Raw genomic sequence first — 114,414 nt, 5'->3', positions numbered from 1 at the left:
CAGCGCCGTGGAATTGGTCAACCGTCTTTGCGAAGCCGGGCTCGTCGCGAGGGACCACGACGAGGAGGACCACCGCCGCGTGCTGCTGCGGCTGACCGAGCGCGCCGACGACAGTCTCGCCGATCTGTCAGCCGCTCATCTCGACGAACTCGGGCGGATCGAGCCGATGCTGAAGCGCTTGCTTGCTGGACGCGACGCGTAAGGGATGCGCCGTCACCCGCCATTCAGCGATTTTAGCAGATCGTCGATCGACGAGGGATCGAACTTGAGCTTTGGCGGGGGCTGCACTGGCGATGGCACGTTATTTGCGGCCGGTGGCGCCCGTTCCGCTTTCTGCGCTTGCTCCGCCGCGGCCTTGCGTTCGGCGTCGAGCTTTGCCTTTTCTTCCGAGGCGATCCGCAACGCCTCTTCCGCCCTCTGGCGTTGCTGTTCTTCGGCCTGCGCTGCTTCCTCGGCAGCCTGTTGCGCCGCCTTGGCTTTGGCTTCGGCATCCGCTTTGGCCTTTGCAGCCGCCTCGGCTTTCGCCTTGGCCTCGGCTTCGGCCTTCGCCGCTGCATCCGCCTTCGCCTTGGCTTCAGTCTGCGCCCTGGCCTCCGCTTCGGCTTGGGCCTGCGCCTCAGCTTCGGCCTTTGCCTTGGCGTCCGCTTCAGCCTTCGCCTTGGCTTCAGCCTGCGCCCTCGCCTCCGCTTCGGCTTGGGCCTGAGCCTCGGCTTCAGCCTTTGCCCTGGCGTCGGCCTCAGCCTTCAGCCGCGCCGCTTCCTCCTGCTTGCGCCGTTCCTCCGCCGCTCTTTCACGCTCGGTTTGCAGGGCAGCGTAGTAGCGCACCTCACGCCGCAGCCTTTGTTTCTCGAGCAGTGCGGCTTGCATGGCTTCGACCCGCTGCTGCTCCTTTTCCAGCGCACGCTGGGTCAGGAACTGTGCCAGCGGCTCGCTGTCGAACTGCCGTTGGGTGGCGCCGAACGGACCGTCGACGCTGAAATTCAAAATCGGTTCGGAGCCGACCAGCGCCTCATCGCCGGGTCGATAGGCGATCTCGCCCTTGGCATCGACGGTGCTGGTGTTCAGATCGGCGGTGATGTCGGCGGACAGCGTCGCGCCCGGGCTTTCGAATTTGACGGGCGGCGCCCTCAGCGTGCCGCCGGCGATGGTGAAGGCAATATCGGTGTCCTGCGCCGGAAAACTTCCCGCAGCGGCGATCTGCGGTACAAAGCCGGCAGTCTTCGACGCGTCGATATCGCGCCCTATCGCGTCGGCCTTGGCGATGAATGCGCCAAAGGCATCGGGATTAAAGCCGGCAATAGTCATGCCCTTCAGCGTCGCCGTGCCGGAACCGGACAGCGCCGCGACCATCGCGTCGACCGATTTGCCGCTGGTCGAAAGCGCCGTCGAGAAATCGCCGCTTCCGCTGATGCCGGCCTCCGGCAGCACGACTGCCAGATCGGCGGCGGCGAGTTTCATCTGACCGGAGAAAAGCCCGGTGCCGTCATTGTTCTTGAGCTCGAACAGGCCACTCAACTCGCCGCCGAGGAATTTTGCCTTGAGGTCGGAAACGCGGATGCCCTCCTGGTCGAGCTGCAGCGACAGCGCAGCGTCATAGGCGGTGGCAAGCGGGCCGGCGGAAAGCGACGCCGCCGTCAGATCGAGATCGGCGGTAAATGGCAGACTGGATTTCTGGCTGAACGGTGCTGTCGGCCAGGCCCCGTCATTGACAAGGAAGGCCTGGTCGCCGAACAGCATCACCGCCATGGGATCGAGGTCCAGCTCGTCCAGCGACAGCGCGCCGGCAAGATGCGGCAGCCCCTCTTTGACGTCGATATTTACGTCACCGGAAACCGCCGCTTCGTTGACGGCGCCGCTGAGGCCGCTCAGCACCAGGAGACCATTGCCGTAGTCGGCATCGGCAGCAAGCGACGTCGACATGCCGGTCCCCATGCCGGGCAGGCCGACGCCGGTCGTCATCAGCCATGGCTCGATATCGGCCGTTTCAAGGCTGACCTTGCCCTTGGCGGCCGCGCCCTGAGGCGTGTCGGCAATTGTCCCGTCGAAACCAGCTTTGAAGTCATTGCCGGCCAGGCTGAAGCGTGTCGCCAGGCCGCCGCCAAGCGTGCCTTTGGCCGAGACGTCGGTGGTCGCCTCGCCGAGCATGCCGAGCGGCAGCGCCGGCAGACCGTAAAGCGCCAGAAGCGCGGTGGCGTCGGCGTTCCTTGCATTGAAGGTCAGCGTCACCGGCGCTTCGAGAGGCCGGTCGAGCGCCCCTTTGCCGGACAATGACGCCGAAAAGGCCGAACCACCGGCCTTGCCCTGTGCGCTCATTGCCAGTCCGGTCGTACCATCGCCATTGTCTGCGGCACTCGTGACCGCGTCGATACGCGCATCCTGGAACAGCTCGGGATAGGCCGCAGCACGCTCCGCCAGCCCCCTCAGCACCGCGTTGTCCGGATAATGCTGGACGGCGACGTCGATCAGCGGCTTGAGGTCGACGGCGACCACCGAGGCGTCGAGCTTGCCGGTCGGGCTCGCCGGGAAATCCTTGATCCGGCCGGTGGCGCTGATCGAGGCGCCGGCAAGTCCGCCGACCGACAGTCGGTCGATCTCAAGCAACCCGTCCCGTAATCTAAGTGCAGTATCGACGCTATCGGCGGTTAAGCCGCCGGCGCTGACCGGCCCGGCCTCGATCTGGAAATCGAGGTCGCGATCGGAAAAGCGGTTGGCGCCCTTGTCGCTGACAAAGATCGAGGCGAAGGCGGCGAGCCCATCGACGTCGAGTTCGCCGCCTTCCAGTTGCATCAGCACCGATGGCCTGGTGTCGTCGGGCTGGCTGGAATCGATGCGGCCGGAGAACTTTGCCTTGCCGAGGATGAGTTCGAGATCGCTGAAGGCCTGGTGCTTCTCGCTCAAATCCACCTTGGCCTTGAAGCCGGCGGCCGGCAAGCGGCGGATCGCCTCGTCGACGTCCTTCGACAGCCAGGCGGCAAAGCCCGAGGGCTGCGCCACCGCCAGAAGCAGCGATCCGGTGAAACCGAAATGGTCCTCGACGCTGACCATGCCGTTGGCTTCCAGCTTGGCGCGGCCGGGCAGCGTGGCGGCCAGCGATTTTACCGCCCAGCCGCCCTCGGCCGGCTCGGCGGACAGATGCACGTCGCGAACCGTGGTGTCGCCTGCCACCACCGCCGGCAGTTTCACCTCGACCGTGCCCGGTATGGTCGGCTTCGGCAGATCGAGCAGCGCCTGCTCCAGCGCCGCCACCCGCTCGGACAGCGTCAATCCGGCACCGGCCGCCGCCCCCACGGCCTCGTCGAACTGCACCTGCGCGCCATCGGCCTCGATCAAGAAATGCGGCTTCAGCCCAAGGTCGACCGCAGCCTTGCCGTCGGCGGTGTAGGGATTGTCGAGCGGTCCCGTCTCGAAGCGGAATTCGTCGACGCCGAGCTTCTGGTGATCGAGCGAAAACTTGCCGTTCAGCCTGAAGCCCGGGTCCGGTTTGCCGGCGCTGACTTTCAGCGCCTCGCCGCCGGTGCCGGGCAGCTGCTCCGCAGCCCGGTCTGCGCCCGATATCTTGAACTGGCCCGAATAGACCGCGGCGCCCTCGACGAGGCCCACATTGCCGTCGGTCTCGACGACCAGCGGATAGTCATCCGGATCGGCCTTGAGCCTGAGCCGCATTTGCCCGTCCGGTTCGGCCTTGCTGGTGGAAGCGGCGATCGTGGTCCGCAACCCGTCCAGCAACAGCGAGCCGTCCAGCCGCCAGGGGCCGGCCAGCGACTTGGCCGAGATCGTCGAGTTGATCTCGGAAATAAGATGGCTGCGCCCGCCGGCGGCGTGGCTGAGCGCGATCTGTCCTTCCGTCACCGTCAGCTTCTCGATGGAGATCTGACCGGGATCGAAGGGCGAGGACGGCCGTATCGTCCAGTCGACCGTGCCGTCGGCGGCGATGTCGATCGTCGCCTTCGGCCGCACCAGGCGCATGTCGAAGATCAGCACCTCGCCGCGCAGGAATGGCGCGAGTTCTGCATCCATCGAAAAGGTTTCGACGGTCATCGCCGGCTGGCCGTTGGGGCCACCGGCAACGGCGACGTTGGAAAAGGTCACCGAGGGGAACGGCAGCAACCTTGCCGTCGCATCGCCTCGCACGGTCACCTTGCGGCCCAGAACGGCACTGGCCTCGCGCTCGAAATCGGCACGGTAACCTGTCCAGTCGACAAAGTACGGCACCACCAGCGCCGCACACAGCACCAGCACGAGAAGCCCACCGAAGATCACGAACAGGCGTGCGAGCATGAACTCCGAAGCGGTTGATTGAAAATCAGCCGCACTCTACCCGCATCAGCGTGTCGATAAAGAGGCAATTCCCGCCAGACAGGCTTCCAGAGCAAAAGAAGGCGGCCAAGAAAACTCAGCGGGCGTCGCGCTTTGCCTGCGCCACCTTTGCCGCCTGCCGCTGCCGGCCGAGTTCCATCGGCCGGATCAGATTCTCGGGCCGCCGGCTCACGATCGCGCGCATGCCTTTGTGCGCGGTGCGCGTGTTGAACTCGGGACCGTCTGCCGCAGCGCCTTGCTTCATGGACAGCGCCTTGCGTGCATTCTCGACCAGCGAAACACGCGCTGCCAACTGGCGGCGGCGTTCGGCCTCGCCATTGAGCCGCCGCATGGTCATCGCCAGAACCGCCAGCTTCAACTGCGAACCTTCATCGGCCTTCGAGGCGCCGGCGCCCTTTGGCGCACCCTTGCCGCGCATTTCGCGGCGGCGGCGATGCGCCTCGGTCTGGGCCTTGTCGCGCCGTCCCCTTAGGAGCTTGACCAGGCTGGCGAGTTCGGCGTCGGCAAGATGCTGTACCGCTGGATGGTGCGACTTCTCGACGAGAGCGCGTTCGTCGGCGCTCAGCGCCCGAGCCTCTTCCTTGCGTGAAATCGCCATGTTGCTTGCTCCTCCGTTTGCCACGTCTGCCCGGTTTCAGGCACTGGCAACGTCCGGAGTCTCCGACCAAACGTCGCTGCGGTCAAGGCTGATGGACCAGCGGATCAGTCGCGTCGCCAAAGCCGGTCGAGAAGCCGTATTCGTTTGTCTGGCAGCGCCGTGACGCTGGGACTGATGGCCGCCATCAACGAGGTCAGAACCGACCCGTCGCGACAGCTCATCGAAAAGCTCTCCGCGACAAATTCAAGCGTCGAGTCGTGGAAAGTGAAGATGAAGTGCCGATAGCCAGAAAACAGCCCAGGCTGATGAGAACTGTGAACTCGATTTGCCTGTTCCAGCGAACCGATCCATGACGAGTTGAGTACCTCAAATGCAGCATAGGGCTGCAAGCCCAGTTTGTAGAGCCGATGGCCGCTCAAGGCCTCATCGTTCGGCAGGCCGAATTGAAGTGCTAGGCAAGGCTTTGCCGTCAGGATCGCAACCGATTGGCCGTTGGTTACAGGCGAAACCGAGCGCGGATTCGTCCCATCGAATGACGGATCCGTCTTGTTGACGATATAGGCGACCAGCAACTTGTCTTCGTCGGCAAAGACGTGAGGTAGTGGTGCACCGGCGGAAAGAGGCGGTACTTCGATGGGCAGAAGAGCCTCGCCTGCGGCCATCGCCGTTATTTCCCGATTGCCGGCAATATCTTGCCGGGGTTCATTATATTCAGGGGGTCGAGTGCCTGCTTGATCGTGCGCATGATGTCGACGCCATGGCCGAGCTCATGCCGCAGGAAGCCGATCTTGCCTTGCCCTATGCCATGCTCGCCGGTGCAGGTGCCGTCCATGGCGATGGCGCGCATATTGAGCCGCGCCACGAATTTTTCCGCCAGCGCGATCTCCTTCGGGTCGTCCACGTCCATCAGCACCAGCACATGGAAATTGCCGTCGCCGGCATGGCCGACGATCGGCGCGATCAGGCCCATCTCGGCGATGTCCGTCTCGGTCTCGGTGACACATTCGGCAAAGCGCGAGATCGGCACGCAGACATCGGTCGACAGGCCCTTGGCGCCCGGCCGCAGCGTCAGCGACGACCAGTAGGCATCGTGCCTGGCTTTCCACAATTTTGTCCGCTCTTCGGCCACGCTGGTCCACAGGAAGGGGCCGCCGCCATTTTCCTCGGCGATCATGCCGAAAGTCTCGGCCTGTTCGGCGACGCCGGCATCGCTGCCGTGGAACTCGACGAACAGGCAGGGGCTCTCCGGATAGTCGAGCTTCGAATAGGTCTTCATCGCCCGCATCTGCAGCGCGTTGACCAATTCGATGCGTGCCACCGGAATGCCCATCTGGATGGTCGCGATCACCGCATCGCACGCCGCCTCGAGGCTGGGGAACGGGCAGACACCGCCTGAAATCGCCTGCGGAATGCCCTGCAGCTTCAAGGTCAGCTGGGTGATGATGCCAAGCGTGCCTTCCGAGCCGATCAGCAGCCGGGTCAGATCGTAGCCGGCCGAGCTTTTCTTGGCGCGCTTGCCGGTCGTCACTGCTTCGCCGTCGGCCATCACCGCGGTCAGCGATAGGACGTTCTCGCGCATCGTGCCGTAGCGCACCGCGTTGGTGCCCGACGCACGCGTCGCCGCCATGCCGCCGAGCGAGGCGTTGGCGCCCGGATCGATCGGAAAGAACAGGCCGGTGTCGCGCAGGTGCCGGTTCAGATCCTCACGCGTCACACCGGGCTCGACGGTGCAATCGAGGTCCTGCGGATTGACCGCAATGATGCGGTTCATGCGTGACGTATCGAGTGAGATGCCGCCGCCCGGCGCATTGGTGTGGCCTTCCAGCGAAGAGCCGACGCCGAAGGCGATCACCGGCACGCGATGCGCCGCGCATGCGCGCACGATCTCCTGCACCTCCTCCGTCGTCTCGGCAAAGGCGACGCCGTCCGGCGCCTGCGTCGGAATATAGGTCGTGGTGTGCGCGTGCTGGGCGCGGATCGCCTGGCCGGTCTGGAATCGCTCGCCGAGCCGCTGCTTGAGGATGCCGAGTACGGCGGCAATCCCTTCTTCGTTGCGCTCGACCGGATTGAGGTCGCTTAGAGCCATCGATTCCTCCGCGAATGGACCAGCGTCCACCCTTGTTCTGCATCTAGGGATGCGTAGTCTCACCGACCACGCTCTGTCCAGTCCACGCTCATCCCGGCATGACGAGAAGGAAGTTTCCGATGCCCATCCCCGCCCCTTTCGTCTCTCGCGCCATGGAGATCGAGGAGGCCTGGATCGACTACAACGGCCATCTCAACATGGCCTATTACAACGTGCTGTTCGACCGGTGCTCCGACGAAGCATTCGAGATGATGGGGATGGGGCCGGACTATGTAAGGGAACGGCGGCTGACCATCTACACCGCGGAAGTCCATGTCTGCTACGTCCAGGAGCTGCATCTCGACCACAAGGTCACGGTCTCGTTCCAGTTGCTGGACCACGACGAGAAGCGGCTGAGGGCCTATCAGGAAATCCGCCATCTCGACGGCTGGCTCGCCGCCACCTCCGAAACGCTGTCGCTGCATGTCGACATGGCTGGCCCGAAGGTCGCGCCCTTCCCCGCTGACGTCCTGGCCAAGGTGGAAGCGATGCGCGCCGCCCATGCCGCCCTGCCGATGCCGGAGCGCGCCGGCCGCTCGATCGGTATTCGTTGTAAGTCGGCTTGAACCGCAACCCAACCGCCGTTAACCTTACCGAGGTTTTAACGTGAACAAGCCGAATTGAGACGTTGAACGACTCAGCGCGGCGTTGGAAAACCATCCGCATCGAATTGCGATACGGGCGGCGGAGCAGCAGCGGTTCGGGGAACGTGCATGAAAACCGACATCAAGGTCGAGGCGGACAGGCTGGCGGCTGATCCACGCATCACCGACTATGATTTCTGGCGCTCGCTGAAGAACCTCAACAACGAGATCTTCCACATCGCCAACAACAACGAGCCGATCCCTTTCGCCATGATCCGCTGGCGCGCCATCCTGAAGCAGGCGAGGATGAAACGCGGCCACGCCTGAACGGCGCGGGAAGAAACAGACCGGCCGTCCGGTTTGCATTTCTGATGATATGCTGACGAACGACCCCAAGCATCAAGGCAGCCGCTTCACCGCCCCCAGCGGCGATCGCGGCACCACCGGCGACGACTGGATGATCGCCGTATTGGTCATCGCGAACGGAATGATCCGGTCGATCACCCGCTCGAGTTCGGCGACCGAGGCGACATGCGCCAGCGCGATGAAACAGTCTTCGCCGGTGACCCGGTCGCATTGGGCGATTTCCGGCAGGTCGCGGATGATTTCGGCCACCACGGCGAGTTGCCCCGGCACCGGCCTGATGCGCAGCCATACCGACAACTTCATGCCGAGCGCGGCCGGATTGATGCGCACCGTATAGGCCTCGATCACGCCGCTTTCCTGCAGCCGCTTGATGCGCTCGGCAACGCTCGGCGCCGACAGGCCGACCGAGCGCGCCAGTTCGGCGGTGCTGGTGCGCGCATCCTTTTCCAGCAGGCGCAGGATTTTCAGGTCCGCCGGATCCAGATCGGTATTTTCATTTCGAAGGCGTTTCAGCGGAATACTCCTTGCTTTCGGAAAGGAAATGGCCGCAATGACTGGCCATCATCCATATCAATGGCAAAAATCGCCTGCGATACTGATCCCATGGAAGATCGGACGCAAGCCCCAGCAGCAAGCCCGGCACTCGCCGGCCCCGCCTTTACCTTGGCAAACGCGGTCCCGCCTCAGCGCCGTGTTCCACTATCTCGGACCGGCCTTCGCGGTGCTGCTGTTCCCGCATGTCGGCGTGCTCGGCATGGCTTGGCTGCGCATCGCCACCGCTGCACTCGTCTTTGCCCCATTGACCCGGCCATGGGCGGTCTTTGCCCGCGCCGATCGCTCGACGCGATTGTTGCTTCTGGCTTTCGGCGTCTGCCTTGGGGTGATGAATTGCTCGTTTTACCTGGCGCTCGACCGGCTGCCGATCTCGCTGGTGGCGGCGATCGAATTCGTCGGCACCATCGGCGTCGCGCTTGTCGGCCTCAGAAGCCGGCGCAATCTGGCCGCCCTTGCAATCGCCGTCGCCGGCACCTTGCTGCTGATCGACGTCAAATGGTCGAGCGATCCCGTCGGCCTGTTCTGGGCTTTCCTCAACGGCGCGCTGTTCGTTGGCTACATCGTGCTCGGCCACCGCGTCGCGCGCGCCGGCGCCGGCGACGGCATCGCCGGGCTGGGTGCCGCCATGGCGGTCGCCCTTCTCGTTGTACTGCCGATCGGTTTTGCCGATGCGCTGCCGGCTTTCTCGGCGCCGCCGCTGCTGCTTGCGGCGGTCGGCGTCGGCATCTGCTCGTCGGTCATTCCCTATATTTGCGACCAGCTTGCCATGTCGCGGCTTCCGCGCTCCAGCTTCGCGCTGATGTTGTCTTTGCTGCCGGTCACCGCGACCTTGATCGGCGTCATTGTGCTGCGGCAAATCCCAAGCGCCACGGACTGCCTTGGCATCGCACTGGTGGTGGCCGGCGTCGGCCTTCACAAACCGGCGCCGGCGCCCACCTGATCAGGCCAGCTTCTCCTTGAGGAAGGCGATCGTCCGGCCCCAGGCGAGATCGGCCGCCTTCTTGTCGTAGCGGGCCGCCGACGTGTCGTTGTTGAAGGCATGGTTGGCGCCTTCATAGACATAGACCGAGTATTCGACATGAGCCGCGTCGAGTGCCTTCTTGAAGGCATCGATGCCGGCATTGGTGCGGGTGTCGAGGCCGGCATAATGCAGCATAAGCGCGGCCTTGATCTTCGGCACGTCCTCGGCCTTTGGCTGCATGCCGTAATAGGCGACGGCGGCGGCGAGGTCCGGCGCGTTGACGGCCAGCATGTTCACCGTGCCGCCGCCCCAGCAGAAGCCGACGGCGCCGACCTTGCCGTTGCCGTCCTTGTAACTTTTGAGGTAGGCGACCGTTGCGACGGCATTGGTGGCGACCTGTGCTGGATCGAGCTGGGAAAACAGGTCACGTGCCCTGTTTTCATCGGCCGGCGTGCCGCCGAGCGGCGTCATGAAGTCCGGCGCGAGCGCTACGAACCCTTCCAGCGCAACGCGCCGCGCCACATCGCGAATATGCGGGTTGAGACCCCTGTTCTCATGCACCACGATGACGGTGCCAAGCTTGCCGGTCTGGTCCGCCGGCCTGACCAGATAGCCCTTCATCTCGCCGGCGCTGCCGGGATAGCTGATGTCCTCGCCTTTCACACGCGGATCATCTTCCGCCACGATTGCCGCCTGGGCCGAGTTCGCCGCCAGCAGCGGCGCGATCGCGGCCGCTGCCGCACCCGAGCCTGCAAGCCTGGTCAACTGCTCCATGAAGCGGCGCCGGTCGAGCGTCAGATGCGTGTATTCGTCATAGGCATCGATCATCGCCTGGGTAATGACAGGCTCGGCGGCAGTGGGTCCGGCAGGTGTTGTCATGGCGCGCTCCTCGTCGGCCCCCCGCGGCAACATAGAGCCGAAGCTTGCCTGGTCCAGTCACGGCTGAGTGAGGCTGCCAAAAGTCCCTGCACGAGGGCCGTGATGCCGCGCGCCTCACTGTCGTTAAATTTTGGTCCTTTGTGGCAATGCTAAATGCACGCACCACAATGTAAAGAAGTTACCGAGCTATGCCTCACTCGGGCCATTTGGCGAACGAGAGTGGCCATTTGGCGGGAAAAGAATGCCTGACGACGAAGGAATAAGCCCATGACCTTTCCCTTCCCGCTTCTGGCAAGTGGGTTCGCACTCGCCGCTATGACTTTGCTGGCGCTGCGGTTCACCGCCTTCAAACGATCGTTGATCAAGGTCCGCTCCAACCGGTACCCGCCCACAAACACCAAAGCCTGAGGAAAGGTCATGGACGTTCAGGACATCATCAACACCGTCTCGCAGAAAGCCGGTCTCAACCAGGCTTTGACGGAAAAGATCGCCGGCACGATTTTCTCGGTGCTCGAACACGAGGCGGAAGGCACGACTCTGTCCAGCTTCTTCGCCAAAATCCCGGGAGCCGACGCCCTGGCCAAGCAATATGATGTCATGGCTCCCGGCGCAGCTTCCGGCGGTGGGCTCCTGTCCTCGCTGGAGGGCGCGCTCGGCGGCGCTCTCGGCGAAAAGACCGGCGCGCTGATCAACGGCGTCGCCATACTCAAGGCATCAGGCCTCACGCTCGCACAGATCAGCCAGGCCGGCACGATGCTGGTCCAGCAGACCGAGACAGCCGCCGGCCCGCAGTTGACCAATGAGGTACTTGCATCGGTACCCGACCTGAAAGGGCATCTCGGGCTCTGAAGGAACTTCTCTATTTCGGCAGCGTATAGGCCATCACATAGTCGCCCGGCTTGGTACCGACCGAGCCGTGGCCGCCGGCAACGATGACGACGAACTGGCGCCCGTCGGCTACCGTGTAGGTCATCGGTGTCGACTGCCCGCCCGCCGGCAGCCGCGCCTGCCAAAGCTGCTTGCCGGTCGTCAGGTCATAGGCGCGCACATAGTCGTCGACTGCCGCACCGAGGAAGGCGACGCCGCCGGCAGTGATCATCGGCCCGCCAATGCCGGGCACGCCGAGCTTGAATGGCAGCGGCAGCGGCGTCATGTCGTAGACGGTGCCGTTGCGATGCTTGTAGACGATCTTGCCGGTCCGGAGATCGGCACCAGCCACATAGCCCCAGGGCGGCGCCTGGCAGGGAATGCCGAGCGGCGACAGGAACGGCTTCAATATCACTGCGTAAGGCGCACCGTCATTGCGGTTCAGGCCCTGTTCGCTGCCCTTGGTGTCGCCGGGCGGCGGCACGTCGGCGCGCGGCACCAGTTTGGAGATGAACGCCAGGTACGTCGGCATGCCGAACATCACCTGCCGGACCGGATCGACTGCCACGCCGCCCCAGTTGAAGGTGCCGAAATTGCCGGGGTAGATCAGCGAGCCCTGCAGTGACGGCGGCGTGTAGCGGCCCTCATAGCGCAGCTTCCGAAGCTCGATCCGGCAGGCCAGCTGGTCGAACATGGTGATGCCCCACATGTCGGCGCCGGTCAGTGGCTTCGGACTGAAGCTCAGGTCCGAAAGCGGCTGCGTCGGCGAGGTATGGTCGCCTTCGATCGCGCCGGCCGGCGCCGGTAGTTCCTTGACCGGAACGATCGGCTCGCCACTGCGCCGGTCGAGCACATAGAGGTCGCCCTGCTTGGTCGGCCCGACCAGCGCAGGCACCACGCCACTTTCCGTGGTGATGTCGACCAGCGTCGGCTGCGCCGGCACGTCCATGTCCCAGAGGTCATGGTGCACGGTCTGCCGCACCCAGCGCAATTGTCCGCTGTTGAGGTCGAGCGCGGTGATCGACGAGGAGAATTTCTCGTCATTGGCGCTGCGCCCGGCGCCGAGCTGGTCCGGCGTCTTGTTGCCGAGCGGCACATAGAGCAGGCCGAGCTTCTCGTCGGTGCTCGCCGTCGACCACATGTTGGGCGAGTTGTTGGTATAGGTCTGGCCCGGCGGCAGCGGCGTCGTCTGGTCAGGATTGCCGGAATCCCAATTCCACAACAGCGCTCCGGTGTCGGCATTGTAGGCACGGATAACCCCGGACGGCTCCTGCGTAGAATAATTGTCGTTGACCGCACCGCCGACGATGATCTTGTTGGCGACGATCAGCGGCGCCGAGGTCGAATAGTAATAGCCCGGCTTCGGATATGGCATGTTGGCGAGAAGGTTCAGCGTGCCGCCTTCGGCAAATGTGGGGCAGACCTGGCCGTTCGCGGCATCGAGCGCGATCAGCCGGGCGTCGGATGTCGGCAGGTAGATGCGTGTGGCGCAGGGCTGGCCGGCGGCGATCTTGGCGTCGGCATAATAGGACACGCCGCGGCAGGTCTGGTGCTGGCGGTCCTTGTCGAGCTTGACCTTCGGATCGAAGCGCCATTTCTCCTTGCCGGTGGCGGCGTCTATGGCGATGGCGAAATTATGCGGCGTGCAGATATAGAGCGTGTCGGCAATCTTCAGCGGCGTCACCTGATAGGTCGTCTCGGCGATGTCGTCGGGCCCTTTCACGTCGCCGGTGCGATAGGTCCAGGCCGGCTGCAGATTGGCGACGTTTTCGGGGGTAATCTGGTCGAGCGGCGAATAGCGCTGGCCATATTGCGTGCGACCGTAATAGTGCCATTCGCCGGCCGGCACGTTGCCGCCGAGATCGGCCGTCGGCGTCACCTTGTCGGTGTTGAGTTCACCCGCAATATCCTTTGGATCGACCGTCATCGAATAACCGGCGACGGCAAGCGAGGCCAGCACGGCGAGGATAAGCGGCGCGCGTCCGTCGGGACCGGTAAGCCCGCGCCGCGCCCATGGCGTCAATAGCCACAGCGCTATAAGCACGATGATGCCGCCGCGCGGACCGAGCTCCCACCAGTCGAAGCCGATCTCCCAGACCGCCCAGGCGAGCGTGCCGAGCACGATCGCCGCATAGAGCCACAGGGCCGTGGATCTGCGCCTGTAGAGCAGCCAGGCCGCGACAAGGAAAGCTAGACCAACGATGACGTAATACCAGCTGCCGCCCAGCGTCACGAGCCAGATGCCGCCGCCGCCAAGCGCTAGGCCGATGAGGAAAAGGATCAGGGAGGTGATGACCACAGCCAAGACGGTGCTCCTTCGACTGGTGCGCGCCGCGACGCGTCCATGGGCAACCCCGCATTGCGTTCCTGCCCCCACGCAACTTTCTCCGGCCCGCCTTGTGTGTCAAGCGAGCTCGAAGCAATCCATGATCGGACCAACAACGACGCTGCTGATTTCAACGCTGTGGGCAAACTCGAGCCACACGCTAAAGTAGCGATCTACCTTGCCGGTAACCAAGTTTTCCAGCAATCTGGCTTGAGCCACCAAAACCTTGGAGTAAATAGAGTGACGTCATTCCTAGTGCCTACGACGCGCGCAGTGCTTATCGCATACGCCCTCCTCCTCGGACTGGTCGCCGGGACAATGGCGGCACCGGCACAGACGATCGGCGAGATCAACAGGGCAAACGGCCTTCACGAGATGCTGATGAGCATCGGCCCCAGTATCGCCAATGGCATAAACTCCATACCGGGACCTCTTTCGAAAAATTTCCAGGAGGCCTGGTCGGAGGCGATGGAAGGCTCCTTCGACGCGGCCAAAATGGAGACGGCCGTCGAATCGCACATGGGGGACAAGCTGACCGCTGCCGATCTGTCCGATCTTGCCGCGTTCTACACCTCGGCTTTGGGCAAACGCGTTACCGCTCTGGAAATTCAATCGTCTGGTTCTGAGGGCAAGGAAAGAAAGAGGACAGACGGCCACCGCATCCTCGCCGAGCTGCCATCCAAGGATCCGGTCCGTCTCGAGTTGTACAGGAAGATCATGGATGACATCAGCGCCGTCGACACGGGCGAAGCAATGGCGTTGAATATAGGCTACGCGATGTTTTCGGGCGTGGTGGGAGCGGCAGGAAAACCCCTTCCGGACGACCAGATCATGGCTCTGGTGCACCGGCAATACGCAAGCATTCGCCAGAAAATCGAACAAAACGTCATGGAAGGTGCCGCCTACACGTACAGAGATCTGCCGCTTGAAGATCTCAAGCTTTATTCGACATTCCTGGCGTCGCCCGCCGGCAGCCGCTACTACGATCAAATGCTGGCCGCTCTGAGTGTGGTGATAGCAGGGGAAGCGCGCTCGTTCGGACACCGGTTGTTCGTAGCGCTGGGTTACCGCAAGGCCTGAGCAGGCGGGTATCGCACCGCTCGGGTGCTTTGCCAGAACAAAACGGAGACACTTCTGGCCTTTCGCTGCCGAATCACTACATTCGGGGGGAGATGTCCGGGTTTTCGGAAGACATGCCCTTTTTTGACGAACCGAACGCGCGGCCCGTGGCCCCGTCGGGCATTGCCGCGCGCGCCATGGCTGCCCGCAGCAACCAGAACAACGCGCCCGATTATCTCAACGGCCTCAACCCCGAGCAGCGGCTGGCAGTAGAAACCACCGAAGGCCCGGTGCTGGTGCTGGCCGGCGCCGGCACCGGCAAGACGCGCGTCCTGACCACCCGCATTGCCCACATCCTTGCCACCGGCAAGGCTTTCCCCTCGCAGATCCTCGCCGTCACCTTCACCAACAAGGCGGCGCGCGAGATGAAGCAGCGCATCGGCCTGTTGATCGGCGACGGCAATGTCGAGGGCATGCCGTGGCTCGGCACCTTCCATTCGATCGGCGTCAAGCTGCTGCGCAGACATGCCGAGCTGGCCGGGCTCAAATCCGACTTCACCATTCTCGACACCGATGATGTCGTACGGCTGATCAAGCAGCTCATCCAGGCCGAAGGGCTGGACGACAAGCGCTGGCCGGCCAAGCAGTTCGCCCAGATGATCGACGGCTGGAAGAACAAGGGCCTCGGTCCCGCCGACATCCCCGAGGGCGATGCCCGTGCCTTCGCCAACGGCAAGGGCCGCGAGCTCTACAAGGCCTATCAGGAGCGGCTGAAAACGCTGAACGCTTGCGACTTCGGCGATCTCCTGTGCCACCCGATCCGCATATTTCGCGCCAATCCGGACGTGCTGAAGGAATACCACAAGCGCTTCCGCTACATCCTCGTCGACGAATACCAGGACACCAACACCGCCCAGTACATGTGGCTGCGCCTGCTGGCACAGCGGCCGCGATCCTCCCCCCTTGAGGGGGAGGTGCCCGCGAAGCGGGCGGAGGGGGTTGCCGCAGAAGGCACCGCCAATGCGTCGAGCACTGCCGCACGGACCCCACCCGACCGGGCTTTGCCCGGCCACTCTCCCCTCAAGGGGGAGGGAAATCCGCGCCCAGCCACCGTAAATATCTGTTGCGTTGGCGACGACGACCAGTCGATCTACGGCTGGCGCGGCGCCGAGGTCGACAACATCCTGCGCTTCGACAAGGACTTTCCCGGCGCCACCATCATCCGGCTGGAGCGCAACTACCGCTCGACCGCGCATATCCTCGGCACCGCCTCGCATCTCATCGCCCACAATGAGGGCCGCTTCGGCAAGACGCTGTTTACCGAAAAGATCGCCGAGGACGACGAGAAGGTGCATGTCCATGCCGCCTGGGATTCCGAGGAGGAGGCCCGCGCCGTCGGCGAGACCATCGAGGCCTACCAGCGCCAGAAGCACAATCTCAACGACATGGCGATTCTCGTCCGCGCGTCCTTCCAGATGCGCGAGTTCGAGGACCGCTTCGTCACGCTCGGCCTCAACTACCGCGTCATCGGCGGCCCGCGCTTCTACGAGCGCCTCGAAATCCGCGATGCGCTGGCCTTCTTCCGCGTCGTCGCGCAAGGCGCCGACGACCTCGCTTTCGAGCGCATCGTCAACGTCCCGAAGCGCGGCCTTGGCGAGGCCACCATCCGCCAGATCCACGACACCGCACGCGCCCTGCGCATCCCGATGCTGGAGGCGGCGGCAACTCTCGCCGAGAGCGACGAGCTGAAGCCGAAGCCGCGCGCGGCACTGCGCGAGGTCTCGGCCAATTTCGAGCGCTGGCAGAAGGCGCTGGAAACCACGCCGCACACCGAGCTCGCCGAGACCATCCTGGAGGAGAGCGGCTACACCGACATGTGGAAGAACGACCGTTCGGTCGAAGCGCCGGGGCGGCTGGAAAACCTCAAGGAGTTGATCCGCTCCATGGAGGAGTACGAATCGCTGCGCTCCTTCCTCGAACATGTCGCGCTGGTGATGGACGCCGAGCAGAACGCCGAGCTCGACGCCGTCAATATCATGACGCTGCATTCGGCCAAGGGCCTCGAATTCGAAACCGTGTTCCTGCCCGGCTGGGAGGAAGGGCTGTTCCCGCACCAGCGTTCCCTGGACGAGGGTGGCCGCTCCGGGCTGGAAGAGGAACGCCGCCTCGCCTATGTCGGGCTGACCCGCGCCAAGAAGAACCTGCACATCTGGTTCGTCTCCAACCGCCGCATCCACGGCCTCTGGCAATCGACCATCCCGTCGCGCTTTCTCGACGAACTGCCCGAAGCCCATGTCGAGGTCGCCGAGAGCGGCAATTCCTATGGCGGCTACGGCAATGCCTATGGTGGCGGCTCGTTCGCCGCCGGTCGCGGTGGCCAAGGGGCAGGCAGGCAGAACCCCTATGGCGCGTCGCGCTTCGACAATCTTGGCGGCAACAACGGCGCCGAGAAATCCGGCGCTTTCTCCAGCACCTATGCGACACCGGGCTGGCAACGTGCTCAGGCCAACCGCACCGAGGCGACCGACCGCAATTGGGGCACGCGCTCCGGCCACCAGGTCGAGCGCATCGGCTATGGCGAAACCGATTCCGGCTACGGCGCCGGCCGGACCTCGATCAAAGGCCGCACCATCGACGGCGAGCTGGTCGCCAAATCCGTCGCCGACACGCCGTCCCCCTTCAATGTCGGCGACCGCGTCTTCCACCAGAAATTCGGCAACGGCAACATCTCGGCCATCGAAGGCAACAAGCTGACCATCGACTTCGACAAGGCCGGCCAGAAACGCGTGCTGGACGGGTTTGTCACGGGGGTGTGAGGTCGCCGGTCGTTAGCGATACCGCGCCTGGTTCCACTTATGGCCAAGCAGCGACAAGATGATGATCAGCCCGTTGAAGAACTGGACGTAGAAGCCACTCAGGCCCGCCGCCACCACGCCGGTCTGGATGAAGGAGACGGTGACCGCGCCGATTGCGCCTCCGACGACGGTGCCGATGCCGCCCCAGGTCGGCGTGCCGCCGACGAACACCGATGCCAGCACCGGCAAGAGATAACCGTCGCCCGCCGTCGGCCACCAGGTGAAGTTGATCATCACCGAGAAGGTGCCGGCGATTGCCGCGCCGATGCCGACGAAGACGAACACTTTCACCCTGACGCGCTTGACGTCGATGCCCATCTGCTGGGCGCTGTCGGGATTGTCGCCGACCACCTTGACCTGCGCGCCGAAGCGATGGCGGTTGTAGAGCAGCGCCGACAGCACGACGAAGCCGATCGCCCAGAATATCTGCACCGGAATGCCGTAAAGCTGGCTGGAGAAGATCTTGTAGGCCCAGCTGTCGGCAAGGCCGGTCAGTGCCGTCGACCTGCCCTCGTTGATGATCTGGATCAGGCCGCGCAGCAGGAAATTCATGCCGAGCGTGGCGATCAGCGACGACAGCCCGCCATAGACGACCAGCGAGCCGACCAGGAAGCCGAGCAGCATGCCGGTGACGATTGCGGCGGCGATGCCGACGAACGGGTCGTAGCCGGCCTGCACGACCAGCGCAAACACCCATGAGGCGAAGCCCATCGTCGCCGGAAACGACAGGTCGATCTCGCCGCAGGTGACGACAAAGACCAGCGGCACCACCACGAACAGCGCCACGGGCAGCGTGGTCAGCACGGAACTGTAGAGATACCAGCTGGTGAAGACCGTCGGATTGGCGATCATGAACACCGCCATCATCACGATGAACACCGCAAGCGTGCCGAGTGCGGCGCGGTTGTCGAGGACAAAGCCGCGCATCCAGTGATCGGACGGGTGCTTCCATGCCTTCCGGGCGGCTTCGCTGCTGCCGAGCGGGGTTTGCAGATCGGGCTCCATTGTCTTGCTCATCGCGTTGCCTGCTCCCCGGCATCGTGCAATCCCGCCAGTCCGCCGGGGTGTGCCACGTCTTCCATGAAATTGATGAGGTCTTCGGCCGACTTGACCTCGCTCCGGTCGGCGCTGAGCGCGACCTTGCCGCGGTCGAGCACGACGAAGCGGTCGGCGATATCGAAGACGTGGTGGATGTTGTGGCCGATGAACAGGATCGACCGGCCGCTCGCCCGCACCTGGCGGACGAAATGAAAAACCTTCGCCGTTTCGGTCAGTGACAGCGCCGTCGTCGGCTCGTCGAGAATGATCAGGTCGGCTTGCTTGTAGATGGCGCGGGCGATCGCCACGCCCTGACGTTCGCCGCCCGACAGCTGGCCGACGATCGACTGCGGCGTGAACACTTTCGAGGTGAAGCCGATCTCGCGCATCAGCCGGCTCGCCTCCGCGATCTCCTTGTTGACCTTCAGCCAGCCAAGCCAACCGGTGAGCTCGCGGCCCATGAAGATGTTGCGCACGATCGTCTGCTGAACGGCGAGCGCCCGGTCCTGGAACACCGTCTCGATGCCGGCGTCGCGCGAGCGCGCGGCGCTCCACCCGGTCACCGGTTTGCCGCGGATGAGGATTTCGCCGCTGGTCGGCTTGACCACGCCGGAAAGAATCTTGATCAGCGTCGATTTGCCGGCGCCGTTGTCGCCGATCAGGCCGACCACCTCGCCGCGGTCGACGCTGAGGTTGACGCCGCCAAGCGCATAGACCTGGCCGTAGGACTTGCTGATGTCACGCAATTCGATGAGGCGTTCGGCCATGGCGGTCCTCGCTTGTTTGTCGGTCGTTGCCGGCCGGGGTTCAACCCGGCCGGCAGATCGGGCGATCAGCGCAGCGCCTGCTTGGCGAGTTCGGCGACGATCTCGTAATTCTGCGGCGTGACGAAGCCGGCACCGGTGTCGACATTCATCGGCGCCAGACCCAGCACCACCTGCTGGCAGAGGCTGAGGATCGGCAGATATCCCTGCAGGAACGGCTGCTGGTCGGCCGTCAGCTGCACCCAGCCGCCCTTGAAGCCCTCGACGATCTGCGGGCTGGTGTCGAAGCCGAAGTTGAAGATGTCGCCCGGCTTCCTGCCCGCCGCCTGCATGTAAGTCGGCACATTGCCCAGCAGCTGCCCGCCGGGATAGCCGACCGCCTTGACGTCGGGATTGTTGAGCAATGCTGCCGTGATCACCGGAATGGCCAGATTGGGGTCGGCGGCCCACTCGGTTTGAGAATTGATTTGAACGACATCGACGCCGGCCTCTTTCAGTGCGGCGACTGTGCCACGCTCGCGTGCGCCGCGGCTCTCGTTCTCGAACGGGCCGATCATGATCGCCTTGTCGCCGGCCTTCAGCCCGGCCAGCTTGAACGCCTCGGCGCCAAGTGCGCGGCCCTGCTGCTCCTGCTGGGCGCCGACATAGCCGCCGCCGAACGCCGCCGTAACCGTCGGCACAGGCACGTTCTGGTACATCATCTTGATGCCGTCCTTGTGCGCCTGTTCGGCCAGCGGCATGATAGCGGCGTCGCCCGGGTGGCCCATCATGGCGATGCCTTGGGGCTTGACTGCGACTGCCTCGCGCAGCTGCTGGACCATCTTTTCGACATCCCAGCCCGAAAAGATATAGTCGACCTTAGGCCCGAGATCGGCGGCCGCCTGCTTGGCGCCATTATAGACGATGGTGCCGAAGGCGTCGCCCTCGGCGCCGCCCGCGAAGAAACGGATATGGACATCCTTGCACCACTGGGCATCGAGCGCCTGCGCCGGCAAGGTCGAGAGTGCGGCGGTGAGCGCCATCGCGGCCGCCGCGACGGTCGAGCGCAAAACTGTCCTTCTCATCGTAATGCTCATGCACTTATCCTCCCTTTGTTCCCTCGCTAGCCGAGGGGTTTTGACGATCGCTTCGGCATTGCGCCGCAATCTTTCGCTGGCCGGCACCTCCCGCCGGCCGACTTCTCACACCGGGTTCGGCAGATAGCTCGCGCCTCCCCGGCATTGTTGGAGATAATCCAGCGCACGCGCCTGGCCGGTGATCTCGAGATCGCCGCGGTAGACCGGGTCGTGCCAGCCCTCGATGTCGATGGCGCCCTTGTAGCCGGCCAGCCGCAGCTCGCTGATCACCCGCGTCCAGTCGCTGTCGCCGAAGCCCGGCGTGCGCATCTGCACGAACGGCAGGCGGCCGAACACGCCATGTTCGCGGATCACGTCCCAGCGCACCGTCGCGTCTTTGCCGTGGACGTGGAAGATGCGCGGCGCCCATTTGCGGATCTGCGGGATCGGGTCGATCAGGTAGACCAGCTGGTGGCAGGGCTCCCACTCCAGGCCGAGATTGTCGTCCGGCACTTCGTTGAACATGAGCTCCCAGGCGTCTGGATTGTGGGCGATATTCCAGTCGCCGCTGGCCCAGTTGCCGTCCATGGCGCAGTTCTCGAAGGCGATGCGCACGCCCTTGTCGGCGGCACGCCTGGCCAACGGTCCCCAGACCTCGCGGAAACGCGGCAGGCTGTCGGGCAGCGGCTTGCCGCGGATGCGGCCGGTGAAGCCGCTGACCATATTGGTGCCGAACAGATGCGCGTTGTCGATGATCGTTTCCCATGCCTGGAGCACGCCGCGATCAACTTCACCGCTCTCCAGCGGGTTGCCGAACACCCCGATCGACGAGACGACGACATCGGCATCGCCGATCGCCTCGCGGATCTCGCCTGCCAGCCGCGGAATGTCCTTGCCGCCCAGCGTCTGCCAGAAGAACGGCTGGATGCTCTCGAAGCCTAGCGGCAGAATCTGCCTGACATAGGCGGCCGGGTCGTCGAGATTGGCCCTCACCATTGTGCCGATCCTGATGTCGAGCAGCGGGTTTGGCATCATGATCCTTCCTGTGCAGTGATAGCGACCCGGCGCCCGGTCTCGGCGCTCTCGATCGCAGCGAAAACCATGGCCAGGCTCTTGATGTTGTCGGCGCCACGCGTCTCCGGCTCGGTGCCGGTTTCGACGGCGCGGACGAAATCCTGGATAATGCCGAGATGGCCGCCGACGCGATCGGCCGGGTCGAGCGGCGGTACGGCTATCGGTTCGGTGCGATCGAACAGGCCTTCACGGACCGGCTGCACGACTTCCGCCTTCAGCCCGTCCTCGCCGTCCCAGACAATGCTGCCGCGCTCGGCGACGATGCGCCATGTACTGTCCCAGCTGGTACGGAAGCCGGCCGCACACCAGCTGCCGGCATAGGTGAACAGTTTGCCGCCGCCGAGGTCGAAGCTTGCGGTTGCCGACGACCCTTGCCGATACCAGGAATTGGCCGGCTCCCACTCCTGGCAATAGACGCCGGCCGGTTCGCCGGCCACCATGTAGCGGGCCGCATCGAATGTGTGGATCGCCATATCGAGCAGCAGCACATGGTGCATCTCTTCGCGAAAACCGCCGAAATGCGGCGCAACGAAGAACTCGGCGTGGATGCTGGTCGCAGCACCAATGACGCCGGAATCGAGAAAGCGCCGGATGCGCCTGACGTTGGCGACATAGCGGCGGTTCTGCACGACGGCATGGATGCGCCCGGCGCCGCGGGCGGCCTCGACAATGGCACGCGCATTGTCCGGGCTGTCGGCCAGCGGCTTTTCGGTCAAGAGATGGCAATGGTGGGCAAAGGCGGAAAGCGCGACCTCGCGGCGGGCGGCGGGAACCACCACGTCGAATACCGCGTCGGGCCTGGTCTGGTCGAGCACGGCGCCGAGGTCGGTTCCGATGACGGCGCCGGAAAGCTCGTATTCGCGCGCCCTTGCCCGCGCCCTTTCGGCGTCGAGATCAACCAGGCCGACAATGGTGAGCCCGTCGATCTGCCTGGCCGCATCGAGCCAGGCCTTGCTCATCGCTCCGCAGCCGACCAGGACGACATTGATCATCCAGCACTCCTCCCTCTCGGCCCCTCCAGACCGATCGTCACGGCATTCACGGCAGGGCCGTAAACCTTTTTCCGTAAACGTTTACGAGAACACACCCGATGGCGTAGAATGTCAATTAGCCGGTGCGAAAAATCGTCCTGCCGCCTTGGCCCGAAGAGCCGCCGGTGCTAGCCAAGCAAGGGGGAGAACTGTCCTTTGGCGTCCAGTATTCACGACCTTGCGCGTCACCTGAACATTTCGATCGGCACGGTGTCGCGCGCGCTCAACGGTCGTGCCGACGTCAATGCCGACACACGCCAGCGCGTGCTCGATGCGGCCAAGAAGCTGAATTATTCGCCGAACCAGTCGGGCCGCAGCCTGCGGCGCGGCGCCACCCATTCGATCGCCTTCATGCTGCAGCCTCATCCGGGCGACCAGGAATATGGCGAGCCGTTCTTCATTCCGTTCCTGACCGGGCTGCAGGCCAAGCTCGCCGAAAGCGGGCTCGACCTGATCGTGGTGATGGGCGCGCCGGGCGACTATCAGCAGGAGCGCCTGCGCCGTGTCGTCGAGACCCGGCGGGCCGATGCGGTTGTGCTGGCCTGGACGCGGCGCGAGGACGAGCGCATCGACTATTTGACCCAGGCCGGCTTCCCGTTCGCGACGCTCGGCCGCAGCCGCTCCGGCGGCGATGCCTACCCCTCGCTCGACCTCGACTTCGAAAAAGCGGGGGCTGACGCGGTCGATCGTCTCGTCGCGCGCGGCCACCGTCGCATCGCCGCCATCCGCCCGTCGCTCGACCTCAATTTCGGCTATTTGTTCCTAGCCGGCTATCGCAAGGCGTTGCGGCGGCACGGCATCGAATTCGACCCCGAGCTGATCGCCGACGGCTTCATCAACGAGGCCGGCGGCTACGCGGTGACGCCGAAGGTCATGCGCTCCAAGGACCCGCCGACCGCCATCATCTTCAACAATGATGCGATGGCGCTTGGCGGCTGCAAGGCTCTGGCCGAGACGGGCATCCGGCCCGGCCACGACATCGCGGTGATCGTCATCGTCGACACCCCGCTCTGCCGCTATTTTTCGCCGGCGCTGACCGGCTTTCGCCCGGCGCTGGAGCCGATGGGCGAGCGGCTGGCCGAAATGCTGCTGGCATCGATCCCGGCCTTCGCCGGCACCGAAGGCGCCCGCATCATCCGTGAAGTCTGGCCGCTGGAACTGATCGCGCGGGACAGCGATTGAATCGCGGCGGTCACTGAGCAGGCTGAGGTCGATCAAGCCGGCCGCGCTCGCGCTCCGGCGTTGCGACCAGCAAGGAAGCGGCGGCATTGGCGGCGGCAAGCGCTGCCTCGACAGGCTGCCCAAGCGCAAGCGCCGCCGCGAAGGCGCCGACGAATTCATCACCGGCGCCGTGCGTGCTGACCACCTTCACCGGCATCGACGGCAAGGCGAATGCGTGGCCGTCGCGGTCGCAATAGGCAACGCCCTCGCCGCCGGCGGTGACAATCGCAGCCGGATAGAAACCGACGAGCATGCCGGCCGCCTTCGCAGCACCCTCGAGTGTGTCGACGACCGAAACGCCGGCCAGGAACTCCGCCTCGACGGCGTTGACGATGACGATGTCGGTCAGCGCGATCAGTTCGGCTGTCAGCTTTCGCGCCGGCGCCGCGTTGAGGACGACGCGGCCGCCATGCGCCTTCACCGTCCGCGCCGCGGCAATGTTGCCGGCTTCCGGTATCTCGTTTTGCAGCAGCAGAACCGCCGTTTGCGCGATCAGCTCGGCCGCCTCCGTAATGTCCTTTTCGCCGAGAGTGAGATTGCTGCCCGAGACGATCACCGCGCCATAGTCGCCGCTGTCGTCGAAAATCGCCACGCTCATGCCCGAGCCGGCAGCGGAAGCGACCCGCACGAAGCGCCGGTCAACGTCGTTGCGGTCGAGATTGTCGAGAAGCGCGCGGCCGAAATCGTCGTCGCCGACAGCTCCGATCATTGCCGCACGCACGCCGGCCCGCGCTGCCGACACCGCCTGGTTGCCGCCCTTGCCGCCGCATTTTGGATGCCAGGCATGTCCGGTCACCGTTTCGCCCTTGCGTGGGCGATCGAGGGCTTCGACCATGATGTCGTAATGCAGGCTGCCGAACACGGTCACCAGCGGCGGGGAAGCCGTCATGTGCCCCTGACTTTCACGAGCCGCTTGCCTTTCATGAGTTCTTGTCTTTCCGTTTCGACGTCACCGCAGACATGGTGCGGCCGAGATTGCGCTCCGCCGCCTGGTAGTCGCGTTGCGCGACCGCGACGAACAGCGCGTCGAGAATGTTGAGCTGGGCAATGCGCGCCGCCGCGTTCTCACCCATCAACGGCGAGCCTTGCGCGGTCGAGCAGAGCACGATGTCGGCGACGGCTGCCAATGGCGAGTTGTCGTAGTTGGTGATGGCCAGCGTGCGCGCGCCGCTTTTGCGCGCAAGTTGGATGGCATCGATGACGGCGCTCGTGTTGCCGGAATGCGAGAAGCCGACAGCAATGTCGTCGGCGCCGAGCAGCGAGGCCGACATTAGCATCATGTGCGAATCGTCATAGACAGAAGTGCGGATGCCGATGCGCAGGAATTTGTGCGAAACGTCGCGTGCGATCTGCGCCGAGCCGCCGACGCCGTAGAAATCGCGATTCCTGGCGCGGTAAAGCAGATCGGCGGCACGGTCGAAATCGTCCATGTCGAGAATGGCCAGCGTCTCCTCCAGCGCCTGGATGGACGTGCGGAACACCTTCTGCACGATCTCGGCTGAACTGTCGTCCACCGACAGCTCCTGATGCATCTCGGCAGTTGGCAGGCGGCTGTATTCATAGACCGCCGTGCGAAAGTCGCGATAGCCGGAAAAACCCAGCTTCTTGGCGATCTTGACCACCATCGCCTCCGACACACCGGCCTCCTCGGCGATCTGCTTGAGCGGTATGGTCTCGTCGAAGCCGCGCCGTCCGAAGACGGTTTCAACCACCTTCGCCTCGAGCGGCGTCAGATGCGGCATCATCATGCGGATGCGCGGTCCTACTGCTTTCAGGTCCAGCCCGGTCAAGGTCATCCACGTCCCCTCGTCACGCGATCGATAAGCATCGCGGCGAGGATTATAAGGCCAGTTGCCAAGAGCTGATAGAAGGACTGCACGTTCATCAGCGTCAGGCCGTTGCGCATGCTGCCAAGGATGACGGCACCCAGGATGGTGCCGACGACGCTGCCCTTGCCGCCCATTAGCGAGGCGCCGCCGATTGCCGCCGCTGCTATGGCGTCGAGCTCCCAGAGATTGCCCAGAATGGGTTCGGCCGCACCCAGCCGGCCGATCAGGATCTGCGCTGCAAGCGCTGCCAGCAGGCCCGAGATCATATAGGCGGCGATCTTGGTGCGTGCGATCGGCACGCCGGCTATGTAGGCCGCCTCCTCATTGCCGCCGACGGCGAGCAGATATTCGCCGAAAGGCGTCTTTTTGAGGATGATCCAGGCAATCAGCGCGACCACGGCCACGATGATGACCGCCAACGGCAATCCGAACAGCGAGCCGTTGAAGATGGCGCGAAAGCCGGCGGGCAGGCCGAGCACCGGATTGCCGCCGGTGTAAATCAGCGCCAGCGCCCGGTAGGTGCTCAGCGTGCCGAGCGTGACGATGAAAGGCTGCAGCCCGACATAGGCGACCAGCACACCGTTGAGCAGGCCGCAGGCAAGGCCGATGGCGAAGCCAGCGGCGATGGCCAGCGGAAACGGCACGCCGGCCACCAGCATCGAGGCCGAGATGACGGCGGAAAGAGCTGCCGTCGGCCCGACGGACAGGTCGATGCCGCCCGAAATGGTGACCAGCGTCATGCCCAACGCCAGGCAGGCATTGATGCTCGACTGCTGCAGGATGTTGATCAGGTTACGCTCGGCAAAAAAGCCGGGGACCAGCGCCCCGAACACGGCAAGGATCACCACCAGGCCGATCAGCGTGCCGGCGTCGCGCACTGAAAACCGGTGCAGGAAATCTGCCCTCGGGCGCGCTGCTGTGTGTTCGGTTATATCGGTCATCCGCTGGTCCTGTCCGTTATGCACCGGCCCGATGGCCTTGAGCCTTGCCGGCCTCAATCTCCGTTTGGGGTATGGCGTGCGCGGCGATCGCGTGTTCGCTGAGACTTGCGCGGCCCAGTTCGGCGGCGACCGTGCCGTCGCGCATGACCAGCACGCGGTCGGCGAGCCGGATCACCTCGGGGAGTTCGGACGACACGACGATTACCGAATGGCCTTCGGCGGCAAGCTCCTCGATCAGGTGGTAGATCTCCGCCTTGGCCCCGACATCGATGCCGCGCGTCGGCTCGTCGAACAGAAGGATCCGCGTTCCCGCCGCCAGCCAGCGGCCGATGATCGCCTTCTGCTGGTTGCCGCCGCTGAACAGGCGGATCGGCCGGTCGAGCAGGAACGGCCTGAGATTGACGCGTTTCATCTTCTCGGCTGCCACGCGCTTCAGCCGGCGATGGTCGATGAGGACGCGCGGCGCGAACACGCCCATCGAGGCCAGCGCCATGTTGCTGGAGATCGACCGCAACGGCACGATGCCTTCGCGCTTGCGCTCCTCCGGCACCAGGCCGATGCCGGCCGCAATCGCGTCGCGCGGACTGGAAAGCTTTACCGCCTCGCCGTCGATTTCAACCGCGCCTGATGAGGCGCGGTCGGCGCCAGCCAGCAGCCGCAGCAGTTCGGTGCGGCCCGAGCCGACCAGGCCGGCAATGCCCAGCACCTCGCCGCGATGCAGCTCGAACGAGACGTCACGGACCTTGGTCGCCGAGGCGAGGCCGCGAACGCTCAACCTGACATCACTGGACGTATGCGAGCGGTGCTGTTCCTGGGCAAGCTCGCGGCCGACCATCATCGAAACGACGGCCTTTTCCGACACCTGCGCAAGATCGACGGACCCGACCACGACGCCGTCGCGCATGATGGTGGCGCGTTGGCAGATACCGAACACCTCGTCCAGCTTGTGCGAGACATAGACGACCGCGACACCGTCGCGGGCCAGGCCGGCAATGACTTCGGCCAGCCGTTCGAACTCGCTCGGCGTCAGGCTCGATGTCGGCTCGTCCATCGCCACGATGCGCGCACGATCGAGCAGCGCCCGGGCGATCTCGACGATCTGCCGCTGCGCGACCTTCAGGCTGCCGAGCGGCGCTGCCGGATCGATGGTCGGGTCGATGGCGGCCAGGGCTTCCGCAGCGCGGCGCTCCTGCTCGCGCCGTGCGACGAAGACGCCGCCCCGCGTCAGCGGATGGCCGAGAAACATGTTCTGGGCGACGCTGAGGCGCGGCACCTGCTGTAATTCCTGATGGATCATCGCGACGCCGGCGGCGCGCGCCGCGACCGGGTTGTTCAACGTCACCGGTTTGCCGTCGATGAAAACGCTTCCCGCTGTCGGCCGGTAGACGCCTGACAGTATGCGCAGCAGCGTCGACTTGCCGGCACCGTTTTCGCCAAGCAGGCCATGGATTTCGCCGGCGCCGACCGAAAAGGACACATCGCTCAGCGCCCGCACGGCCGGAAACACCTTGGAAATGCCCTCGAATTGCAACCGCGCTGACATTGCTTCAGTTCTCCAGGCAAGGGTGCCGACCCAAGGCCGGCACCCGCCGCCCCTGCTCTATTGGCCCGCTGCCGCGTCCTCGAGCAGCGCCTTGCGCACGGAATCGCCACCGCCGGAGTAACGGTCGGCATTGTCCTTGGTGATCAGCGCCTGCGGCGTGGCGACGACGCGCGGCAGTTTCTGCCCGGCCACCAGCCGCAGCGCCGATTCCAGCGCCACCTCGCCGGTCAGCACCGGGAACGAGTCGACGGTACCGGTCAGCTCGCCGGCGCGGATCGAGGCGTAGGCATCGGAAATCCCGTCGGTGCCGAAGACGGCCACCTTGTCTTGCAGACCGGCTGCCTTGACCGCCTCGACGATGCCCAGCGCCATGCCGTCATTGTTGGCATAGAAACCGATCAGGTCGGGATGCTGCTGCAGGATGTTGGTGGCCGCGTCGTAGGAGGTCTGACGATCCCAGTTGCCGGGGACGCTGGCGACGACGTCGAACTTGCCGGCTTCAGTGATGGTGGTCTTGAAGCCGTCGGTGCGCTGGACGGCGGCGTAGACGCCGGCCTGGCCTTCGACGATGGCGACCTTGCCCCCATCCGGCCGGTTCTTGATGAACCATTTGGCGACGCGCACGCCATTGTCGCGCTGGACATTGCCGACATAGTACTCGGCCTGCGGGATGACCGCGTCATTGACGTTGACCACCGGCACGTTGGCGGCCTTGGCCTGTTCCATGATCGGCTGCAGGTTGGAGTCGGTCTGCGGCGAAACGAGCAGCACGTTGTAGCCTTGCGTAACCAGGCCTTCGGCGATGGTGAGCTGGCCGAGCTGGTCGCCCTCGCTCTGCGCCGCCTGATACACGACCGGCACGCCGATGCGGTCGCCGAACGACTTGTAGCCCTCACCCAGAGAGCGCCAGTATTCGTTGGTCAGCGTCTTGGAGACCGCACCCGCCTTGGTGCCCTCGGGCAGCTTGGGGAAGGCCCCGAACTTGGCCTCGAGCTGCGACCAGTCGATGCGATCCTTCTCGGTGTCGGAATTGAGCGGCGCGAGGTCTGCGGAAAACGCCGAGCCTATGGACAGCGCCATCAGGGCAGCGGTGGCGGTGGCAAACAGAAATTTCATGGTCTTCCTCCCTTGTTGAAAACGGTGATGGCCCCGGCCTCAGCTGTCCGGCCCGAGCATGGCTTCCTGGATGATGGCCTGCGACGCGACCGCGTCCTGACGGTCGACGGCAGTCGACAGGCGATTGTCCCCGTCCAGCCGATCGACGACGCGCAGCATGCGCTTCACAGTCGCGATGTTGACTTCGCATTCGTGGACCGGGTCGAGCCCGGTCATGTCGGGGAACGTGTCGAAGTAGATGGCGCCGGCGTAGCCGTCGCGGCGGATCTGCCTGAGCAACTCAATCGTCTGCAGCGTATGCACGGCCCCGACCATCAAGCCGTCGTCGCGCTTGGCGTAGCCGTCGTTGAGATGCACGCCGAGCAGCTTGCTATGCCGTGCCACGAGGGCGGCGGCGAAAGCCGGCTGCTCGTCGGCGTAGAGCACATGGGCGAAATCGAGCGTCACGCCGAGATTGGGCAGGCCGATCTCGCGGATGGCCAGCAACGTCGTCGCCGCATCGGGCATCAGACTGTAGGAGCGCGGCTCGTTGGGTTTGTATTCAAGGCTGATCTGACAGCCCGGATCATGCGCCGCTACTTCACGAATACCATCGATTTCGTGTTGCCAAAGTGTTGCGTAGTCAGCCTGGAAGGCGTAGTCGAAGCCATCCTGCCCCAACCACAATGTCATCAGGCTGGCGCCGGCCTCGCGCGCGGCGTCGATGCCAGCCTTGGTCAGGTCGATAGCCTCGCGGCGAACGGAAGGATCCGGATTGGTGAAGGCGCCGAGCTTGAAAGCCGGGTTAGAGTAGTAGCGCATGGCGAAGCCATTGATGGAAAGCCCGAAATCGCCGAGTTTGCGCGCCATATCCGCAGGCTTTTCATCGACATGGTCGGGGAAGTTGAGGTCGAGATCGGTCAACTCCGCAACCTTCGCCGCACGTGCCGCCATTTGCAGCATAGACGGTTTGCCGACAAGATCGGGCCACTCGGACTGTGGCCCCGAGGCAAAGGAATTGAGGCGGGTGGCGAAACGATAGGCAGTCATCGGGGACCTTTCATTGTCATGACTTTACATAAGAATGATTATTTGTAAAGTTGTTAATTGCTCGCTCGGCGGCGACGAATTCGCCATACCCAGGCCAGTTGCGACCACGGGGGGACAAGCAAACGCGGCACTGTCACGCAAGTATCATGTTCGCGTCCTAGATCGCTTCTCCGAAGGCTTTCGCGGCATCCTTGATGCGACGCGGCGCTTTTTCATGTCCCGGCAGCTTTGTCACAAAGAGGATTTCCATGAAAAACCTGCACCGAAACGCGTCCCTCGCCGTCGCGCTGGCGATGTTCACCGCCTTGACCTCGGCCTCGGCTGAAGACGCCGCGACCGTCGGCGGCGTCAGCTTCGTCAACAAGGGCCTAGTCGGTGTCGGCCGCATCCCGGCCAGCCAGAAGGACAAGTTCGGCGAGACGTTTGGCTCCGGCTCGGGCATGGCGATCGACGCTGCCGGCTGGACGCATGGCCCCGACGGCTATAAGGGCTCGCTGTGGCTGCTGCCGGATCGCGGCTACAATGTCGTCGGCACCACCGATTACCGTCCGCGCCTCAACACGATCGCTCTCGAGTTCGTCCCGATCGCGCCGGGTGCGGCACCGGCCACCGGCCAGGAACAGTCCGGCCTCAAGGCAACCTTAGCCGACACCATGCTTTTGACCGACGACAAGGGCGCCGACGCAACCGGCCTCGATCCGCTCAACGGCGTGCGCGCCGCGACCGACGACATGCCGATCCTGCCCGAAGCCAACGGCAAGCTTGCGCTCGACAACGAGGCGATCGTGCGGCTGCCCGACGGCACGATGTTCATCTCGGACGAATACGGTCCGAACATCTACCGCTTCTCCGCCGATGGGCGTCTGATGTCGGCAACGCAGCCGCCGGCGGCGCTTGTCCCGATGCGTCACGGGACGCCGAACTTCGCGTCCGACAATCCGGGACCTGGCGCGGCAGACCCAGATCCGAAGGATCCCGAAACCGGCCGCCAGAACAACCAGGGCCTCGAAGGCATGGCACTGACGCCGGACGGCAAGTTCCTGATCGCCGTGCTGCAGTCGGCACCCAGACAAGATGGTGGCGATTCCGCTTCGACGCGCCAGAACACGCGCGCGCTGGTCTACGATGCCTCGGATCCGGCCCAACTCAAGCTTGCGCATGAATATGTCGTGCCGCTGCCGGTGTTCACCGATGCCAAGGGCAAGACCAAGATTGCCGCGCAGAGCGAAATCGTGGCTCTGTCGGACAAGACCTTCCTGATGCTGGCGCGCGACAGCGGCAACGGCCAGGGGGTGAAGGGCGACACCTCGCTCCATCGCGAGATCAGCGTCGTCGATGTGTCGGCGGCAACCGACATCACCGGCACCGAGTTCGACAAGGACAAGCCGGTTGCGCCCAAAGGTGAGCTCGATACCTCGGTGACGCCGGCCAAGCTGACGCCGTTCATTGACATCAACGACAAGACCGAGTTCGGCCGCTTCGGGCTGCACAATGGCGCGCCCAATGACCGCAACAACCTTTCGGAGAAATGGGAGGCGATGTCGGTGGTGAGCGTCCTCGACCCAAAGCTGCCCGACGACTATTTCCTGTTCGTCGCCAATGACAACGACTTCCTCACCCAGGACGGTTTCCAGGTAGGCGCGCCCTACAAGGCCGAGGATGGCGCCGATGTCGACACCATGTTCCTGGTTTATCAGGTCACGATTCCCGGCCTCGCCGGGAAGTAGCGGACCCATACAGGCGGACGCGCCGAACGCGTCCGCCTAAGCTGGCGCGATTGAAGGTCGTGCCCTTCAGTTGCGGCTCGCCCGCGCAAGGACGGTGTCCTAGGCGTCGCAAACCTGCGACTGAGGATCCCGTCGAAGGCACTTACCTCAACATCTCCGCGTCCTTTGGCACGCCGGCATCGATCGGGTCGGCCGTCCTGTTCGACACGGCGGCGATCTTCCCGGCAGCCGACAGGTTCGGGCGCACGAAGACCGGCACGACGCCGTCGACGCGGCTGTAGAGGTCGATAATGTCCTGATTCATAAAGCGCACACAGCCGGAGGAAGCGTTCTTCCCAATGGAATCCCACTCCGGCGTGCCGTGCAGCCGGTACATTGTGTCCTTGCCGTCGCGGAAGAGATACAGCGCGCGCGCGCCAAGCGGGCTCTGCGGGCCGGGCGGCATGCCGTCCTTGTATTTCGCCAGTTCCGGCCTGCGCTGGATCATTTCCGGCGGCGGCGTCCAGACCGGCCACTTTTTCCTCGCCTGAACCACGGCGCTGCCGGTCCATCCGAAACCGGCCTTGCCGAGGCTGACGCCATAGCGAATTGCCTTGCCGCCGTCGCGCACCAGATAGAGGAAGTGCTCGGACGTATCGACGACGATCGTGCCGGGTTTTTCTCCGGTCGGGTCGGACACGATTTGACGCACGAATTTCGGATCGACCTTGGCCACCGGGATTGCCGGCAGTTGATAGCCCTCGTCGACGCGCGCCGCATACATGCTTGCCGCATCGCCGAGAGCCGGCTCGCTCGGCGCCGCTGTCACCGGCGGCGCCGCCACGTCCGTCGTGGTGCAGGACGAAAGAGCCACGGAGGCCGCGCCCAGAGCGGATGCACCAAGAAACGCGCGCCGGTTCAGGCGCTCAAAAAACAACGGAATATCGGACATGAGCCCCCCGGCTTACCCATGAGATCCAGGAAAATGCGGCCCCACGCGTGGGGATCAATATACGATTCCGGAAGATTTGAGAAATGCTTAGATCAAGGCACGCCGGGCGGAATTTGCGACGCCGCATCGACCTCTCCCGTTAAATCGGCAATCATTGCGGACTCAGACAAGCCTTCGCCGAGTTGCCTGCCATGGACGACAACATGCCCCCGCGCCGGCGGACCGGCGACCTCACCAGTGGGCCTATCCCGCGTACCCTTTTGCTGTTTGCCCTGCCGGTGCTCGGCTCCAATGTGCTGCAGTCGCTCAACGGCTCGATAAATGCCGTGTGGGTCGGTCGTTTCCTCGGTGAAGCGGCGCTGACCGCTACGTCCAATGCAAACCTCGTGCTGTTTCTCATCCTCGGCACGGTGTTCGGCATCGGCATGGCGGCGACCATCCTGGTGGCGCAATCCGTCGGCGCTCGTGACCTGCCCGAAGCCCGGCGCATCGTCGGCACCAGCGCCACCTTCTTCTTCCTCGTCTCGGTGGTGTTCGCGGTCTGCGGCTGGATCTGGGTCGATGCGATCCTCGATGCGCTCGGCACGCCGGCCGATGCTTTGCCGCTGGCGCGCTCCTATCTGCGCATCATCTTCCTGGCCGTGCCGATGATGAACCTGCTCTCCTTCGTCATGACGGTGCTGCGCGGCGCCGGCGATTCGCGGACGCCTTTCCTTTTTATGGCGCTGGCCGTCGTGCTCGACGTCGTTTTGAACCCGTTGCTCATCCTCGGCATCGGCCCGTTCCCCGAACTCGGCATCGCCGGCTCGGCCGCCTCAACGCTGATCGGCCAGACGGCAAGCGTGGTTGCCATCCTGATCGTGCTTTATGCACGCAAGCACCCGCTGCGGCTGGCCGGCGCCAATCTTGCTCTGCTGCGGCCGGACCCGGCGCTGCTGCGCATTGTCGTCTTCAAGGGCGTGCCGATGGGCCTGCAGATGATCGTCGTTTCGGCCGCGGCGCTGACGGTGATGGGCATGGTCAACTCGTACGGCTCGCAGGTCGCGGCTGCCTACGGCATAGCCGCACAGCTCTGGACCTATATCCAGATGCCGGCGCTCGCCATCGGCGCCGCGGTCTCGTCCATGGCGGCGCAAAATGTCGGCGCCGGGCGCTGGGACCGGATCGGCCGCATCGCCGCCTCCGGCGTCGGCTTCAACCTTCTGCTTACCGGCGTTCTTGTCGCGCTGCTGTTCGTGTTCGATCGCGCGGTGCTCAGCCTCTTCCTCGGCAGCGACAGTGCAGCGATCGACATCGCCACTCACATCAACAAGATCGCGTCGTGGTCCTTCACCCTGTTCGGCATCACCATCGTGCTCTTCGCCACCGTGCGTGCCACCGGCGCGGTGATGCCGCCGCTGATCATCCTGGTGATCTCGGTGCTGCTGGTGCGCACCAGCTTCGCCTATTTCTTGCGAAGCGTGATCGGCGAGGAAGCGCTGTGGTGGAGCTTTCCGGCCGGCTCTATAACCTCGCTCGCGCTGGCCGCGGCCTATTATCGCTTCGGCCGCTGGCGCAGCCTGCACATGATCGAGAGCCGGCCGGCTGCCGGCGAACCGCCGGATACCGGCCTCGGCGTACCGCGCCAGCGCGCGCACCTGTCGCCCGAGACGCCGAACGGCTGAAAGGCCGGCTCAGCGCGCGTATTTCGCGCCAAACCAGAGCGCCACCAGGGAAAATGTGACGATCATCCCGGCAAAGGCCAGGCTCGCCACGGTCGCGCTCGCCACGGTCGACAGGATGCCGATGCCGATCACCGGCAGCGCGTTGCCGCAAAAACAGCAGATGAAGAAGGCGGAGACCACTTCGGCGCGCCGGTCCGCAGGCGCTATCTCGTTCACCACTTGCAAGCCGCCGCGATAGCCGAGCGCTGCGGCCACGCCGCACAAGGCGGTCCCGGCAATCATTATGGCCATCGATGCGAAGACCTGCGCCGCAACAATCAGCGCGACGGTTGGGATCAGCGCAAGCGCCGCGAACATCGCGGCTCGGCTCGAAAGACGTGCCGTCGCTACAATGGTGACGGCCGTCACGATCGCCAATTCAAAGAACAGAGCGCCGGCTTCGGCATGGTTGATTACGTGCAGCTGCTGCGCCAAAATGCTCGGTGCGAGTGCTGCATAAAAGCCGACCAGCGCCATTGCGCCAAAGCCGGTCACCGCCGGCGCAACGAGACTTGCGCGGATGTCATTGGGCACGGAAAGCCGCGGCCGCATCGAAACGTCAGCCAGTTTCCCCGGCCGCGAAACGGTTTCCCGCGTGCGCCAGACCAGCAGGGTTACAGTCGCGAGCATCGCCAGGTAGACGACGAATGTCAGCCTGAGCGGCCAAGGCGCATATTCGGCGAGCAACCCGGCCCCCAGCGCACCAAGGCCGAGGCCGAGGAAATTGGTGCTGGTGGCAATCGTCGCCGCCTGTGACTTGTCGTCGGTCGACAGCAATTCAGCGAGCCATGCGGTGCCGGTACCCGCGCCGACCCCGATTCCTAATCCGCTCAGAATTCGGGCGATGTCCAGCCAGGCGACATTTTCGGCGAACAGGAACACCACCGCGCTGACGACGGCCACCGCCATCCCGGCCAATGCCATTGGACGGCGCCCGATGACATCGGACACACGCCCCAACATCAGCAGCGCCGCCAGATTGCCGATGACATAGACGGCGTAGACCAGCGTCAAAGTGATCTGCGAGAAGCCGAAGACCTGCTTGTAGATGATGTAAAGCGGCGTCAGCGCCGTGCTGCCGGCGAAAAGAGCCGCGATCATGGCGGCCACGGCGGCCGCTGCAGCGCGGCCGCCGAGTTCGTGATCGCGCGTCATGACTTGAGCGTGAGCGGTCATTTTTCGGACCTTTTGCTGTTCGGGATCTGACACCCTAACGCCTGTTTCGCGTCAGCCGTTCCCCCTCCCCGACTTGCTCCTGACAAGTTTGGCAGCTTTGCCGATGGCGCTGAGCGAGATCCTCTTTTAACTTCAGCCGATTGTCAGGGGAGATTCATGGGCAAAGGACGGGTCGAGGCATTCACCGATGGCGTGGTCGCCATCATCATCACCATCATGGTGCTGGAATTGAAGGTGCCGCATGGCGAGGATTTTTCCGCGCTGACACCGCTCTGGCCGATATTCCTCAGCTATGTGCTGTCCTTCATCTATGTCGGCATCTACTGGAACAATTTGCACAACATGTTCCATGCCGTGCAGCGGGTCGACGGCCGCGTGCTGTGGGCGAACCTCAACCTGTTGTTCTGGCTGTCGCTGATGCCGGCGACGACAGCCTTCATGGGCGAGAACCATTTCGCGCCGGTGCCTGTCGCCGTCTATGGCATCGGCCTGGCGCTCTGCGCCGTCGGCTTCAACATCCTCACCATGGCCCTGCATCGGCTGCACGGCAGCGAGACCCTTTTCGCCAGGGCGTTGGGCAATGACCTCAAGGGAAAGATCTCGCTAGCCCTCTATATCGCCGGCGTCGCACTGACCTTCGTCAATCACTGGATCGGTGTCTCGATCTACGTTCTCGTGGCGCTGATCTGGTTAGTGCCGGACAGGCGCTTCGAGCGGCTAATCGAGAAATAGACAGATCATGATCCCGAACCGAAGGACCGCGTCAGCGAAAAGTGGATGCCGGTTTCGGAAAGATCATGGTCAAACGAGAAGATAGAGCCCGATCCCGAGTTTTATCGGGATGGAACAGGCTCTAGCCTCGCATTTCCTTCAGCTTTTCCGCTACCGAAGCGGCTAGGTCGGCGTAGCGCTCCTCCAGCCGCTCGGCCGCCTTGATCACTGAAAAATCGTGGCCGAACTTTTCCAGCGCCATACGCAGCTTTTCGACGAACTCCGCCTGTTTTTCGAGCGCCGAAAACAGCGTTTTCACTTGCGCTTCGCTGATGTCGGGATTGGCAAGCATTTGCGGCACTTCGCGGCTCATCTGGTCGCCGGTTGCGGTCTGTTCTTTCAGGATCTCGATCCAGTCGGTCAATCGTCAGTCTCCTTTTTCGATATCAGCATGCGCAGCGCCCGCCGACGCGGTCAACCCGAAGATGGCGGCATCGGCTTGCGCGAGCCTCGTTCCGCGCTAAGTTCGCCGCGGCCAGAACAGGAGAAAATCATGACCACCGACGCCGAGATCCAGACCGCCCTGCCCGCACTTGCCTCCGGTAATGTCGCCGTCATCACCGGCGCGGCCAGCGGTATCGGCCTCGCCGCGGCCAAACGGCTGGCGGCGATGGGCATGAAGATCGTGCTGGCCGACATCGGCGGCGCACGCCTCGATGAGGCCCGACACGCGGTCGCCGCCATCGCCGGCGACAGTGCCGTGCTTGCCGTTGCCACTGACGTCTCGAAAGCCGACGAGCTCGACCGTCTGGCCGAAAGGACATTCGGCGCCTTCGGCGACGTCTCGCTTCTGATGAACAATGCCGGCGTCGGCAACAACCCCGGCAAGCCCTGGGAGAACCGCGAGGCCTGGAAGCGGCTGCTGGACATCAATTTCTGGGGCGTCGTCCATGGCGTCGAGGCCTTCGCGCCGCGCATGCTGGCGGCGGGAAAACCTGGCCTGATCGTCAACACCGGCTCCAAGCAAGGCATCACCACGCCGCCCGGCAACCTCGCCTACAACGTCTCCAAGGCTGGCGTGAAGACCTATACCGAGGGCCTTGCACACGCGCTGCGCAACGAGCCCGGCGCCAATGTCGCGGCGCATTTGCTCATCCCCGGGTTTACCTTTACCGGCCTGACCGAAGGTGCGACCGAAAAGCCGGCCGGCGCCTGGACGGGCGAGCAGGTCATCGACTTCATGCTGGCCTCGCTGCGGCGCGGCGATTTCTACATCCTGTGTCCCGATAACGAGGCGACCCGGTCGATGGACGAAAAGCGCATGGCCTGGGCGATTGGCGACATCATCGAGAACCGCCCCGCTCTGTCGCGCTGGCACCCGGACTACAAGGAAGCCTTTGCAGCATTCATGAAATGATCCCGCGGCCGTTCGCGTAGGCTCTGTTGGGAAGCCTAACAACAAGCTCGCTCACGCCGCCGTGTGCTTCTTAGCGTTGCGCTTCTTAGCCACGGCTTTTGCTGCGGCCATGTCGGCGATCTGTTCGTCGTGCCGCTTCGCCGCACGTTCACATTTCGCGCGGATTTCCTCGACTTCGGATTCGGTCAGGTGTTCGATGCCGATAAAGGTATTCTTGGCTTTGCTGACGCGGATCAACTCGTCGAGCTTGGCCTGGATCGCTGCACTGTCGCGGTTCTGGGTGTTCTGGATGAGAAACACCATCAGGAAGGTGACGATCGTGGTGCCGGTATTGATGACGAGCTGCCACGTGTCGGAAAAGCCGAAGACCGGACCGCTTGCCGCCCAGACCACAATGATCAGGAAACAGACGGCAAACGTCGGCGGCAGACCGGCAAGATGGGCGATATAGTTGGCGATCCTGGTGAACAGCTTTTCGATCATGGCAGGGAGAAACAATCGGCAGCTGCTTCGAGTTCCCTGCGAGGAGGAATTCACGGTCAAACCGCGCACGCGCCGCGCTCGCAACGATCAGGCGGCGTCGTTTTCCCAGCGGTCGAGGAAAGCCTCGATGGGCAAGGCCTGCATGTCGGGAACTGCTCTGGCCAGTTTCTCGACCGGCCAGTCCCACCAGGCGAGACGTTCGATCCGGGCTGCAGTTTCCGCGCTGAAGCGCTGCCGCACTGGCCTGGCCGGAACGCCGGCGACGATTGCATAGGCCGGCACGTCGCGCGTCACCACCGCGTTGGCACCGACGATCGCGCCATTGCCGATCACTATGCCAGGCATGATCACGGCGCCATGGCCGATCCAGACATCATGGCCGATGCTGACGGCTTTCGCCCGTCGCCGGTCCCGGAATAGCTGATCGACACCCAGCCAGCGGAAGTACTCGTTAGGCCGATAGCTGATCTTGTGCTGCGTCAGCCGCTCGAGCGGATGCTCCAGCGCATTGATGCGGCTGTTGGCGGCAATCGAGCAGAATTTGCCGATCGTCGTATAGATCGCCTCGGCGTGGCGCTCGAAGTAGGAGAAGTCCCCAACCATGACTTCACGTAAGATGACCCGCTCGCCGATCGACGCGTAGCGTCCAAGCTTGCACGCCTTCAGCTCCGCCGTCGGATGGATGCGCGGCTCGGGATCTTTCAGGACAAGGTGTTCGGGACGGTCCATGCGCGCGCTTTACGCCCGCGCGCATAGTCTCGCAAGCCGAGTGCAGCGCCGCGCATCCGTTTGGACGCGCCAAGGACCCTGTAGCACCTTAAGTCTTTATTTCGGCTTGCCGCTGGTCCACACCACGTTCTGGCCGTAGAGCGGCACGGTGGTGACCGACATTTTTGCCGAGCCATCCTGCACCTGGCGCGAATGCGACAGGTAGATCAGCGTCTCGTTGGCCTTGTCGTAGATGCGGTTCACCACCTGCTTTTTCCAGATCAGGCTGATGCCTTGCTTGAACACCTCTTCGCCGGCCTCGCTCATGTCAATGTCGCCAATGGTGATCGGTCCGGTCTGGCGGCAGGAGATCGAAGAATCGGACGGGTCCTCGAACCAGTTGCCTTTCTGCAGGCGGTCGATCACGCCACGGTCGAAATAGGAGACGTGGCAGGTCACGCCCTCGACCTTCGGATCCTTGATCGCCTCGACGATGATATCGTTGCCGAGCCAATCGACGCCGACCTTGCCGACTTCCTCGGCGACGGCCGAGCCGGCACCAATGACCAGGCATGCGGCCAACGCGCCGCCAATCAGTTTTCGCAAAGAGGCCTCCTGCGGGTTCGAATTTTGCCGACCTCAGGTGGGACGAACGGCAGCGCTTTGCAAGCAGATCGCCTCCCACAGCATTTGCCGGTTGCGGCAACGCGACATCTTTGCGTCGGCGCGACCGAACCGCTAAGAGTGTTCGCCGAGCCAGGGCCTTCACGGCGCCAATCCGGCGCCCGATGGAAATAACGACGGACTTCACTGATGATGCGTTCAATTCTGGTCGGTATTCTCGTCCTGATGGCCGCCGGAATCGGCTGGCTCACCTTCGACTGGTACCGCGGACACTATGGCGGCGAGCCGTTCGGAGCACCTTTCACGCTGGTCGACCAGAAGGGCGCGCCGGTCACCGAAGCCGCCTTTCGCGGCCACCCCAGCGTCGTCTTCTTCGGCTTCACCCATTGTCCGGAAGTCTGCCCGACCACGCTTTTCGAGTTGGCCGGCTGGCTGAAGACGATGGGCGACGACGGCAAGAACCTGCGTGCCTATTTCGTTACGGTCGACCCGGAGCGCGATACGCCCGAAATCATGAACACCTATGTCAGCAATTTCTCCGATCGCATCCTCGGCATCACCGGCGATCCGGACAAGGTCCACGCCATGGCCAAGTCCTTCGGCATCTACTGGAAGAAAGTCGACACGAACGACGGCGACTACACGATGGACCACACCGCTTCGGTGCTGCTGCTCAATGCCAAGGGCGATTTTGCCGGCACCATTGCCTATGGCGAAAGCCCGGACGCCGCCATCGTCAAGCTCAAACGGCTGGCGGCGGAAGGTTGACATATCCGATAATGACGCAGACGCGTTTGTATTTCACCGCGGGCAAGATCGAGGCTGATCGCATCTTCGCGGCGCTCGGTGCGGCGTTCGACGATGAAGGCCTGCCGATTGCGGTGCTCGAGGTCGACGAGGACCGCGACATCCACGAAGTATCGCTCTATGCCGACGACGACGTCGATGCGGTCGAGGCGCGGCTTAGGGACATCCTTGCCGGTCTGTCATTGTCGAAACCGATAGCGCGCGAAGCGCTGCCCGACATCGACTGGGTGGCGCGCTCGCTGGAGGGATTGAAGCCGGTGCGGGCCGGGCGCTTCGTCGTCCATGGCGCGCATGACCGCAGGAAGCGCCACAGCGGCGAACTCGCCATCGAGATCGAGGCCGGCCTTGCCTTCGGCACCGGCCACCACGGCACCACCGCCGGCTGCCTCGAAATGCTGGAGAAGGTCGTACGGCGCGAGCATCCGCGCAACGCGCTCGACCTTGGCACCGGCAGTGCGGTGCTCGCCATCGCAGTGGCCAAGCTCGCGCATATTCGGGTGCTGGCGACCGACATCGACCCGGTCGCCGTCAAGGTGGCCGCCGCCAATGCGCGGCTGAACCATGTCAAGGGGCTCGTCGAAACGGTGGCGGCGCCCGGTTTTCATCATCCGATCTTTGCCGCGCGTGCGCCCTTCGACCTGATCGTCGCCAATATATTGGCGCGGCCGCTGATGCGTCTGGCGCCGCAAATGGCCGGACATATCGCGCTCGGTGGCTCGATCGTTTTGTCGGGCATCCTCGAGCGCCAGCGCGACGCGGTAATCGCAGCCTATGTCGGCCAGAAATTCCGGCACGTCCGCACCTTGCACCGCGAGGGCTGGGTGACGATTCACCTCAAGCGCTGAGGCGCGACGCTTTCAAGCAAAGCCGGAATTTCCTCAAGCCTAGCGCGAGTTCGCCGCTTTCTTCAGCTGTTCGCGATCGTAGCCGTGAGCTTTCAGCGTTTCGTCGTCAAAGCCAAGCAGAACGCCGCTCACATACCGGCCCGCTTCGCGCTGGCGAGCTTCGATCAGCGCGTTCATGGCGTTTCTGAAAAATCCGCGTCTGGCTGAAATCGTGGACATCATGGTCTCCTTTGCAGGCAGCAAGACACTTTCCTCCACGTTAAGAAGGTAAGTCTTGCTGACGCTTTTTGAAATCGCCGATTTTGCATGGCGTCTATGCGCAAAAAGACACCAGTAGGCAGGCATAATCGTTCCGAAAATCGATTCCGATTTTCGAAGTCATGCGCTACGGTCGCGCCAGCATTCGAGGAGAGCCGACATGTTCCAGACCTTCGATTCCGCCGGCGATCCGGCCGTTGGCAAGCCGCGCGTGGCAATGCTGCGCCAATGGTTGGCGGCGAACGGGTTGGATGGCTTCATCGTGCCCCGCGCCGACGAGCACCAGGGCGAATATGTCGCCGACCGCTCGGCACGGCTGAAATGGCTGACCGGCTTCAGCGGCTCGGCCGGCGTCGCCATTGTGCTTGGCGAGCGCGCCGTCATGTTTGTCGACGGGCGCTATACGCTGCAGGTGCGCCAGGAAGTCGATCTCGACATCTTTTCGATCGAGAGTCTTGTCGACAACCCGCCGGCCAACTGGATCAAGGACAATCTCGGCAAGGGCGTGCGGTTGGGCTTCGATCCGTGGCTGCATACGATCAGTGACGTCAAGGCGCTGAAAGCCTCGGCGGAGAAATCAGGCGCGATACTGGTGCCGCTCGAACAAAATCCAATCGACGCCATCTGGCAGGATCAGCCCGGGCCGCCACTGGCGCCTGTCGAGATCCACCCGATCGGCTTTGCCGGCGAACTGGCCAAAGACAAGCTGGTGCGGCTGGCGGCGGCCATCGAGAAGGACGGCGCCACCCATGCCGTGCTGACCGACCCCTCCTCCATTGCCTGGGCCTTCGACATTCGTGGCGGCGACGTACCGCACACACCGCTGGCGCTCGGCTTTGCCGTGCTGGCCGCCGACGGCTCGCATCTGCTTTTCATGGACCAGCGCAAGTTTTCGCGCACCGTCGCGGCCTATCTGACGCAGCTCGCCGAATTGCACGAGCCAGGTGAATTCCAAACGGCGATCGTCACCCGGGCCAAGGGCGGCGCAAAAATCGCGCTGGACCCGGTTCTCGCGGCGGACAAGCTCAGAATGCTGGTCGAGGACAATGGCGGCACCGTCATTGCCGTGCCCGATCCGGCCCGCATTCCACGCGCAACAAAGAACAAAGCTGAGATCGCCGGCGCACGCGCCGCGCATCGCCGCGACGGCGCCGCGGTCGCCAAGCTGCTGTGCTGGCTCGATCGCCAGAAGCCCGGCACGCTCGACGAAATTGCCGTTGTCACCCGGCTTGAGGAGACGCGCCGTCAAACCGGCGAAGAAACGCAAATGCCGCTGCGCGACGTATCGTTCGATACCATCTCCGGCGCTGGTCCTAACGGCGCCATCATGCACTACCGCGTCTCCCGCGCCACCAATCGCAAGCTGGGGGATGGCGAGCTGTTCCTGCTCGATTCCGGCGGGCAGTACCAGGATGGCACCACCGACATCACCCGCACGGTGCCGATTGGCACGCCGACCGAGGAGATGCGCGAGCGCTTCACGCTGGTGCTGAAGGGCATGATCGGCATCTCCATGCTGCGCTTCCCCCAGGGCACGCGCGGCTCCGAAATCGATGCCATAGCCCGCCTGGCGCTGTGGAGACACGGATGCGACTTCGCCCATGGCACCGGGCACGGTGTCGGCTCCTATCTTGCCGTGCATGAGGGCCCGCAGCGTATCGCCAAGACCGGAACCGAAAAGCTGCTGGCCGGCATGATCGTTTCCAATGAGCCCGGCTATTACAAGGAAGGTTCCTACGGTATCCGCATCGAGAACTTGATCCTGGTGACGCCGGCCGAGGCAATCGAGGGCGGCGACATCGCCATGCACGGCTTCGAGACGCTGACGCTGGCGCCGATCGACAAGCGGCTGGTCCGGTCGGACCTGCTGACTCGTGACGAGCTCCATTGGCTCGACGAATACCACGCGCGCGTACTGGCCGAGATCGGACCGATGCTCGACGGCGAAACGCTGGCCTGGCTGGAAAAAGCAACCGCCCCGCTGCCGCACGACTTCAAGCAATAGTCGCGGCCGCAACCCCGGTTGACAGGCTTTGCTCCGCAAGCAGTTCTTGCAAAGCCGTGACATTGGGAGAACTGGCTCCCTTGCGCCAGAACAACACCGTGACGGCATTGTCTTCGTCAGAGGGCAGTTCGTGCAGCTTTAACCAGCGGCTCTCCGGGAAACCCGAAAGGACACTTTTCGGCATCAGCGCTATGCCCATGCCAGCCACCACGCAACCAAGGATGGCATGGTATGAACCAAGCTCGATGGTTTTCTCGGCCATGAACCCTCTGCGCGCATACCATTGTTCCAGCCGCTTGCGGTGCGGGCAGCCGTGCTCGAAGGCTATCATGGTTTTTGGCATGTCCAGGCGGTCGTCGATCGAAACGCGCGATGCCGCCGAGACAATGACCAGCTGCTCCTGGAATGCTGACTGCTTTTCGAACGGAGCGTCGGCGATCGGCTCGGCGGCGAAGGCTGCATCGAGTTCGCCGGCAAGCATGGCGGTCGCGAGAACCTGCGGATTGCCGGTGCGCAACTGGATTTCCACTTCGGGATAACGTGCGTGATAATCGGCGAGCAGACTTGGAAGCCGTGCCGCAGCGGTGCTCTCCATGGCACCTAGGCGAAGCGTGCCGCGCGGGCGTGGATCGAGCATCGCCGTTCGCGCCTCCTCCGCAAGCGCCAGCAGCCGATCCGCATAGCCGACCAATTTGTGACCGGCCGGCGATACGTGCAGGCGCTTGCCCTCCCGGATAAACAGCTGCACGCCGAGATCCTCCTCGAGCTGCCGGATGCGAGTGGTCACGTTCGACTGCACGCGAAACAGTTTTTCCGCCGCCCTGGTGATTCCGCCCTCGCGCACCACCGTGCGGAAGATGCGCAGATCGGCCAAATCCATACATCTCTCCTAGAGAACATAACGATCTTAATTATTCATTTTAGCTGATTATGCCTTTCCCGTAAATCGCCGGTGTAGCTGCCGATCAACACGGCAAACCAGGGGAGATGGAAATGTCGCGTGAGCCCTTCGGCATCCAGCCGATCGATCTAAGCGCATTGACGCCGAAGCAGCGCGAAGCGCTCTATAGCGACGCCGTGCGTTGCGCCCACCAGGAGAGAGCGGAGGCGATCCGGCTGAGCCTGTTGCGGGTCGGCGCGGCAATAGTCGCTACGGCAAAGCGCATATGTGCTCTCGCCGCCAGGGCAAAAGTCGATCAGCCGACGAGCTGCCGCGCGAGGATCAGCACGGCAGCACCCGCCAGGACCATCGCCATCAGGCCGCCGCGCAGTGAGACCAGGCCGGCAACGATCAAGGCGGCCCATTCCGCCGGTCCGGCGCTGAGCGCCGCCGGCGCCACCAGCGTGGTCAGCACCGCCGCCGGCACGGCGTTCAGCCCGGCTTCGACGCGCGGATGGATATGGTCGAAGCGTGAGATCACCAGATGACCGCCGATGCGGGTCAGATAGGTCGCGATCGAAGCGGCGATAATGATCCACAAGGTCGTGCTCATGGCCGTGCCTCCACGCCACTGTGGCGGGGCGGCAGGATGACGGCGAGCAGCACGCCGGCCAGCGCACCGATGGAGACATGCCAGGGCGAGCCGACCGTTTTATAGGCAATGATGGAGGCGGCAGCGCTGGCGACGACCACCGGCAGCCACAGCGGCCGCTTGCGGAAGCTCATGACCAGGCCGAGAAAATAGATCGGCAGCAGGAAGTCGATGCCCAGCGCATGGGTGTCGGGAATAAGCTTGCCGAACATCGCGCCGAGCGCGCTTTCGATGATCCAGAACACATAGACCGGCAGCCCAAGCCCCATATACCACGTGAACCCGACGGTCTCGCCGGCCTCCGCCTTGCGCTCGGCCACCGCGAACTGCGGATCGGTAAGCACGAAGTAGCCTATCGCCTGCTGGATCAGTGGCCAATGCGCGATGCGCCGGCCGATGCCAGCCGAATAGAGCACATGGCGAAAATTCACCGCGAAGATCGACAGCACGATCAGCCACGGCGCGACATGCTGGCCGAACAGCTCGATGCCGACCATCTGGCTGGCGCCGCCGAACACCGTTGCGCTCATCAGGAACGCTTCGAGCACGGAAAACCCGTTGTCGACTGCGAGCGCCCCGAACAGCAACGCAAACGGCGCCGACGCCACCACGACGGGCATGCTGAGCCGTACGCCGTCCCAGAAATCGCTTTTCGCACTGTTTTCGGAGATTGCTTCCGCCGACATCGATCGCTCCTCGGGAAGGCCTATGTAGGGAGGGCGGTCCGGCTTGTCACACCAATTCGCTTGAGGCAAACGATCAGCGGAAACGACAGCTGAAGCGTCGCGGCAAGCGCGCTCCATGCCCAGTGGATAAAAATCAGACGCTTGGCACCTGGGAGGGCATATCCGTTGGCGCCCATCGGTCCTTGCCAAAAGTGGCGGCCACAGACCAGGGCCAGAGGTGGTTCCCCAGAGGTGGTTGCAATGAGCGAATTTTTCATCGATCCAAAATTCGGCCGCCTGGCCTTCGGCGCCGATCCCGGCAGCTATCACGCGACGCGGCCTGGCTATCCTGATTGGGTATTCGAAATTCTATGTGAACGGTGCCGTCTCGCGCATGGCACGACGACGTTCGAGATTGGCGCAGGTACAGGAACTGCTACGCGCCGCTTACTCGAACTGGGCGCGAGCCCTATGCTCGCCATCGAGCCGGATTCTCGCCTCGCGACTTTCCTTTGCGAGACTATTCAGGACAAGGCGCTCTCGGTGAGCGTCTCTGCGTTTGAGGATGCCGTCCTTAAGAAGGCCGGTTTTGATCTCGGCGTCAGCGCCACTGCCTTTCATTGGCTGGATGAGGACACGGCGCTGGTCAAGGTCGCCGAGCTGCTTCGGCCGGGCGGCTGGTGGGCAATGGTCTGGAATGTATTCGGCGACAACAGTCGCCCCGATCCCTTTCATGATGCGACGAAGGCACTGCTTGAAGGGCCTTCGAGCCCTTCGGCGGGCTCAAATGGTATTCCGTTCGCCCTTGATGCCGAGGCCCGCGTGGCGGCGCTGGAGCGAACCGGCGCGTTCGATGCCATCGAACATCGGACAAGTGTCTGGTCGCTCGTCCTCGATCCTGACCAGACGGTCGCCCTCTATGCCACTTTTTCCAATATCAACATCCGCAGCGACCGCGAAGCAATCCTGGCGGAGCTGGGTCGCATCGTCCGCGACGAGTTCCAAGGCTTCATAACCCGCAACATGACCACCAGCCTCTACACTGCGCGGCGCATTTGACCGTCTGATTTATCCGCTAGAGCATTTTGCAGCCAAGTGGAATCACTTGGCGTCGCAGAAATGCGGCTAAAACAGACAGATAGAGGGGGATGCACGGTTCAATTTGAACGCATCCCGCTCTAGCGCGGCGAAGCCTTGCCTTCGATCGCCCTGCCCCAGTCGAGCAGCGGTTTTGCCCGCATGACGAAGTCGATGAGTTCGTCGACCAATCCAGCTCCGTAGATATCCGCCGGCTCGATTGCGTGCCGGACGGCAAAATGCCGGTTGCGGATCGCGGCAGCGAGATCGGGCTCGGCGATATGCTCGAAGCCGCGCGGTGTGCGCTTCATGCAGCCGTCCGGGTCGAACTCGAGACCATTCTTCTTCAGCGCCGCGACGAGGCTGCGGAATTCAGCGGGCCGCTTCGCGATTGCGTTGCGCAGCGCCAGCAATAGCTCCGGTCCGGGCTGCCACCAGGCAATGGCGGCAAAGCAGCGCTCGAGCCCGATATGGACGTAGAACACGCCCTGTTCCATCTTGGTGCCGTCGGGCGAAAGGATCGCCGACAAATGCCGGTTGTAGGGCCGTTTGTCCTTGGCAAAACGCACGTCGCGGTTAATCCGGAACAGCGACTTCTTGCGGTCGCCGCGCAAACCGAGCCCCGCGGCCGTGAAGCGCTCGGAGAGCGTCTCGACCAGATCGCCGAAGGGATCACGTAGGTCCCGCTCGAAAAGATCGCGGTTTTCCAAAAACCACTCCCGGCTCTGATGAAAATCGAGCGCCTTGAGGAAGGGAATGGCCTTTTGCCCAAAACCGTTGAACGCAGCCGCCATCACCCGCCCTTGCCGATCCGCTGCAGCCAGGTGTCCTCGTCGATCACCTCGATGCCGAATTTGGTCGCGTCCTTCAGCTTGGAACCGGCGCCTGGCCCTGCCACCAGGAGATCGGTCTTCGCAGAAACCGAGCCGGCGACCTTCGCGCCGAGACGTTCGGCCATCGCCTTGGCCTCGGGCCGCGTCATCTTTTCCAGCGTGCCTGTAAACACGATCGTCTTGCCGGCAACCGCACTATCGGCTGAGACGTTCACGATGTACGGCTTCGGGTGGACCTGTGTAAGCAGCGCTTCAAGCACGGCGTCGTTGCGTTCATTGCCGAAGAAATCGCGAAGCGCGCCTATCACCGTGTCGCCGATGCCGTTGATGGAAGGAAAAACGGTGTGTGGATCGGCTGCCGCTGCTGTCTCCTTGCCAATGCGGATCAACTCCTCGATCGTCGAGAAGGTTCGGGCCAGCACAGCGGCCGTCGTTTCGCCGATATGGCGGATGCCCAGCGCAAAGATGAAGCGATCGAGTTCCGGTTCGCGGCGAGCGTCGATGGCAGCGAAGAGCTTGTCGAGGCCGTCGTAGTTGCGTTCCTCGACACTGCGTACATTCTTGCGCGTCTTGCCCGATGCGGCCTCACGCTGCCTGGCCTGCTCTTCCCGCCGCTCCGCCAGCGCCTTGGTGACGGCGGGACGGCGGTCCCTGAGAGTGAAGATATCGGCGGCTGTCCTGATCAACCCGGCATTGAAGAACAGGTCTATGTTTTCCGCGCCCAGGCCTTCGATATCCAGTGCGCCGCGCGACACAAAGTGGCGCAATCCTTCGACGGCCTGTGCAGGGCAGATCAGTTCGCCGGTGCAACGTCGGCGGGAATCTTCCTTGCCGGTCTTCTCGTTGATTTCGCGCGTTGCGGGTGAGCCGCAGATCGGACATTTGTGCGGGAATTCGTAGGGCACGGCATCTGGCGGACGCTTGTCGGCGACGACGCTGACGATCTGCGGAATGACGTCCCCTGCCCGCTGGATGACCACCGTGTCGCCGATACGCACGTCATAGCCGTCGCGGATCGGCTGGCCGTTGCTGTCCAAGCCCTTGATGTAATCCTCATTGTGAAGCGTGACGTTCTCCACCACCACGCCGCCGACCGTAACGGGCGCAAGCCGGGCAACGGGCGCCAGCGTGCCGGTACGGCCCACCTGAATGTCGATCCTGAGCACGGTCGTCATCGCCTGTTCGGCTGGAAATTTGTGGGCCACGGCCCAGCGCGGTTCGCCAGTGACGAAACCCCATCTGCGCTGCAATTCCAACTGGTCGACCTTGTAGACGACGCCGTCGATGTCGTAGCCAAGCGATGAGCGCTGGGTCTCGATTAGGTGATAATGCGCGACCAGTTCCTCGACCGATCTTGCCCGGACCATCAGCGGGCTGACCTTGAATCCCCACTCCGCGAATTTCTGCACGGAATCGTACTGGGTAGGAGCCGGATCCTTTGTGGTAAAGCCCCAGGCGTAGGCAAAGAACTTGAGGTTGCGGCTGGCGGTAACGGACGGGTCTTTCTGACGGAGCGACCCGGCGGCCGTATTGCGCGGATTGACGTAATCCTGGCCGCCGATCGCCGCCGAGCGTTGCTTCAACGCCTCGAATTCCGCGTAGGTCATGTAGACCTCACCGCGTATTTCGATGACCTCGGGCCAGCCCGATCCCTTCAAGGTCTTGGGAATGTCGGCGATGGTCCTCAGATTGGCGGTGATGTCCTCGCCAACGGCGCCGTCGCCGCGCGTTGCTCCCTGCACGAACACACCACCTTCATAACGCAGCGAAGCCGACAGCCCGTCGATCTTCGGCTCAGCTGTGAAGGCGATGTCCAGATCCTTGTCGCGATCGAAGAACCGCCGGCCACGTACGATGAAATCGGCGACATCCTGGTCGGTATAGGCCTTGGCGAGGCTGAGCATCGGCACCGCATGACGCACCTTGGCAAAGCCTTCCGCCGGCGGCGCGCCGACCCTGCGTGAGGGCGAATCCTCGCGCACCAAAGCAGGAAAGCGCTGTTCGATGGCGAGGTTGCGCCGCGTCAGCGCATCATATTCCGCATCCGTGATTATCGGCGCGTCCTCGCCATGGTAGCGCCGGTCGTGCTCGGCGATCTCCTGCGCCAACCGCTTCAACTCGCTTGCCGCCTCGCTTTCGCTGAGCGAATCGACTGGTTTTTCGTCCATGCACTGCTCCCTCCACGGTGGCGCGACACAATAGAACAGGATTCTCTCATGAGGGAGAGACCAGACACGGAAAATCATTCCTGAACAGCAGGATGGAGCCATACCCTGACTCCGGTCGCGAGCGCCGGAAACGAACTCTTCTAGAGCAATTCCAGGAAAAGTGTGAAACGGCTTTCCGTCTGGAATTGCGCAAACAAAGTGGTAGAGCGGTTCGGCGTTTCCGTGAAACAATGAACCGCTCTAGGCTGCCGCGGTGTTCTCCCGCAGCAGCCGCTCGGCCGCTGCGCGCGCCTCGTCGGTGATGGTGGCGCCGGCGAGCATGCGTGCGATCTCTTCCTGCCGCGCCGCCCGGTCCATCTCGGCGATGCCGGTCGAGACCCGGTCGGCCCCGCCCGATTTGGAGATCAGGAAATGCGTCGCAGCGCGCGCCGCCACTTGCGGTGCATGCGTGACCGAAAGCACCTGCACGCGTTTTGCCAGCCGCGCCAGCCGCTGGCCGATAGCGTCGGCAACCGCGCCGCCGACGCCGGTGTCGATTTCGTCAAAGACCAAGGTCGGCGCCGAGCCCCGGTCAGCGAGTGCTACCTTCAACGCCAGCAGGAATCGCGAAAGCTCGCCGCCGGAAGCGACCTTCATCATCGGGCCGGGCCTGGTGCCGGGATTGGTGCGCACCCAGAACTCGACCTGGTCGATGCCTTCTTCCATGCGGCTCTCGGCATCGCTTGCGATCTCGACGATGAACTCGGCCCGTTCGAGCTTCAGCGCCGGCAGTTCGGCCATTACCGCCTTGGTCAGCCCGACGGACGCCGCATGGCGAAGCGACGACAGCTGGGCCGCCGTAATGTCATAGGCCTGGCTTGCCGCTGCAGCCTGTTTCTCCAGCGCATGCAGGCGCTCCTCGCCGGCGTCGAGATCGGCAAGGTCGGCAGCCATGGTGTCACGCAATTGCGCCAGGTCATCGACGGCGACGCTGTGCTTGCGCGAGGCGGCACGCAGCGAAAACAGCCGCTCCTCAGCCTTCTCCAGCCGCTGCGGATCATATTCGGTGGCGCGCAGCGCTGCTTCCACGCCCGACTGCGCCGCGTCGAGCGACAGCATCGCCTCGTCGAGCGATTTGACGACATCCTCGAGCAGGCCGGGCGCTTCGGTCACCTTGCGCTGCAGCCGCCTGAGCAGGCTGGCCAGTTGCGGCAAGGGCGAGGACGGACCCGAGAGTACATCCTGGGCGTCGTGGATTTCCGAGGCGATCTTTTCCGCCCGCATCATCGCGGCGCGCAGTTCGGCCAGCTCGGTCTCTTCGCCCGGTTGCGGATCGAGCCTGGTCAATTCGGCAACCGCTGCACGCAGATAATCGGCCTCGCGGGCAGCTGCCTCGACTTTGGCCCGGTGCCGTGAAAATTCTTGCTCGCAGGTACGCCAGTGCCGCCACGCCTCGCCTGTTGCCCGCGCGGCACCCAGATGACCGCCGAAACTGTCGAGCAACTCGCGATGCGCGCCGGGATCGACCAAAGCGCGCTCGTCGTGCTGGCCGTGGATCTCGACCAGCGCATGGCCGACGTCGCGCATCAGCGTCACGCTGGACGGCTGGTCGTTGACAAACACGCGCGTGCGGCCGTCCGCCGTCTGGACGCGGCGCAGGATGATGTCGCCGTCGTCCTCGATGGCGTTCTCGGCGAGCAGCATACGGGCCGGGTGGTTGCGCGGCACGTCGAAGACAGCGATGATCTGGCCTTGCGCCGCGCCATGCCGCACCAGCGAGGCGTCGCCGCGGGCGCCAAGCGCCAGCGACAAGGCGTCGAGCAGGATGGACTTTCCGGCGCCGGTTTCGCCGGTCAGCACCGAAAGGCCGGACGAGAAGTCGATGTCCAGCTTCTCGATCAGAACGATATCGCGGATCGACAGCCTGGAGAGCATGGTGACGCGCCGCTCAGGCGCCGGTGATCAGCTTCCCGGCCTTGGAGATCCACGATCCGGCATTCTCGCGCGGCTCGAGCCCACCACTCTGCAGGAGCTTGTAGGAGTCCTTGTACCACTGGCTGTCGGGATAGTTGGTGCCGAGCACGGCCGCAGCGGTCTGCGCTTCCGACGTCAGCCCCATCGCATAGTAGCTCTCGGTAAGACGCGCCAGCGCCTCCTCGACATGGCGTGTGTTGGAGTAGTTCTCCACGACGTTGCGGAACCGTTTGACGGCTGCGATATATTCGCGGCGCTCAAGATAATAGCGGCCGATCTGCATCTCCTTGCCGGCGAGCTGATCGTTGGCGAAGCGGATCTTCTCCTTGGCATCGTCGGCATATTCGGAAGTCGGCCAGCGCGTTACCAGGTCCTGCATCGTCTGCGCGGTAAGACGCGCTTCCTTCTGGTCCTGGGTGACGTCCTTGATCTGTCGGTAGTAGCTCAGCCCGATAATATACTGGGCATAGGCTGCATCGTCGGTCGACGGGTAGAGCGTCAGGTAGCGCTTGGCCGAACCGATCGCCTCGTCGTAGTTGCCCTGACGATAGTCGGCAAAGGCACCCATCACCATCGATTTGCGGGCGAATTCGGAATATGGATGCTGGCGGTCGACGGCATCGAATTTGCGGCTTGCCTCCTGCAGTCGCCCGGCATTCAGATTGGCGAGACCCTGATTGTAGAGCACGTCGGCCGGCTCGGTCTGATCGACATAGGTCGACAGATCGACGTCCTTCTCGGACGACATGCAGGCCGACAGAAACAGCGATGGAACGACCACCGAAAGCGCCAGGAAAACAGCCCGCCGCAGCGCCTTCGATTGACCAACTCGCTTGAAAAACATGTTTGGATTCCGCCCTTTCGGCGTCATTTCAGTCGACGGCAGCAGCCATAAACCATAATTGCCTTGCCCGGCAACGCTATCCCCGGCCAATCGCACATTTTTATGGCGGTTTGGCGCCACCTGGAAAGCTGCGTAATTTGGCCGGCCGGTGATGCATCCATGCAACACAGCTTGACCGCAACAGGAGCCGTAAGACCTTAAGAATCAGATCATCCAGGGCGCAAAGACGGGCGCATTGACGGCGCTCATCTCGGCAGTACGCCCGCGCTCGCGGCGCGTCGTCTCAACGATCTCGAAAGCCGAACGGTCGGACAAGAGGCGGCGCAACGCCGCGGCGTTCAGCCTGTGGCCACCGCGGTAGGAGCGGAAGCAGCCGATGAACCGGGCACCGGCGAGCGCCAGGTCGCCCATCGCATCCATCGTCTTGTGGCGCGCGAACTCGTTGGGATAGCGCACGCCTCCCATGTTGATCACACGGTTGTCGTCGCCGATCACCAGGGAGTTTTCCAAAGAGGAGCCGAGCGCATAGCCGGCCGCCCATAGCCGCTCGACGTCCTTCATGAAACCGAAAGTGCGAGCCCGCGCGACGTCGCGGCGGAAAATGTCGGCATTCATGTCGGATGCAAAAAGCTGGCGCCCGATCGCCGGGCTTTCGAAATCGATCTCGATCTCGAAGCGCGTGCCGTCATAGGGCCTGAACTCCGCCCAGCAGGCGCCGTTCTCGATGCGAACCGGCTTGACCACCCTGATGTAGCGACGCTTGACCGGCAGCGTTTCGATGCCTGCTTGGTCAATGGCCTCGACGAACATCACTGCGCTGCCGTCGAGGATAGGCACCTCATGGCCGTCGATTTCGATGACGAGATTGTCGATCCCAAGGCCGAAAAGCGTCGCCATCAGATGCTCGACCGTAGCAATGTGCTCGCCTTGCGGATCGCCAAGCATGGTGCAGAGGTCGGTGGCACCGACCTCGGAGACGAGCGCGCGAAATTCGTGGCTTCCGCTTGCATTCGAAAGCTGGAAGACGACACCCGTATCGGCATCTGCCGGCAGGAAATGGACGGTGACCGGGGTGCCGCTGTGAACGCCGATGCCGGTCAGCGTCGCACGCGATTTAAGTGTCGTCTGATAGTCGTGCAAAACAATCCCCATAGCCCACACTGCCTAGGTCCGCTTCATCCGCCCTGAGGGCGCGGCTCTTGATTGATCGGCAGGCAGGGCCACTTCCCCAAGACTCCCAGCAAACCGACTTTGGTCGGTGGCGAAGATAATGGTCCCGTAGGGAGACTCCAAATCACGGTTTCTTACTCTTTGTAACCGCGGTCCGGAGCGGGAATGCCTCATAAGTCTTTGTTTTAAAATCACTTTTAATGTTAACAGGCGAACAGTTTCCTGCTCGCCTGTTAACAAATGTTACGAACCGTCAACAGATCAATTGGCCTGTCGGCGCAGGAAGGCGGGAATCTCCAACTGATCGTCTTCCTGGACAGCCCGGCCCTGCGGCGTCAGTCGGCCCTGCTCGTCCAGCTGGCCGCGGCGCGGCGCGTAAAGTTGCGGATCCTGGCTGGCTAGGCGGCGCACTTCCGCCGGCGCCTGGCGCAGTTTCGGTTCGCGCGGCTGCGCCGGCTGCAGCCGTGCAGGCTCCTCTTCGCGGCGGGTCAAGCCGTTGGTCAGGCGCTTGAGCAAGCCCATCGGGCCGCTGTTCTCGTGGTCGGCCGGGCGGGCCTTGGCTTCCACTTCGGCCTTCACCTGCGGTGGGAAATCCTCGACCCGCGGCATGCGCTGGGGTGCTGCGGCAACCGGCTGCGGCATTTCACGATGCGGAGCGGGCTGCATCACTTGCTGAACCGCTGGCTGCATCGTCGGCTGCGGCTGAGCCGGAGGCGCCTGGAAGATCTTGCTCTGCGGGCGGAAGTCTTCCGCATGGGCTACCGGTGCCGGGCGGGCCTGCGCCATCGCTACCGCATTTGCCTCGGCGAGCTGAATGGCCTCGGCGACCGGATCGGCAGCACGTGGTTCATAGATCGGTTGCTGGGCAGCCGCCGGCCGCATTTCCGTGACCTGAGCCGCCGGGCGGCTGACCGGCTTCGGCGGAGCCGTGCGGATGGCGATCGGCGCGGCAGCGATTTCGGCCGCCGATTTATCGATGCCGGTGGCGACCACCGACACGCGGATAACGCCCTCGAGTTCCTCGTCGAAGGTGGCGCCCAGAATGATGTTGGCGTCCTGGTCGACCTCTTCGCGAATGCGCGTTGCCGCCTCATCGACTTCGAACAGGGTCAGGTCGCGGCCGCCGGTGATCGAGATCAGCAGGCCCTTGGCGCCCTTCATCGAGGTCTCGTCGAGCAGCGGGTTGGCGATGGCGGCTTCCGCCGCGGCCATTGCGCGGCCCTCGCCCGAAGCCTCGCCGGTTCCCATCATCGCCTTGCCCATTTCGCGCATGACCGAGCGGACGTCGGCGAAGTCGAGATTGATCAGCCCTTCCTTGACCATCAGGTCGGTGATGCAGGCAACGCCCGAATAGAGCACCTGGTCGGCCATGGCGAAGGCATCGGCGAAGGTGGTCTTGTCATTGGCCAGCCGGAATAGGTTCTGGTTGGGAATGACGATCAAGGTATCGACGCATTTCTGCAGTTCCTCGATACCCATGTCGGCCGTCTTCATGCGGCGCTGGCCTTCGAAGTGGAACGGCTTGGTGACGACGCCGACGGTGAGGATGCCCTTTTCGCGGGCAGCGCGCGCGACGACGGGGGCCGCCCCGGTGCCGGTGCCGCCGCCCATACCGGCAGTGACGAAGCACATATGCGTGTTGGAGAGATGATCGATGATCTCGTCGATGCATTCCTCCGCCGCCGCGCGCCCGACTTCAGGCTGCGATCCGGCGCCGAGACCCTCGGTGACATGCGCACCGAGCTGGATCAGCCGCTCGGCCTTCGACATCGTCAGTGCCTGCGCGTCGGTGTTGGCCACCACGAACTCGACGCCGCGCAAGCCGGCGGTGATCATGTTGTTGACGGCATTGCCGCCGCCGCCGCCGACACCGAACACGGTGATGCGCGGCTTGAGCTCGGTGATGTCCGGCTTCTGCAGATTGATGGTCATTGTCTTCGTCCTTTGCCTTTCCCGCCGCTTCGCCGCCGCGGCCGCCTATGGGGCTGTCCCCGTCAAATTAAAAACTGTCTCTCAACCACTGACTCATTCGATGCAGTTTTCCGCCTGTTCCGGTCATCCGAAGACCGGAAATTCCCTTCGCCGGGCGGCTCTCGAAGCTCGCCATCTGCGGGTAGATCAGAAGCCCGACGGGCGTCGAGAAAGCCGGCCCCTTGGCCGCCTCGGGCAGGCCTGCCACGCCAAGTGGGCGTCCGATGCGCACATTGCGGCCGAGAATGCGGCGTGCTGCTTCGGGCAGGCCAGCAAGCTGGCTGGCGCCGCCGGTCAGCACCACACGCTTGCCGACGGCGTTGCCGTAGCCGGATTTGTTCAGCCGGTCGCGCAGCAATTCCAGCGTCTCGTCGATGCGGGCGCGGATGATGCGCGTCATCACCGAGCGCGGGATCTGCAACGGCACCTCGCCGTCCTCGCCGATCGGATGGATGGAGACCAGGTCGCGGTCGTCGGCACTGCCAGGCAGCGCCGAGCCGTGCATCACTTTCAGCCTTTCGGCGGCATCGAGCGAGGTCGACAGGCCTTTGGCCATATCCAGCGTGACGTGGTTACCGCCGATCGCGATGGCGTCGCCATGGACGAACTTGCCTTCCGAAAACACCGAGATCGTCGTCGTGCCGCCGCCCATGTCGATGCAGGCCGCGCCCATTTCGAGCTCGTCGTCGACCAGGGCGGCTAGCCCGCTGGCATAGGGCGTCGCCACCATGCGCTCGACCGACAGATGCGAGCGGTTGATGCAGAGCTCCAGATTGCGCAAGGGCGCCGCGTCGCCTGTCAGCACGTGCATGTCGACGCCAAGCTGGTCGCCAACCATGCCGCGCGGATCGCGCACACCGCGCTCGGCATCCAGCGAAAAGGCAACGGGAAGCGAATGGATCACCTCGCGCTCGGCCCGCAGCGCCTGCTTGGCGCCGGCGGCAAGCACGCGCTTGATGTCGGCCTCGTCGGCCTCATGGCCGCCGAGATTGATGGTGGCCGAAAAAGCCTCGCTCTTCAGCCGGCCGGCAGTCATGTTGACGATCAGCGAATCGACCGTCAGTCCCGCCATGCGTTCGGCGGCGTCGACGGCAAGACGGATGGCGTGCTCGGCACGGTCGAGATCGATGACGACGCCCGATTTCACGCCTTGCGATTTCTGGTGGCCGATGCCGATCACCTGAATGCGATGCGAGCGTCCGCGCAGCAGCTTGCCATCGTCGCGCGGCTTGAGCTTGGCCACCACGCAGCAGACCTTACTGGAGCCGACATCCAGCACCGTCAGGATGCCGGACCGGCGCGACGAGGCATCGCTATTGCCGCCAAGCCAGCTCATATCTTCGTCTCCGGCTTGCGCTTCAGCATCTTGGGCTTTTCGTCGAGCGCGGCTTGGCGCTGTGTCGCCGCTTCCGGCGTCAACTGGACGACCAGACGATCGGACAGGCGCATGTCGACGGCGGCGATGTCGCGCGTCAAAAGCCCGTTCTCGTGGTCCATCCTGACCAGGTCGGCAATCGCCTGATCCTCACCGTCTTCGGGAAGCTTGATCGTGATGCCGTTTTCAAGCTTGAGATCCCAGCGCCGTTCGCCGATGCGGATATAGCCCTTGATCCGCGCGGCGAGCTCCGGATAATTCTTGATCTTGGCTAGGAAATCCGGCGCTTTGGCCGGTGCGCCGGTGCCAATGATCAGCGGCAGCAATATCTGCTTGCCGCCGGAGAACGGCGCAATGACGGTGCCGGATTTCTCGATGACCGAAAGCGCGCTGCCTTGCTGCCACAGCGCGAACGGCTCGCGTTCCTCGACGCGCACTTCCAGCGTATGCGGGTAGACCTTGCGCACTGCCGCGGCTTCGACCCAGGGCAGCGTGGTGATGCGTTCGCGTGCGGCTTCGGCATCGAAGCCGATCAGCGAGGTCCAGCCGTCGAGTTCCAGCCTGTCGAGAATATCGATCTCGGACGTTTCGCGGTTGCCGACGACCTTGACCTGGTCGACGGCAAAGCCGGTGCGGGCGGTGACACTCTGGACGATGGCGTCGGCATGTCCGCCGAGATAGGCGGCATAGGCACTGCTCGAAATAAGCAATGCTGCCGACAGCATGGCAGCGCAATAGGGCGGCGCTTCGAAGTCGCCTTCGCCGAGGCGCGCCAGCACGCGCACCGGCCGGCGGAGCAGGCGCGGCAGCACGAAATGGTCGAACGACAACGGCATGCCGAACAGCGCCGGCCCGGCCGCGCCCTTCCCCTTGCCCTGTCCCCACTTCAACGCAGACACGAAGCGTCCTCCACCATCCAACTCAACAAATCGCCGAACGAGTGTCCCGCTTGCGCGGCGATTTCCGGCACCAAAGACGTCGGCGTCATGCCCGGCTGGGTGTTGACCTCGAGCCAGACAATTTCGCCGTTTTCGGAGTGACGATCGTCATAACGGAAGTCCGACCGGGAAACGCCCCGACAGCCGATAGCTTGGTGAGCCTTGAGCGTCAGTGTCTGTATTTTTTGGTAAATATTCGGTGAAAGTTTTGCCGGGCATTCGTGTTTTGATCCTCCCGCGACGTATTTTGAATCATAGTCGTAGAAGGAATGGCCGGTCGGGATGATCTCGCAGACACCGAGCGCCACATCGCCCATCACCGCGCAGGTCAATTCCCGCCCGTGCACATAACGCTCGACCATGACCGTATCGCCGTATCTCCACTCGGACGAGCCGATGATCTGCGGCGGATGCGACTGGCCTTCATGCACGATGACGACACCGAAGCTCGACCCTTCGTTGACCGGCTTGACGACATAGGGCGGCTTCATCGGGTGCTTGTTCTGGATGGCGAAGCGATTGGCCACCTTCGATTCCGCCACCGGAATGCCGGCCGCCTTAGCGACCTTCTTGGCCTGTTCCTTGTTCATCGCGAGCGCCGAGGCAAGCACACCGGAATGGGTATAGGGAATTGCTAGGTATTCAAGGATCCCCTGGATGGTGCCATCCTCGCCGAAGGGGCCGTGCAGCGCGTTGAAGACCACGTCAGGCTTGAGCGCGCTGAGCACCGAGCCGATGTCGCGCGAGACGTCGACGCGGGTCACCTGGTAGCCCTCTCCCTCGAGCGCATCGGCGCAAGCTTTGCCCGACGACAGGGACACGGGCCGCTCGGACGAGAATCCACCCAGAAGGACGGCCACGTGCTTGCTTGTCATTCCCCGTCATTTCCTCTCACAGCAGGCCTGCACCATCGTGCATGCCCCGAAAAGCATCGCACGCACTCAAATGCGCCCGAGCAATTTCGCTCCCGTGTTTCCGCAACATTGAGTCCGAGTCTCCCGGCAGGTTGCCCCCCAGACGGAAACGCGAGTAACGCGTCGAAACGACTCAAATCAGGAAACGCTTCAGGGCAGAGAATCAGAGAGTTGATTCGCTGGCAAGTGCTTACGATTCCGATGGATTCACTTTCCGCAAAAACGGCAGCAAAATGTGAATTCATGAGTCCGAAAGGCAACGGCGGTCGGCTTGCCTAAAGCAACTGCCCGAGAAATTCCTGGACGGCATGGCCCGGCCGAAAATTGCCGATGCGCTTGATCTCCCACTGCAGCCGGATGCCCGATCTTTCGAGCACACGCGCACGCACCGTCTCACCGAGATATTCAAGCTCGTAGCCTGTGGCCGTTCCGGTGTTGATCATGAAGTTGCAATGCATCGGCGACATCTGCGCCCCACCGACCATCAGGCCGCGGCAGCCGGCCTTGTCGATTTCCTTCCAGGCCGAGGTGCCCTCGGGATTCTTGAAGGTCGAGCCACCCGTCTTTTCGCGGATCGGCTGCACGGTCTCGCGATGGTTCTGGACAGCATCCATCGCAGCCTTGATCGCCGCCTTGTCCTCGAGAACGCCTTCGAGCAGCGCCGATGTGAAAATCAGCCCGGACGGCGCTGCGGAATGGCGATAGGCATAGCCCATGTCGGCATTGCTCAGCGTATGAACATTGCCCTTGCGATCGAGCGCCCGCACCTCGACCACACGCTCGCGCGTCTCGACGCCATTGGCGCCGGCGTTCATCCTCAGCGCTCCGCCGATGGCGCCGGGAATGCCGTGGTAGAAATGAAAGCCACCGATGCCCGCATCATAGGCGACGGTCGCAAGGCGCTTGTCGGGTGTCGCGGCGCCCGCCTTGATCGTGGTCGGCGCAATCACTTCGGTCTCGCCAAAGCCCTTGGCCGAAAGCCGGATGACAAAGCCCGCAATGCCGCCGTCACGGACAAGCAGGTTCGAGCCGACGCCGACGATGGTCAGCGGAATTTCCTCCGGCACCGCCTTCAGGAACGCGGCAAGATCGTCCTCGTCGGCCGGCTGGAACAATGCGTCCGCGAGCCCGCCGGCTCGAAACCAGGTGATCTTGTCCATCTCGGCATTGGGCGTGATGCGGCCGCGCAGTCCGGCAAGCCGGTCGCCAAGCTTCTCGATCAACGCCTGGCCGCGCATCATGAGATGGTCCCGCCGAGTTCCTTGGGCAGCGCATAGGCCCATTGGGTGATGTTGCCGGCGCCGAGGAAAACGACGAAATCGCCCGGCTTCGCCACCTCGCGCACGATCGGCGCAATCGCCGCCGGACCCTCGATGTAGCGTGCGTCGCGATGGCCGCCGGAGCGGATGCGCGACACCAGTGCGTCGGACGTAACGCCGTCGATCGGTTCCTCGCCGGCCGCATAGACGGGCGCCACCATTACCGTATCGGCGTCGTTGAAGCAGACGGAAAACTCGTCGAACAGATCGCGCAGCCGGGTGAAGCGATGCGGTTGGGTAACGGCGATGATGCGGCCCTTGGTAGCGCTGCGCGCAGCCTTCAGTACCGCCGTGATCTCGACCGGATGATGACCGTAATCGTCGAACACATCGACACCGTTCCACGAACCGGTATGGGTGAAGCGCCGCTTGACGCCCGCGAAGGACGACAGACCCTTCTTGATTGCCTCAGCCGAAAGGCCGAGCTCATGCGCGACGGCAATCGCCGCCGTCGCATTGGAGACATTGTGGCGCCCGGGCATGGGCAGCCGCAGACCTGATATCGTTATCTGGCCGTGCGTCTTGCGGTCGCGGATCACCACGTCGAATTCCGAGGTCGGGCCGTCCATGCGGTGATTGGTGAAGCGCACGTCGGCCTGCGCATTTTCGCCATAGGTGATGACGCGCCGGTCCTCGATGCGGCCGACCAGCGCCTGCACCTCGGGATGATCGGTGCACATCACGCCAAAGCCGTAGAACGGCACATTCTCGACGAACTGGCGAAACGCCTCGCGCACTTTGTCGAAGGAGCCGTAATGGTCGAGATGCTCGGGGTCGATATTGGTGACGACGGCAATCTCGGCCGGCAGCTTGAGGAAGGTGCCGTCGCTCTCGTCGGCCTCGACCACCATCCATTCGCCGTCGCCCATGCGGGCATTGGTGCCATAGGCATTGATGATGCCGCCATTGATCACCGTCGGGTCGAGCCCGCCGGCATCGAGTAGCGTCGCCACCATCGAAGTCGTCGTCGTCTTGCCATGCGTGCCGCCGATCGCGACCGCCTGCCGGAAGCGCATCAGCTCGGCCAGCATTTCGGCGCGCCGGACGATGGGGAGCAGTTTCTCGCGCGCGGCCTTCAGCTCCGGATTGGATTTCTTGATCGCCGTCGAGACGACAACCACTTCGGCATCGCCGATATTCTCGGCGTGATGGCCGACGAAGCATTCGATGCCCTTGTCGCGCAGCCGCTGCACATTGGCGCTGTCGGCCTGATCGGATCCCTGCACCTTGTAGCCGAGATTGTGCAGCACCTCGGCGATGCCGCTCATGCCGATGCCGCCAATGCCGATGAAATGCACGAGGCCGATCGTCTGTGGCATCTTCATGCGCGCGTCTCCTTCCTGAATTCCGAAACGGATTTCCTGGACGCAATAGCCTCTGTCAGATCGGCGAGCAACCGCGCTGCGTCCGGTTTACCGGACGATTTCGCCGCCGCAGCCATTGTCGCCGCCCTGCCTGGATCATCCATCAGCCCGCCGACAAGCGCAGCGATCCGCTCCGCCGAAAGCGTGGATTGCGGATACACCTCGGCGCCACCCGCTGCGGCAAGGGCGGCCGCATTCGCCGCCTGGTCGTGGTCGAGCGCGTGCGGATAAGGCACCAGCAGCGCCGGCCTGCCGATCACCGCGATTTCCGATACGGTCGACGCGCCGGAGCGCGACATCACCAGATGCGCCGCCGCGAGCCGCGCCGCCATGTCGGTGAAGAAGGGCGACACCTCGGCCTCGATGCCAAGCGCAGCATAGGCGGCTTTCACCCGCGTCACATCGTCGGCGCGAGCCTGCTGCGTGATCGCCAGTCGCCTACGCTGTGCATCGGAAAACCGGGCGATCGCCGCCGGCACCGCATCGGAAAAGAACTGCGCGCCCTGGCTGCCGCCAAACACCAGAAACCGGAACGGCTCTTCGCCGGCCGATGCAGCATAGGGTGTATTTGCCGCTTCCAATACTTGCGGCCTGACCGGATTGCCGGTGGTCACCGTCTTGGCGCCAGTGGCACTGATGTCTTCCGGCAGGAACCCGCCGGCAACGGCGTCGACGCGGCCGGCGAGCGCCCGGTTGGCGCGGCCCATCACCGCATTCTGCTCGTGGATCAGCGTCGGCACCTTGCGCCGGGTCGCCGCGTAAAGCGGCGGCAGTGTCGGATAGCCGCCGAAGCCGACCACGATGGCGGGCTTGATGCTGGCGATGACGGCCGATGCCTGCCTAACCCCGCGCCAGATTTTCCAAAACGCGGCGAGCATGGCAAAAGGATTCTTCGAGCCCATCGTCGCCGACTGGATCGGATGGATGGCGGCCGCCGGGAACTGCCCGGCAAAGCGCTCGGCACGGTCGTCCGTCGCAAGATGCACCGTCCAGCCGCGCCTGGTCAGTTCATGTGCCAGCGCCTCGGCCGGGAACAGATGTCCGCCCGTTCCGCCCGCCGCGAGAAGGATAACCCCCTTCGCCATCTCACTCCGCCGGCATCGCACGCGGCGGCGGCATGAAGCCCAGCTGCTTGCGCTTTTCCGGGCGCTTGCGCGTCAGCGCCAGCACCATGCCCATCGAGATGGCGATCGCGATCTGCGAAGAACCGCCGTAGGAGATGAACGGCAGCGTCATGCCCTTGGCCGGCATCAGCTGCAGATTGACGGCCATGTTGATGACCGACTGCAGCCCGAAGACCGTGACCAGGCCGCCCACCGCGTAGCGGGTGAAATCGTCCTGCTCCCTGAGTGCCGTGTTGAGACCGCGCAGCACGATGAAGCCGAAGATGGACATGATGAAGAAACACATGATCAGCCCGAATTCCTCGCCGGCGACGGAGAAGACAAAGTCGGCATGGCTGTCGGGGATGACCCGCTTGACGGTACCCTCGCCTGGCCCGACCCCGAACCAGCCGCCATTGATCAGCGCCTCGCGGCCCATGTCGACCTGAAACGTGTCGCCCTCGCCGGTCATGAAGCGGTCGATGCGGCCGGCAACGTGCGGGAACACCGCATAGGCGGCGAACACGCCGCCGACGCCGGCAGCACCCAGCGCGACGATCCACAGCCACGGCAACCCGGCCATGAAGAACATCACCCCCCAGGTGCCGAGCACCAGCATGGTTTGCCCCAGGTCAGGCTGCGCCACCAGCAGCGAGATGACCAGCGCAAGCAGCAACATTGCGAACAGATTGCCCGGAATGTCGGGCTGCCGCTTGTGCTCGGCGAACAGCCAGGCGCAGATGATGACGAAGGCCGGTTTCAGGAACTCGGACGGCTGGATCGACAGGCCGGCTAGCGACACCCAGCGCCGCGCGCCCTTCACCTCGACGCCGATATAGAGCACCGCCACCATCAGAAACAGCATGATGCACAACATGACCAGCGCCATGCGCCGGATCTGCCTGGATTCAAGGAACGAGACGGCCAGCATTACCCCAAGCGCCGGAATGGTGAAGATAATCTGGCGTGTCGCGAAGTGGAAACTGTCTAGCCCGATGCGCTCGGCCACCGCCGGGCTTGCGGCGAAGGACAAAACGATGCCGAGCCCCATCAGCGACAGGAACGCCGCCAGGAACCAGCGATCGATCGTCCACCACCAGGTCGCCACAGGGCTTTTGTCGAGACGGCTTTGCATTATCGTGTCCCTCCGATGGGCTTCACGCCATCAATGGCGGTTGCGGCTTGCCTGAACGCCTCGCCGCGGACTTCGAAATTCTTGAACTGGTCGAAACTGGCGCAGGCCGGCGACAGCAGCACCACTGCCTCGCCGCTACTATCCCTGGCCGCTTCGCGAGCGGCGTGTTCGACTGCCGCCGCCAACGTGCCTGATATCTCGTAGGGCACCGCTTCGCCCAGCGTCGCGGAAAAGGCCGGCGCAGCTTCGCCGATCAGATAGGCCTTGGCGATGCGCGGGAAGAAGCCGCGTAACGGCTCGATGCCGCCCTCTTTCGGCAGGCCGCCGGCAATCCAGTAGATACGCGCAAAGCTCGACAGCGCTGGTGCAGCGGCATCGGCATTGGTCGCCTTGGAATCGTTGACGAACAGCACATGGCCCTTGCGGCCGACCTGCTCCATGCGGTGCGCCAGCCCCGGGAAACTCTCCAGTCCGGACTGGATTTCGCCGAGCTCGAGCCCGACCTTGAGGCAGGCGGCGGCGGCGGCCAGCGCATTCTGCGCATTGTGCTGGCCGCGCAACGAGCCGATGCCTTCGAGGAAGGCGACCCGGCTGTAGCGGCCGTGCACGGCTTCCATCAGGTTGGTGCCGTCGGCGAAATAGCCGTCGGTCAGCGGCAGGCGCTTGGAGATCCGAATGACCTGCCGGCCCGCTCGCTCCAGCCGATCGGCGATCTGGGCGCACCAGGAATCGTCGACACCGATGATTGCCGTCTCGCTGCCGGCCACCAGCCGCTCCTTGATCGAGGCGTAGTGCTGCATCGTGCCATGGCGGTCGAGATGGTCCGGCGTCAGATTGAGCAGCACACCGGCCGTCGGATTGATCGAGGGGGCAAGATCGATCTGGTAGGAAGAGCACTCAACCACATAGTGCCGCTCAGGCTGCGGCGGATCAAGCGTCATCACCGCGCGGCCGATATTGCCGCCCATCTGCGTGTCGCGCCCAGCCGATTTGAGGATGTGCGCCGTCAATGCCGTGGTCGTCGACTTGCCGTTGGTGCCGGTGATGGCAATGAAGGGCGTTGCCGGCGCCCGCGCTGTCCGCTCGCGGCAGAAAAGCTCGATGTCGCCGATGATCTCGACGCCTGAGCCCCGCGCGAGCTCGACGGTCCAGTGCGGCTTGGGATGCGTCAGCGGCACGCCGGGCGACAGCACGAAGGCGGAAAACCTCGCCCAGTCCGCGCCGCGCAGGTCCGCTGTCGTGATGCCGAGCGCGCCGGCCTTGGCGACGCTGTCGGGATTGTCGTCCCAGGCCAGCACATCCGCGCCGCCCTCGATCAGTGCGCGCGCCGTAGCAATCCCCGAGCCGCCGAGCCCGAAGAGCGAAACGCGCTTGCCTGAAAAGGATGCGGCGGGGATCAAGCGGCCTCCTATCTGAGCTTCAGGGTCGACAGGCCGACCAGCGCCAGGATGACGGCGATGATCCAGAAGCGGATCACCACCTGGCTTTCGGTCCAGCCGAGCTTTTCGAAATGATGGTGGATCGGCGCCATCAGGAAGACGCGCTTGCCGGTCATCTTGAAGTAGCCGACCTGGATGATGACCGAGAATATCTCGACGACGAACAGGCCGCCGACGATGACCAGCACGATCTCGTGCTTGGTCGCCACCGCGACCGTGCCGATCAGCCCACCCAGCGCCAGCGAGCCGGTGTCGCCCATGAAGATCGCCGCCGGCGGCGCATTGAACCAGAGGAAGCCAAGCCCGGCGCCGATCACCGCTCCAAGGACCACCGCAAGTTCGCCGGTGCCGGGTACGAAATGAATCTGCAGATATTCGGCGAACACTGCATTGCCGGAGAGATAGGCGATGACGCCGAAGGATGCGGCGGCGATCATGATCGGCACGATCGCCAGCCCGTCGAGGCCGTCGGTCAGGTTCACCGCATTGCCGGCGCCGACGATGACGAAGCACGAGAACGGGATGAAGAACCAGCCGAGATTGACGAGAAACTCCTTGGCGAAAGGGAATGTCAACGATGACGAGAAGGGCGCCTGGCCGTTATGCATGATCACCCAGGCGGCGATGCCTGCGATGACGAATTCGAGCCCCAGCCGCGCTTTGCCGGAAAAGCCGAGATGCGATTGCTTCGTCACCTTGAGGTAGTCGTCGTAAAAGCCGATTGAGCCAAATCCCAGTGTCACCAGCAGCACCACCCAGACGTAGATGCTCGACAGGTTCGCCCACAGCAGCGAGGAACCGACGATGCCGGACAGGATCATCAGTCCGCCCATGGTCGGCGTTCCCGCCTTCTTGAAATGCGTCTGCGGCCCGTCGGCGCGGATCGGCTGGCCCTTGCCTTGCCGCAGCCTCAGCGAATTGATGATGGTCGGTCCGAAGATGAACACGATCAGCGCCGCTGTGATCAGCGCTCCGCCGGTGCGGAATGTTATGTAGCGGAAGACGTTGAAGACCGAGATCTTGTCCGCAAATTCGACGAGCAGTGTTAGCATGCGCTTGCGTCCCCCGGACCGATCCTAGGTCTGTCTGCTGGTTGTGGCTTCCGCCGGAAACGTGCCGAGCAACGCCTCGACCAGCTTTGAAAAGCCTATGCCCTTCGACGATTTGATCATGACCACGTCGCCGGGCTTCAATTCCGATAGAAGAACCGGTTTCAGATCTTCCGCGCCGGCGCGGTACTCCGTCCTGATCTCGCCGGGCAAGACGTCGGCCAGCGCCCGCATTTCCGGACCGCCGAGAAAAACCGTGCGCGTGTCGGTGCCGACGATCAGGTCGGCAAGCGCGGCATGCAATTTCGCCGAATGGCTGCCGAGCTCGAGCATATCGCCGAGCACGGCAATGCGCCTGCCTTCGCCCGACACCGGTGTCGTGTTGAGCAGTGCCATCGCAGCGCTCATCGACGCCGGATTGGCGTTGTAGCTCTCGTCGATCAGCGTGATCGGCCCCTTGGGATGACGCAACACATAGCGCTTGCCGCGTCCGCGTTCGGGCGAAAGATCGGCCAGCGCCTGCGCAACCCTGGTGACGTCGGCGCCGACCAGATGCGCTGCACCCAGCACCGCCAGCACATTCTGCACCATATGGCGGCCCGGCGCGCCGATCCTGGCGACGATCTCATGCCCGCCAATCTTAGCGGTGATGACGGAGTGATCGGCATTGAGCTCGCATTTGATCAGTTTGAAGGTCGCCCGGGCATTCTCGCCGAACCCGTAAACATGCTCGACGCCGGCCTCTTTCGCCAACTTCTCCAGCAGCTTCCAGCGCGAGTCGTCGCGGTTGAGAAGGGCAGCGCCACCGGGCTCCAGCCCTTCGAAAACCTCCGCCTTGGCCTTGGCGATCTCGTCCATGTTGCGGAAGAAGCCGAGATGAGCGGCGGCGATCAGCGTGATGATGGCGACATGCGGCCGGACCATCTTGACCAGAGGCCGGATCTCGTCCGGATGGTTCATGCCGATCTCGAAGACGGCATAGTCGCAATCCTGCGGCATGCGCGCCAGCGTCAGCGGCACACCCCAGTGATTGTTGAACGACTGGGCCGATGCATGCACGGTACCGACCGCGGAGAGAGCGTGTCGCAGTGCTTCCTTGGTGGTGGTTTTGCCCGCCGATCCGGTCACGGCAATCACCCTCGCGTTTGAGCGTGCGCGCGCGGCAACGCCGAGCTTTTCCAGCGCGACGAGCACGTCTTCAACAACGATCATCGGTGCCGTCAGCCGTCCCAGCGACGGCAGCTTGCCCTCGGCGACGACCAGCACGCCGGCGCCCGCCTTGATGGCGGCGGTGACGAAATCATGGCCGTCCATGGCCTCGCCCTTGATGGCGAAGAAAGCGTCTCCCGGCTGCAGGCTGCGGCTGTCGATGGAAATGCCGGCGATGCCCTCAGGCATCGGACCGAGCGGCCGGCCATCCATGGCGGCAACCAGCGCCTCGGAGGTCCACAGATAGCTCACGCCGCTTGCTCCCGCAGCGCCGAGCGAACTTCCTCATGGTCGGAAAAATGCAGGGTCTCGGTGCGGATGGTCTGGCCTTCCTCATGGCCCTTGCCGGCCACGATCAGCGTGTCGCCAGCGTGAAGCATCCCGACCGCCTCGTGGATGGCCTTGCGCCGGTCGCCGATCTCGATGGCGCCAGGTGCGGCCGCGAGAATCGCGGCGCGGATCGTCTCGGGGACTTCCGAGCGGGGATTGTCGTCGGTGACGATGACGACGTCGGCCAGTCTTGTGGCGATCTCGCCCATGATCGGCCGCTTGCCCCGGTCGCGATCACCGCCGCAACCGAATACGACGATGACGCGGCCGGTGGTAAAGGGGCGCACCGAAGCCAGCACGTTTTCCAGCGCATCCGGCTTGTGCGCGTAGTCGACATAGACCGGCGCGCCATTGGCAGCCGTCCCAACGAGGTCGAGCCGCCCCGGTGCACCCTTCAATTTCTCTAGCGCTATCAATGCCTTGGCAACAGATGTTCCAGTCGAAATGGCGAGGCCCGCCGACACCAGCGCATTGGCGATCTGGAAGTCGCCGGCCAGCGGCAAGTCGACTTCATGGAGAACGCCGTCAACTTCGACCTCGGCGCGTTGGCGGTGGCGCTCGTGCTCGACCCGCTTCAGCCGCAGGAAATCGCCGTGGCGGCCGACCGTCAGCACGTTCAGTCCCGCTGCCCGCGCCGCCTTGATCGTCGGCTCCGACCACGGGTCATCGGCAAAGATGATGGCCGGCGCGCCCTTCGGCAGCAGCGCGTCGAACAGACGCAATTTGGCGCGATGATAGTCCTCGACCGTCGGATGATAGTCCATATGGTCGCGGCCGAGATTGGTGAAGCCGCCGGCCGCAAGCTTGACGCCGTCGAGCCGGCGCTGGTCGAGGCCATGGCTGGACGCTTCCATCGAGGCGTGGGTGACGCCGGCCTCCGCCAACTCCTTGAGCAGCCTGTGCAGCGCGACCGGATCCGGCGTGGTCAGCGAGCCATATTCGTTGCGGCCCGGCGCCACCACACCGGTCGTGCCGATCGAAGCGGCGACCAAACCCGCCTGCTCCCATATCTGTCGGGTGAATGCGGCGACGGAGGTCTTGCCGCTGGTGCCGGTCACCGCGACCATGGTTTGCGGTTGCTTGCCGAAATAACGGGCAGCACTCAGCGCCAGCGCAAGGCGCGGATCGTCTACGACAAGAACTGGAACTGGCAGCCCGGCGACCGCACTGCCCTTGCCGACCACGATCGCTGCAGCGCCGCGGCTCGCGGCATCGGCTGCATAGGCTGCGCCATCCGCCTTGGAGCCGGTGAGCGCGAAAAAGACGACACCCCGTGTTACCTGGCGGGAATCCGACGAAATCCCTGTAACCTCCATGTCGAAGGAAGCTGTCCCCCCGACAGGCAGGATACCGGCTAGATTTTTCAGCTTCATCGAACCCCGTTCATCGCAACAAAATAGCGCGCAGTTGCCGGCGCGCCCCAAGAATCACTGATAGGAAACCAGCGTTGCACCATTTTCATGGCTGAAATCTGGCTTCACGCCAAGCATGGAAGCCGCACGTCGGATGATGTTTGCAGCCATGATGCCCGCGTTCGAGGCGGCCGTAGCACCCATGCCGGGCTTTTCCGGCTTCGGTTCGTCGGCGATCGTAAGCACTATGTATTGCGGATCGTCCATTGGGAAAGCCGCAACGAAGGCGTTGAAATTCTTTTCCTTCGAGTAGCGGCCGTTGACGACCTTCTCCGCCGTTCCCGTCTTGCCGCCCACCCGGTATCCTGGCACCCGTGCATTGCGGCCGGATCCCTTTTCGGCATTGAGTGCATAGAGATAGCGCATGCCCTCGACGGTCTTGTCGCTGACCACTTTCTTGGCCACCGCCATCGCCTGCTCCTGCGTGCGCGGCAGGAAGGTCGGGTCCATCAGATAGCCGCCATTCATCAGCGCGGCGCAGCCGACCGCTGTCTGCAGCGGCGTCGTCGACACGCCGTGGCCGAAGGCGATAGTAATCGAATTGACCTGCTTCCAGACCTTGGGCTCGGTCGGCCGAGCGACTTCCGGCAGTTCGGTCTGCATCTTCTCGAGGATTCCCAGGCGATGCAGGAATTCGCGGTGTCCGTCGATGCCAACCGCTTCGGCTTCCTTGGCCGAGCCGATGTTGGACGAGTAGATGAACACTTCCGGCACCGACAGCACCCGGCCTTTGCCATGGAAATCATGGATGGTTTGATGGCCGATCCTGATCGGGCGCGACGCGTCGAAGCGGCTTTGCAGCGTTATCTTGCCGGAATCGAGCGCCATGGCGGTGGTGAAGCTCTTGAAGGTCGAGCCCATTTCGTAGAGGCCGGCCGACATACGGTTGAGCCGGTCCTTGTCCTGAGCGTTATAGGGATTGTTCGGATCGAAATCCGGAACCGAGGCCATCGCCAGCACCTCGCCGGTCTTGACGTTGAGCACAACGGCGCCCGCCGCGATCGCATGGTACTTTTCCATGCCGGTGGCGACCTCGTCACGCAGTATATGCTGGACGCGCAGGTCGATCGAGAGCTGCACCGGCTTCAAATCCTTGGCTACCGCCAGGCCCGACGCCTGAAGGTCGCTCAAACCCTGTTCGTCGATGTATTTCTCCATGCCGGAGATGCCCTGATTGTCGATGTTGGTGAGGCCGACAATGTAGGACGAGGTTTCGCCGGCCGGATAGAACCGGCGCTTTTCGGTGCGGAAGCCGAAGCCGGGGATGCCGAGCTGCATGATGTCGGCCTGCTGCTTCGGTGTCAGTTGACGCTGCAGCCAGACGAAGCCGGCGCCGCTCTTCAGCTTGTTGTATGTCTGCTCGTAGTCGATCTCGGGAAGTACCGTCGACAGCTTTTCGATCGCCTCGTCGGCATCGACGATGCGGCGCGGTTCGGCAAACAGCGACGCGGTCTTGATGTCGGTCGCCAGCACTTCGCCGTTACGGTCGACGATGTCGGGTCGCGATGCCGTCACCCGGCTCTGCGGGCCGCCCGACAGGTCGGGATTCTGGAAACCCAGATAAACCAGCCGCCCGGCAATGGTCGAATAGATGCCGAAGAACACCGCCATCGTCATGACGATGCGGGTCCTGCCCTTGCCACCGGTCGCCTTGCGGGCACCTTCGACCACGATCGATCCGCCCGCGCCGGGCTTCGAACCGCGCTTCAGCAGCCTCCCAATCTTTGGAAATCTGGCAGCCATTGGAAATCCGGTGATCATTGGACGATGCCTCCGGTCACCACGGGATCCTTGCCGCCGACATCGGCCATGCCACCCAGCCGCTGCGATGAAAGGTCCTCGATGTTGACGGGTTTCGCCGGCAGATCGTCCAGCCCGACGATCTGCCGCGCGTTGACCGGCTCGAGTCCGAGTTGCGATTTGTAGATTTCGGTGAGCTTCTGCAGGCGCGACGGCTGGGTAAGCAGGCTCCAGTCCGCCTTGAGCAGGTCGATCGTGTCCTCTTCATAACGGATCTGCGCCTGGATCTTGTGCACTGCCGCCAGTTGCTCCTCGGCCTCGCGCTTGGTCTTGTAGGTCAGGGCAGCTGCCGAAACCATGACGGCGATCAGGACTATGTCGCTGGTACGAAACACGTGCTCACCTCTCTCCCGGTCGATCGGCGCCGGGAAGCTTTGGGCCAGGCAGTTTTGGCAGGCCGAAAATCGAAAAATCGCCGGCACGGGCCGGCGCCTCTGTACGGATCGCAGCGCGCAGCCTTGCCGAGCGCGCCCGCGGATTTGCCGATATCTCGGCATCGCCAGGCGTCACGCCGCCGCCCTTCTTGGTGAAGGTGGCGGTGCGCGCCTGCGCCTCGGGCAGATGCCGCGATCCGGTGGCTGAATCGGCTCTGTCGGCGATGAAGCGCTTGACGATGCGGTCCTCGAGCGAATGGAAGGTCACCACGGCAAGCCGGCCGCCCGGTTTCAGCACGCGCTCGGCGGCAAACAGTGCCTTGGCCAGTTCGCCGAGTTCGTCATTGACGAAGATGCGCAGCGCCTGGAAAACGCGGGTGGCCGGATGGATCTTGTCTTTTGGCGCGCGACCGATATGCGTCTCGATGGCATCGGCAAGGTCGAGCGTGCGCTCGAAGGGGCGTTTTTCGCGACGGCTCTCGATCATGCGGGCGATGCGCCCGGCATGGTGTTCCTCGCCGAGAAAACCGAAGATGCGGGCAAGATCGCCCACCTTGAAGGTATTGACGACGTCGCCGGCGCTCAGGCCCGCCTGCGCCATGCGCATGTCGAGCGGTCCATCGGCCCGGAACGAAAAGCCGCGCTCCGGCTGGTCGATCTGCATGGAGGAGATGCCGATGTCGAGCACGACGCCATCGGCACTTTCAACCTGCTCGTCGAGCGTGGAGAACGGTGCCTGGACAAGCCTGAGCTTGCCGCCGGACTGCTGTTCAAGGGCCCGCCCCGCCGCGATCGCATCCGGATCGCGGTCGATGGCGACGACCGAGGCTCCGCTTGCCAGAATGGCCTTGGTGTAGCCGCCGGCACCGAACGTGCCGTCGACGATCACCTCGCCTTTTGTCGGCGCCAGCGCCTCCAGAACTTCGGCAAGGAGGACCGGAATGTGACGGGCTGGTCCGCCAACGGCATGAACTTCATCGCCGTCGCCCGCCATCATTCCGGCCGCTCCCCGGACTTCGTGCCCTGCCGAAGCTGCAAAAGCCGGGCGCGTGCTTCCGTCCCATAGGCGCTGAGCCGTCCCGGCTCCCAGATCTGAAAGAAATTGCCGCGGCCAACGAAGGCCACCTCCGCTGAAATGCCGGTATGCTCGCGAATGAAATCGCTCATCGTGATACGGCCGTCCTGGTCGAGCTTCAGAAACGTTCCATCGCCATGGCAGAAGAACGACATGTCGTCCGCCGTCTGCAGGAACGGGTCTTCCTGGGCGATACGCTGCTCGTAGCGATCGAGCAGGTCGAGCCCACCGACATCCATCGCCGGGCGATCCAGGCAGCGTAGCGCATAAAGTTCCGAATAGCCGCGTTTCTGCACAACGGCACGGAAATGCGCCGGCACGGACACCCGTCCCTTCGCATCGATCCTGTTCACCGCGTTCGACAGAAACCGGTCCATTACGCGTTACGGCCGCTTGCGCCGCCGCACCCCTCTGCATCTTCCCGTCCGCGCCGCCCCGCCCCGGTCGACTTCCAAAACCCGCTTCATCATGACGGGCGAACGCAGGCAAACGCGCAGCCGCCGCGGCTGCCCGATTGGCGTACGCTTCACCCTGACACGGAACGAAGGCTTGAGTATCGGAATGGGATATCATGGGGTGTTATGGGCGTCAACGGGAACAGTCTTCAAAACGCGCCTGCCACGACTGGGGAGAGCAGCTTTGACGGCACTCCGGTCTTTATCCTCTATTAAGCCTAACGAAGCGTTTAGAGCCGTGTGGTCCAACCGGAGGCGGCTTGCTGCGGATCGCTGCCCCGCATAGCCTCGGCATCTTCTTTTCCGGTTAGTAACGAGGTTTGAAACCATGTCCGAAACAGCCAAGTCGCGCGCCGCGGCACTTCCCCATCTGCGTCGCGGCAGGCTTGCCAAGGGCGACCCCATCCCCTTGCCCCTGACGATGGCCGCCATCTTTCATGCGCCCGGCGACGCCACCGGCTTCGATCAATATGGCCGCTTCAGCAATCCGACCTGGGATGCGGTCGAGCACATGCTGGCGCATTTGGAAGACGCCCCATGCGTTGCCTTTCCCTCGGGGATGGCTGCCATCTCGGCGGTATTTTTCGGTCTGCTCAAAGCCGACGACCGTATCCTGCTGCCGTCCGACGGTTATCATACGACGCGAGCGCTGGCAGACCGTTTCCTGAAATCCTTCGGCGTAGCTTATGATATCCGGCCGACATCGAGCTTCCTCGACGGCGGCTTCGATGGGTATCGGCTTGCCTTCGTCGAAACGCCCGCCAACCCAGGACTGGACATATGCGACATCGCAGCCGTCGCCGAAGCCGTGCACAAAGCGGGCGCGGTGCTTGTGGTCGACAACACGACGATGACGCCTTTCGGCCAGCGCCCGCTCGATCTCGGCGCCGATATCGTCATTGCCGCCGACACCAAGGCACCAAACGGCCATTCCGATGTGCTGTTCGGCCATGTCGCCAGCCGCGACGCGGACATTATCTCGAGGGTGACCGACTGGCGCGAGACGTCGGGCGCCATCCCCGGGCCGTTCGAGGCATGGCTGGTGCATCGCGGCCTCGAAACGCTGGAGGTGCGTTTCGACCGCATGTGCGCTTCCGCCGAAATGATAGCGCGACGGCTGAAAAACCATCGCGCGATCAGCGGCTTGCGCTTTCCGGGACTGGAGAGCGACCCATCGCACAATCTTGCCCGCGCCCAGATGGAGCGCTTCGGATTTCTCATCTCGTTCGTGCTCGCCTCGGAGGACAAGGCCGAAGATTTCATCAACAACTGCGCCTTGATGCAGGCAGCGACATCGTTCGGCGGCGTACACACCTCGGCCGAACGGCGATCAAAGAGGGGAGATGCCGTTCCGCCCGGTTTCGTTCGCCTGTCGATCGGCTGCGAGCCGGTGGAAGAGCTTTGGCAGGCGATCGAGGCGTCGCTAGACGCAATCGGGGGCTGAATCGGCAATCACGAATTCAGATCGCCGGCGTCGATCTTGCGCCGGCCAGCAAATTCATGCCGCGCTGTCGGGTTTCAATCGTCTCCGCGCTTCGCTCTTTATTTCGTCGATCGACGCAAACCGCCCCGGCCCGCTGTCGATCCCCTCCTGCACCAGTCTGCGCAATTCCTCGACGGTGTAGCCGAGCAGGTCGCGCCGATCCTTCCATTGCCTCAGCGCGTCGCGGATCACCTCGCTTGCCGAGGCATATTCGCCGGCGGCGACCACGTCGTCGACCGCCGCGGCCAGTTCCGGCGACAGCGTGATGCTGCGTTTATCGACCTGGCCCATGACGCGCTCCTCAGTACTGCCATCCAAATGGTACGATTTAATCGCACCATTTTCAAGGAATGTCGCGCGGGATTGCCGGGTCGAAAAGTGAATCAGCGGCTGCGCCCGAAGACGCAACCTGCTGATATCAGGAGATTTCTTTTTGTTCGGGAAACTGCCAGCTGGCCTGTAAGCCGGGTTCTGTATGGCCCTCGCCCCTTACGGGGCGAGAACGTGGCGGCCATTCATCTTGGGCGCATGTTGCCATACGCCTCACGCAACCTACCCGGACGGTGAGCCGGAAACAGCCCTCGAGGGTTTCCCCTCGCACCGCCCCTATTCGGTCTTGCTCCCGGTGGGGTTTACCGTGCCGCTCCTGTTGCCAGTCGCGCGGTGGGCTCTTACCCCACCCTTTCACCCTTGCCACGATTGGATCGTGGCGGTTTGCTTTCTGTGGCACTTTCCCTGGGGTCGCCCCCGCCGGCCATTAACCGGCACCGTGTCTCCATGGAGCCCGGACTTTCCTCACCCGCAGCCTTTCGGCTTCGCGGGTGCGGCCGCCCGGCCAGCTGGCAAGGCGTATAAAGGGGTTCAGGCCCGAAAACGCAAACGAAAAAGCAAGTTATCGCTTGTCAGGCGGGCGCTCCAAGTGCTGCCAGCTGCACCTTGACCTTGCCGCAATAGGCTGCGGACACCGGGTTCATCCGTGTGGCGGCGTGGCCGGCATTGTATTTCAGGATCGTGCCGCAGGTCGTGCCACCGCCGAGATCCCGCGCCATGGCAAGGTACTTCATGCCGTATTTGATGTTGGTATCGGGATCGTAGAGACCCTGAACAGAACCGCTATAGCCCATCATCCTTGCCGTCGCCGGCTTGATCTGCATCAGGCCGATCTCGCCGGCGCTGCCGACCTGGTTCGGCTGGTAGTTGCTCTCGATCTTGATTACGGCATTGGCGAGCGACACCGGGACGCCATAGCTGGCGGCATAACGCGCAATGATCGCCGAATACTGTCCGCTGGCGCCGACAACCGCCGCCTGGGGCGCTGGCCTGCTTTTCGGAGCGACCGACGCCGTTGCCATGTGGTCGATGCGTTTGCGGTTACGCTTCACATGCTGTTTGGAGATTGTCTTTCTCGCAGCGGTTGGCTTTTTTGCGGAGGCTGGCTTTTCCGTCTTTACCGCGGCCGCTTTTTCCACTTTTGCGGTGGCGGTCTTCTCTACTTTCGTACCACGGGTTGCTTTCGGCGTGGCGGTTTTGCCGGCTGCGGCACTGAAGCCCTGATCGGCCCGTTGGCTCAGCGGTGCGCTGTTCGCTGCACTGAAGGCAAAAGTCATTACGCCGGCAGCAATGGCTGCCGTTAAAACGGTCAATTTCTGCATGTGATCCTGTTCTGTTTGATCTGCACAAAGAACTTCGCGCAGATACCCTCAATCAACATCGGAACATCTGGGGGATAGAGGTCCGACAATCTGTACGGATCGCCTTTGACGACCGAATTGGCGCCAAAGAAGGCGAGGCAAGTCACTTTGGGTAACAGATTGTAACTTTGAAGCTTGGGAAAGACTATTTGAGAGAGGCTATCCTTGCGGAAGCGAGCAGCCTTTCCAGCGTGCGGATCGTCGATCCGTCAGCCATGCTATCGACCAGGCGCTGCCGGAAATGCCGCTGAAATGCCTCGACCACGATTTCGGTCTGCCGGTCGAAAGCGCCGGTGATCTCGACGCCATAACCATAGAGCGCCAGCATCGACTGCAGCGCCTCGACCTCGGCGCCGGTATCGCCTGGCTTCAGCACGGCGCCGCGCCGGATCGGTGCTGCCGACACAACATGGCCGACACCGGCGGCGAACAGGATTTTCCATGGGAATTTCTCGCCCGGATCGACCTTGCGCCCCGGTGCCACGTCGGAATGGGCGAGCACCCGCTGCGCCGGAATGGAATGGCGCTTGATGATCCCGGCGCACAGGCCGATCACCGCGTCGATCTGCGGTTTTGGAAAGTTGCGATAGCCGAGCGTATGCCCCGGATTGACGATCTCGATGCCGATCGAGCAGGAGTTGACGTCGCTCTGTCCGAACCACGAGCTCTTGCCGGCATGCCAGGCGCGGTCGCTTTCCCTTACCATCTGAACAATGCGGCCGTCCTCATGGACCAGATAGTGCGACGAGACCTCGCTTGCCGGATCGCACAGCCATGCCTCGGCACCGGCGCCGGTCGCCATGCCGGTGTAGTGCAGCACGATCATATCGGGTCCGAGCGTCCCGCGCCGTGGTCCGAAATTCGGCGATACCCTGACCTCGGCGCTCGGCTCGTCGGGCGGAAAGCCGCTCATGCGTGCCGCAGGCCTCGCTCGATCATCTCATAGGCCGCGTTGATCGCCGCCAGCCTGGTCGTCGCGATCTTGATGAATTCCTGCGGCAGGCCGCGTGCGATCAGCCGGTCCGGATGATTGTCGGAGACCAGCTTGCGGTAGCGCCTGCGGACCTCCTCGAACGGCTTCCCACGCTCGATGCCGAGCACGACATAAGGATCGGCGGCACCCAGATCGACATGCCGCGCCAGGATGCTCTGGTAATGCGCCTCATCGATGCGGAAGATCTCGGCGATGCGATGCAGGAATTGGCCCTCGCGCTCATGCACCAGCCCGTCGGCCTTGGCGATGTGGAACAGCCCGTCGAGTATATCCTCCAGCATCAGGCAGTTCGAATGGCCCGAACCGCAAAGCTGCGCCATCCGCTCGGCATAGGTCTCGAAACCGGCAATGTCGCGTTTGGCCAAATCGTAGAGCCGCGCCACATTGCGCCTCTGTTCCTTCGGCACCTCGAATATGTCCTGGAAGGCGCGCACCTCGTCTTGCGTGACGATGCCGTCTGCCTTGGCCATCTTGGCCGACAGGGCGATCATCGCCACCGAGAAGGCGACGCGCCGGCGCAGATCGGCATCGCCGGAGAAAACCGTGCGCACGGCCTCGACCACTTCGGCGACGCCTGACGACGCTGAAGATGAAACGCGTGTGACGAAGTCGCCGAGGCGGTCCCAAATCGACATGAGGGCTTCATAGGACCAACCGCCCATCGCTATCAAGCCAAGACAGTGCCGCGGGGGCTGGCCCAATCGATTTGACGCAATTCCTGCTGCGGCGGCGGGCGCTAGCGCTCACCCGTGGAAAATCCACAGAGGGCAGCCGCGGCGCGCAAGCAATGAGCCTGGCGATTTGCGCCTTGGTGCCGTCGTTTCGGCGGCACGTAAGGGGCGAGACGGTACTTTTCGCGTGCGGTTACCAGCATCGTCGCACTCGGCCGCGAGGCGCGGATATCGTAAGCAGCAGAAAGGCCGGCGTGTGAGCCGGCCTTTCTTGGTTTGTCACATTGACTACTGCGCAGGGGCAGCCGGCGCAGGAGCGGGCGCCGGCGCCGGCTCGGCAGGCTTGTTTGCGTCAGGAGCGGCCGGCTTCATCGTCTGGTCGGATGCCGGCGGGTTGGTGCTCTGCGTCGTGGTGTTGTCGGTGCCGCTGTTGCTGCAGGCGGCAAGGCCAAGCAACGCAAGCGCCGACACCGACGCAAGAATGAGTTTCTTCATGATATCTCTCCTCTAATCACGCCACCGTTACCGGCGACGATCGAGGGCACAATGCATCAGCTCATGATGAGTTTCGTAACGTTGCGTTTCCGCGTGTAACATCAAGCGCTTGGCCGTACAAAGCGTCGAGCATTAACAGGATGCATAAATGAAAATGCCCGGAGGCGCTGCAATGACCGCAAAATGGGATTTCTGGATCGACCGCGGCGGTACCTTCACCGACGTCATCGGCCGTGACCCCGAGGGCGGGCTGCATCCCAGGAAACTCCTTTCGGAAAATCCCGAAGCCTATGCCGATGCTGCCATCCAGGGCATTCGCGAACTGCTCGGCGTCCAGCCCGGCGCCCCAATCCCCTCCGCTCTGATCGGCGATGTCAAAATGGGCACCACGGTCGCCACCAATGCGCTTCTCGAGCGCAAGGGCGACCGCGTGCTGCTGCTCATCACCAAAGGGTTCCGCGATGCGCTGAGGATTGCCTATCAGGCGAGGCCCGATATCTTTGCCAAGCAGATCATCCTTCCCGAACAGCTCTATGAGCGTGTCGTCGAAATCGACGAAAGGGTTCGCGCCGACGGCAGTGTCGAGCGCCTGCTCGACATCGCCGTCGTGCGTCCTGCCATCGAACAGGCCAAGGCGGACGGCATCGATGCGGTCGCAATCGTCTTCATGCATGCCTGGAAACACCCCGAGCACGAAAAGGCGGTCGCCAAAGTCTGTCGAAAGCGCGGATTCTCGCAGGTCTCGGTCAGTCACGAGGTCTCGCCGCTGATCAAGCTGGTCGGCCGCGGCGACACCACGGTGGTCGATGCCTATCTGTCGCCGATCCTGGCAAGGTATGTGCAGAAGGTGGCGGAGGAACTGGGTGCCCTCTCCCCCCTCGAGGGGGAGATGGCTGCGCAGCAGCCAGAGGGGGTCATCTCAGAAGGCACCGCCAGAGTGTCGCACCCAGTCGAGCCGACCCCACCCGGCGGCTTCGCCGCCACCCTCCCCTCAAGGGGGAGGGAAAGCCCTCGCCTCATGTTCATGATGTCGTCGGGCGGCCTCACCGCCGCCGACATGTTCCAAGGCAAGGATGCGCTGTTGTCCGGCCCGGCTGGCGGTGTCGTCGGCATGGTCGAGACGGCAAAACTCGCCGGTTTCGGCAAGGTCATCGGCTTCGACATGGGCGGCACCTCCACCGATGTCGCGCACTATGATGGCGACTACGAGCGCGCCTTTGACACGGAGGTCGCCGGCGTACGCATCCGCGCGCCGATGATGCGCATCCACACGGTCGCCGCCGGCGGTGGCTCGATCCTGCATTATGAGGCCGGCCGCTTCCGCGCCGGGCCGGATTCGGCCGGCGCCAATCCCGGCCCGGCCGCCTATAGGCGCGGCGGCCCGTTGGCCGTCACCGACGCCAATGTCATGCTGGGCAAGCTGCAGCCCGAGTTCTTCCCGGCTATTTTTGGACCGGGCCAGGACGAACCGCTCGACGTGCAGACGGTTCGCGAAAAATTCGCGGCCCTTGCCGCCGAGATCGGCGACGGCCGCTCGCCGGAAACCGTCGCCGAAGGGTTCATCACCATCGCCGTCGAAAACATGGCCAACGCCATCAAGAAGATTTCGGTGCAGCGCGGCTACGATGTCACCGAATACCTCCTGAACTGTTTCGGCGGCGCTGGCGGCCAGCACGCTTGCCTGGTCGCCGATGCGCTTGGCATGGAGGCGGTGCTGATCCATCCGTTCTCTGGCCTGCTCTCGGCATACGGCATCGGCCTGTCCTCTGTATTTGCGTCACGCCAGCAGGCGCTGCTGAAGCCGCTGGCGGAAGATTCCGAGCCAGCAATCGATGAACTCATCGCAACGCTGCGCAAAGCCGTCATCGACGAACTCGCTGCGCAAGGCATCAGCGAAGACGCGGTCGCCTCGAAGCCGGTGCTGCAGATCCGATACGACGGCACCGATACCGCGCTGCCAGTGAACTTTGGGCACGGCTCGATTGCGCAGGCCAAGGCGGACTTCGAACTGGCGCACAAGGCGCAGTTCGGTTTCGTCTACGACGACAAGCCGATGATCGTCGAATCGGTCGGCGTCGAAGGTACCGATACCGGCGGCACCGGCCGCGACGAAGGCGATTCAGTTGTTGAAGACGTGGCCGCAAGTTCTTCCGGGACCCGGAAAATCTTTGTCGACGGCGTCTGGCGCGACGCCGGCATCTTCCCTCGCGAAACGCTGAAGCCCGGTAACAAGATCGCCGGCCCCGCTTTGATCATCGAGCCGAACCAGACCATTGTCGTCGAGCCGGGCTGGCAGGCCGAGATCACCGCCAAGGACCACGTATTGATGCGGCGCGTCGAGAAGAAGCGCCGGCACGCCGCACTCGGCACCGAAGCCGATCCGGTGATGCTGGAGGTCTTCAACAACCTGTTCATGTCGATCGCCGAACAGATGGGCGTAACGCTGCAAAACACTGCCTATTCCGTCAACATCAAGGAGCGGCTCGATTTCTCCTGCGCCGTTTTCGATCGGAACGGCGCGCTGGTCGCCAACGCGCCGCATATGCCAGTGCATCTCGGCTCGATGGACCGCTCCGTGGAGACCATCATCCGGCTCAACTCCGGCGACATCCATCCCGGCGATGTCTTTGCCCTCAACGCACCTTACAATGGCGGCACCCATCTGCCTGACATTACCGTGGTGACGCCGGTGTTTTCCCTCCCCCTTGAGGGGAGGGTGGCCGCGAAGCGGCCGGGTGGGGTCCTCTCAGAAGGCACCACAAGTGCGTCGAGCACTGCCGCAGCGACCCCCTCCGCCGCCTCCGGCGGCACCTCCCCTCAAGGGGGGAGGAAATCCTCTTCTACGTCGCCTCGCGTGGCCACCATGCCGACATCGGCGGCACGGCGCCCGGCTCGATGACGCCGCTTGCCACAACCGTCGACGAGGAAGGCGTGCTGTTCGACAATTTCCGCATCGTCGATCGCGGCCGGTTCCGCGAGAAGGACCTGGAGACGCTGCTCACCGACCACCCCTACCCGGCGCGCAATCCGCACCAGAACATCGCCGACCTCAAGGCGCAGATCGCCGCGAACGAAAAGGGCGTCGCCGAGCTGCGCAAGATGGTCGCGCATTTCGGCCTTGGCGTGGTCGAAGCCTATATGGGTCACGTCCAGGACAATGCCGCCGAAAGCGTGCGCCGCGTTCTGGAGCGGCTGCCCGACAGTTCCGAATACGAATATCCGACCGACACCGGCCAAAAGATCAAGGTGAAGATATCGGTCGACCGGGAGAAGCGCGAAGCGACCGTCGACTTCACCGGGACGTCGCCGGTGATGAAGAACAATTTCAATGCGCCAGAGCCAGTCGCCCGAGCAGCTGTGCTTTATGCCTTCCGCGTCATGGTCGAAGACAACATCCCGATGAATGCCGGATGTCTGCGGCCGATCAATATCATCATTCCCGACGGCTCGATGCTGAAGCCCGCCTATCCCGCGGCAGTCGTCGCCGGCAATGTCGAGACCTCGCAGCACGTCACCAACGCGCTGTTCGGGGCGATGGGGGCGTTGGCCAATGCGCAAGGCACGATGAACAATCTCACCTTCGGCAACAAGCAGTACCAGTATTACGAGACGATCTGCTCGGGCTCGCCGGCCGGCCGGATGAACGACGGCCGCGGCTTTGCCGGCACCTCCGGCGTCCACACCCATATGACCAATTCGCGCCTGACCGATCCGGAAGTGCTGGAACTGCGTTTCCCGGTATTGCTCGAGGATTTCCATATCCGCGAAGGCTCCGGCGGCAAAGGCAAATGGAATGCCGGCGACGGCACCAAGCGCACCATCCGCTTCCTCGAAAAGATGGAATGCGCGATCCTGTCCTCGCATCGCAACCGCCCGCCGCAGGGACTGGACGGAGGCGGCGATGGCGAGGTCGGCTCGACCAAGGTCCGCCGGAAGGATGGCCGCGTCGAGGTCCTGAAGGCCTGCGACCAGACCGTGCTCGACGCCGGCGAGGCGGTCATCGTGACGACGCCGACCCCCGGCGGATTTGGCCGCTCCTAGAGGAGGCAGCCAGAATTCGCTCCCGCGAGTCAGGTGGGGTGGTTTTCGAGAACCGAAGCGGAGCGGACATTTGGGTCCGTGAGCGTCGGAAGCGCAGAAAACCGCACCAGATGACCACCGGAGTAGAATTCTCGATGCCTCCGGCTGTCACTGGCCTGTCATGACCCTGCGCTACCCGCTTGCGGCAAAGCAAACGGGGAATCGCCTTGCCATGACGGACATTTCTGGGGAACTGGTTTTTCGCCGCGGCAAGGAAGTCGGCAAGGCCGTCTACCAGAACCGTCCGCTGTCGAAAGCCGGCATCTCCGAGCGCTTGTTTGCCTTCCTGTTCTCCGGCCTTGTCTACCCGCAGATCTGGGAAGACCCCGAAATCGACATGGACGCGATGCAGCTCGGGACGGGCCACCGTATCGTCACCATCGCGTCTGGCGGCTGTAACATCCTCGCCTATCTCACCCGGTCGCCGGAAAGGATCGACGCCGTCGACCTCAACGCCGCGCATATTGCGCTGAACCGCATGAAGCTCGCAGCGGTGCGTCACCTGCCGTCGCAGGGCGACCTGTTCCGTTTCTTCGGCGCGGCTGGGACCGGGCACAATTCGCAGGCCTACGATCGCTTCATCGCACCGCATCTCGACCCGGTCAGCCGCCATTATTGGGAGCGCCGCAACTGGCGCGGCCGTCGCCGCATCGCCGTCTTCGACCGTAATTTCTACCAGACCGGCCTGCTCGGCCTGTTCATCGCCATGGGCCACCGCACCGCAAAATTCTTCGGTGTCGACCCGGCCGGCATCATGGACGCCAAGAGCATCGCCGATCAGCGCCGCTTCTTCGACGAAGAGCTGGCGCCGGTCTTCGAAAAACCGCTGCTAAAATGGGCGACATCGCGAAAGGCTTCGCTGTTCGGCCTCGGCATTCCGCCGGCCCAGTACGATTCGCTGATCACCTCGGGTGACGGCACCATGGCCAGCGTGCTGAAGGCACGACTGGAAAAGCTCGCCTGCGATTTTCCGCTGAAGACCAATTATTTCGCCTGGCAGGCTTTCGCCCGCCGCTACCCTAATCCGGGCGAGGCCGCCCTGCCCGCCTATCTCGAAAAGCGCAACTACAAGACGATCCGCAACAATGTCGATCGCGTTGCCATCCACCACGCCAATCTGATCGAGTTCCTTGCCGGCAAGGATGCCGGCTCGGTCGACCGCTTCGTGCTGCTCGATGCACAGGACTGGATGACCGACGACCAGCTCAACGGGTTGTGGGCCGAGATCACCCGAACCGCCTCCACCGGCGCCCGCGTCATCTTCCGCACCGCGGCGGAACCCAGCCTGCTGCCCGGCCGCGTCTCGAATTCGCTGCTCGACCAGTGGCGCTACGAGAACGACGCCTCGCGCGAGTACTCGGCCCGCGATCGCTCGGCCATCTATGGCGGCTTCCATCTCTACGTGAAGCACGGCGCATGAGCGCGACCGAATTGCCGGCCAGCCATGCCGAGTTGATGGACGGCGTCTATCGTTGGCAGCGCCACATCTACGACCTGACCCGCAAATACTATTTGCTCGGCCGCGACCGGCTTATCGCCGAACTGGATGTGCCGGCCGGCGGCACCGTGCTCGAGCTTGGCTGCGGCACCGGCCGCAACATCATCCTCGCCGCCCGCCGCTATCCCGGCGCGCGCTTCTTCGGCCTCGATATTTCGGCCGAGATGCTGGAGACGGCCACCGCCGCCCTTGCCCGCGAAGGCCTCTCCGGTCGCGTCACGCTGGAGCGCGGCGATGCCACGGATTTCGACGCAAAGGCGCTGTTCGGCGTCGAAAGTTTCGACCGCGTCTTTGTCTCATATTCGCTGTCGATGATCCCCGGCTGGGAGAAGACGGTATCCGCGGCTCTTGCTGCCCTGTCGCCTGGCGGCTCGCTGCATGTCGTCGATTTTGGCCAGCAGGAAGCCCTGCCCGGCTGGTTCCGCACGCTGCTGCGCGGCTGGCTGAAAAAATTCCATGTCGAGCCACGTCAATCGCTGCGCGCGGTTCTGGATTCGGAATCTGCAAGAGTTGGCGCAAGCTTCCGTTTCCAAACGCTTTATCGCGGCTATGCCTGGCTCGCTGTGGTCGGCCCCAGTCGATAGCCAGGATGTGTTGAGATTCAGGTCAGGCCGAGTCGAAAACGGTGGGTTCCGAGAACCGGAGCGGAGCGTACTTTTGGGTACGTGAGCACCGGAAGCGCAGGAAACCGCCGTTTGCAGGCCGGCATCACCTGAATATCGATACAGCCTAATGCAGCACCTTGACCAGCGCCGCTACCATCGCCTGCGGCCGGTAGCCGAGCCTGGCCGGCGTCAGCCCGAGCCGCAACACAACCAGTTGCTCCGAGGGGATGATGGCGACCGTTTGTCCGTCATGCCCCTCCATCCAATAGGTGTCCTTGGGCAGGCCGACGGCAATGCCGGCGCCGGGGTTTTCCTCGTCGCCCGGCCCTTCGATCCATAATTGTCCCTTGCCGTAGACGTTCGAGGCAGTTGCCGGTTCCCGCATCCAGTCGACGAAGCCGGCGGGCAGGATCGCTTTGCCGTTCCAGACGCCGCCCTGCAGCAGGAACTGGCCGAAGCGCGCCCAGTCGCGTGACGTGGCATAGAGATAGGACGAGCCGACGAAGGTGCCGTGCTCGTCGGCTTCAAGCACAGCGCTCTGCATGCCGAGCGGATCGAACAGCGCGGTCCTCGGCCAGGCCAGTGCCTTGTCCTTGTCGCCGATTGCGTCCTGCCACAGCCTGGACAGCATCACCGCCGTGCCGCTCGAATAGGAAAACACCTTGCCGACCTCGCCGGTCAGCGGCTTGGATCCGGCAAAGCCCGCCATGTCCGGTTCGAGATAGAGCATCCGCGTTACATCGGCGACGTCGCCATAATCCTCGTTGAATTCCAGCCCGCTCGACATCGCCATCATGTCGGCGAGGCTGATCATGGCGCGGCCATCTCCCTTCCAGGGACCGAACAGACCCTGGTTGGTCATCGCCAGCTTGCCGTCCTTCACCAGCGTGCCGACGATCGCCGCATTCACCGTCTTGGTCATCGACCAGCCCAATAGCGGCGTCTTTTCGGAAAAGCCGTCGCCATAGCGCTCTGCGACGATGCGGCCGTTCTTGACCACCACCACCGCCCGCATCCCGGCGCCGGTCATTGAAGGATCGTCGAGGACTTTCGCGACCTCTGGATCCTGCGAGGCACCGACATCGTCGCCTTCCGGCCACATCGCATCGGGCAGCGGCGCCGGCGTCGGTGCAGCTCCCGCGACAGCCTCGGCGGCGGCAATATCGCCGTCGGGAACCGAGGCGCAGCCGAGCCCGTCGCGCGCAACCGCGACACTCTTGCCGAGCGCGCCGAACAGGCCCGCCGAAACCGTTCCCTCCTCCTTGTCGACCGACACTCTCATCAGCTTCAGCAATGGATGACCCGGCGCCTGCACATCGACGGCAAGCACGTCGTCGGCATCTCGCCCTGCAATGAAGACGTTCGAGCAGACGATCTTGGCCGCATAGCCGGAACCAACGCGGATCAGTGCCGGCGGGGCGAAATACAGCCAGCCGGCGAGTACCGCGGCGGCCAGCACAGCCAGGCCGAGCAGCCATTTGACGAACTTCAAAAGGATCTGCATTTTGAGTTCCCCCGGCGCGCTCGATCTACGTCATCGATTTGCCGCCATTGTTTCGGCAAAATCGCGGCTCTTGTCGAGCGCCGTCAACCGAATATCAACCATGATCGGCGATCACAGGTGCATGTCGCCCAAAAGTGCGCAGCGGTTTTGGGACAAGGACATGCATAGACAGAGATCTAAGCGCGTCGAAGCGACGCGCTTGGGACAGACCGGGCGATCCTGTGGGGTGACCGTCCGGCGGGGCTTGAATGCGTGCGTCCCAAAACCGCGCAACGGTTTGGGAACGCATGAAACGAAGATCAAGGCGCATCGCGTAAGTCGGTTTCAGACACGCCGCGCCCGGTCGAGGGGCCACCCGCGGAAAGACCCATCAGCGGCCGGCTGAAACCGGCTCGGGAAGTAGCGATGCGCCGTTTCGCGGTCCTCATCACGCTGATGCTGCTTGGTGCCTGCTCGACGGTCGAGGATCTGACGCCATCGCTGTCGTCATCCAGCGCCCCGACGGTTGCGGTACGCGCGCCGCGTTTTGCCGATTCCGACCCGCATGAATGGGACAGCGGCGCACCGTGGAGCTATGCCGTCCACGGCACCGACGTCTCCAAATACCAGACCTCGATCGACTGGCCGGCGGCCAGGGCCAGCGGCATCTCTTTCGCCTTCATCAAGGCAACCGAAGGCGGAGACCGGTTCGATGAAGCTTTCAACGAGCATTGGAGCCGCACCAAGGCCTCAGGCGTCCCCCGCGCCGCCTATCATTTCTTCTACTTTTGCACGCCCGCCGCTACCCAGGCGCGCTGGTTCATCCAGAACGTGCCCAAAGACGGTTCGGCGATGCCGCCGGTTCTCGACATGGAATGGAACCCGAAATCGCCGACCTGCAAGCTGCGGCCCGATCCCGCCACGGTACGCAGCGAGATGAGCACATTCCTCGAAATCGTCGAAAAACACTACGGCAAGAAGCCGATCATCTATACGTCGGTCGACTTCTTCGAAGATAATGGTTTATCGGGCTTCCCCGGCTACCCCTACTGGCTGCGCTCCGTCGCCGGGCATCCGCGCCAGAAATACGGCAGCCATCCCTTCACCTTCTGGCAGTATACCGGAACGGGCGTCGTGCCGGGCATGGCCGGAAACGCCGACATCAACGTCTTCAACGGCTCCGAAGCCGCGTGGAAGGAGTGGTTGCGGCAGAACACCCGTTGACACCAGGCCTGCCGCCTGCTTTTCGACACAGCCAATGACGAATGCCCGCAACCGCTGGTAATCTTCTCGGAAGGATGGCGATGCGATCGCGCTTTGGATTTCTCGCGGCGCTGCTCCTGACCGCCGTGCCGGCCGCGGCACAGCAATGCGGCGGCGATTTCGAGGCATGGAAGCAGGGCGTGGCGGCGGAGGCCAGGGCGGCGGGCGTCGGCGCTGCCGGCCTTGATGCGCTGGAAAACGCCACCCTCGATGAGAAGGCATTGGCACGCGACCGCGCCCAGGGCGTCTTCACCCAGACCTTCATCGAATTCTCGAACCGCATGATCTCGTCGCATCGGCTGAAGCAAGGTGCGGCCAACCTGCAAAAGTATGCCGAGATCTTTGCCCGCGCCGATCGCGAATTCGGCGTGCAGGCGCCGGTCATCGCCGCTTTCTGGGCCCTGGAAACCGATTTTGGCGCCGTGCAAGGCGATTTCCACACACTGAACGCACTGGTCAGCCTCTCGCATGACTGCCGCCGCCCGCAGTTGTTCCGGCCGCAGATCGTGCCGCTGCTGATGCTGATCGATCGCGGCGTGGTGCCGGCCGACGTGACCGGTGCCTGGGCCGGCGAGATCGGCCAGACGCAGATGTTGCCTTCCGACTATCTCGGTCACGGCGTCGACGGCGACGGCAATGGCCTGGTCGACCTGCGCGGCAGCGCGCCGGACGTGATCATGAGCACGGCCAGCAAGATCCAGTCGCGTGGCTGGAAGCGCGACCAGCCCTGGATCGAGGAAGTCCGTGTTCCCGACGATTTGCCGTGGGAGCAAACGGGGCGCACCAACAAGCTGCCGTTGACGCAATGGACCCAGTGGGGCGTTACCAGGCCCGACGGCACGCCGCTTCTCGACAACGGCCTCAAGGCCGGCCTGGCGCTGCCCATGGGTCGCAACGGGCCAGCCTTCCTCACCTACGACAATTTCGACGTCTATCTCGAGTGGAACCAATCCTTCACCTATGCCCTGACCGCGGCAAATCTTGCCGCCCGGCTGGGGGGCGCGCCGCGATTCGATCCGCGCAACCCCGAACCCGGCCTCAACGGCGACCAGATGAAGGCGCTACAGACCAAGCTCGAGGCGAAAGGCTATGACGTCGGCACCGTCGACGGCATTCTAGGCACCAACACCCGCGAAGCGATCCGCAAGGAGCAGATGCGGCTGGGCCTGCCGGTCGACGGCTGGCCGACGCTCGAGCTGCTGGCGAGACTGTGAATGGTGAATTGTGAATTGTGAATTGTGAATTGTAAATGGAATAGCACCGGAGCCGCACTGAACACCAGAGCTACTACTATTCACTATTCACTATTCACTATTCACTATTCACTATTTTCACATCACTGCTAGGCAAGCAGGAAATCGATAAAGGCTCGCAGCGGCGCGGGAACCTGCCGGGAACTTGCGTGATATAGATAAAAACCCGGAAATCTCGGCGACCAGGCTTCGAGAACACGGATTAGCTTTCCCGCTTCGATCCACGGCCGGACCTGGTATTCCAGCATGTAAGCCACGCCGACCCCATCCAGAACCGCCCCGATCATCAGGTCCGTATCGTTGACCGTCAGGCCGCCGCTGACGGCCACTTCCAGGGCACGTTGGCCTCGGGCGAACTCCCAGCGGTAGAGATTGCCGCCGCTCGGCCACTGGAAATTGATGCACTGGTGCTGATGCAGGTCCGCGGGGTGACGGGGTATCGGGTGATGCTCCAGATAGTTCGGCGCCGCCACTGCAGCCATCTCGAGCTCCTCGCTGAGCTTCACCGCCACCATATCCTTGTGCAGCCGCTCACCCAGTCTGATTCCGGCATCGAAGCGGCCCTCGACGATGTCGGTGAGCATGTCGTCGACAATGATTGTGAGGGCGATATCGGGATAGGCGCGGCGGAAATCGCCGAGGATCGGCGCGATGAAACGCGTGGCGGCGATGCGCGGAACATTGATGCGCAGCGAGCCTGCTGGCCGGCCGCGTGATGCATGAGCGTCCGCGACGGCCCCTTCCAGTTCGCTGAATGCCGATGCGATGCGGGCAAACAGCTTCTCGCCCTCAGCGGTCGGCGACATGCTGCGCGTTGTGCGGTTGAGCAGGCGGACACCGAGACGCTCTTCCAGCCCGCGTATCGTCTGGCTGAGTGCTGGAGGCGAAATCCTGAGCTTGCCCGCGGCGCGGACAAAGCTGCCCTCTTCGATAATTGTTGCAAATGCCGTGAGTTCGGAAAACTCGCTTCCTCGCATTATGTACCTCAGGCTTAACAAGTCAGTTAGATAATAGGCTATTCTCTGAGCAATAGCATGCTCCTAGCTTTTCCCCGGAACGCCGCTCGATCGAGGCGACCGTAGTCAGACGAAGGAACAGCCATGCATCGTCCACTTGAAGGCAAAACCGCACTTGTGACCGGTAGCTCGCGCGGCATCGGACGCGCCATCGCGGAGGGGTTCGCGGCCAAGGGTGCTGCCGTGGTCGTCAACTATGTCGGCAACGAGAAGGCAGCCAGGGAAGTCGTTGCCGCCATTGAAGGGAATGGCGGAAAAGCCGTCGCCATCCAAGCGGACGTCTCCAGCATCCTCCACATTCGCAAGTTGTTCGACGAAACCGAACGGCAGATGGGGCCGATTGACATCGTCGTCGCCAATGTCGGTGTCGCCGTCATAAAGCCGCTCGTCGAGGCCACCGAAGCGGACTTCGATCACGTCTTCGGCGCCAATGCCAAGGGCACCTTCTTCACGCTTCAGGAAGCGGCGCGCCGCGTTCGCGACGGTGGCCGCATCATTGCCGTCTCCACCGGTGGAACCAGGATGTTCTTCACGCAGACGGCGCTTTATCTCGGCAGCAAGGGAGCCGTCGAGCAGTTCGTCCGCGTCCTCTCGCGCGAACTCGGCCCGCGTGCCGTTACCGTGAATGCGCTTTCACCGGGCTTCACCGACACCGACCTGCTTCCGGAGCGGGACCGGGCCGTGGCCGCCGGCATGTCGCCCTTCGGCCGGATCGGAGCACCGCGCGACGTCGCCGATGTCGCGGTTTTCCTGGCTTCCGACGAGGCTCGCTGGCTGACCGGCGAGAACATCCAGGCCGGCGGCGGAGTAGCCTGACTACGCGGGCCGAATGGTGAATGGTGAATGGTGAATGGTGAATGGTGAATGGTGAATGGTGACAATTCACCGAAGCGGACGGAACGCAAGAACTACTTCCAGTCACTATTCACTATTCACTATTCACTATTCGCTATTCACCATCAACTAATCCGCCATCGTCTCCAGGCTGGCAAACCCCTGCGGCGCATCGCCTTCGTCGAATGGCGTTGCTACCTCGACGAAGGTGTCGGGATAGAAGCCGTTGAACCGTGTCCGGAGCGACAGCGAATAGGCGCCGATGTGGCCGATCTCGATCCAGTCGCCGGTATCGACGGTTTCGGGCAGCCAGAACGGCCGCGACAATATATCGACGGAATCGCAGGTCGCGCCGCAGACCTTGAATGGCACGATGGTCTTGTCCTCGCCATTGCGCGAGCGGATCGCGGGATCGGGGATGAAGCGTGCCGGCAGCGTGATCTTGCCGGTCCAGGAATCCGACAGCGACGCCCAGATGCCGTCATTGATGTAGAGCCTTTTGCCCTTGCGCAGCAGCACGCGCACGATCAGCGACAGGCAGCGCGCCACGATCACCCGGCCGGGCTCGGCCACCAGCGGCATCTGGTCGAACTGGTACTCCTGGAGGTCGCCCGATAACCGCGACATGATCTGGCCGAGCGACGGCATTTCCGGTTTGCGGCTGTTCGGGTCATGGCCATATTCGGCCGGAAAGCCGCCGCCGACATCGAGCCCGGCAATGTCGAAACCGACGCGGTTGCGCACCCAGTCGGCGGAGGCCAGCGCCCGCTCATAGGTGTCGGGATCCTCGATCTGGCTGCCGACATGAAAGCACAGCCCGACCTTGTAGCCGGTCCGGTTCAGCCGTTCGGCGAGTTCCACCGCATTGGCCGGTCCGGCGCCGAACTTCTTCGACAGTTCGTAGGCCGCCGAGCCTTTCGTCTGGATGCGCACGAACACGGTGATCGCGCCCGGATCGATGTCGAGCGCCCGCACCACCCTGGTCAGCTTGGTGATTTCGTCCTCATGGTCGAGCGAAATGACGCGAATGGCGTACTTTTCCAGCGCCAGCCTGATGTCCGACTGCGCCTTGACCGGGTGCATGTAGAGCATCTCGGCGTCCGGCGAGACGGCGCGCACGGCAGCGAATTCGCCGGGCGAGGCCACATCGAAGGCGCTGACGCCGGCCTCGACCAGTGCGTTGAGCACGATCTGCTCGCCATTGGTCTTGACCGCATAGGCGGTCTTGCCGGGAAACATGCCCATGAACTGTTTGGCATCCGCCTTCAGCACCTGCGGGCGGAAGCAATAGATCGGATCGTCCGGGCGCAGCGCCAGCGCTGCCTCGCGGGCATTTTCGAATCGCTGCATGGACGAATCCCTTGACTGAGGCTGCGCACAATTAATCCAAGCTAGCGGCTAATGAAAACAATTCTATGTCTCGCCGCCCCGGCTTCGCGGCGCTACGCCTTTCTGTACGCCGGTTATGGGCGAGCTAGGCCATCGCTCAGGTTTCGGGTGGCCCTTGCGGCCGGATCGGGTATGGCGTGAACAGACGCCTGAAGAGCAAGGCATCTCGTCTGGGAGGACGATCAATGGCGATGGCTGCCACCACCACAATGCGCGGGCCGATGGTGCTCAAAGACTGGGCGCAGCTTCTGCTGCTCGGCGCCATCTGGGGCGGTTCGTTCTTCTTTGCCCGCATTGCGGTGGCGGAACTTCCGCCGCTGGTGCTGGTGCTGTTCCGCGTCACCATCGCGGCGGCGGCACTTCAGCTCTATCTTGCGGTTCGCGGCCCGTCCTTTCGCCTCGCTTTGCCGCATGCCGGCCTGTTCTTCCTGCTGGCGCTCGCCAACAATGTCATCCCTTTCTCGCTGATCTTTGCCGGCCAGACCGAGCTTGGCGCCGGCGTCGCCTCGGTGCTCAATTCGACGACGCCGTTCTGGACGCTGATCCTCGCCAACGCCCTGACCAGCGACGAAAAGCTGTCATGGAACAAGCTTGCTGGCATCGCCCTCGGTATCGCGGGAACGGCGGTGATGATCGGTCCCGGCCTCGTCGCCGGGCTCGGCGGCCCGGTCTGGGCGAAATTCGCGCTGATCGGTGCCTCGGTCTCCTATGCGGTGGCGCTGATGATCGCCCGCCGCTTCAAGGGTGTGCCGTCACCGGTCATTGCCACCGGCCAATTGACTTGCTCGACCATCATCATGATCCCGGTCGTTCTGTTCACCTACGGGACCGCCAATCTGTTTTCGGCCTCGCCGCCGGTGTGGGCGGCGGTGCTGGCGCTGGCGCTGCTGTCGACCGCCTTCGCCTATATCCTCTATTTCAACCTTGTCGCCTCGGCCGGCGCCACCAACGCCTCGCTGGTCACGCTCATCGTGCCGGCCAGTGCCATCCTGCTCGGCTTCCTGTTCCTGGGCGAGCGGCTCGAACTGTTCGAATTGGGCGGCATGGCGCTGATTGCGCTTGGCCTCGTCACCATCGACGGTCGCCTGTTCGGGCGGCGTTAATGCATGTTCCCAAAATGTCAGCTCGAAATCGATTCGATTTCGGCCAACGGTAGCGCTGCCATGCCCCGGCTTTGCCACAAATTATTCACAGGTCCCGAGCCGGCTTTTGACAAAGAGTTTCAATGCCTAACGGCAAACGGCAGGTCGCAAATTCCACAATTTCGTCGCATTGCAGCAAAGTTTCTCCTTGCCTGTGGCACAAATGACCCTAGACTCTCGCCATAGCTCTTTAAGAGGAGGCTATGACATGGGACTGACGAGGCCGATCAACGCATTGATGATTTGTGCTGCGTTTGCATTCATCGGCGCCCTCATTATGGGCGTCCTTCCATAAGGCCGCTGAGCGGGGGAAGACCAGCACCGAATACTCCAAACCATTGAAAAGGCCGGGCATTTTGCCCGGCCTTTTGCATTCCCCCGATCTTTGACATTTCAAAAAGGGGCTTTGCCGCTTTACGCCGCGGCGGATCCAGCCGCCTCGACTTCGTGCGACCTGATGCCGATCATGTGGCAGATGGCAAAGACCAGATCGGCCCGGTTCATCGTGTAGAAGTGGAAATCGCCGACGCCGCGCTCGACAAGGTCCAGCACCTGCTCGGCGGCCACGGCAGACGCCACCAGCGCATGCGTTTGCGGGTCGTTCTGCAGCCCATCGAAGCGCTCGGCCAGCCATGCCGGCACCAAGGCGCCGCAACGCGCCGAGAAGTTGGCGACCTGCGTGAAATTGTGCACCGGCAATATGCCAGGCACGATCGGTATGTAGATGCCGGCCCGCCGTGCCCGCTCGACATAGCGTTCATAAAGGTCGTTGTCGAAGAAGAACTGGGTGATCGCCCGCGTCGCTCCGTTGTCCGCCTTGCGCTTCAGCATGTCGAAGTCGGTGGCGAAATCCGGGCTTTCCGGATGTTTTTCCGGATAGGCCGAGACCGATATGTCGAAATCGCCGGCGCCCTTCAGCGCATCGACCAGTTCGGCGCCATTGGCATAGCCTTCCGGATGCGGCCGGTAGGCCGCGCCGACGCCCTCGGCCGGATCGCCGCGCAGGGCGACGAAACGCTTGACGCCCATGTCGGCGAATTCCCGGATCACCGCATCGACCTCGTGACGCGCCGCATCGACGCAAGTCATGTGCGCCGCCGGTGTCAGCGTCGTTTCATTAAGGATACGCTTGACGGTGCGGGCCGTGCGCTCGCGGGTCGAACCACCGGCGCCATAGGTGACGGAGACGAATTTCGGCTTGAGCGGCTCCAGCCGGGTGACCGTGTCCCACAGCCTTGCTTCCATCTCATCGTTTTTCGGAGGAAAGAACTCGAATGAAACCCTGACCTTGTCGCCGATGTCGGGGCGGCGGGAGAAGCGGAACTGGTTCATCAGGCTGTTTCCCCTATCGGATACGCATTGGCCGGTTGTCTGTCGTTGGAAGGCTCGGCAATCAGCATCCGCCGATCGCGGCCGAGCCAGAGTTTGACGGTGAGCTTGGCCTCGTTGCCGCCGCGCGGCTCGAATTCCTGGCTGTCCTCGAGGTCGAGGCCGGCCTCGGAAAACCAGTCGCCAATTTGCCGGTCGGAAAAGCCGAGGCGCATATGCGCGTGCTCCTCGCGCAAGAACTCCAGCGTGTGCGGCGCGAAATCGACGATCACCAGCCGGCCGGCCGGGCGCAACAGACGAGCCGCCTCGCGGATGGCACGGGCAGGATCGTCGAGATAATGCAGCACCTGATGGATGGTAACGAGATCGAAGGCGTCGCGTTCGACCGGCGGCGCAAAAATGTCGCCCTGCCGCACCTGCGCATTCGAAACGCCGGCCTTGTCGAGATTGGCGCGCGCCACCGTCAGCATCTCGCGCGACATGTCGATGCCGACACCGCGCCGATAGAGCGGCGAAAAGATCTCGAGCAGCCGTCCGGTGCCGGTGCCGAGATCGAGCATCGACTGGAACGGCCGCTTGCCGACGAGCTTGATGAGGGCTGCTTCGACCGCGCGGTCCGGCACATGCAGCGAGCGGATGTGGTCCCAGCTTGCGGCGTTTACCGAGAAATATTCGGCAGCCCGGTCCTGCCGCTTGCGCTTGACCGCGGCCAGCCGTTCGAGATCACGCTCGACCTGCGGATCGGCGCCGCGGATGCCGGAAACCAGCCTGAGCACGAAATCGCGCGAGGAGTCGGAATCCGATAGCCGGAAGAACGCCCACGAGCCCTCCTGGTAGCGGCCGATCAGCCCTGCCTCCAGCAGCAATTTCAAATGGCGCGAGACGCGCGGCTGCGATTGGCCGAGGATTTCGGTGAGATCGGACACGGTCAGATCGCCGCGCGACAGCAGCGCCAATATACGCAGCCGGCTGGATTCGGCAGCCGCCTTCAATGTATCTACCATCGTGTCGAGAGCGACATGCATGCGAGCATTCTCTTTGAAAAGATATAAACATATGTTTATGTCGGTTTTGATAGGCTTGCAAGCGCTATGTCGCTTCCGGACAAGAAAATGACGCATGCGTGGCGGACCGCGCAAGGCCGCAAGCATGATCGAGGCGAGACCCATGTTCGAAACGCGCAGCGGCGAAAAGCTTCTGGAAACCGACCCGGCAACGATGCCGCCGGATGGCCATGTCGTCTTCATCGGCCGCATCGCTTCGCCTTGGGTCACGCGGGAGACCTGCCCCAAGAACATGAAGGCAGCGCGGGAGACGGGACAGCCGGCGGTTCTCACGATCGATCCGCTCTATCGGGACGGCCTGCTTGGGCTGGAACGTGCCAGCCACGTCGTCATCCTGTCTTGGCTGCACCATGCGCCGCGGCAACTGATTGTCCAGAAACCCCGCCATGCCACGGAGCCGAAAGGCGTCTTTTCGCTACGCTCCCCTGCCCGGCCGAATCCTGTCGGACTGCATATTGCCAAGCTCGTCGCACTCGACATCGACACCGGCCGTGTCGAGCTTGACGCCATCGACGTGCTCGACGGCACGCCGGTCATCGACATCAAGCCCTATTTCGCCTCGACCGATGCTTTCGCCGAGGCGACCATGGCTGGGCGGAACGAGTCGTCCAGATCGGACGAGCAGTGAGCGCCCCGACCGGCCGCCGCCGCGCCATCGCCAAGGCGCTGACAGCGCTTCTGCCGCTGGCGCCTTATGCCGACATGGAAAAGATCCGTGCCGATGCCGGCGCCGTGCACATGAAGAGCTTGCCGCCGAGCATTGCCGTGTGGCTGGCGACGATTGCGCATATTCGCCACGCCCACACCGACTACGAAAAACTGCTCGCCGAAGGCTATGACCGCGATTCCGCGCGGTTCTTCGTCATCGAGCAAACCAACATCGTGCTGACCCGCTGGCGCGCCACCCGTTTGCTCGACGATGAGGATGAGGCGTAGAGGATGGCAAGCACACGCGTCGAGTTCTGCGCTCTTCACCGTTGTGATTAGCGAAATCGAGACGTGACGGCCAATCTCCCCCCAAGTGGGGGAGATGTCCGGCAGGACAGAGAGGGGCGCTGTCCCGCCAACCTCACGTCGGCAACATCGGAACCTTCGAAACCTCAAAACAAAAAACCCGCCTCGGTGGGCGGGTCGTCGGTGCGAATCAGCACCAAAATTAATAGCATAGCTGCCGGCACAAAGCAAGAACAAAATACGCCGTGACCGGCAAAGTCGCCTTGCCTGGAAAACAACTAGGCCCGGTAAATCCACTGCTCCGGCACGCGCACCGATATCTCCTCGCCGGCCGTGATCGTGCCGGGCTTCTCGACCCAGGCTACGAGCCCGCGCAAGCGCTTCGCCGCCTTCGGGAACAGCAGCGCGCCGCCGTCATGATCGGCCATCCCGGCATTTTCGGCGACGGATCGCCCTGCGATGCGGCAAGGCCCATTCTGCGCGTCGATCTTGACGGCAGCGCCGCCTTTGAAGAACAGCAGCGTGCCAGACGGCAGCATGGAGAGGCGCGGCAGGCCTTCGATCAGGAGATTGGCGCCGATCCATTCCGGCTTGATCTCGGTAATGCCAATCCGTTCGGCAACGATTGCCAGTTCGTCCGCCGCGACGATCGACAATTGCCGCTCGTTGCGCATCTCGGTGCCGCGCGGATACCAGGGTTCCCGCCCGCCGGAGCGCCGCGTCGTGCCGGCGCGGAAATCGCCCTCGATGCCGTCGAAACCGAGTTGCAGCGCATCCACCGCTCGTGTCTCAAAACGATCGAATGGTGCGAGATAGAGCGCCGCCACCCTGGCGGCGAGTTTTCGCGCCGGCACGATCTCGACCGGATTTCCGGTTGCGGGAAACAGATCCGGCATTGGTTTCATTCCTAGCGACCGGATGCAGTTAGCCGAAGTCGATTCATAGGGTCCAGTCGAAAGCGTTGATGCTCCAATCAAGACGGCTGATACGGGTCGGCACCACCAGCTTCCCGGTTGAATCAGCCCCATGCAAAAGCGTGCCGCATTGCTGCCGCGCTGCATCGGTTGATAATATCGGTCAGGTTAAGCCCGCGGAGGTTATGCGGAGGTTATCATGCATCCCGCATCGGCAATCGCGCAGCTCTGGCTACTCTGGGTTGTCTCATGGGCCGCGGCCGCCTTCTGGGCCGACCGGGCCGAAAAACGCGCCGGCTTCGAGGCCGAACTGCCCTACCGGGCGGTGCTGGTGGTCGGCACGATCCTGCTCTTCATCCCGGCGCACGGTTATGCCGGCCCGCTGAGGCTTTGGACGCCGAACCTTGCCGAAGCGTGGATCTGCGTCGCGCTGATTGCTGCAGGCCTGGCATTTGCCTGGTGGGCGCGGCTGCATCTCGGCCGCCTGTGGTCGGGCACGGTCACCGCCAAGGCAGAGCACCGCGTCATCGACACCGGTCCCTACCGGCTGGTTCGCCACCCGATCTACACCGGGCTGCTTCTGGCGATCCTCGCCACCATGGCGGCGAAAGGCACCGTCTGGGGCGTTGCCGGCGCCATTCTTCTCACTGCCGGCATCGTCATGAAGGCAAGGCTGGAGGAGCGTTTTCTGCGCGGCGAACTGGGTAGCGCTTACGACGACTATGCCAGGCGCGTTCCGATGCTGGTTCCGTTCGCGCGGAAATAGTCAGAGCATGCGCAACAGCGCGCCGCCGATCGAGTAGCCGGCGCCGAAGGCGCAGAGCAGGCCGTAGTCGCCGGCTTTCATATCGGCATGGTTCTCCGACAGGGCGATGATGGCACCGGCGGCAGCCGTGTTGCCGAGGCGCTCCAGCACCATCGGCGCGCGGTCATGGTCGACGTCATGGCCGAACGACAGTTTCAGGATCATGGCGTTCATCCGCGCATTGGCCTGATGCAGCCAGAAGCGCCGGATCGCTTGCGGAGTCAGCCCGTGTTCGGCCAGGAACTCGACAATGAACTTGTGGCCGGCGACGGTGACTTCCTTGAACACCTTGTTGCCGATCTGCTTGATCAGATTGCCTTCCAGATCGATCATGTACGGATCGTCCTGGGTGGCGCGGGTATAATAGCCGAGATTGGTACGGATGCTGTTCGACATCTGCGTCCAGGCGCGCGTGTCGAGCACCTCGAAGCGTCCCGGCCGCTTCTCGCCCTGGGCGAGCCCCTCGACGATCATCGACACGGAAGCGTCGCCGAAGATGAAATGCGTCTGCCGGTCGCGAAAATTGAGATGGCCGGTGATGATCTCCGGCGTCGTCACCAGCACGCGTTTGTGCGCCCCTGCCCGCACCAGATTGACCGCAATGTGCAACGCCGCCGCCGCCGAAGAGCAGCCAAGCCCCATGTCGAAGCCGGCGCCTTTCGTGCCCAGCGCCTGCTGCATTTCGATGGCGATAGCCGGATAGGGCCGCTGATGGTGCGAGGCCGAGCAGATCACCAGGTCGATATCCCCGGGCTTCAGCCCGGCATGATCGAGCGCCTTGCCGGCCGAGGCGATGCCGAACTCGGCCTCCAGCGACAGCGCATCGTCGGGCCGGGCCGGGAAGCGCGGCGCCATGCGGGTCGGGTCGAGGATGCCCTCCCGTTCGATGACATGGCGGGTCTGGACGCCCGAGGCATGGACGATGAAGGCACTGTCCGATTTCTGCAGGAGCGGCTCGCCCGACACCTCGCGGCGGACGTTCTCCATGTCCACCCAGCTGTTGAAGCTGGCGACGAGCTCCTCATTGGTGATCGAAGCTTCGGGGATTTCAACGCCGATGCCGCTGATGATGACGCGATGCATTTCCAGTTCGTCCCGTGCGCAGGCGTTGCGGCTTCATGTCGACGCCGCAATAAGCTCGGCGCAACCTCTTTTGCACCTAGCCAGTTTATGCCGGCTTAAATCAAGTCCCTGGAAGGTCTTTACCAGGCGCAGAGCTTGGTATTGGTCTGCGGGTTGTTCCAGCAGGCACCGTCATCGTTGCTGCGCACGAATTGCCCGGGCAGCGGCACGTTGCGGCGGCCGAGATTGACATAGCCATAGGCAAAACCCGGCCCGTCGATCTCCAGGACGTAAGTCGGATAGCCCGGCGCCGAGATGCGAAAGCTGCCGGCATCGTCCAGCGCCCGGTAGCTGCACGAGAAATAGCCGTCGTCGCTGGTGAAGCAGCGCGCTCGCTTGGCCTCCGCCGATATCGAAAAGGCAAGCACAGCGGCCGCACAAATGCTGCCGCCGAAAATGAGCTTTTTCAGTGTCATCATCCACCCCCCAATGGCCCATGAAGGGCCGTTATCCCTTCCCCAGCGAGATGCGCATGACGGCGAAAGCCGGTCAAGCATCCGCTGCTGGCTGTTTTTGGGTGTAGCTAAGAGTTTCTAGGCAGAACGCCGCGCCACGATGAAGACACGGGGAAAGCGCAGCAACACCTTGCCGCTTGCCATTTTCGGATAGGCTTCGCTGATCCTGTCCGTGTAGCGCTTCAGGAAAAGTTGTCGCTCGTCTTGATCGAGCGGATCGAGGAACGGCTTCAGCCCGGTCGACTTCACCCATTCGACGATCGCCTCGGCATCGGTCAGCGGATGGTTGTAGATCGTGTGCCAGATATCGAGCCGATCCGCGAATGGCGACAAAAGGTCGTAATAGAACGCGACCGGCGGCAGCGGCGCGCGGGCAGCGTCGCCGAGCTTTTCGGCAAACGGCATCTCGGCCGCGGTCTCCCGCATCAGCCGGTGCGATGGCTCGCCCATATTGTCCGGCATCTGCACGGCAAGCGCGCCGCCGGGCGCCAAAAATCCCATCAGCCGCTGGAAGACCGCCGGATGCTCCGGCAGCCATTGAAACACCGCATTGGCGAAGATCACGTCGACGGGTTCGTTCGGCTGCCACGTCGCCGCATCCGCCAAGGCAAAGGTGACGCCGGGCAGGCCGGCCTTCGCCTTCTCGATCATGTCGGGCGACGTATCGAAGCCGCTGATCTGCGCCTGCGGCCAGCGCTCGACCAGCAATTCGGTCGAATTACCCGGCCCGCAGCCGATGTCGACAACCCGGCGCGGTGCGTGCACCGGCACCTGCGCGACCAGATCGCGCGCCGGCCGGGTGCGCTCATCCTCGAATTTCAGGTAGAGGGCGGCGGACCAATCGGCCATCTTGGTTCCTCAGATCATTTGAGAATTCGCCGCCCTGTAAATGTCTTACCGCGTCAGCCGCTTATACGTCATCCTGTGCGGGTTGACCGCATCCGGACCAAGCCGGCGGATCTTGTCCTGCTCGTAATCCTCGAAATTGCCTTCGAACCATTCGACGTGGCTGTCGCCCTCGAAGGCGAGGATGTGCGTCGCCAGACGATCGAGGAACATGCGATCGTGCGAGATGATGACGGCGCAGCCGGCGAAGCTCTCGAGCGCGTCTTCAAGTGCGGCCAGCGTTTCGGTATCGAGATCGTTCGTCGGTTCGTCGAGCAGCAGCACGTTGCCGCCGGTCTTCAGCATCTTGGCCAGATGCACGCGGTTGCGCTGGCCGCCGGATAGGTTGCCGACCTTCTGCTGCTGGTCGCCGCCGCGGAAATTGAACGATGCGCAATAGGCGCGGGTGTTGGCTTCGAACTTGCCGAGCTTGACCACTTCGGCGCCGCCCGAGATCTCTTCCCAGACGGTCTTGGTCGGGTCGAGTGCGTCGCGGCTCTGATCGACATAACCGAGCTTGACCGTCTCGCCGACGCGGATGGTGCCGGCGTCCGGCTTTTCCTGGCCGGTGATCATGCGGAACAGCGTCGTCTTGCCGGCGCCGTTCGGGCCGATGACGCCGACGATGCCGCCCGGCGGCAGCTTGAATTCAAGATCGTCGATCAAAAGCGTGTCGCCAAAGCCCTTCGACAGGCCCTCGACCTCGATCACCACATTACCGAGCCGCTCGCCATGCGGAATGACGATCTGCGTGTCGCTCGGACGCCGCTTGTCGGCGGCATCCAGCAGGTCCTGGAACGCCTGGATACGCGCTTTCGACTTGGTCTGTCGGGCCTTCGGGCTGGACTGGATCCACTCGCGCTCGCGGCCGATCGCCCGCTGGCGCGCATCGTCCTCGCGGCCTTCCTGCTTGAGCCGCTTGGCCTTGGCTTCGAGATATTTGGTGTAGTTGCCCTCATAGGGAATGCCGCGGCCGCGGTCGAGCTCGAGGATCCATCCGGTGACATTGTCGAGGAAGTAGCGATCGTGGGTGATGATCATCACCGCGCCCGGATAGGCGCGCAGATGCTTTTCCAGCCACGCCGTCGTCTCGGCGTCGAGATGGTTGGTCGGCTCGTCGAGCAGCAGAAGGTCGGGCTGGCGCAGCAGCAGCTGGCAGAGCGCGACGCGGCGCCGCTCGCCGCCCGACAGCTTGGTGACGTCGGCGTCCTTGGGCGGGCAGCCCAGCGCTTCCATCGCCATCTCGACCTGCTGTTCGAGATCCCACAGGTTGAGCCGGTCCATCTCGTCCTGGAGTTTGGCCGACTCGTCGGCCGTCTCGTCGGAATAGTTCATCATCAATTCGTTGTAGCGCTCGATGATGGCAGTCTTGGCGGCGACGCCTTCCATGACGTTCTCGAACACGGTCTTGCTCGCATCGAGTGCCGGCTCCTGCGCCAGGTAACCGACGGTCGCGCCTTCGGCCAGCCACGCCTCGCCGCTCCACTCCTTGTCGATGCCGGCCATGATCTTGAGGATCGTCGACTTGCCGGCGCCGTTGGGACCGAGGATGCCGATCTTGGCGTCCGGGTAGAAGGACAGATGAATGTTCTCGAGCACCTTCTTGGTGCCGTAGGCCTTGTTGAGGCCGGCCATGTGATAGATGAACTGGCGTGCCACGCGCGCTTTCCCTGAAAAGTCGACTGATGTCGGATTGAATGGAAGTTGGGGGCTATGTAAGCGATGCGGCCCCGAACGGCAAACAGTTTTGGCCCCAAGCGGATTTGGTCGCACCCGCAAACGCTTAGCCGCTTCATTTCGTGCCGGCGCCCTTGCGAAAGCTCCCATTAACCATTCCGCGTCAAAACAGTGTTGGATGGGAAATCGCTGGCAGCCGCGATTTCGGGGAGAGAGATCGGGCCGTGCTGAACAGTTTCCTGCTTTTTGCCGAAGCGGTTCTCTATTTCGGCATCATGGTCACGCTTTTCCGGTTCAGGGGCCGCATCGGCCTCGGCGTCTTTGTCTGCGCTCTTGGCGTCATGCATTTCCTGGAAACCTACCTCGCCAGCGTCTTCTACGTCGCGCTGCCGTTCGGCATGGTATCGCCGGGTTCGGCCGTGCTGTTTTCCGGCAAGCTGGTCATGCTGCTCCTGCTCTACATCAAGGAGGACGCGGCAACCGTCCGGCAGCCCATCTACGGCCTGCTGCTCGGCAATGCCCTGATGATCGGCCTCGTGCTGATCCTGCGCCTGCACGATATTGCCGCCCTGCCCGGCGGCAAGCTTCCCGACATCGGCTTCATCGACGAGATGGGCTGGCTGATGGTGTGGGGCACGACGCTGCTGTTCATCGACGCCATCCTGATCATCCTGCTCTATGAAAAGCTCGGCAAATATCTGCGCAAGGCGCTTTTCACCCGCATCCTGGTCTCCGTCGCCTGCGTGCTCACCTTCGACCAGGCAGGCTTTTTCACGGCGCTGCATTTCGTCACCGGTGCGCCGGTGGCGGTGTTCTTTGGCGGCTGGTTCGCCAAGATGGCAGCGGCCCTGGTCTACAGCACTATGCTGGTCGCCTATATCAGGTGGTTCGAGGCGCGGCAGGTGCCGGCGCCGCGCGGGCTTTCCGACATTTTCGACACGCTGACCTATCGCGAGCGCTATGAAGCGCTGGTCGAGCATGTCGGTCGCGACGGCCTCACCGGCCTGCTGCACAGGGGGCGCTTCGACAGCGATGGCGAGGCCGCCGTTGCAACCAGCCTGCGAACCGCCAGGCCGCTCAGCCTGCTGATCATCGATGTCGACCACTTCAAATCGATCAACGACCGCTTCGGCCATGCCGAGGGCGACAAGGTGCTGAAAGCCCTGGCGATTTTGCTTGGCGAACTTGTCGGGACCGAAGATCAATTGTTCAGGATCGGCGGCGAGGAATTCGCCATCCTCGGCTGGCGTCCGCAGCCGCTCGCCAGACTGCTGGGCGAAACCGTCAGGCAAGCGGTCAAGACGTCCGCAAGCACCAGCCGGTTCGACATCACCGTCAGCGCCGGCATCTCGACAGTCAGCGAGACGACCCGTTGCCTTGCCGATCTCTTTGCGCTCGCCGACCAGCGTCTCTACAAGGCCAAATCGACCGGACGCGATCGCGTTGTCGGCGAACCGGGCGGCAACGAAGCAGACGGCCGCAACACATGGACCAGGCCGGAGCGCAGCGCCGGCGCGTAACGCTACCCTGGCCTCCGATTGGCTCAATCAGGATCGTTTGCGCCGCTGCCATCCGCCGATCGCAACCGAAATCGCCATCAGCGCGATCGCCAGCCATTTCAACGCGGTAATAATCGGACCGGCATCGATGTCGTAGGCAATGAACAGAAGGATGCCCGGCATCAGCAGGCCGCAGAGCACGAGCGTGATCCGGTTGATCTGCCATGACACTTTTGCGGCAAGCGCCTGGTCGCCGGGCACGGCGACGAGCGCGGCACGTAGCGACTTCGGCGCCACCAGTGCGGTCGAAAGACTCAGCGAAATCGGCAGGCCGATGCCGATGATCAGGAAGGCGCATGCGGCCAGGAGCAGCGAAAACTTGAGCGCACTGGTTTCGGCCGGCACCGGGAACAGCAGCGCCGCCAGCGGCAGGAAGACACCGAAGATCCCGAGCGCAGCAATGGCGATGAAGATCGCCGCGTTGACCAGCGTGAACAATTGGTAGGTGCCGCCGCCGACGGGTTTGGCAAGCGTGGTCATGCGCACCCACTCCACTTCGGTGTAGGAAAAGCCCGGCCACTCCATATGGCCGTCGCGGATCGCCGTCATGCCCTTGGCCCAGAACGCCAGCCGCGCCAGCGCGCCGCTCGTCATGCCACTCATCGCCACCCCCTACGAATGATGCCCAGGGATCATACCATCCCCGGTGCAAAGCGACAGTTGCGTTCGGCCTGTCTACTGGAACCCGACGGCATCGACCGTGCCCTTCGGGCAGCCGGCCTTGGTTGTCGGTGCCGAGGCAAGCAGCAGGGCACCGAGCGAGGCGTTCGAGGCGATCGGGCCGGCCAGGCCGAGCGTCAGCTCGCCGATCAGCCGCCTGCCGCTCGAGGGATCGACCACGCAGGATACGCGGACCCGGTCGCCCGCGCCTTTGCCGAAGGGCTGTCGAAGGTGCTGGCAATCTGATCGGACGTGAGCTGCTTGCCGATGTTCTTGGTGAAGAGATCGCGCACCGGCGAAGCGTTCACCGCGCGCATCAGGTTCAAGGCGTCGGAGAAATACTCCTGCTGGCTCTTGCCGTAGCAGGTGCCGTGCTTGATCCATTCATGCCTTTCGAGGGCGGATGCGGTGCCCGGCATCACCTGGTCGAGTTCCGACCGCGTATTCGGGTCCAGCGTGACCGGCGGCAAATCCCGCCAGTGCGCCGGATCGTCGTTCGCCTTGTCGCCTGCCGCGACCTGGCAATAGAAATTTCCATTCGGCTGCGGCCACAACCCATGCAAGGTGAAGTGGGTCGCATCGAAACCGGCGGCGGTCTGCGCCCGGCATTCGGCCTTGCTGGATTTGGTCTCACAGAAAGCCGGCTGCCAGCTCAGCGCGAAGACATATTCCGGTTTTCCGGACGCCGATGGCTTGTTCGGATCGGCAGGCGCCGGTGCAGCCGGCATCGTCGATCCGCTGCCGCCCGAAACGTGGCCGCAGCCGGTCTTGACCCAGCGGCGCTCCGGATCGGCGCCCGGCACGCGAATGAGATAGTGCGTGGGCGCGTCCTTGTTGCCGGCCAGGAGATCATAGCTCTGGCCAGCCGCGGTCGAGATGTTGCCGGGATTCTTGCCGCTCTTGATCGCCTGCGTTGCCGGACAGGCGGTATCGGCGACGAAAGCGCCGGTCATCTTCACATCGGCCCGCGCCGCGCCGGCAAGCAGCACGGCCGCAAGCGCCAATCCGAAAACAAAACCTGTCCGCATAAGGGTCCCTCGGCTGAAAAACTGCGGCAACAGACTGCCGATGCCACCATGTCAGAATTGCGAACGTGCGGTAAACGTCAGCGCGCAAATCGGTCACGCCGGATTGACGCAAAACCGGCGCCGGCGCAAACAAAACTCGCGTCCGGTATCGTGTCGGGGCGTTGGAGACGACGCGGCGATGTCATTCGACCAACAGCTTGTGCTTCGATCGCCGACCGGCGCCGAGCTCAACCTTTATGTGAAACACGCCATCGGCCAACCGCGCGCCATCGTTCAGATCAACCACGGGTTGGCCGAACACGCCGCGCGCTATGCCCGCTTCGCCGATTTCCTCGGCGCGCGCGGCTACCAGGTCTTCGCGCACGACCACCGTGGCCACGGCGCCACCAAGGCGCCCGACGCGCCACCTGGCAGGTTCGCCGATGCGAATGGCGGTGCCAAGGTCATCGCCGATGTCGCCGCCGTCCACGATCTGATCGCCAGGGAAAGGGCTGGCCTGCCGGTCATCGTCTTCGGCCATTCCTTGGGCGCGTCGGTCGCGCTGAACTTTGTCCTCCGCAACTCGGCGCGCATCCATGCCGCCGCGATCTGGAACGGCAATTTCTCGGCCGGACTGCTCGGCCAAATCGCGCTGGCCATGCTTGGTTGGGAAAAGTTCCGGCTTGGCTCAGACGTGCCGTCGCGCATGCTGCCCCGGCTGACGTTCCGGGCCTGGGGCAAGGCGGTGCCCAATCGCCGGACGCCGTTCGACTGGCTGTCGCGCGATGCCGTTGAAGTCGAGAAATACATCGCCGACCCGCTCTGCGGCTGGGACGCATCGGTGTCGATGTGGCAGGACATCGTCAAGATGACGCTGCATTGCGGCAGCGACCGCAATTTTTCCGGCGTGCGGCGCGACCTGTTCGTCAATCTGGTCGGAGGCGAGCAGGATCCGGCCTCGGACGGCGGCAAGGCGGTCAGCCATCTTGCCGGCCGGATGCACATGATGGGTTTTTCGAATCTCGTTTCAAAGGTTTACGCCGAAACCCGCCACGAAAGCCTGAACGAGATCAATCGAGACATCATCATGGAGGATTTTGCCGCCTGGGCCGACCGTGTGCTGAGGGCACAGTGATACTTGGCCCATTGCAAGGGCCGTGACAGCGGCACCCGGGATTGATAGTGGGATGTCGCCCAAAGCATGCCCTTGGGCTCGACCCGAGGGTGCGCAGCGGTTTTGGGATAACGACATGCACAAAAAAGATCTAAGCCTGCGCTTTCGACCAACCATGGTGATCCATGACTGAGCCTCCGCTCAAAGGCATCCGCGTCATCGAACTCGCGCGCATCCTTGCCGGGCCATGGGCCGGGCAGTTGCTTGCCGACCTCGGCGCCGACGTGATCAAGGTCGAAAGCCCGGACGGCGGCGACGACACCCGCAAATGGGGACCGCCCTTCGTCATCGGCCATGACGGCGAGAACCTTTCGGCCGCCTATTACCATTCCTGCAACCGCGGCAAGCGCTCCATCGCCATCGATTTCTCGACGCTCGAGGGCGCCGAGAGGGTGCGCCGACTGGTCGCGACATCGGACGTGCTGATCGAAAACTTCAAAGTCGGCGGACTGAAGAAATACGGCCTCGACTATGACGGCCTGAAGAAAATCAACCCGCGGCTGATCTATTGCTCGATCACCGGTTTTGGCCAGTCGGGACCGTACGCGCCGCGCGCCGGTTATGATTTCATCATCCAGGCCATGGCCGGCATGATGTCGATCACCGGCGAAGCCGGCCGCGAACCGCAGAAGGCGGGCGTGGCTATTTCAGATGTTTTCACCGGGCTTTATTCGGTCATTGCCATCCAGGCGGCCCTTCGCCATGCCGAGAAGACCGGCAAAGGCCAGCATATCGACATGGCGCTCTTCGACACCCAGATCTCGACGCTCGGCAACCAGAACCTCAACTATCTCGTCTCCGGACAATCGCCGGTGCAGATGGGCAATGCGCATATGAACATCGCGCCCTACGAAGTGGTGCCGGTGAAAAATGGCCACATCATCCTGGCGGTCGGCAATGACGGCCAGTTCGCAAAGTTCTGCGCTGCCGTCGGTCTCGACGAGCTGGCGTCGAACCCTGACTTCGCCACCAATCCCGCCCGCGTCGCCAACCGGGCGAAGCTGCGCGAGCACATGATCGAGGCGCTGAAAGCCTTCGATCGCGACCCGCTGCTGGCCAGACTCGAGACAGCCGGAGTGCCGGCCAGCCCTATCAACAACATCGGCCAGATGTTTGCCGACCCGCAGACCATCGCGCGCGGCATGCGGCTCGACCTCGATGACGGCCATGGCAATCTCTTGCCCTCGGTGCGGGCGCCGATGGTCATGTCCGGCACGCCGCTGGTCTATGAGCGCCCGTCGCCGCGTCTCGGCGAACACACCGAAGAAATCCTTGCCGAACTGGAGAGGTCAGGAAAATGAAGACCGGCGGACAACTCATCGTCGATGCGCTCGAAGCCAACGGAACGGACCGTATCTATTGCGTGCCCGGCGAATCCTATCTGGCGGTGCTCGACGCGCTGCATGATTCACCGATCCGCACCATCGTCTGCCGCCAGGAGGGCGGTGCCGCAATGATGGCCGACTGCCATGGCCGCCTGACCGGCAGGCCCGGCATCTGCTTCGTCACCCGCGGCCCGGGCGCCACCAATGCTTCGGCCGGCATCCACATCGCCATGCAGGATTCAGTCCCCCTCATCCTGTTCATCGGCCAGGTCGCTAGCCACGCCAAGGGGCGCGAGGCATTCCAGGAGGTCGACTACGTCAGGTTCTTCGGCGATATCGCCAAATGGGTGGTCGAGATCGACGACGCCGCGCGCATCCCCGAATTTGTCACACGCGCTTTTTCGGTGGCGACGTCCGGCCGGCCCGGCCCGGTCGTCATCTCGCTGCCCGAGGACATGCTGACCAGCCTCGCCGAGGCACCGGAAGCCCGGCATTACACCCCTGTCGAGACGCGGCCTGGCGAAATCGAGCTCGACGCGCTGGAAGTGTTGCTCAACAAGGCAAAGCGGCCCTTCGTCATCCTCGGCGGGACGCGCTGGGACGCGGAGGCCGTTGCACGGATGCGGGCGATAGCCGAAGCCTGGTCGCTGCCGGTCGGCTGCTCCTTCCGCCGCCAGATGCTGTTCGACCATCTCCACCCAAACTATGCCGGCGATGTCGGCATCGGCATCAATCCCAAGGTAGCAACCGCCATCAAGCAGGCCGACCTTGTGCTGCTGATCGGCGGCCGCATGGGCGAGATGCCGTCGTCCGACTACACGCTGCTGAAGAGCCCCTACCCCGACCAGACGCTGGTCCATATCCATGCCGACGCCGGCGAACTCGGCCGCGTCTACCGGCCGGCGCTGGCGATCAATGCCTCGCCTGCCGCTTTCGTCGAAGCCTTTGCCAGACGCAAGCCGGCCGCAACGCCGGTGTGGGCGGCGGAGGCAGCGAAGCTGCATGCCGCGTATCTCGACTGGTCGACGCCACCGGAAAGTGGGCCCGGCGCCGTCCAGATGGGGCCGATCATGAATTATCTCGAAACGATGCTCCCGGACGACGCCATCCTCACCAATGGCGCCGGCAACTACGCCACCTGGGTGCATCGTTACCATCGGTTCCGGCGTTTCGGCACGCAAGCCGCGCCCACGTCAGGCTCAATGGGCTACGGCACGCCGGCGGCGGTCGCCGCCAAGCAGCTTTTCCCCGACCGCGACGTGATCGCCTTCGCCGGCGACGGCTGTTTCCTGATGAACGGCCAGGAATTCGCCACCGCCGTGCAATACGGGCTGCCGATCATCGTCATCGTCGTCAACAATGGCATCTACGGCACCATCCGCATGCATCAGGAGCGCGAATATCCCGGACGCGTCGTCGCTACGGATTTGAGGAATCCCGACTTTGCTGCTTTGGCCCGCGCCTATGGCGGCCATGGCGAGACCGTGGAAAAGACCGCCGACTTCGCGGCGGCCTTCGAGCGGGCGCGGGCCAGCGGCAAGCCGTCGATCGTCGAGATCAGGCTCGACCCCGAAGCCATCACGCCGACCCGCACGATGACCCAGATTCGCGACAAGGCCTGACAAAACAGGGCAGTTGCCCTGTTTTGTCGTCGTGATCTGCCTATTCGGCCTTCTCGATCTGGCCGCGGATCTCGCCGTCCGCGTGGGCCGCGGTGTGGATGTTGACGTAGTATTTGCCCGCCTCAAGATCGGTGGCCTGGGCATCGGTCAATGTCGCCGAACCCTTGATCGGGCTCTTCAGCTTGCCTTCGAACGGTACCACCGGGTCGGCGTTTTGACCCTTTTCCGCCGGGCCGTGAATGTGTGCGGCCTTCGCCGGTCCGCTGAGGCCGGAATATCTCACGGTCCAGCTGAGTTTCTTGGTGGCGGTGTTGAACCTGAGCGTGGCGGTGCCCTTGCCCTTCGTGGTGACGGGCGGGTTCTGCTGAGCACCATCGAGCGTCGCCGTCATCTTTACGGTTTCGGCCAGGGCCGGTGACACCGAGAAGATGGCTGCAGAAATGGCCAGCGCCGAAAGCATCGGCGTGAAGGACTGGATGCGCATGGAAACCTCCGTTGTGACATCCTTGAGTTGGATGCACCGGCACAACGATTTTGCGAGCGGATGTTTCCGCGGGTAACGTTCATTTTACCCCACTAAAAAGGGGCGGTCACCCGCCCCTTTTCCGCTACAAGCCAGTTTGACAGCCCTATTTGATGGCCTTGTCGGTGATCGCTGTCGTGTAGGCGCCGGTCGGCTCCTTGCTGATGATCTTCTGGTCGAGCAGCGCCTTGGCGGTGCGCTCGTAGGTCGCCGGATCGAGCTTGCCATCGGCATTGTCGATCAGCTTGGCGACTTCGCCCATCATCCGCTTTTGGTGGTTCTCGTCCTGGCCGCCATTGTCCATGACGATGCCGGCCGCCTCGTCGGAATTGTCGACGGCGTATTTCCAGCCCTTCATCGAAGCGCGCACGAAACGCACCATCTTGTCCTCGAAGGCCGGATCCTTGAGCTTGTCCTCCAACGCATAGAGCCCGTCTTCGAGCAGATCGTTGCCCATGGCGGAATAGTTGAAGACGGTTAGCTCTTCCGGCTTGTAGCCGGCGTCGATGAGCTGCCAGTACTCGTTATAGGTCATGACCGAAATGCAATCCGCCTGCTTCTGGATCAGCGGCTGCACGTCGAAGCTCTGCTTGAGCACGGTGACGCCGTCCGGCCCGCCGTCGGTCTTGAGGCCAAGCTTGTTCATCCAGGCATAGAACGGATACTCGTTGCCGAAGAACCAGACGCCGAGCGTGTGGCCCTTGAAGTCGGCTTCCGTCTTGATCGGGCCGTCCTTCGGGCAGACCAGCTCCATGCCGGCCTTCTTGAACGGCTGGGCGATGTTGACCAGCGGCACGCCCTTCTCGCGCGCAGCCAGCGCACCGCCCATCCAGTCGACGATGACGTCGGCGCCGCCGCCGGCAATAACCTGCTCCGGTGCAATGTCCGGGCCGCCGGGCTTGATGTCGACGTCGAGGCCCTCGGCGTCATAGAAGCCCTTGGCCTTGGCGACATAATAGCCGGCGAACTGTGCCTGGGTGACCCACTTCAGCTGCAGCGTCACCTTGTCTGCGGCCATCGCCTGGAACGCGGCAAGCGACATCGCGCCGGCCAGCATCGAAACAACAAGTCTTTTCATGTTTTTACCCTCTGAAGTTAGCGCCCTAAACCCACCGCCCCTATCCACCACGGACAGAGGGATGCCAAAACGTGATTGCTCTCTCGAAAAGAGCGACCACGCCATAAAAGACCGAACCCGCAAGTGCTGCAACTGCGATTTCCGCCCACACCATGTCGATGTTCATCCGCCCGACTTCCGTCGAAATGCGGAATCCCATGCCGACCACCGGGGTGCCGAAGAACTCGGCGACGATGGCGCCGATCAGCGCCAGCGTCGAATTGATCTTCAACGCATTGAAGATGAAGGGTGCCGCCGCCGGCAGCCGCAGCTTGAACAGCGTCTGCCAGTAGCTCGAGGCGTAGGTGCGCATCAGGTCGCGCTCCATATGGCCGGAGGCGGCAAGCCCGGCGACGGTGTTCACCAGCATCGGGAAGAAGGTCATGATGATGACCACCGCTGCCTTCGACTGCCAGTCGAAGCCAAACCACATGACCATGATCGGCGCGACGCCGATGATCGGCAGCGCCGACACCATATTGCCGATCGGCAAAAGCCCGCGCCGCAGGAACGGCACGCGGTCGGCGGCTATGGCAACGAGGAAGCCGGCGCTGCTCCCCACCACATAGCCGAAGATGACCGCCTTGAAGATGGTCTGCCTGACATCGGCCCCCAGCACCGGCAGCGAGCCGACGATGCGTGCACCGATGGCGCTTGGCGGCGGCAACAGGATGAAGGGAATGCCGGCACCACGCGTCACCGCTTCCCAGATGATCAGGATCCAGGCGCCGAAGATGGCCGGAATGATCAGGCGCAGGGCGGTTGACGCCCAGCGCGATGTCGGGCGAAACGACGACAAGACCGTTACGCAGCGCCAGGCCAAAAACCACGCCGCGGCGAGCAGCAGATAGAAGGAGCCGCGAGCGCTGCCTTCATTGCCGGTTATGCCGGCGAGCAGCATCCACGCCGCGCCGTGCGCGCCAAGGAACAGCAACACCACCCCGATCATCGGTGGCAAGTTGTCGGCTTCGATTGCCACGAGCAGCAAAATGAAAATCAAAACCGTAGTCGCCATGCCGTAACCGGGCGTAGCACTGACGAGCGGCCAAAGAAGCAGCGCGCCGACAAGCAGGACAAGCGCGGCATACCCTTGCCAGGATCGAGGGGTGATTGAGGAAAGGCTCAGGATGGAGCTCATGCCGGCCTCCCGCCCATGGCGCGGTCGACTAGGCGCCCGGCAATGCCGACCAGCATAACCAGCAGTGCCGCGACCACCGAGCCGGCAACCAGCGCCGACCAGATGTCGATCGTCTGGCTGTAGTAGGCGCCGGCGAGCAATTTGGCGCCGATGCCGGCGACGGCGCCGGTCGGCAGCTCGCCGACGATCGCGCCGACCAGGCTGGCGGCCACCGCCACCTTCATCGAGGTGAACAGGAACGGCACCGAGGCCGGCACCCGTAATTTCCAGAAGGTCTGCGAGGGACTGGCATTATAGGTGTGCATCAGGTCGAGATGGGTGAGCTCGGGCGAGCGAAGCCCCTTCACCATGCCAACCACCACCGGGAAGAACGACAGATAGGTCGAGATCAGCGCCTTCGGAATCAGCCCGGTGATGCCGACCGCCGCCAGCACGACAATGATCATCGGCGCCACCGCCAGGATCGGAATGGTCTGCGAGGCGATGATCCACGGCATCAGACTGCGGTCGAGCGTCGCCACATGCACGATGCCGACGGCGATGACGATGCCGAGCGCCGTGCCGAAGGCAAAGCCGAGCAGTGTCGACGACAGCGTCACCCAGGCATTGTAGACAAGGCTGCGGTTCGAGGTAATGCTGCGCAGAAAGGTGTTTTCGAAAAAATTTACCGCCACCTGATGCGGCGCCGGCAGCGTCGGCTTCGGCTGTGCCAGCGTCTTGCCGATGAATTCCACAATGCCCGGTGTCTGATTGGCGCGGCGGTCGAGATCGCGCTGGAACGGCGCGTTGAGGATGACAGCCATGACGTACCAGACGACGACGACGCCCAGGAGAATCGAGGTCACCGGAACAAGCTTGTCGCGGAAGCTATCCATCTAGCGACACTCGGGTGCTTGGCGCCCTCCTCTCCCCAACGGGGAGAGGGTGGCCGGAGCGAAGCGGAGGCCGGGTACTTTCGCCCCGGCAATCGTTTCTTTCGTCTTCCTAGGGCCGAGCAGCCGCGAAGCGGCGTGCGTAAAGGGAGCGCCCAACCACGCTTTCGTCATCCTAGGGCGAAGCAAGGAGCGAAGCGACGCGGCGCAGACCCTAGGATCCATGCCGTTACCTTCCCGCTCCGCAACGGTGCGGAAAATGGCTCCCTGCGCACCGCTCCGAGTGGCGCTTATTCTCGACTGTTTGCGCCCTTCGGCCGAAGTCACGGCATGGATCCTAGGGTCTGCGCGCGCCGCTTCGCGGCGGCTCCGCCCTAGGATGACGAAGGCGTGGGTGGCCGCTTCGTCGTTAGGCGAAGCCGGAATCCTGTCCTGCGCCTCAATCATCATAGCTGTGCCCTGCCCTCAGCCCGTCGCGCACCCGTGCCGCGATGGCCAGGAACTCCGGCGTCTCGCGGATATCGAGCGGCCGCTTTTTCGGCAGCGTCGATTCTATTACGTCGCTGACACGCCCCGGGCGCGGCGACATCACGATGATGCGCGTCGACAGATAGACCGCCTCGGGGATCGAATGGGTGACGAAGCAGATGGTCTTGTTGGTTCGTTCCCAAAGCTCCAGCAGCTGTTCGTTGAGGTGGTCGCGCACGATCTCGTCGAGCGCGCCGAACGGCTCGTCCATCAACAAAAGGTCGGCGTCGAAGGCCAGCGCCCGTGCGATCGAGGCGCGCTGCTGCATGCCGCCCGAAAGCTGCCACGGGTATTTCTTCTCGAAGCCGCTGAGGTTGACGAGGTCGAGGGTTCGCTTGATGCGCGCCGCCTGCTCCGCCCTCGACAGTCCCATGATCTCCAGCGGCAGCGCCACATTGCGCTCGATCGTGCGCCACGGATAAAGTGCGGCCGCCTGGAAGACATAGCCATAGGCGCGGCTCTGGCGCGCCTGCTCGGGCGTCATGCCGTTGACGGAAATGGCTCCCGATGTCGGCTTCTCCAGATCGGCGATCACGCGCAGCAAGGTCGTCTTGCCGCAGCCGGACGGCCCGATGAAGGACACGAATTCGCCCTTGCCGATGGTCAGGTCGACATTCGACAGCGCCTGCACCGGACCGTCATTGGTCTGGAAGGTCAGGCCAAGCTTGCTTGCCGAAACAACGGTTGGCGATGCTCCCGTCATCGGCCGTAGCCTGTCGCTTCCGGCCACTGCCGCGGCCGGAATCCCATTGATT

The 114,414-nt window shown here is 63.4% G+C and carries 103 protein-coding genes, 1 other RNA gene and 1 pseudogene (1 of these 105 cut by a window edge); 32 read left to right on the top strand and 73 right to left on the bottom strand.

Features of this window, described 5'->3' with window-relative positions; genetic code table 11:
• On the top strand, positions 1–202 hold the end of the coding sequence (locus NKH13_RS13820) for a MarR family winged helix-turn-helix transcriptional regulator (protein WP_352912797.1). It extends 236 nt beyond the left edge of the window; the window shows 202 of its 438 coding nt (coding positions 237–438); its start codon lies off the left edge, out of view; its stop codon occupies positions 200–202.
• An 11-nt stretch (positions 203–213) separates the two neighbouring features.
• On the opposite strand, the gene NKH13_RS13815 is transcribed toward NKH13_RS13820, so the two are convergent.
• From NKH13_RS13815 to NKH13_RS13800, 4 genes are all read right to left on the bottom strand, one after another.
• A complete protein-coding gene (locus NKH13_RS13815; RefSeq protein WP_352912796.1) occupies positions 214–4,278 on the bottom strand; it encodes an AsmA family protein in 4,065 nt (1,354 codons plus the stop codon).
• Between the two features lie 115 nt (positions 4,279–4,393).
• Entirely contained in the window at positions 4,394–4,915 is a 522-nt protein-coding gene (locus tag NKH13_RS13810) for a hypothetical protein (RefSeq protein WP_352912795.1), read from the bottom strand.
• Positions 4,916–5,019: 104 nt separating this feature from the next.
• The gene (locus NKH13_RS13805; RefSeq protein WP_352912794.1) at positions 5,020–5,577 is read right to left on the bottom strand and encodes a hypothetical protein; all 558 of its coding nucleotides are present in this window, start codon (positions 5,575–5,577) and stop codon (positions 5,020–5,022) included.
• Between the two features lie 5 nt (positions 5,578–5,582).
• A complete protein-coding gene (locus tag NKH13_RS13800) occupies positions 5,583–7,001 on the bottom strand; it encodes an FAD-binding oxidoreductase (protein WP_352912793.1) in 1,419 nt (472 codons plus the stop codon).
• Between the two features lie 119 nt (positions 7,002–7,120).
• On the opposite strand from NKH13_RS13800, the gene NKH13_RS13795 reads away from it, so the two are divergent.
• Both NKH13_RS13795 and NKH13_RS13790 read left to right on the top strand, forming a co-directional pair.
• Positions 7,121–7,606, top strand: coding sequence for a thioesterase family protein (locus NKH13_RS13795; protein ID WP_352912792.1), 486 nt, complete (start codon positions 7,121–7,123; stop codon positions 7,604–7,606).
• Between the two features lie 147 nt (positions 7,607–7,753).
• The gene (locus NKH13_RS13790) at positions 7,754–7,951 is read left to right on the top strand and encodes a hypothetical protein (RefSeq protein ID WP_023676715.1); all 198 of its coding nucleotides are present in this window, start codon (positions 7,754–7,756) and stop codon (positions 7,949–7,951) included.
• Positions 7,952–8,023: 72 nt separating this feature from the next.
• Here the strand turns inward: NKH13_RS13790 and NKH13_RS13785 are convergent, their stop codons facing one another.
• Entirely contained in the window at positions 8,024–8,503 is a 480-nt protein-coding gene (locus tag NKH13_RS13785) for an Lrp/AsnC family transcriptional regulator (RefSeq protein ID WP_352912840.1), read from the bottom strand.
• A 178-nt stretch (positions 8,504–8,681) separates the two neighbouring features.
• On the opposite strand from NKH13_RS13785, the gene NKH13_RS13780 reads away from it, so the two are divergent.
• The gene (locus NKH13_RS13780; protein WP_352912791.1) at positions 8,682–9,485 is read left to right on the top strand and encodes an EamA family transporter; all 804 of its coding nucleotides are present in this window, start codon (positions 8,682–8,684) and stop codon (positions 9,483–9,485) included.
• Here NKH13_RS13780 and NKH13_RS13775 read toward each other — a convergent pair whose 3' ends face one another.
• Entirely contained in the window at positions 9,486–10,385 is a 900-nt protein-coding gene (locus tag NKH13_RS13775) for a dienelactone hydrolase family protein (RefSeq protein WP_352912790.1), read from the bottom strand. It lies immediately after the preceding gene.
• A 267-nt stretch (positions 10,386–10,652) separates the two neighbouring features.
• Between NKH13_RS13775 and NKH13_RS13770 the strand changes: the two genes are divergently transcribed.
• Positions 10,653–10,793: a hypothetical protein gene (locus NKH13_RS13770; RefSeq protein WP_352912789.1), complete on the top strand. Its 141-nt coding sequence runs from the start codon at positions 10,653–10,655 to the stop codon at positions 10,791–10,793.
• Between the two features lie 9 nt (positions 10,794–10,802).
• Complete coding sequence (locus tag NKH13_RS13765; protein ID WP_352912788.1) at positions 10,803–11,234, top strand: hypothetical protein; 432 nt, start codon at positions 10,803–10,805, stop codon at positions 11,232–11,234.
• Between the two features lie 10 nt (positions 11,235–11,244).
• Here the strand turns inward: NKH13_RS13765 and NKH13_RS13760 are convergent, their stop codons facing one another.
• Positions 11,245–13,557, bottom strand: coding sequence for a glucose/quinate/shikimate family membrane-bound PQQ-dependent dehydrogenase (locus tag NKH13_RS13760; protein ID WP_352912787.1), 2,313 nt, complete (start codon positions 13,555–13,557; stop codon positions 11,245–11,247).
• Positions 13,558–13,596: 39 nt separating this feature from the next.
• Here NKH13_RS13760 and NKH13_RS13755 point away from each other — a divergent pair, with 39 nt between their 5' ends.
• Together NKH13_RS13755 and NKH13_RS13750 are read left to right on the top strand one after the other, a co-directional pair.
• The gene (locus tag NKH13_RS13755) at positions 13,597–14,658 is read left to right on the top strand and encodes a DUF2059 domain-containing protein (protein ID WP_352912786.1); all 1,062 of its coding nucleotides are present in this window, start codon (positions 13,597–13,599) and stop codon (positions 14,656–14,658) included.
• Between the two features lie 92 nt (positions 14,659–14,750).
• A complete protein-coding gene (locus NKH13_RS13750) occupies positions 14,751–17,453 on the top strand; it encodes an ATP-dependent helicase (RefSeq protein WP_352912785.1) in 2,703 nt (900 codons plus the stop codon).
• A gap of 12 nt (positions 17,454–17,465) precedes the next feature.
• Here NKH13_RS13750 and NKH13_RS13745 read toward each other — a convergent pair whose 3' ends face one another.
• The 5 genes from NKH13_RS13745 to NKH13_RS13725 all read right to left on the bottom strand — a co-directional run bounded on the left by NKH13_RS13745 (position 17,466) and on the right by NKH13_RS13725 (position 22,415).
• Positions 17,466–18,509, bottom strand: coding sequence for an ABC transporter permease (locus NKH13_RS13745; protein WP_352912784.1), 1,044 nt, complete (start codon positions 18,507–18,509; stop codon positions 17,466–17,468).
• A complete protein-coding gene (locus NKH13_RS13740; RefSeq protein ID WP_352719001.1) occupies positions 18,506–19,297 on the bottom strand; it encodes an ATP-binding cassette domain-containing protein in 792 nt (263 codons plus the stop codon). Before NKH13_RS13740 ends, NKH13_RS13745 begins: the two co-directional genes overlap by 4 nt.
• Before the next feature lie 65 nt (positions 19,298–19,362).
• Positions 19,363–20,370, bottom strand: coding sequence for a substrate-binding domain-containing protein (locus NKH13_RS13735; RefSeq protein ID WP_352912783.1), 1,008 nt, complete (start codon positions 20,368–20,370; stop codon positions 19,363–19,365).
• Positions 20,371–20,475: 105 nt separating this feature from the next.
• On the bottom strand, positions 20,476–21,384 hold the full coding sequence (locus tag NKH13_RS13730) for a sugar phosphate isomerase/epimerase family protein (protein WP_352912782.1): 909 nt from the start codon (positions 21,382–21,384) through the stop codon (positions 20,476–20,478).
• Positions 21,381–22,415: a Gfo/Idh/MocA family protein gene (locus NKH13_RS13725; protein WP_352912781.1), complete on the bottom strand. Its 1,035-nt coding sequence runs from the start codon at positions 22,413–22,415 to the stop codon at positions 21,381–21,383. The genes NKH13_RS13730 and NKH13_RS13725 overlap by 4 nt, the downstream gene beginning before the upstream one ends.
• Positions 22,416–22,610: 195 nt before the next feature.
• Between NKH13_RS13725 and NKH13_RS13720 the strand changes: the two genes are divergently transcribed.
• Positions 22,611–23,636, top strand: a complete 1,026-nt coding sequence (locus tag NKH13_RS13720; RefSeq protein ID WP_352912780.1) for a LacI family DNA-binding transcriptional regulator — start codon at positions 22,611–22,613, stop codon at positions 23,634–23,636.
• A 10-nt stretch (positions 23,637–23,646) separates the two neighbouring features.
• Here NKH13_RS13720 and NKH13_RS13715 read toward each other — a convergent pair whose 3' ends face one another.
• From NKH13_RS13715 to NKH13_RS13690, 6 genes are read right to left on the bottom strand one after another with little or no spacing between them, the layout of a single operon-like run.
• A complete protein-coding gene (locus tag NKH13_RS13715) occupies positions 23,647–24,564 on the bottom strand; it encodes a ribokinase (RefSeq protein WP_352912779.1) in 918 nt (305 codons plus the stop codon).
• A 31-nt stretch (positions 24,565–24,595) separates the two neighbouring features.
• On the bottom strand, positions 24,596–25,471 hold the full coding sequence (locus NKH13_RS13710) for a MurR/RpiR family transcriptional regulator (protein ID WP_023721163.1): 876 nt from the start codon (positions 25,469–25,471) through the stop codon (positions 24,596–24,598).
• Positions 25,468–26,445 (bottom strand): ABC transporter permease, encoded by a 978-nt coding sequence (locus tag NKH13_RS13705; RefSeq protein WP_352912778.1) that lies wholly within the window; start codon positions 26,443–26,445, stop codon positions 25,468–25,470. The genes NKH13_RS13710 and NKH13_RS13705 overlap by 4 nt, the downstream gene beginning before the upstream one ends.
• Before the next feature lie 16 nt (positions 26,446–26,461).
• A complete protein-coding gene (locus NKH13_RS13700) occupies positions 26,462–27,988 on the bottom strand; it encodes a sugar ABC transporter ATP-binding protein (protein ID WP_352912777.1) in 1,527 nt (508 codons plus the stop codon).
• Between the two features lie 57 nt (positions 27,989–28,045).
• On the bottom strand, positions 28,046–29,104 hold the full coding sequence (locus NKH13_RS13695; RefSeq protein WP_352719009.1) for a sugar ABC transporter substrate-binding protein: 1,059 nt from the start codon (positions 29,102–29,104) through the stop codon (positions 28,046–28,048).
• Positions 29,105–29,143: 39 nt separating this feature from the next.
• On the bottom strand, positions 29,144–30,133 hold the full coding sequence (locus tag NKH13_RS13690) for a TIM barrel protein (protein ID WP_352719010.1): 990 nt from the start codon (positions 30,131–30,133) through the stop codon (positions 29,144–29,146).
• A gap of 248 nt (positions 30,134–30,381) precedes the next feature.
• Between NKH13_RS13690 and NKH13_RS13685 the strand changes: the two genes are divergently transcribed.
• Positions 30,382–31,860: an esterase-like activity of phytase family protein gene (locus tag NKH13_RS13685; protein WP_352912776.1), complete on the top strand. Its 1,479-nt coding sequence runs from the start codon at positions 30,382–30,384 to the stop codon at positions 31,858–31,860.
• Between the two features lie 142 nt (positions 31,861–32,002).
• On the opposite strand, the gene NKH13_RS13680 is transcribed toward NKH13_RS13685, so the two are convergent.
• Positions 32,003–32,791, bottom strand: coding sequence for a L,D-transpeptidase (locus NKH13_RS13680; protein WP_352719012.1), 789 nt, complete (start codon positions 32,789–32,791; stop codon positions 32,003–32,005).
• A gap of 191 nt (positions 32,792–32,982) precedes the next feature.
• Between NKH13_RS13680 and NKH13_RS13675 the strand changes: the two genes are divergently transcribed.
• Positions 32,983–34,455: an MATE family efflux transporter gene (locus tag NKH13_RS13675; protein ID WP_352912775.1), complete on the top strand. Its 1,473-nt coding sequence runs from the start codon at positions 32,983–32,985 to the stop codon at positions 34,453–34,455.
• 9 nt (positions 34,456–34,464) lie between these two features.
• On the opposite strand, the gene NKH13_RS13670 is transcribed toward NKH13_RS13675, so the two are convergent.
• Positions 34,465–35,670: an MFS transporter gene (locus tag NKH13_RS13670; RefSeq protein WP_352912774.1), complete on the bottom strand. Its 1,206-nt coding sequence runs from the start codon at positions 35,668–35,670 to the stop codon at positions 34,465–34,467.
• Between the two features lie 156 nt (positions 35,671–35,826).
• On the opposite strand from NKH13_RS13670, the gene NKH13_RS13665 reads away from it, so the two are divergent.
• Positions 35,827–36,402 carry a TMEM175 family protein gene (locus NKH13_RS13665; RefSeq protein WP_352912773.1) on the top strand — a complete coding sequence of 192 codons (576 nt, stop codon included), beginning with the start codon at positions 35,827–35,829 and terminating at the stop codon, positions 36,400–36,402.
• 121 nt (positions 36,403–36,523) lie between these two features.
• Here NKH13_RS13665 and NKH13_RS13660 read toward each other — a convergent pair whose 3' ends face one another.
• The gene (locus NKH13_RS13660; RefSeq protein ID WP_023721174.1) at positions 36,524–36,805 is read right to left on the bottom strand and encodes a hypothetical protein; all 282 of its coding nucleotides are present in this window, start codon (positions 36,803–36,805) and stop codon (positions 36,524–36,526) included.
• A gap of 129 nt (positions 36,806–36,934) precedes the next feature.
• Between NKH13_RS13660 and NKH13_RS13655 the strand changes: the two genes are divergently transcribed.
• On the top strand, positions 36,935–37,798 hold the full coding sequence (locus NKH13_RS13655) for an SDR family NAD(P)-dependent oxidoreductase (RefSeq protein WP_352912772.1): 864 nt from the start codon (positions 36,935–36,937) through the stop codon (positions 37,796–37,798).
• 51 nt (positions 37,799–37,849) lie between these two features.
• Here NKH13_RS13655 and NKH13_RS13650 read toward each other — a convergent pair whose 3' ends face one another.
• The 3 genes from NKH13_RS13650 to NKH13_RS13640 all read right to left on the bottom strand — a co-directional run bounded on the left by NKH13_RS13650 (position 37,850) and on the right by NKH13_RS13640 (position 39,595).
• Complete coding sequence (locus NKH13_RS13650) at positions 37,850–38,281, bottom strand: low affinity iron permease family protein (RefSeq protein WP_352912839.1); 432 nt, start codon at positions 38,279–38,281, stop codon at positions 37,850–37,852.
• A gap of 87 nt (positions 38,282–38,368) precedes the next feature.
• Positions 38,369–39,010: a DapH/DapD/GlmU-related protein gene (locus NKH13_RS13645; protein WP_352912771.1), complete on the bottom strand. Its 642-nt coding sequence runs from the start codon at positions 39,008–39,010 to the stop codon at positions 38,369–38,371.
• Positions 39,011–39,106: 96 nt separating this feature from the next.
• Complete coding sequence (locus tag NKH13_RS13640; RefSeq protein WP_352912770.1) at positions 39,107–39,595, bottom strand: CreA family protein; 489 nt, start codon at positions 39,593–39,595, stop codon at positions 39,107–39,109.
• A gap of 207 nt (positions 39,596–39,802) precedes the next feature.
• On the opposite strand from NKH13_RS13640, the gene NKH13_RS13635 reads away from it, so the two are divergent.
• Together NKH13_RS13635 and NKH13_RS13630 are read left to right on the top strand one after the other, a co-directional pair.
• Entirely contained in the window at positions 39,803–40,381 is a 579-nt protein-coding gene (locus NKH13_RS13635; protein ID WP_352912769.1) for an SCO family protein, read from the top strand.
• Positions 40,382–40,392: 11 nt separating this feature from the next.
• A complete protein-coding gene (locus tag NKH13_RS13630; RefSeq protein WP_352912768.1) occupies positions 40,393–41,265 on the top strand; it encodes a 50S ribosomal protein L11 methyltransferase in 873 nt (290 codons plus the stop codon).
• Between the two features lie 39 nt (positions 41,266–41,304).
• On the opposite strand, the gene NKH13_RS13625 is transcribed toward NKH13_RS13630, so the two are convergent.
• On the bottom strand, positions 41,305–41,610 hold the full coding sequence (locus NKH13_RS13625) for a hypothetical protein (RefSeq protein ID WP_352912767.1): 306 nt from the start codon (positions 41,608–41,610) through the stop codon (positions 41,305–41,307).
• A 73-nt stretch (positions 41,611–41,683) separates the two neighbouring features.
• On the opposite strand from NKH13_RS13625, the gene NKH13_RS13620 reads away from it, so the two are divergent.
• Entirely contained in the window at positions 41,684–43,528 is a 1,845-nt protein-coding gene (locus NKH13_RS13620) for an aminopeptidase P family protein (protein ID WP_352912766.1), read from the top strand.
• Here NKH13_RS13620 and NKH13_RS13615 read toward each other — a convergent pair.
• The 3 genes from NKH13_RS13615 to NKH13_RS13605 form a co-directional block, all read right to left on the bottom strand.
• Entirely contained in the window at positions 43,518–44,408 is an 891-nt protein-coding gene (locus NKH13_RS13615) for a LysR family transcriptional regulator (RefSeq protein WP_352912765.1), read from the bottom strand. The two genes, NKH13_RS13620 and NKH13_RS13615, sit on opposite strands and share 11 nt — an antisense overlap.
• Positions 44,409–44,724: 316 nt before the next feature.
• Positions 44,725–45,021, bottom strand: a complete 297-nt coding sequence (locus NKH13_RS13610) for an AzlD family protein (protein WP_352912764.1) — start codon at positions 45,019–45,021, stop codon at positions 44,725–44,727.
• A complete protein-coding gene (locus NKH13_RS13605; protein ID WP_352575100.1) occupies positions 45,018–45,746 on the bottom strand; it encodes an AzlC family ABC transporter permease in 729 nt (242 codons plus the stop codon). Before NKH13_RS13605 ends, NKH13_RS13610 begins: the two co-directional genes overlap by 4 nt.
• A 240-nt stretch (positions 45,747–45,986) precedes the next feature.
• Between NKH13_RS13605 and NKH13_RS13600 the strand changes: the two genes are divergently transcribed.
• Complete coding sequence (locus NKH13_RS13600; RefSeq protein WP_352912763.1) at positions 45,987–46,784, top strand: class I SAM-dependent methyltransferase; 798 nt, start codon at positions 45,987–45,989, stop codon at positions 46,782–46,784.
• A gap of 119 nt (positions 46,785–46,903) precedes the next feature.
• Here NKH13_RS13600 and NKH13_RS13595 read toward each other — a convergent pair whose 3' ends face one another.
• From NKH13_RS13595 to mraZ, 21 genes are all read right to left on the bottom strand, one after another.
• Positions 46,904–47,596, bottom strand: coding sequence for a DUF2461 domain-containing protein (locus NKH13_RS13595; protein ID WP_352716794.1), 693 nt, complete (start codon positions 47,594–47,596; stop codon positions 46,904–46,906).
• Complete coding sequence (gene ligA, locus NKH13_RS13590; RefSeq protein WP_352912762.1) at positions 47,596–49,803, bottom strand: NAD-dependent DNA ligase LigA; 2,208 nt, start codon at positions 49,801–49,803, stop codon at positions 47,596–47,598. The genes NKH13_RS13595 and ligA overlap by 1 nt, the downstream gene beginning before the upstream one ends.
• Positions 49,804–50,043: 240 nt before the next feature.
• Positions 50,044–51,717 (bottom strand): DNA repair protein RecN, encoded by a 1,674-nt coding sequence (gene recN, locus NKH13_RS13585; RefSeq protein WP_352912761.1) that lies wholly within the window; start codon positions 51,715–51,717, stop codon positions 50,044–50,046.
• 13 nt (positions 51,718–51,730) lie between these two features.
• Positions 51,731–52,600, bottom strand: coding sequence for an outer membrane protein assembly factor BamD (locus tag NKH13_RS13580; protein ID WP_352465137.1), 870 nt, complete (start codon positions 52,598–52,600; stop codon positions 51,731–51,733).
• 204 nt (positions 52,601–52,804) lie between these two features.
• Positions 52,805–53,752, bottom strand: a complete 948-nt coding sequence (lpxC, locus tag NKH13_RS13575; protein ID WP_352912760.1) for a UDP-3-O-acyl-N-acetylglucosamine deacetylase — start codon at positions 53,750–53,752, stop codon at positions 52,805–52,807.
• Positions 53,753–54,031: 279 nt separating this feature from the next.
• The gene (gene ftsZ, locus NKH13_RS13570; RefSeq protein WP_352912759.1) at positions 54,032–55,702 is read right to left on the bottom strand and encodes a cell division protein FtsZ; all 1,671 of its coding nucleotides are present in this window, start codon (positions 55,700–55,702) and stop codon (positions 54,032–54,034) included.
• 67 nt (positions 55,703–55,769) lie between these two features.
• Entirely contained in the window at positions 55,770–57,077 is a 1,308-nt protein-coding gene (gene ftsA, locus NKH13_RS13565) for a cell division protein FtsA (protein WP_023721196.1), read from the bottom strand.
• Complete coding sequence (locus tag NKH13_RS13560; protein ID WP_352716805.1) at positions 57,074–58,015, bottom strand: cell division protein FtsQ/DivIB; 942 nt, start codon at positions 58,013–58,015, stop codon at positions 57,074–57,076. Before NKH13_RS13560 ends, ftsA begins: the two co-directional genes overlap by 4 nt.
• Positions 58,003–58,929 carry a D-alanine--D-alanine ligase gene (locus NKH13_RS13555; RefSeq protein WP_292664390.1) on the bottom strand — a complete coding sequence of 309 codons (927 nt, stop codon included), beginning with the start codon at positions 58,927–58,929 and terminating at the stop codon, positions 58,003–58,005. Before NKH13_RS13555 ends, NKH13_RS13560 begins: the two co-directional genes overlap by 13 nt.
• 314 nt (positions 58,930–59,243) lie before the next feature.
• On the bottom strand, positions 59,244–60,209 hold the full coding sequence (gene murB / locus NKH13_RS13550) for a UDP-N-acetylmuramate dehydrogenase (RefSeq protein WP_352716806.1): 966 nt from the start codon (positions 60,207–60,209) through the stop codon (positions 59,244–59,246).
• A complete protein-coding gene (gene murC / locus NKH13_RS13545; RefSeq protein WP_352716808.1) occupies positions 60,206–61,612 on the bottom strand; it encodes a UDP-N-acetylmuramate--L-alanine ligase in 1,407 nt (468 codons plus the stop codon). The genes murB and murC overlap by 4 nt, the downstream gene beginning before the upstream one ends.
• A complete protein-coding gene (murG, locus tag NKH13_RS13540) occupies positions 61,609–62,736 on the bottom strand; it encodes an undecaprenyldiphospho-muramoylpentapeptide beta-N-acetylglucosaminyltransferase (protein ID WP_352716810.1) in 1,128 nt (375 codons plus the stop codon). Before murG ends, murC begins: the two co-directional genes overlap by 4 nt.
• A 1-nt stretch (position 62,737) precedes the next feature.
• Positions 62,738–63,889 (bottom strand): putative lipid II flippase FtsW, encoded by a 1,152-nt coding sequence (gene ftsW, locus NKH13_RS13535; RefSeq protein WP_352716811.1) that lies wholly within the window; start codon positions 63,887–63,889, stop codon positions 62,738–62,740.
• On the bottom strand, positions 63,889–65,289 hold the full coding sequence (murD, locus tag NKH13_RS13530) for a UDP-N-acetylmuramoyl-L-alanine--D-glutamate ligase (RefSeq protein ID WP_352912758.1): 1,401 nt from the start codon (positions 65,287–65,289) through the stop codon (positions 63,889–63,891). The genes ftsW and murD overlap by 1 nt, the downstream gene beginning before the upstream one ends.
• Positions 65,290–65,297: 8 nt before the next feature.
• Positions 65,298–66,380: a phospho-N-acetylmuramoyl-pentapeptide-transferase gene (mraY, locus tag NKH13_RS13525; protein ID WP_023676767.1), complete on the bottom strand. Its 1,083-nt coding sequence runs from the start codon at positions 66,378–66,380 to the stop codon at positions 65,298–65,300.
• 24 nt (positions 66,381–66,404) lie between these two features.
• The gene (locus tag NKH13_RS13520) at positions 66,405–67,838 is read right to left on the bottom strand and encodes a UDP-N-acetylmuramoylalanyl-D-glutamyl-2,6-diaminopimelate--D-alanyl-D-alanine ligase (RefSeq protein ID WP_352912757.1); all 1,434 of its coding nucleotides are present in this window, start codon (positions 67,836–67,838) and stop codon (positions 66,405–66,407) included.
• Positions 67,835–69,289 carry a UDP-N-acetylmuramoyl-L-alanyl-D-glutamate--2,6-diaminopimelate ligase gene (locus tag NKH13_RS13515; RefSeq protein ID WP_352912756.1) on the bottom strand — a complete coding sequence of 485 codons (1,455 nt, stop codon included), beginning with the start codon at positions 69,287–69,289 and terminating at the stop codon, positions 67,835–67,837. The genes NKH13_RS13520 and NKH13_RS13515 overlap by 4 nt, the downstream gene beginning before the upstream one ends.
• 54 nt (positions 69,290–69,343) lie before the next feature.
• Positions 69,344–71,071: a peptidoglycan D,D-transpeptidase FtsI family protein gene (locus NKH13_RS13510; RefSeq protein ID WP_352912755.1), complete on the bottom strand. Its 1,728-nt coding sequence runs from the start codon at positions 71,069–71,071 to the stop codon at positions 69,344–69,346.
• Between the two features lie 14 nt (positions 71,072–71,085).
• Entirely contained in the window at positions 71,086–71,463 is a 378-nt protein-coding gene (ftsL, locus tag NKH13_RS13505) for a cell division protein FtsL (protein WP_292662860.1), read from the bottom strand.
• Positions 71,464–71,467: 4 nt separating this feature from the next.
• Complete coding sequence (rsmH, locus tag NKH13_RS13500; protein WP_352912754.1) at positions 71,468–72,499, bottom strand: 16S rRNA (cytosine(1402)-N(4))-methyltransferase RsmH; 1,032 nt, start codon at positions 72,497–72,499, stop codon at positions 71,468–71,470.
• A complete protein-coding gene (gene mraZ, locus NKH13_RS13495; RefSeq protein ID WP_352912753.1) occupies positions 72,496–72,954 on the bottom strand; it encodes a division/cell wall cluster transcriptional repressor MraZ in 459 nt (152 codons plus the stop codon). The genes rsmH and mraZ overlap by 4 nt, the downstream gene beginning before the upstream one ends.
• A gap of 406 nt (positions 72,955–73,360) precedes the next feature.
• Between mraZ and NKH13_RS13490 the strand changes: the two genes are divergently transcribed.
• Positions 73,361–74,476, top strand: coding sequence for a cystathionine gamma-lyase (locus NKH13_RS13490; protein ID WP_352912752.1), 1,116 nt, complete (start codon positions 73,361–73,363; stop codon positions 74,474–74,476).
• A gap of 54 nt (positions 74,477–74,530) precedes the next feature.
• On the opposite strand, the gene NKH13_RS13485 is transcribed toward NKH13_RS13490, so the two are convergent.
• The 6 genes from NKH13_RS13485 to NKH13_RS13460 all read right to left on the bottom strand — a co-directional run bounded on the left by NKH13_RS13485 (position 74,531) and on the right by NKH13_RS13460 (position 78,366).
• Complete coding sequence (locus NKH13_RS13485) at positions 74,531–74,806, bottom strand: type II toxin-antitoxin system ParD family antitoxin (RefSeq protein WP_352716826.1); 276 nt, start codon at positions 74,804–74,806, stop codon at positions 74,531–74,533.
• A gap of 153 nt (positions 74,807–74,959) precedes the next feature.
• An RNA gene (gene rnpB, locus NKH13_RS13480) (RNase P RNA component class A) lies at positions 74,960–75,358 on the bottom strand.
• Between the two features lie 59 nt (positions 75,359–75,417).
• On the bottom strand, positions 75,418–76,167 hold the full coding sequence (locus tag NKH13_RS13475; RefSeq protein ID WP_352716828.1) for a lytic transglycosylase domain-containing protein: 750 nt from the start codon (positions 76,165–76,167) through the stop codon (positions 75,418–75,420).
• Positions 76,168–76,351: 184 nt separating this feature from the next.
• Positions 76,352–77,119 carry an N-acetylmuramoyl-L-alanine amidase gene (locus NKH13_RS13470; protein ID WP_352912751.1) on the bottom strand — a complete coding sequence of 256 codons (768 nt, stop codon included), beginning with the start codon at positions 77,117–77,119 and terminating at the stop codon, positions 76,352–76,354.
• The gene (locus NKH13_RS13465) at positions 77,116–77,835 is read right to left on the bottom strand and encodes a TerB family tellurite resistance protein (RefSeq protein ID WP_352716832.1); all 720 of its coding nucleotides are present in this window, start codon (positions 77,833–77,835) and stop codon (positions 77,116–77,118) included. Before NKH13_RS13465 ends, NKH13_RS13470 begins: the two co-directional genes overlap by 4 nt.
• 324 nt (positions 77,836–78,159) lie before the next feature.
• Positions 78,160–78,366, bottom strand: a complete 207-nt coding sequence (locus NKH13_RS13460) for a hypothetical protein (protein ID WP_023676780.1) — start codon at positions 78,364–78,366, stop codon at positions 78,160–78,162.
• A 172-nt stretch (positions 78,367–78,538) separates the two neighbouring features.
• Between NKH13_RS13460 and NKH13_RS13455 the strand changes: the two are divergent.
• The 3 genes and pseudogenes from NKH13_RS13455 (at position 78,539) to NKH13_RS13445 (ending at position 84,528) form a co-directional block, all read left to right on the top strand.
• Positions 78,539–82,407: pseudogene (locus NKH13_RS13455) on the top strand (hydantoinase B/oxoprolinase family protein).
• A gap of 160 nt (positions 82,408–82,567) precedes the next feature.
• Positions 82,568–83,866: a BtaA family protein gene (locus NKH13_RS13450; RefSeq protein WP_352716835.1), complete on the top strand. Its 1,299-nt coding sequence runs from the start codon at positions 82,568–82,570 to the stop codon at positions 83,864–83,866.
• Positions 83,863–84,528, top strand: coding sequence for a class I SAM-dependent methyltransferase (locus NKH13_RS13445; RefSeq protein WP_352912750.1), 666 nt, complete (start codon positions 83,863–83,865; stop codon positions 84,526–84,528). Before NKH13_RS13450 ends, NKH13_RS13445 begins: the two co-directional genes overlap by 4 nt.
• A 145-nt stretch (positions 84,529–84,673) precedes the next feature.
• On the opposite strand, the gene NKH13_RS13440 is transcribed toward NKH13_RS13445, so the two are convergent.
• Positions 84,674–86,053: a serine hydrolase domain-containing protein gene (locus NKH13_RS13440; RefSeq protein ID WP_352716839.1), complete on the bottom strand. Its 1,380-nt coding sequence runs from the start codon at positions 86,051–86,053 to the stop codon at positions 84,674–84,676.
• Positions 86,054–86,458: 405 nt separating this feature from the next.
• On the opposite strand from NKH13_RS13440, the gene NKH13_RS13435 reads away from it, so the two are divergent.
• Positions 86,459–87,256, top strand: coding sequence for a glycoside hydrolase family 25 protein (locus NKH13_RS13435; protein ID WP_352912749.1), 798 nt, complete (start codon positions 86,459–86,461; stop codon positions 87,254–87,256).
• Positions 87,257–87,336: 80 nt separating this feature from the next.
• Positions 87,337–88,509, top strand: a complete 1,173-nt coding sequence (locus NKH13_RS13430) for a lytic murein transglycosylase (RefSeq protein ID WP_352912748.1) — start codon at positions 87,337–87,339, stop codon at positions 88,507–88,509.
• Between the two features lie 128 nt (positions 88,510–88,637).
• Here the strand turns inward: NKH13_RS13430 and NKH13_RS13425 are convergent, their stop codons facing one another.
• Entirely contained in the window at positions 88,638–89,525 is an 888-nt protein-coding gene (locus NKH13_RS13425; RefSeq protein WP_352912747.1) for a LysR family transcriptional regulator, read from the bottom strand.
• Positions 89,526–89,648: 123 nt separating this feature from the next.
• On the opposite strand from NKH13_RS13425, the gene NKH13_RS13420 reads away from it, so the two are divergent.
• The gene (locus NKH13_RS13420; RefSeq protein ID WP_352716845.1) at positions 89,649–90,380 is read left to right on the top strand and encodes an SDR family oxidoreductase; all 732 of its coding nucleotides are present in this window, start codon (positions 89,649–89,651) and stop codon (positions 90,378–90,380) included.
• A gap of 147 nt (positions 90,381–90,527) precedes the next feature.
• On the opposite strand, the gene NKH13_RS13415 is transcribed toward NKH13_RS13420, so the two are convergent.
• Positions 90,528–91,748 carry an alanine racemase gene (locus NKH13_RS13415; protein ID WP_023721223.1) on the bottom strand — a complete coding sequence of 407 codons (1,221 nt, stop codon included), beginning with the start codon at positions 91,746–91,748 and terminating at the stop codon, positions 90,528–90,530.
• Positions 91,749–91,972: 224 nt separating this feature from the next.
• On the opposite strand from NKH13_RS13415, the gene NKH13_RS13410 reads away from it, so the two are divergent.
• On the top strand, positions 91,973–92,890 hold the full coding sequence (locus NKH13_RS13410; protein WP_352912746.1) for a DMT family transporter: 918 nt from the start codon (positions 91,973–91,975) through the stop codon (positions 92,888–92,890).
• 453 nt (positions 92,891–93,343) lie between these two features.
• Here the strand turns inward: NKH13_RS13410 and metF are convergent, their stop codons facing one another.
• Positions 93,344–94,261 (bottom strand): methylenetetrahydrofolate reductase [NAD(P)H], encoded by a 918-nt coding sequence (metF, locus tag NKH13_RS13405; protein ID WP_023676795.1) that lies wholly within the window; start codon positions 94,259–94,261, stop codon positions 93,344–93,346.
• Positions 94,261–95,283: an ArsR/SmtB family transcription factor gene (locus NKH13_RS13400; RefSeq protein WP_292659442.1), complete on the bottom strand. Its 1,023-nt coding sequence runs from the start codon at positions 95,281–95,283 to the stop codon at positions 94,261–94,263. Before NKH13_RS13400 ends, metF begins: the two co-directional genes overlap by 1 nt.
• Positions 95,284–95,425: 142 nt before the next feature.
• Here NKH13_RS13400 and tsaA point away from each other — a divergent pair, with 142 nt between their 5' ends.
• Positions 95,426–95,950 (top strand): tRNA (N6-threonylcarbamoyladenosine(37)-N6)-methyltransferase TrmO, encoded by a 525-nt coding sequence (gene tsaA, locus NKH13_RS13395; protein WP_352912745.1) that lies wholly within the window; start codon positions 95,426–95,428, stop codon positions 95,948–95,950.
• Positions 95,947–96,258, top strand: coding sequence for a DUF2293 domain-containing protein (locus NKH13_RS13390; protein WP_292659440.1), 312 nt, complete (start codon positions 95,947–95,949; stop codon positions 96,256–96,258). The genes tsaA and NKH13_RS13390 overlap by 4 nt, the downstream gene beginning before the upstream one ends.
• 296 nt (positions 96,259–96,554) lie before the next feature.
• Here the strand turns inward: NKH13_RS13390 and NKH13_RS13385 are convergent, their stop codons facing one another.
• The gene (locus NKH13_RS13385) at positions 96,555–97,172 is read right to left on the bottom strand and encodes an MOSC domain-containing protein (RefSeq protein ID WP_352912744.1); all 618 of its coding nucleotides are present in this window, start codon (positions 97,170–97,172) and stop codon (positions 96,555–96,557) included.
• 217 nt (positions 97,173–97,389) lie between these two features.
• Between NKH13_RS13385 and NKH13_RS13380 the strand changes: the two genes are divergently transcribed.
• The gene (locus NKH13_RS13380) at positions 97,390–97,956 is read left to right on the top strand and encodes a methyltransferase family protein (RefSeq protein ID WP_352912743.1); all 567 of its coding nucleotides are present in this window, start codon (positions 97,390–97,392) and stop codon (positions 97,954–97,956) included.
• Here the strand turns inward: NKH13_RS13380 and NKH13_RS13375 are convergent, their stop codons facing one another.
• From NKH13_RS13375 to ettA, 4 genes are all read right to left on the bottom strand, one after another.
• Complete coding sequence (locus NKH13_RS13375; RefSeq protein WP_352578734.1) at positions 97,957–99,078, bottom strand: beta-ketoacyl-ACP synthase III; 1,122 nt, start codon at positions 99,076–99,078, stop codon at positions 97,957–97,959.
• 119 nt (positions 99,079–99,197) lie between these two features.
• Positions 99,198–99,533 (bottom strand): hypothetical protein, encoded by a 336-nt coding sequence (locus tag NKH13_RS13370; protein ID WP_352912742.1) that lies wholly within the window; start codon positions 99,531–99,533, stop codon positions 99,198–99,200.
• Between the two features lie 117 nt (positions 99,534–99,650).
• Positions 99,651–100,421: a trans-aconitate 2-methyltransferase gene (tam, locus tag NKH13_RS13365; protein ID WP_352912741.1), complete on the bottom strand. Its 771-nt coding sequence runs from the start codon at positions 100,419–100,421 to the stop codon at positions 99,651–99,653.
• A 45-nt stretch (positions 100,422–100,466) separates the two neighbouring features.
• Positions 100,467–102,116, bottom strand: coding sequence for an energy-dependent translational throttle protein EttA (gene ettA / locus NKH13_RS13360; RefSeq protein ID WP_352912740.1), 1,650 nt, complete (start codon positions 102,114–102,116; stop codon positions 100,467–100,469).
• Between the two features lie 242 nt (positions 102,117–102,358).
• Between ettA and NKH13_RS13355 the strand changes: the two genes are divergently transcribed.
• Positions 102,359–103,654, top strand: a complete 1,296-nt coding sequence (locus NKH13_RS13355) for a GGDEF domain-containing protein (protein ID WP_352912739.1) — start codon at positions 102,359–102,361, stop codon at positions 103,652–103,654.
• Between the two features lie 27 nt (positions 103,655–103,681).
• On the opposite strand, the gene NKH13_RS13350 is transcribed toward NKH13_RS13355, so the two are convergent.
• From NKH13_RS13350 to NKH13_RS13345, 3 genes are all read right to left on the bottom strand, one after another.
• Positions 103,682–104,296 carry a hypothetical protein gene (locus NKH13_RS13350; RefSeq protein ID WP_352912738.1) on the bottom strand — a complete coding sequence of 205 codons (615 nt, stop codon included), beginning with the start codon at positions 104,294–104,296 and terminating at the stop codon, positions 103,682–103,684.
• Positions 104,297–104,368: 72 nt separating this feature from the next.
• Positions 104,369–104,533, bottom strand: a complete 165-nt coding sequence (locus NKH13_RS35630; RefSeq protein ID WP_502914247.1) for a hypothetical protein — start codon at positions 104,531–104,533, stop codon at positions 104,369–104,371.
• Positions 104,503–105,381: a ribonuclease T2 family protein gene (locus tag NKH13_RS13345; protein WP_502914565.1), complete on the bottom strand. Its 879-nt coding sequence runs from the start codon at positions 105,379–105,381 to the stop codon at positions 104,503–104,505. The genes NKH13_RS35630 and NKH13_RS13345 overlap by 31 nt, the downstream gene beginning before the upstream one ends.
• A 178-nt stretch (positions 105,382–105,559) precedes the next feature.
• Between NKH13_RS13345 and NKH13_RS13340 the strand changes: the two genes are divergently transcribed.
• From NKH13_RS13340 to NKH13_RS13330, 3 genes are all read left to right on the top strand, one after another.
• Positions 105,560–106,495 (top strand): alpha/beta fold hydrolase, encoded by a 936-nt coding sequence (locus tag NKH13_RS13340; RefSeq protein WP_352912737.1) that lies wholly within the window; start codon positions 105,560–105,562, stop codon positions 106,493–106,495.
• 164 nt (positions 106,496–106,659) lie between these two features.
• A complete protein-coding gene (locus tag NKH13_RS13335) occupies positions 106,660–107,835 on the top strand; it encodes a CaiB/BaiF CoA transferase family protein (protein ID WP_352912736.1) in 1,176 nt (391 codons plus the stop codon).
• Positions 107,832–109,481, top strand: coding sequence for a thiamine pyrophosphate-binding protein (locus NKH13_RS13330; RefSeq protein ID WP_352912735.1), 1,650 nt, complete (start codon positions 107,832–107,834; stop codon positions 109,479–109,481). Before NKH13_RS13335 ends, NKH13_RS13330 begins: the two co-directional genes overlap by 4 nt.
• A gap of 40 nt (positions 109,482–109,521) precedes the next feature.
• On the opposite strand, the gene NKH13_RS13325 is transcribed toward NKH13_RS13330, so the two are convergent.
• The 5 genes from NKH13_RS13325 to NKH13_RS13305 form a co-directional block, all read right to left on the bottom strand.
• Positions 109,522–109,965, bottom strand: coding sequence for a CHRD domain-containing protein (locus tag NKH13_RS13325; RefSeq protein ID WP_352912734.1), 444 nt, complete (start codon positions 109,963–109,965; stop codon positions 109,522–109,524).
• A gap of 145 nt (positions 109,966–110,110) precedes the next feature.
• Positions 110,111–111,082, bottom strand: coding sequence for an ABC transporter substrate-binding protein (locus tag NKH13_RS13320; RefSeq protein ID WP_023675876.1), 972 nt, complete (start codon positions 111,080–111,082; stop codon positions 110,111–110,113).
• 40 nt (positions 111,083–111,122) lie between these two features.
• A complete protein-coding gene (locus NKH13_RS13315; protein ID WP_352912733.1) occupies positions 111,123–112,259 on the bottom strand; it encodes an ABC transporter permease in 1,137 nt (378 codons plus the stop codon).
• Positions 112,256–113,134, bottom strand: a complete 879-nt coding sequence (locus NKH13_RS13310; RefSeq protein ID WP_352912732.1) for an ABC transporter permease — start codon at positions 113,132–113,134, stop codon at positions 112,256–112,258. The genes NKH13_RS13315 and NKH13_RS13310 overlap by 4 nt, the downstream gene beginning before the upstream one ends.
• A 436-nt stretch (positions 113,135–113,570) precedes the next feature.
• On the bottom strand, positions 113,571–114,362 hold the full coding sequence (locus NKH13_RS13305; RefSeq protein WP_352912731.1) for an ABC transporter ATP-binding protein: 792 nt from the start codon (positions 114,360–114,362) through the stop codon (positions 113,571–113,573).
• Between the last annotated feature and the right edge of the window lie 52 nt (positions 114,363–114,414).

Source organism: Mesorhizobium sp. M1348, from assembly GCF_040317925.1.
GTDB lineage: Bacteria > Pseudomonadota > Alphaproteobacteria > Rhizobiales > Rhizobiaceae > Mesorhizobium.
This window is presented reverse-complemented; position numbering and strand designations above follow the sequence as displayed.

Coding starts and splice junctions, on each gene's coding strand:
- NKH13_RS13815 (WP_352912796.1), bottom strand. CDS start 4,278: ATGCTCGCACGCCTGTTCGTGATCTTCGGTGGGCTTCTCGTGCTGGTG.
- NKH13_RS13810 (WP_352912795.1), bottom strand. CDS start 4,915: ATGGCGATTTCACGCAAGGAAGAGGCTCGGGCGCTGAGCGCCGACGAA.
- NKH13_RS13805 (WP_352912794.1), bottom strand. CDS start 5,577: ATGGCCGCAGGCGAGGCTCTTCTGCCCATCGAAGTACCGCCTCTTTCC.
- NKH13_RS13800 (WP_352912793.1), bottom strand. CDS start 7,001: ATGGCTCTAAGCGACCTCAATCCGGTCGAGCGCAACGAAGAAGGGATT.
- NKH13_RS13795 (WP_352912792.1), top strand. CDS start 7,121: ATGCCCATCCCCGCCCCTTTCGTCTCTCGCGCCATGGAGATCGAGGAG.
- NKH13_RS13790 (WP_023676715.1), top strand. CDS start 7,754: ATGAAAACCGACATCAAGGTCGAGGCGGACAGGCTGGCGGCTGATCCA.
- NKH13_RS13775 (WP_352912790.1), bottom strand. CDS start 10,385: ATGACAACACCTGCCGGACCCACTGCCGCCGAGCCTGTCATTACCCAG.
- NKH13_RS13770 (WP_352912789.1), top strand. CDS start 10,653: ATGACCTTTCCCTTCCCGCTTCTGGCAAGTGGGTTCGCACTCGCCGCT.
- NKH13_RS13765 (WP_352912788.1), top strand. CDS start 10,803: ATGGACGTTCAGGACATCATCAACACCGTCTCGCAGAAAGCCGGTCTC.
- NKH13_RS13755 (WP_352912786.1), top strand. CDS start 13,597: ATGGGCAACCCCGCATTGCGTTCCTGCCCCCACGCAACTTTCTCCGGC.
- NKH13_RS13750 (WP_352912785.1), top strand. CDS start 14,751: ATGTCCGGGTTTTCGGAAGACATGCCCTTTTTTGACGAACCGAACGCG.
- NKH13_RS13745 (WP_352912784.1), bottom strand. CDS start 18,509: ATGAGCAAGACAATGGAGCCCGATCTGCAAACCCCGCTCGGCAGCAGC.
- NKH13_RS13740 (WP_352719001.1), bottom strand. CDS start 19,297: ATGGCCGAACGCCTCATCGAATTGCGTGACATCAGCAAGTCCTACGGC.
- NKH13_RS13735 (WP_352912783.1), bottom strand. CDS start 20,370: ATGAGCATTACGATGAGAAGGACAGTTTTGCGCTCGACCGTCGCGGCG.
- NKH13_RS13730 (WP_352912782.1), bottom strand. CDS start 21,384: ATGATGCCAAACCCGCTGCTCGACATCAGGATCGGCACAATGGTGAGG.
- NKH13_RS13725 (WP_352912781.1), bottom strand. CDS start 22,415: ATGATCAATGTCGTCCTGGTCGGCTGCGGAGCGATGAGCAAGGCCTGG.
- NKH13_RS13715 (WP_352912779.1), bottom strand. CDS start 24,564: ATGACGGCTTCCCCGCCGCTGGTGACCGTGTTCGGCAGCCTGCATTAC.
- NKH13_RS13710 (WP_023721163.1), bottom strand. CDS start 25,471: ATGACCTTGACCGGGCTGGACCTGAAAGCAGTAGGACCGCGCATCCGC.
- NKH13_RS13705 (WP_352912778.1), bottom strand. CDS start 26,445: ATGACCGATATAACCGAACACACAGCAGCGCGCCCGAGGGCAGATTTC.
- NKH13_RS13700 (WP_352912777.1), bottom strand. CDS start 27,988: ATGTCAGCGCGGTTGCAATTCGAGGGCATTTCCAAGGTGTTTCCGGCC.
- NKH13_RS13695 (WP_352719009.1), bottom strand. CDS start 29,104: ATGAAATTTCTGTTTGCCACCGCCACCGCTGCCCTGATGGCGCTGTCC.
- NKH13_RS13690 (WP_352719010.1), bottom strand. CDS start 30,133: ATGACTGCCTATCGTTTCGCCACCCGCCTCAATTCCTTTGCCTCGGGG.
- NKH13_RS13685 (WP_352912776.1), top strand. CDS start 30,382: ATGAAAAACCTGCACCGAAACGCGTCCCTCGCCGTCGCGCTGGCGATG.
- NKH13_RS13680 (WP_352719012.1), bottom strand. CDS start 32,791: ATGTCCGATATTCCGTTGTTTTTTGAGCGCCTGAACCGGCGCGCGTTT.
- NKH13_RS13675 (WP_352912775.1), top strand. CDS start 32,983: ATGGACGACAACATGCCCCCGCGCCGGCGGACCGGCGACCTCACCAGT.
- NKH13_RS13670 (WP_352912774.1), bottom strand. CDS start 35,670: ATGACCGCTCACGCTCAAGTCATGACGCGCGATCACGAACTCGGCGGC.
- NKH13_RS13665 (WP_352912773.1), top strand. CDS start 35,827: ATGGGCAAAGGACGGGTCGAGGCATTCACCGATGGCGTGGTCGCCATC.
- NKH13_RS13655 (WP_352912772.1), top strand. CDS start 36,935: ATGACCACCGACGCCGAGATCCAGACCGCCCTGCCCGCACTTGCCTCC.
- NKH13_RS13650 (WP_352912839.1), bottom strand. CDS start 38,281: ATGATCGAAAAGCTGTTCACCAGGATCGCCAACTATATCGCCCATCTT.
- NKH13_RS13645 (WP_352912771.1), bottom strand. CDS start 39,010: ATGGACCGTCCCGAACACCTTGTCCTGAAAGATCCCGAGCCGCGCATC.
- NKH13_RS13635 (WP_352912769.1), top strand. CDS start 39,803: ATGATGCGTTCAATTCTGGTCGGTATTCTCGTCCTGATGGCCGCCGGA.
- NKH13_RS13630 (WP_352912768.1), top strand. CDS start 40,393: ATGACGCAGACGCGTTTGTATTTCACCGCGGGCAAGATCGAGGCTGAT.
- NKH13_RS13625 (WP_352912767.1), bottom strand. CDS start 41,610: ATGCCTGCCTACTGGTGTCTTTTTGCGCATAGACGCCATGCAAAATCG.
- NKH13_RS13620 (WP_352912766.1), top strand. CDS start 41,684: ATGTTCCAGACCTTCGATTCCGCCGGCGATCCGGCCGTTGGCAAGCCG.
- NKH13_RS13615 (WP_352912765.1), bottom strand. CDS start 44,408: ATGGATTTGGCCGATCTGCGCATCTTCCGCACGGTGGTGCGCGAGGGC.
- NKH13_RS13610 (WP_352912764.1), bottom strand. CDS start 45,021: ATGAGCACGACCTTGTGGATCATTATCGCCGCTTCGATCGCGACCTAT.
- NKH13_RS13605 (WP_352575100.1), bottom strand. CDS start 45,746: ATGTCGGCGGAAGCAATCTCCGAAAACAGTGCGAAAAGCGATTTCTGG.
- NKH13_RS13600 (WP_352912763.1), top strand. CDS start 45,987: ATGAGCGAATTTTTCATCGATCCAAAATTCGGCCGCCTGGCCTTCGGC.
- NKH13_RS13595 (WP_352716794.1), bottom strand. CDS start 47,596: ATGGCGGCTGCGTTCAACGGTTTTGGGCAAAAGGCCATTCCCTTCCTC.
- ligA (WP_352912762.1), bottom strand. CDS start 49,803: ATGGACGAAAAACCAGTCGATTCGCTCAGCGAAAGCGAGGCGGCAAGC.
- recN (WP_352912761.1), bottom strand. CDS start 51,717: ATGCTCTCCAGGCTGTCGATCCGCGATATCGTTCTGATCGAGAAGCTG.
- NKH13_RS13580 (WP_352465137.1), bottom strand. CDS start 52,600: ATGTTTTTCAAGCGAGTTGGTCAATCGAAGGCGCTGCGGCGGGCTGTT.
- lpxC (WP_352912760.1), bottom strand. CDS start 53,752: ATGGGGATTGTTTTGCACGACTATCAGACGACACTTAAATCGCGTGCG.
- ftsZ (WP_352912759.1), bottom strand. CDS start 55,702: ATGACCATCAATCTGCAGAAGCCGGACATCACCGAGCTCAAGCCGCGC.
- ftsA (WP_023721196.1), bottom strand. CDS start 57,077: ATGAGCTGGCTTGGCGGCAATAGCGATGCCTCGTCGCGCCGGTCCGGC.
- NKH13_RS13555 (WP_292664390.1), bottom strand. CDS start 58,929: ATGACAAGCAAGCACGTGGCCGTCCTTCTGGGTGGATTCTCGTCCGAG.
- murB (WP_352716806.1), bottom strand. CDS start 60,209: ATGATGCGCGGCCAGGCGTTGATCGAGAAGCTTGGCGACCGGCTTGCC.
- murC (WP_352716808.1), bottom strand. CDS start 61,612: ATGAAGATGCCACAGACGATCGGCCTCGTGCATTTCATCGGCATTGGC.
- murG (WP_352716810.1), bottom strand. CDS start 62,736: ATGGCGAAGGGGGTTATCCTTCTCGCGGCGGGCGGAACGGGCGGACAT.
- ftsW (WP_352716811.1), bottom strand. CDS start 63,889: ATGCAAAGCCGTCTCGACAAAAGCCCTGTGGCGACCTGGTGGTGGACG.
- mraY (WP_023676767.1), bottom strand. CDS start 66,380: ATGCTAACACTGCTCGTCGAATTTGCGGACAAGATCTCGGTCTTCAAC.
- NKH13_RS13515 (WP_352912756.1), bottom strand. CDS start 69,289: ATGAAGCTGAAAAATCTAGCCGGTATCCTGCCTGTCGGGGGGACAGCT.
- NKH13_RS13510 (WP_352912755.1), bottom strand. CDS start 71,071: ATGGCTGCCAGATTTCCAAAGATTGGGAGGCTGCTGAAGCGCGGTTCG.
- rsmH (WP_352912754.1), bottom strand. CDS start 72,499: ATGATGGCGGGCGACGGCGATGAAGTTCATGCCGTTGGCGGACCAGCC.
- mraZ (WP_352912753.1), bottom strand. CDS start 72,954: ATGGACCGGTTTCTGTCGAACGCGGTGAACAGGATCGATGCGAAGGGA.
- NKH13_RS13490 (WP_352912752.1), top strand. CDS start 73,361: ATGTCCGAAACAGCCAAGTCGCGCGCCGCGGCACTTCCCCATCTGCGT.
- NKH13_RS13485 (WP_352716826.1), bottom strand. CDS start 74,806: ATGGGCCAGGTCGATAAACGCAGCATCACGCTGTCGCCGGAACTGGCC.
- NKH13_RS13475 (WP_352716828.1), bottom strand. CDS start 76,167: ATGCAGAAATTGACCGTTTTAACGGCAGCCATTGCTGCCGGCGTAATG.
- NKH13_RS13470 (WP_352912751.1), bottom strand. CDS start 77,119: ATGAGCGGCTTTCCGCCCGACGAGCCGAGCGCCGAGGTCAGGGTATCG.
- NKH13_RS13465 (WP_352716832.1), bottom strand. CDS start 77,835: ATGTCGATTTGGGACCGCCTCGGCGACTTCGTCACACGCGTTTCATCT.
- NKH13_RS13460 (WP_023676780.1), bottom strand. CDS start 78,366: ATGAAGAAACTCATTCTTGCGTCGGTGTCGGCGCTTGCGTTGCTTGGC.
- NKH13_RS13450 (WP_352716835.1), top strand. CDS start 82,568: ATGACCCTGCGCTACCCGCTTGCGGCAAAGCAAACGGGGAATCGCCTT.
- NKH13_RS13445 (WP_352912750.1), top strand. CDS start 83,863: ATGAGCGCGACCGAATTGCCGGCCAGCCATGCCGAGTTGATGGACGGC.
- NKH13_RS13440 (WP_352716839.1), bottom strand. CDS start 86,053: ATGCAGATCCTTTTGAAGTTCGTCAAATGGCTGCTCGGCCTGGCTGTG.
- NKH13_RS13435 (WP_352912749.1), top strand. CDS start 86,459: ATGCGCCGTTTCGCGGTCCTCATCACGCTGATGCTGCTTGGTGCCTGC.
- NKH13_RS13430 (WP_352912748.1), top strand. CDS start 87,337: ATGCGATCGCGCTTTGGATTTCTCGCGGCGCTGCTCCTGACCGCCGTG.
- NKH13_RS13425 (WP_352912747.1), bottom strand. CDS start 89,525: ATGCGAGGAAGCGAGTTTTCCGAACTCACGGCATTTGCAACAATTATC.
- NKH13_RS13420 (WP_352716845.1), top strand. CDS start 89,649: ATGCATCGTCCACTTGAAGGCAAAACCGCACTTGTGACCGGTAGCTCG.
- NKH13_RS13415 (WP_023721223.1), bottom strand. CDS start 91,748: ATGCAGCGATTCGAAAATGCCCGCGAGGCAGCGCTGGCGCTGCGCCCG.
- NKH13_RS13410 (WP_352912746.1), top strand. CDS start 91,973: ATGGCGATGGCTGCCACCACCACAATGCGCGGGCCGATGGTGCTCAAA.
- metF (WP_023676795.1), bottom strand. CDS start 94,261: ATGAACCAGTTCCGCTTCTCCCGCCGCCCCGACATCGGCGACAAGGTC.
- NKH13_RS13400 (WP_292659442.1), bottom strand. CDS start 95,283: ATGCATGTCGCTCTCGACACGATGGTAGATACATTGAAGGCGGCTGCC.
- tsaA (WP_352912745.1), top strand. CDS start 95,426: ATGTTCGAAACGCGCAGCGGCGAAAAGCTTCTGGAAACCGACCCGGCA.
- NKH13_RS13385 (WP_352912744.1), bottom strand. CDS start 97,172: ATGCCGGATCTGTTTCCCGCAACCGGAAATCCGGTCGAGATCGTGCCG.
- NKH13_RS13380 (WP_352912743.1), top strand. CDS start 97,390: ATGCATCCCGCATCGGCAATCGCGCAGCTCTGGCTACTCTGGGTTGTC.
- NKH13_RS13375 (WP_352578734.1), bottom strand. CDS start 99,078: ATGCATCGCGTCATCATCAGCGGCATCGGCGTTGAAATCCCCGAAGCT.
- NKH13_RS13370 (WP_352912742.1), bottom strand. CDS start 99,533: ATGACACTGAAAAAGCTCATTTTCGGCGGCAGCATTTGTGCGGCCGCT.
- tam (WP_352912741.1), bottom strand. CDS start 100,421: ATGGCCGATTGGTCCGCCGCCCTCTACCTGAAATTCGAGGATGAGCGC.
- NKH13_RS13350 (WP_352912738.1), bottom strand. CDS start 104,296: ATGAGTGGCATGACGAGCGGCGCGCTGGCGCGGCTGGCGTTCTGGGCC.
- NKH13_RS13345 (WP_502914565.1), bottom strand. CDS start 105,381: ATGCGGACAGGTTTTGTTTTCGGATTGGCGCTTGCGGCCGTGCTGCTT.
- NKH13_RS13340 (WP_352912737.1), top strand. CDS start 105,560: ATGTCATTCGACCAACAGCTTGTGCTTCGATCGCCGACCGGCGCCGAG.
- NKH13_RS13335 (WP_352912736.1), top strand. CDS start 106,660: ATGACTGAGCCTCCGCTCAAAGGCATCCGCGTCATCGAACTCGCGCGC.
- NKH13_RS13330 (WP_352912735.1), top strand. CDS start 107,832: ATGAAGACCGGCGGACAACTCATCGTCGATGCGCTCGAAGCCAACGGA.
- NKH13_RS13325 (WP_352912734.1), bottom strand. CDS start 109,965: ATGCGCATCCAGTCCTTCACGCCGATGCTTTCGGCGCTGGCCATTTCT.
- NKH13_RS13320 (WP_023675876.1), bottom strand. CDS start 111,082: ATGAAAAGACTTGTTGTTTCGATGCTGGCCGGCGCGATGTCGCTTGCC.
- NKH13_RS13315 (WP_352912733.1), bottom strand. CDS start 112,259: ATGAGCTCCATCCTGAGCCTTTCCTCAATCACCCCTCGATCCTGGCAA.
- NKH13_RS13310 (WP_352912732.1), bottom strand. CDS start 113,134: ATGGATAGCTTCCGCGACAAGCTTGTTCCGGTGACCTCGATTCTCCTG.
- NKH13_RS13305 (WP_352912731.1), bottom strand. CDS start 114,362: ATGACGGGAGCATCGCCAACCGTTGTTTCGGCAAGCAAGCTTGGCCTG.